Raw genomic sequence first — 93,651 nt, 5'->3', positions numbered from 1 at the left:
GACTGAACCGCTGCCTCGCTGCAATCGTCGCCACAGGCTCTGCAACACCCCCCGGGCTGGCGCTCCAAGCTGTCGCGAGGTGCCAACAGAGCAGGTCCGCGCAGCGAACGCAAGGACGGGCCAGGAGCGCACAGCGACCCCCCTCCATGCTTACCCCTCGGCGCCCCTCCGGGAGTGCATGCCACAAGCGCCAGCCGCAGGCTTTCCCTGCCAATCCTCGAGCGGTCACCTCGAGCACCGGCTGACCTTGGGCACATCCCGCGAAGGCTGGCCCGGATCAATCGGCCAAAGCAGCTTCTGCCACTTGAGGAGGCCTCACGAACTGCAGCTCGCACAGCCGCCGATACAGCGGGCAGGAGCGGTAGAGGTGGGCGTGGGTCCCCTGCGCGACGACCCTGCCCGCATCCAACACCACGATGTCGTCTGCCTCCATTACCGTCGACAGCCGATGAGCAATGACCAGCACCGTTCTGCCCGCAAACAGGGTGTGGAGGGTCTGCCGCAGCCTCGCCTCGTTCTCCGCGTCCAGCTGGCTGGTAGCTTCCGCCCTGAGGTTCTCGCGCCTCTTCCCACACTGGACCTGGCGCGACGTTGTAGGCGAAAGCGATTAGCAGGCGGGTCGTGTCCTGCCGCCTCCCTACTGCTGCAAGCAGTCCGGGCACCACCCCGGGTGGTACGAGCACTCATTTCCCCGAACGACGCAGCGGAACCCAATCTCTGGGCAGCCGTTGATCGGGATGCAGTTAATAAGGCCGAATTTGTAGCATAGATCGTAGCGGAAGCAATTGTCGTCTGCAGCCTGCAGTGATTCTCCAGGCCCGAAGCGCAACAGAGTGACCACGCAGAAAGCGCTCAATGCCAGAAGCCACAACTGCCATAGTTTTGCACAAAGGTTCATTTGGTCCCTCCTTCCACGGGTGCCGTGGGTCGCCTGACGGTTCCGCGAGCCGAACAAAGTTCCCGAGATTGCTCGTGGAAAAGTCTGCGTGGCCCTGCAACGCGCAGTAAGCGCCAACTATCTTGTTCAGAGAATCAACGAGCAAAACGCAGGGAGAGCACCCGTTGCCCAGCCAGGCGCACAACTTGCCATCTTGCTCCACCGTCATCGGGAATGAGGCGCCAGTTACCTTGCGGAGTCGCAACAACTCAGCTCGGTCCACTCCCATGGCCACAACCAGCACGGCGAAGGGCCAGTTCTTTGCCCCGGTCTGAGTCAGCTCCTGAAGTCGTCCGAGCTCACTCTTCGTGCATGGGTTGCATCCGAGACGGGACAGGAGCACGACAACAGTCGGCCTGGAGAAGCGGGTTTCATAGCAAGCACCACTAGCCGCGTCTACGACTTCCACAACGGGAAGGCGCCTCCCGAGCAGCCTCAAAGAGTAGTGCAGTGGTTCCAGCTCCTGGACGCTCTCTCTCCGGGGCGGCCCGTACCGACCGCCGTGACCCACCTGGCGATGTCGTCGACCGGAAAATAGCACCGTGATCATGGTCACCGAGAGCAGAAGGATCACGGCCCTTTCGAGAAGACGGCACCTCCTCCTGTCGGAAGCAAAGGCGGTACTGGATTATGCAAGGATTGGGGAGGTTTCCCGAGGCCTCAGGCAGAGGCTGAACAACCGTGTAGACGTGATTGTCGCGCGCCGCAAGGATCGGCCTATCGTATCGGAGCCGCTCACTTGGGTAGTACCGTCCACGGTTGGACCATATATCCAGGGCGAACTTGCCTTCACGCATCACCAGGTACTGCGAAAGGAACAGCGTATCATTGAGAGCGAAGAGGTGGATGTTCTGTGTTACGCTTCGCATTGCTCTCTGCATGTCGAAGAACTTCCCGGGATCAGCGAACAGCTCGTCAGCCTCCGGCGCCAGCCCTTCGAAGAAGGCGGGCCGCCTGCGGAAGACCTCTACCACCCGGAGCTCTTTGGAATGCTTGTAGACTTGCGGCCCGCAAACGTTGGTCTGGTATACGTAGCCATCCCTGTCCAAGGCAAGGCAGCCCCCTTCCTCTAAGCGCAGCAAGTAGTTACCGAACTCCTTTGGGAAGGTGCCGCCCGTAGCCCACACTTTGCCCTGGTGGTCGATCTTCACCACTGCAAAGCGGCCGGGGAACAAAGAGTATGCGACAATCCTCCCGTCTTCGTCCACGACGAGGTCACGAACCTCGCCGAGCTGCTTCGCGTCGAGGGTAGTCTTGGGATTGCCAAGGGAGTCGAAAAGTACTATGTGTCTTGACGCAGACCATACCACCACGCTGCCGTCGGGCGCAAAGGTTGCCGCGAGGGGACACCACTCCACACCGGGCACGAGGGCCTCCACGGTGAGCCGCGTCATGATCTGACCATCCGCCCTGGCAAGAAAAGCCTCTCGCAGGCGGGTGTCCAACAGCAAAAGCTGACCCCGAGGTCCGACCCTCAATTTGTCAATTCCCCCGACGGCCACCGTATCGCGCCTAACTTGGACCTCTTTGACCAGTGTAAACAAAGAACCGAATGACCGTGCTCCAACCACAGGGCCAGCCTCCTTGCTCCGGCCAAACGCCCTCTGAGCTGAGGCCGATGGTATGGCGACCGCCACCAACGACAGCAAAACCACCATCCCGCTGCCGATGACCTTCTGCGGCTTGCGCATCGAGGACCTCCAACTTCCTCGCAATGCGTGCGACCCTTGACAAGTTCCCGGACTGCCCCGGAGCTTTCTGCGACCCAGGGCCACCTCGTCTGGGCCGTAAGGCAAAGAAGAAACCGATTTCTGTCAAGTGTTTTTTGGGAAAATTGCACGCCAAGGCGAAAGGGTTGTCCCCGGAGGACTCATCGCCCTTCCTCTCTGCTGCGCACGCCTGCGGGCCGGCCCGCGAACAACCTGAGACGGTGCGCCAGACACAAGGAACACAGCCGACCTCTCTGGGCCTGGCTCGCCCACTTTTTCTCTTTGCTTTTTGACCAGCTCGTTATATATTTGGAACGGATTGAACGCGGCTGCCTGCGCGCCGCAACGGCCATCTGGCCAACATGGCTTGTACTTTCACCGTCCGGACAATCCGCTCCTGGACGGTCCGAGTACCGCAGTAGAAGCCGTTGGTCGTGGGCGCAAGAGGCGGCGGGCGGACATCGCCGGTGGGCGCCGAAAACAGGGGCCACGGACATGAGGAAGCTATTCTCTCCCTTGCTCATCGTTACCGCTTTAGGGGCACTTGGCCTGGCGGCCTTCTCCCTAAAGGAACGGCTGGCCCGCTCCACTTCCCAGCAGGCCGTCAAGAGCGAAACTCCCACAGCTGAACCCCCCGCAACCGAGGCTCCTTTGCCGGTGGCCGCTGCCCCTGCGCGGCGTGCAGAGATTGTGTTGCGCATCACTGCCACAGGCCTCACTCGGGCCCGTCGCGAGGTGGTGAGCACCCCGCAAGTCGGCGGGGAAATTACCGAGCTTCCCATTCGCGAAGGGCAGATGGTCGGTCAGGGTGAGCTGCTGCTAAAGATCGACGATCGCGAATACCAACTGGCCGTTGCCGAGGCTCGCGCCGCCCTCCTCGATGCCCAGGTTGAACATGCCCTCATGAAGGGCACGGATACCACCAGCGCCCCATCTCCCCGGGTGCACAATCCGGTGCAGACAGTGGATGTGGAGGAGGCGGCGCGTCGCTGGGAGGAGGCACAGCGCAAGGCGCGCGCCGGGCAACTGAGCACCCAGGACTATGACAAGGCGCGCCTGGAGTACGAGACGGCGCTGGTCCTCTCCGGCCAAAAGAGAGAAGAGCTCATCGCCAGCAAGAGCGGGCTCACCAGAGCATGGAACGCCCTCAAGCGCGCCGAGCTCAATTTGGCGCACACTGAGATTCGCGCCCCTTTCTCAGGACTGGTGGCCGATGTCAAGGTGGAAAAGGGCCAGCAGGTCTCCCCGGGACAGGAATGCATGCGCCTTGTGGACCTTTCGCAGTTGGAGGTGGACCTGGCGGTCTTGGAAAGCGAGGTAGGGTTGGTGCGGGAAGGGCGCAAGGCAGAAGTGAGCTTTGTCGCCTTCCCTGGGGAGACCTTCTCAGGCGAGGTGGTGAGCATCAACCCACGGGTCGATCCGGAGACCAAGACTTGTCGCGTGCGCGTGCGCCTGGCCAATCCGCAGAGGAAACTCAAGGCAGGGATGTACGCCTTCGCCAAGATTGAGGCACAGAGCTTCCCGGACCGCTTCGTAGTGCCCAAGGCGGCAGTGTTGGTACGCGACAATCGTAAGCTGGTGTTCATTGTGCGCGACGGGTTGGCCAAATGGTGCTACGTGGACACCGGCTTGGAGGACGAGCAGTGGGTGGAAATCCTCGGCTCGGCCTTTGACTTGAAGGAGGGGGAGCTGGTCATCACCTCGGGTCACTACACCTTGGCGCACGATACCCCAGTCCAGGTCACCCAATAGCGCTTACGCTGCATGAGGCGCGAACAACGTGGGTGCGGCAGCGCGCCACCAGCCTCAGGGCAGCGCAGATGAGTGGTAGACGATGCACCTATCTGAATTGGCAGTGCGGCGTCCGGTGGCCACGGCCATGTTCTTCCTGGCGGTGGTGCTGCTCGGCGTGGTATCCCTGAGCAGGTTGAGTGTTGACCTCTTGCCGGATCTTGCGTATCCCAAGCTGACCGTCTGGACCACCTATGCAGAGGCTGGGCCCATCGAGATCGAGGAGTTTGTGACGCGGCCCATCGAGGAGGCGGCCAGCACGGTTGCTGGTCTGCGGCACGTGCGTTCGGTGTCCCGGGAAGGGCTGTCGCTGGTGACGCTGGAGTTCCACTGGGGGGTGGACATGGACTTTGCCAGCTTGGCCGTGCGCGAGAAGCTGGACCAGCTGCGGTGGGTGTTGCCCCGCGAAGCCGGCCGCCCCTCCATCCTGCGTCTGGACCCACGCAGCCAGCCGATCATGGCCATCTCCTTAGCGGGTGGCGATCTGATTCGTCTGCGCGACCTGGCCAGGGAGGTATTCAGGCGGCGGCTGGAGCAACTCAAAGGGGTGGCCATGGCCGCGGTCACCGGCGGCCTGGAGCGCGAGATCCATGTGGACGTGGACACGCGGCGACTGGCCACCTTCGGCCTGACGCTGGACCAGCTCTCTGCGGCCCTGGCAGCCGCCAACTACAGCCTCCCTGGTGGCAGCATTCGAAGGGGGCTCTACCGCTACTCGCTGCGCGCCTTGGGCGAGTTCCAGTCGCCCGAGGAAATTGCTACCGTGGTGGTCGGACGTGCTCCTGACGGCGCCTTAGTGCGCGTGGCAGACATTGCCCGGGTGGAGGACAGCTTTCGCGAGCGGGAAAGCATCACCCGCTTCAACGGCAGCGAGAGCATCGGCCTGCTGGTCAAAAAAGAAGCAGGGGCAAATACCGTCGAGGTTTCGCGCCGCGTGCGCCAGGTCCTTGCCCAGCTCCACCAGGAATACCCTGCCCTGCAGGTTGCCGTTGCCTATGACCAGGCCGAGTTCATCAGCGGCGCCATTGCCAACGTCAAGCAGGCGATCCTGGCAGGCGGGCTGCTGGCCTTTCTGGTACTCTTCTTCTTCCTCCACGACCTGCGCCAGCCCATCAACATCGGACTCTCCATGCCCCTCTCTTTGCTTTTTGCCCTCACGCTCTTCTATTTTGCCGGGGTGAACTTGAATCTGATGAGCCTGGGGGGCCTGGCCTTAGGCATCGGCATGTTGGTGGACAACTCCATCGTGATCTTGGAAAACATCTTCCGACACCGGCAGCTGGGCCGTGGCCACATGGAGGCTGCGGTTCTGGGTGCCAGAGAAGTGGCCATGCCTGTGCTGGCCTCGACCTTGACCACGATTGCGGTGTTCTTGCCCATCGTCTACGTGCACGGCGTGGCCGGGCAGCTCTTCCGCGACCAGGCGCTGGCGGTGACGTTCTCCCTCCTGGCCTCTCTGGGAGTGGCGCTGACGTTGCTGCCGATGCGGTTTTCTCGATTTGCTGCGCGGGGGCGTGACAAGGGCGCGCCCGCCGCTGGAGGGCGGCAGCGCAAAGGGGGGCTATGGATGGCGATGGGGCTTTTGCGCAAGGGGGCAATGCGGCTGTGGCAGGCCTTGGCCAGCCCTCTCCGTGCAGCAGGCGCGAGGCTTTTCACCCCTACTCGGCAGGCCCTGCGCCGCGTCTTTGCCTTTTCCGACCACATTTTGGCGGCGTTCACCGCGTGGTACGAGAGGGCAGAGGCCCGGGTGCTCGACCATCGCCGCCTGGCCCTCACAGCGGTATTGGGGGTGCTGGCTTTGGGGTCGGGGGTGGCGTTCTTGCTGCCCCGTGAGTTCATGCCCAGAGTTGACCAAGGGGAGTTTGTGGTAGAGGTGGAGGCCCCAGTGGGCGCAACCTTAGAGGCGACTGCCGCGCGCGTTGCCCGCGTGGAGCAGTGGTTGCTGGCGCAGCCTGAGGTGGAGGCGGTCTTTTCCACCATTGGCCTCATCGAGGACCCCCTGGCCATCTTCACCGAAGAGGCGGCGCTCCATCGCGGCAAGGTGCACGTGCGCCTGAAAGGGCGAGGTGAGCGCAGCAGTTGGCAGCTGATGGCGGCGCTGCGCGAACAGGCCGCGCATCTTACCGATGCGCACGTGCGCGTGAACGAGGCCGCCAACGTCCTCCAGCAGGTGCTGGGCACGACCGAACCACCGGTGGCGGTAAAGGTGCAAGGGGAGGACTTTGCCGTGGCCAAGGAAATTGCCCGTGAGGTGGAACGTCGCCTGGCTGGGGTCCCTGGTTTGACTGCCTTACAGCAGCAGGGGGAAGAGGGGCGGCCCGAGGTGCGCATTCAGATCGACCGCGAGCGCGCCGCCATGTTCGGCTTCTCGGCCGCACAAGTGGCACGTTTCATTCAGCATTCGGTGAAGGGGCATGTGGCCACGCAGTTCAAAGACTTTGACCAGAAAATTGACGTGCTGGTGCGGCCACGTGCCGAGGACCGCGACGACATGGAAGACCTGTTGACCGCACGCCTGCACGCCAGTCCAGGCGGCGTTCCTCTGCGCGAGTTGATTCGTTACCAATATGTGCAAGGGCCGACCGAAATCCGCCGCGAGGACCAGGTCCGGGAACTTATGCTGATCGGGGCAGTGGAGGGACGGGCCGCCGGGGACGTGCTGCGCGACATCGGCCGGCGGCTGGAAGGGCTGGCCACACCTCCGGACTACCGCGTGCTGCTTGGGGGCGAACGCGAAGAACTCAGCCAGTCCTTCCGCAGCCTCGCCTACGCGCTGCTGCTGTCGGTGGCCCTGATCTACATGATCCTGGCCGCCCAGTTCGAGTCGCTACGCCAGCCCTTCATCATCATGCTGGACGTCCCGCTGACGGTGGCAGGTACGGCGCTGCTCTTCCTGCTTGCCCGCCTGAGCCTGAACGCCATCACCCTGATCGGCGTCATTGTGCTGGCAGGAATCGCCGTCAACGATTCCATTGTCAAGGTGGACTTTACCAATCAGCTGCTCAGGCAAGGATTGCCCATGCGACAGGCCATCTTGCAGGCCGGCCGCATACGCCTCCGTCCCATCGTCATGACCTCGGTGACGACCATCTTGGGTCTGCTGCCCATGGCCGTTGGCTGGGGACAAGGCGCTGAGCTGCAGAGACCGCTGGCAATTGTCCTGATCGGTGGCCTGTTCATTTCCACGGCTGTCACCCTGCTGGTGGTGCCCCTGCTGTACTCGCTCCTTGCCCGCGGGGACAAGGGATGAACGCAGAATTGGACAGCGCCCCTGCAAGGGAGTTGGGGCAACCCCAGCCACTGACGTGGTAGGCAAGGAGTGCACCGTGATGAGCTGAGGGGCGACGGTGAATCTGGTCAAGACCTCGTTACAGCGGCCGGTGGCTACAGCCATGGTCTATCTGATCATCCTGGCCACCGGGCTCTTTTCGCTGAGTCACCTCCCACTGGAACTCACCCCCGAGGTGGACTTTCCTCGCCTCTCGGTACTGACGCAGTGGCCAAATAGCTCCCCGGAGATGGTGGAACTCTTTGTGACCTCCCCAATCGAGGCGGTGGCAGCCACGGTCACTGGCGTGCGCAAAGTGCGCTCCACCTCGGAAGAGGGGCTCTCCACCGTCGAGGTCGAGTTCGAGCGCGGCACCAACATGGACTTTGCCACCTTCGAGCTCAACGAGAAACTGGCCGTCGCGCGCGAGGAGCTGCCCTACGGGGCCTTTCCGCCGCAAATCCAGAAATACGTGCCCAAGGAGTTTCAGACCGACGTCTTGCTCTCCTACCGCCTGCTCGGCCCCTTTGACTTGCAAACCCTGCGACGCATGGCCAAGGAGAAGGTACGTCCGCCTCTGCTGGGCCTGGAGGGCGTGGCGGACATCCGCATCTTGGGTGGGGTTGACCGCGAGGTACGCATCGAGATGGACCCGCGCCGGATGGAAGCCTTAGGAGTGAGCATAGAGGCCGTGCAGCGCACGCTGCAGGACCTTGGGCTGCGCCAGGCCGCCGGTCACCTGGTGCGTGGGGGGACGCGGTGGGAGCTCCTCATCGACGACCCCATTCAGGAGGTGGCCAGCATCGGCAAAGCAGTCATCCCGGCCAGCTTCCTTGGCGCGTCCAGGAGGAGCACTCCCGGGCCAGTGCGGTTGGAAGATGTGGCTCAGGTCAGCGATGCATCCAGTGAACCGGTGGGTTTATCCCGCATCAACGGGCAGCCGGCGGTGACCATCAATATCGAAAAGGAGCCGGGCACCAGCACCATCGCCGTGGCGCAGGCGGTGGAGAAGAAGCTCACCACCATCGCGAAGAGCTTTCCACCCGGGCTACGGCTCCTCAAGGAGCGGGACCAAAGCCTGCGCATGCGGAAGGAACTTCGGGATTTTACCTCGCGTGCCGGCTTCTGCCTGCTGGCCATCTTTGCCGTGTTGCTGCTGTTCCTGCGCCGGCTGCGCGCTCCCCTTGTCATCCTCGCCACCATCCTGTTTTCCGTCTTGCTGACGGTGGACTTTTTCTACTTTGCCCACCTGACTCTCAACCTCCTGACGATGGCGGGGTTGGCCCTTGGTTTCGGCATGTTGGTGGACAACTCCATCGTCGTGCTGGATAGCGTCGAGCGCCAGTGGCGGAGAGGTCAGCCCGTCGCACGGGCGGCCGAACGGGGAGCCTCGGAGGTGGCCTTGGCCGTGGTCGCCTCTACCTTGACCACCGTCGTCGTTTTCTTGCCCTTTCTGTACATGACCGGCGAGCTGCGCATCTACTACCTGCCGTTTGCCCTTGCCGTAGGGCTGGCGCTCGTGTCGTCACTGGTGGTCGCCTTCACCTTGACCCCTATGTTGGCGGCAAAGGTGCTTTTCCGCGGCAGCGTTGGCAAGGGCAGTCCACCGCGCGGCGGAGAGCAGGCCAATGAGGCAGAAGCCGGCCGTGCCAAAGCGCCCACAGCGGTGCAGCGCCTGTACGCACGCTATCTGCGGCTGTCGCTCCGCCACAAATGGTTTGTTGCCGCCGCTGCACTGGCTCTGTTCGTGGGAAGCTTCTACATTTTTGACAAGAAGGTGCCCCGCGGCCAGCCCTTCTCCTGGGGGCGGGATACCTACCTGGTAGTCTACGTGCAAATGCCCAGCGGCTCAGAGTTGGAGGCCACCGACGCCGTGGTGCGCTCGTTTGAGGAGAAGTTGGTAGGGCGCCCCCACCTTGACAAGGTCACGGCAGAAGTCTATCCCGAGTGGGCCAGGCTGCGCATCACCTTCCCTCCCGAGATAGAGCTGACTCCGGAGCCTCTCATCCTCAAGGAAAAGTTGAGCGCCATGGCCACGCGCTTTGCCGGCGCCAACGTCAACGTGTACGGCTTTGGCCCCGGCTTCTTCAGGGGGGGCGGCGCAGCCCCAAGGTTCTACCTGCAAGTGCTCGGCTACAACTACAACGAGGTCAAACGCACCGCCGACGAGGTGGGGCGCACCTTGCGACGCAACGTGCGCGTGCGCGACTTGGAGACCAGCTCCACCCTCTGGTACGGCAGAGGAGACCTATTCGAAGTCATCGTGCGCCTCGACCGCCGCCAACTCAGCCGCTTCGGGCTCACCGTAGGCGAGGTGCTTCAAAAGGTGGAGCCGCATATCCGGGGCGCCCGGCGCTATCAGCGCCTCAAAATCAAGGGCGAGGACGTTGACCACAGCATCAAAATGCACGGCTACCGTCGCTTTGCCCTCGACGACCTCCGCCAGTTGGTGCTGCGTTCGGACGGCCAGGAAGTTGTGCGCCTCGGCGATGTGGCGAGCATCTCGGAGCAAAAGGCCTTGGCGCGCATTGTGCGCGAAGACCAGCAGTACCAGCGTTGGATTAGCTTCGAATTCCGTGGCCCGTGGCGCATGGGGGATCGGCTCGTCGAGAGTGTGATCCGCAATACTCACCTTCCCCCGGGCTACTCCCTCCAACGTCCCTCCTTCACCTTAATGCAAAAGGAAGAGGAGCAGCAGGTACTGGGGGTCTTGGCCCTGGCCATTCTGTTGGTGTTCATGGTCACCGCCGCCCTCTACGAGTCGCTGCGGCACCCTTTTGTGGTGTTGCTAACGGTTCCTTTGGCGCTGATCGGCGTCTTCTGGATCTTCTACCTCACCAAGACCCCCTTCGACCGCTCCGCCTACATTGGGGTTATTTTGCTGGGCGGCATCGTGGTGAACAATGCCATCGTGCTGGTGGACCACATAAACCGGCTGCGCACCTCCGGCCGCAATTGGTTAGAGGCGGTGAGTGCGGGGTGCATGGAACGCGCGCGCCCCATCATGATGACCACCGCCACCACCGTATTTGGCATGCTGCCCCTGGTGCTCTTTGTGGAGAGCAAGCAAGGCCTGTGGTATTCTTTGGCCTTAGCCACTATCGGCGGGCTGACGGTGTCAAGCGCCCTGGTGCTCACGGTGACCCCGGCCCTGTACGCCATTTTCAGAGGGAGCCGACACACCCCGGCTGCGGCAAGTTAGAGGCGGGTGGAGCTGCGTTCGCGCCGAATTTTCCGGCTATTCCCGGCCTCGATGGTCGACCGGCTTGGTGAACAAAGAGGCAAGCACGGTGCCGCGCGCAGGCCAAGGGACAGGCCGGCAGGCGCGGCAGGCTCCCCGCGGAAGAGGGATGCCCCCAAGTTCACCTCTGCTGCAGCAAGGTCAGGTGCACCGGGACCGGACACGGCGGAGAGGGCTTCTTGCCTTCCTGGACCCCCTCACAATGCCCCTGCGGGCGTCGGCGCGAGGAGGGCACGTTCCAACCTGGCGAGGACTTTGCGCGTCTTTTCCGCGCAGCGGCGAAAAGCCACCAGCAGCCGCTCGGCCGCCTCCGCCTCGTTTTCGCCGAAACCCATGATGACCGCTGTTCTCCCCAGGAAGCGGGGATCGATCTCCTCCCCGGTCGAGGCGGTGAGGCGATACAGGCTCCTGAGCTGCTCATAGAATTCGAGCGCCGCAGCCAGCGCCCGGAACTCCCTGCTGTGGCGCGGATCCACTCGTGGGAGAGCCTCCAGCAGCTCGCCCGTGACCGGCTGGTCGACGCGGAATTTCGCCTTGAGCATGAGCAGGGTCATCTCGATGTCGCGCATGCAGCCGATGCCTTCCTTGATGTTGCGCGCTGCCCCAGGGAGCTTGCGCACCTCGCGGTGGCGGGCGTGCACTTCGGCGCGCATCTGCGCAAGATAGCGGTCCACATCTGCATACACATGCGGCTCGATAATGCGGCGGAGAAACGTCTGCTGGAGCTTGTGGCTCCCCACCACCATGCGTGAGCCCAGGACCTGCGACTTGTCCACCACCACCGAATCGCCATTCTGGCTGAGGTAGTCCTCCAGCTCGCGCATGGTCGTCACATAGTGGCCGAAGAGAGCGGCAAACCGGTAGTGGGGCAGGATCCCCCGCCGAATGAGTTGTTGATTCATGCGACTGGCGATCTTGTCCCCGTAGGCGCGCAGTCGTGGTTCGTCGGAGCCCAAGAGGAAGAACAGGTCATAATCGTCCACAAAAGCCTGTTCACGCGAGTGTCCGCCCGACACGAACAATCCCAACAGATCCCTTGTTGCAATCGAGGTTCCCGTCTGTTCATCCAGCTCTGCCTTGCAGAGGTCGTACAGCGTGCGCAGGTAGCGGTGCGAGGATTCGGTGAACTGAGCACCCACCGCGGCAATGGGCGCGCCGGCCAAACACAGCAGGCCAATGCGGAAGAATTCCAAGTCGAAAAAGTCGCCGAGCCGCTCCTTCTTTGCCACAAAGGAACCATAACGATCCACGTCACCGTAGAGCCCCTCGGCCAACTGCTGCAGGCGCGCGGGTTTGTCCAGCAAATGGATGGCGCTTGGATGGCGCTCCAAAACGCGCAGGAAGAACCGCTTGAAGTATTCGCTGCTGTGGATGTGGAGCTGGCAGAGCTGCAGCAGCCGTGCGCGTACCTGCGCCACGTCGGGATCCCAGGTCTCGCCGCGCAGCATGCAGGCAAAGATCCGCCTTTCCTCCTCGGTGATGCAGGCCAAGTAGCGATTCATGAGCTGCGGGTAGTGGTCAAACACCCGCACCATGCGTCTGATCTCTTCTGGCGTGCCCGCAAAGGCCTGCAAGAAGGCGCGGCTAAAGTCGGCAAAGACACATCCCTTGGGGAACTTGTCCTGGTGACGGGCGAGCATGACCAGAAACGACAGCTCGGCGATGAAGGCATTAGTGCCCCAGGCGGAAAAGCGACCGATCAGCTCGCGCGCCTTTGCCTCATCCAAGGCGCACAGGTCTGTGACCAGTGCCACCAACAGCGCTGCCTGGTTCTCTTCCAAGGCCTCCAGCACATCGTCCCAGAACTTTGTGCCATTGAAAAACTCCAGGTGCTGGACGAAGCGCACAGCCAGATTCTCGGAGGCCTGCGCGTGAGGAACGCCCGCGGCGACCTGTCGCAAAGGGCCAAACAAACTCACGCTGCGGAGGTGCTGCGTGACGTGCGGCAGCAGTTCGTCGAGGGCCCGCTTGGCCTGCGCCACGTAGCGGTAGTAGTCGACCAAGAGGTGCTGCTCGGCCGAAACCACGCCGGTATCCGCGTAGCCCATGGCCCTGGCCACCGGCCCAAGGTTCGACTTGGCCTGCTCGCTCTCCAAATAGATTTCTTCCTCCTGCACCACGAAGAGCTGGTAAAGATAGCGGAAGGTCTCCAAGAAGGTGAGCGCCTCTTCCAGCGCCATGTACATGGAGGCTCGGGCGGCATCACGCTTCCAGAGCTCGTAGAGGATGCCCCAGCAGTTGACTTTCTCAATGCGGAAGATGGTCTTGCCGGCGAAGAGGGCGCCCTTGATCATGCGCAGGGCGTCGTTCTTCAGGTTGATGCGGTTGGGTTTAGCCTGGCGAATCTGAAGCGAGCGCACCTCGCCCAAGATGCCGCGCAGATAGCCTTCGTGGTAGCGGTTGTCGCCGCGGCGATGGTAGTAGTAACGAGCGGTCACCTTGCGCTGAAACTCTCGGAAAAGGCGACGGCTGCCGACGATGGGCGCGGCATTGAGCATCTCGCTAATGATGACAAAATCGCGAATCTCGGTGTCCAAGAGGGCGCAGTATTCGGGGATGGAGGCAGAAAAGCCGCTTTGTCCAACGTGTTCAGAGATGTGCATGTGCAGGCAGACGGCCCTCTTGAACATCTCCCTGCTGAGCTTGCTCAGGGCGCGGTTGAGGTGCTCGCGATTGGGGGAACCATCGTCGATGACGCCGATGTCCAGGTCGTCCTGGTCGGTGCGCGTGCCTACGCCGCAGATGACGAACTCTGGACGCCGCTCGGCGGGGAGGAAGAGCTCCAGCAACTCCTCCATGTAGGTGGCGATGAGGGCGCGCAGTTTGGCGCCCACGTCGAGCATGAACTTCTGATAGACTTGCTGGGGATCGCTGCTGGCGGACAGGTCGAGCATGAGCACGTCGAGGGCGCGCAGATTCAGATGCAGGAACTGCAAGGCGAAATAGGTGCCCAGGTACTCCAACTTCTCCTTCTCCGTGGTGCCCTGAGTGCGCACCACCTCCATCTCGGCATGCAGATCGCGCCCTACCGTCCACAGGTGCACCTGGTCAATGGCGCCAGAAGCCTCCAGCCGCTCCACCAACGAATCCAGGTGGAGGTCGATCATGCGGAGGTATTTCTGATTATGGTTGCCGAGATGCGCAACCCTCTCTCTGAGGCGATGGAGAACGGTTTCCATTGGCGTCCTGATTGCAGGTCATTAGACGGCTATCCGGAGAGGGACCCAGGTACTTGCGGCAACGGCCTCGTCGCGCGCCTGAAGCACCCGCACTGCAGGGGGCCCAAAATGCCATTCGGCGCTCCGCTCAGGACAGAGCAGCACGGACTGGGTGGACGCCCTGACGTCGCGGGCTAGCACTTGGTCCCCCAGCAGTGCGGCCCCCCACCAACCTCCGGCAGGCCTACCTTGGGCTTTCCTCCTTGATGCGCCGCACACTGTTGCTGTGGCATTTCGGACAGGCCCGCTCCTCGGTAATTTTCGGGTCATAGTGGGCCATGAATTCGTAGCCGCAGCGCAGGCATTTGAACTTTGCTTCCCCCATAGGCGACGCTCGTTCCCTTTTCCCTACGCCGATGCGGCAGCCGCTGTGCTCTCCTTCTGCAGCGGATCATAGTCCTTGAGGATCTCCATGGTCTGGCGGATCTCCTCTAAGGTCACCTTCTGGCGCATTTCCTCCAATTCTCGCATGACGCGCGCGAACTTTTGCCCCTCGGCGGCGCTGATCCACTCCAACTGCAGCCGCTCCGGGCGGATGCCTTTCTTTTCCAACTTGTCCCAGAGACGCTCCTCCCGGCGCTGCGTCCACTGCACGGCATTGACATAGTGGCAGTCGGCGAAATGACACCCAGACACCAACACGATGGGCGCGCCCAACTTGAAGCCGTACCAGACGAACTTTTCATCCACACGGCCACTGCACATGGTGCGAATCAGCCGGGCGGTCGGTGGGTATTGGAGGCGGGCGGTGCCCGCATTGTCGCCGCCAGCATACCAGCACCAGTTGCAGGCAAAAGCAAGGATCTTCTCCTCAGGCCTTTCTTCCAGCAGGGCCTGGATCTGCGCCAGGATCTGCTCGTCCCGGAAGTGCCGCATGTGGATGGCGTCCGTGGGGCACCCCGCGGCACAGGCACCACACCCCGCACACGCCGCTTCGATGAACACTGGGTACTGATTCTTCTTGCGGTCCGGGGGAATAATCGCATGAAAGGGGCACACCCTACTGCACAGGCCGCAGAACGTGCACCGCGCCGGAGCCAGCATGGAAGTAATCGCCTCGATGGTCACCTGGCCAGCATTGAGCAGGATGCCGGCGCGAGCAGCAGCTGCCCCGGCCTGGGTCACACTGTCCTTAATGTCCTTGGGAGCCTCCCCACACCCGGCGTAGAAGACGCCCTGCGTGGGCGCATCTACCGGCTTCAGCTTAGGGTGGGACTCCAACAGGAAGCCGTCTGCGGTGTTGGACAGCGTAAGCAGCTTCTGCAAGTCCTTCTGCTCTGCCCGCGCCTGCATCCCCACTGCCAAGACCACCATTTCAAGCTCATTTTCTTCGATCTTGCCGGTCATGGTGTTTTCCACCAGGAGCACCAGATTCTTGGTCACCGGGTCTTCGTAGATATCGCCGGGAATGCCGCGGATGTACTGCACCCCCTCCTCTTTGCTCCGCCGGAACATCTCCTCAAAACCTTTGCCGAAGGCGCGCATGTCCAGGTAAAAGACCTTGCATTGCACCTCCGGGTAGTGGTCCTTGAGGAGAAGTGTATCTTTCACCGTGTTCATGCAACAGACGTTGCTACAGTAGCGGTTGCCGCGCTTGGTGGAACGAGAGCCGACGCACTGGATGAAGCCCACGGTCTTGGGCACGCGGCGATCGGTCGGACGGATGAAATGTCCGGCGGTCGGGCCACCGGCACAGATGGGACGCTCGAACTCCATGGTCGTAATGACGTTCTCGAAGCGCGTGTAGCCGAACTCGTCCAAGGGGCGTGGGTCATAGACGTCCAGGCCGGTGGCGACGATGATGGCCCCCACCTCCCGCTCCACAAGTTCGTCCTGCATGTCATAGTCAATGCACTTCTTGGCGCACACCTTCGCGCACTTGCCGCAGGCGATGGGGTTAGTGCCTAAGCAGTGGGCCATGTCCAAGATATAGGCCGACGGCACCGCCTGGGCAAAGGGCAAGTAGATGGCCTTGCGCGAAGAGAAGCCCTGCTGGTACTCGTCCGGGACCACCACCGGGCAGACCTTGGCGCATTCACCGCAGGCGGTGCAATCCTCCACCCGCACATAGCGGGCCTTCCTGCGGATCTTGACCTTGAAGTTGCCGACGAAACCGGTGACTTCGTCTACCTGGCTGTAGGTGAAGAGCTCGATTTTGGGATGTCGACCGACATCCATCATCTTCGGCCCGAGGATTCATATGGCGCAGTCCATGGTCGGGTAGATCTTGTCCAGGGCGGCCATAATGCCGCCGATGGACGGCTCCTTTTCCACCAGGTAGACTTGGTGCCCGGCATCCGCACGGTTCAGCGCAGCCTGGATGCCGGCCACGCCGCCGCCGATGACCAGTGCCGCCTTGGTCACCGGGTAGACAGGCTCCCTCTGGGGCTCCAAGAAGCGTGCACGGTACACGGCGCTGCGCACCAGGTCCTTGGCCTTCTCGGTAGCAGCCGCGCGGTCGTACTGGTGCACCCAACTGCAGTGCTCGCGGATGTTGGCCATCTCGAAGAGGTACTTGTTGAGCCCTGCCTCCTCAACGCATGTGCGGAAGGTCGGCTCGTGGATCTTCGGCGTGCACGAGGCCACCACCACCCGCTCTAACTTATGCTCGACGATGGCCCTTTTGATTTCGTTCTGGCCAGGGTCAGCACAAGTGTAGGTGTTACGGATGACCGCCACCACTCCCGGCAAGGTCTTGGCGTATTCGGCCACCGCTGCGGTGTCCACGGCGCCCGCGATGTTCAGGCCGCAGTCGCAGACAAACACACCGATGCGCGGAAGATTCTCTCCCATCGACTTACTCCCGGCTTTGTGCTTGGGCAGGTCCCTGCCTGCTCCCCATGCCTCAGCGTCTCTTCCCTCCCCCTCCGATCTTCAATCGGAGATAAGGCCCATTGAGAGAGGCATCCGGGCCTCCCGAGATGTCAACCTCGTCAGCCTGCCACCCCCCTGCGAACGGCGTGTACGTATATCCCACCTCGATGCCAAGCACCAGCCCGCCCATTCCTTCCTTGTCCTGCCTCGTCAGCACAAGGCAATCGGCACCCAAGGCAAGGTTCACCAAGAACAACCCGGCGGAGAGGCGAGTGCTGCGATTGGGGTGCGCGAGGATCTGCTCAAAGGAGGGGGGCTGTTTCTCCTCAATGGCCAACTCTAAGCCGCCGCCCCCGATGCCGAGCATAGGGTAGATCTTCAAGTTACCGCGCGGGGTGAGCAGGTAGCCAATGTCAAAGAAGCCTATACCCGCACTCAGACTGGCCTTGTACGGTGTGCCGGCCACGCTGACGTCGGTGCTCTTGCTGATGAGCGCCTGCCCCTGGCCACCAAGCACCAGGCGGTTGAAGAAAGCGTGTCCCCCGCCTCCCATGCTGAAAAGGCGATTGGAGAACTCCGGGTACTGGCTTGTCTTCAGGGTGGCGTTCAGCTTGTCGAGGTCCACCATGCTGCTGCCGATGTAAAAGTAGCCGTGGCCACCTCCTCTCCCTTCCCTCGCCTGTCCCTGCCCCAGAAGGCAAGAAAGCAGCACCAGCAAGGTGACACCCGCCACGATTCCTCTGCTCAGCTTCATGGGATGTTACCTCCAATTCCGATGAGAAGCTACCTAAGCACCATCTCTTGCCCACAACAAAGGAACGAGCATTCCTCCGCCTCTTTGCAGCAGACGCACTCTTCGCCCCCTTCTGTTGCCTCCTCCTCGGACACGCTGAAAATGGCAAATTCCGGGCAGATGGTCTCGCAAAGGTCGCAGTTGACGCACTCTCCTTCCCTCTTCACGTACGGAGGGTGGTATCCTTTGGAGTTGAACTCGTCGTACATCTCCAGCACATCTTTGGGACAGTACTCGACGCAGAAGCCACATCCCTTGCACCGCTCCTTGACGATGTGCACGGTGCCGCGCGGTACCTTCATCCGGTCCGCATCGAGGGGAACCCGCCCGAACTGCATCTTCTCACCTCCGTATTGCCTGTGCTCATTTGCGCAGCACGCGGGCGACCGTTTCGCCAATGGTAGCAGGGCTCTCGCACACGGTGACGCCGGCATCGCGCAGCGCTGCCATCTTCTCGGCAGCCGTGCCCTTGCCCCCGGCGATGATGGCGCCCGCATGTCCCATCCGCCTACCTGGAGGCGCCGTGCGCCCGGCAATGAAGCTCACCACCGGCTTGCTTATGCCGGCCTTCACAAAGGCCGCTGCCTCCTCCTCGGCCGTGCCGCCAATCTCCCCGATGAGCACCACCGCCTCGGTCTCCGGGTCTTCCTCAAACAGGCGTAAGGCGTCCACAAAGGTGGTGCCAATGATGGGATCGCCACCGATGCCGATGCAGGTCGATTGGCCAATACCCAGGGTGGTCAATTGCCATACGGCCTCGTAGGTGAGCGTGCCGCTGCGCGAGACCACACCCGCCCGACCTTCCTTGTGAATAGCCCCGGGCATGATGCCCAACTTGCATTTGCCCGGCGAGATCACGCCCGGACAGTTCGGGCCGACCAGCCGCGTCTTGCGCCCGCGCAAGAATTCGTAGACTTTCAGCATGTCGGCTGTAGGGATGCCTTCGGTAATGCACACGACCAGGCCCATTCCTGCATCGGCCGCTTCCATGATGGCGTCCGCAGAAAAGGCGGCCGGCACAAAGATCACCGAGGCGTTGGCACCCTCTTGCTCCACCGCCTCCTTGACCGTGTTGTATACCGGTACCTTCCCCTCCCAGAGCTGCCCGCCTTTGTCTGGGGTCACTCCCGCCACGATGTTGGTGCCATAGGCCATCATCTGTTGGGCATGAAAGGTGCCCTCCCCGCCGGTGATCCCCTGCACGACCACTCGCGTATTCTTGTCGACCAGGATGCTCAATGCCGTTCCTCCCTGCCTGCACCTGTCCGTACCGCCGTCAACTCAGTTGCGCATCACCTCCACGACCTTCTGGGCTGCCCCCGCAAAGGTGGTGGCCACCGCGAAATTCAGCCCGGAAGTGGCCAACAGCTCTGCCGCCTCTTTGGCATTGGTGCCCTCCAAGCGCACCACCAGGGGCACCTTCAGGTCCACCTTGCGCGCCGCCTCGATGACACCGCGCGCCACGCGATCACAGCGCACGATGCCGCCGAAGATGTTGACCAACACGGCCCTGACATTCTTGTCCGATAGCAGGATGCGAAAGCCGTTTTCCACCGTCTCTGCCGAGGCGCCGCCGCCCACGTCCAAAAAGTTGGCCGGCTCGGCGCCTGCCAGCTTGATGATGTCCATGGTAGCCATGGCCAGCCCGGCCCCGTTGACCATGCATCCCACCGTGCCGTCCAGGCGGATGTAATTGAGGTCGTACTTGGCCGCCTCCGCCTCCAATGGCTCCTCTTCTTCGACGTCGCGGAGAGCAGCCAAATCCGGGTGGCGATAGAGGGCGTTGTCATCGAGATTGATCTTGGCGTCCAGCGCCAAGACGCGCCCGTCTGAGGTAACCACCAGGGGATTGATCTCCGCCAGCGAGCAGTCGTAAGTCAAATACGCCTGCGCCAAGGCTGTGAAAACGCGGACGGCGTTCTTGAGCTGCTCCCCGCGCAGACCGAGCCCGAAGGCTAACTTGCGGGCTTGGAACGGCTGCAGCCCAAGGCCGCGATCGATGTACTCCTTGAGAATTTTCTCTGGACTCTCCGCGGCCACCTCCTCGATCTCCACACCGCCTTCGCTGCTGGCCATAAAGACCAGCGCGCTGCGTGCGCGGTCCAGCACAATGCCCACGTACAACTCGCGCGCGATTTCCAGGGCCTGTTCCACCAGGACTTTCCGCACTAGCTTGCCCTCCGGCCCGGTCTGGTGGGTCACCAAGGTCATGCCGATCATCTCGGCGGCGGTCTTTCCGGCCTGGGCCCTGGGCACCACTCTCACACCACCGCCCTTTCCCCTGCCCCCCGCATGGATCTGCGCCTTGATCACCACTTTCTCGCCGCCGATCTGGTCGGCGATACGCTGCGCCTCCTCCCCAGAGAATGCTACTCCACCTTCGGGCACTGCCACCCCGCCCTTCTTCAGCAGTTCCTTGGCTTGATACTCGTGAATCTTCATCCTTCCTCCGCTTCCAGCTCCAGACCGTCATCCGCAACAAGGCAGCATCCGAAAATAAAAAAGCCAATCAGCGCAAAAAAGTTCCTCTCCTGCCGACTCGCTGATTGGCCTATTCTGACCTGCACATGCTCCTTGGCGCAGCCGTGATAGATGCATGGCTGCCCCGCGGACTTTGAACTGCTGTGCCATTCCGATCCCGACCTGGTTCGCACCGCAGCCCAACGGGCAACACCGACACAACCTCGGACTGGAGATCGACCCCACCGCCCTGGCTCCCTGCATCCCAGCCGGATTGATAAAGCGGCTGATGGATTGGGCAGCACCTACGGAAATCTGGCTCTATTATAGCAATTCATTTCGCAAAAGTCAAGACAAAGATGAAGCAGGTTCAGGCGGAATCACGCTTTGCCCTGGAGCGTGCACCTGGGCACGAGATAGCCACCCCTCACCGGGCACGGCTCTCCAGGCATTTTTCGCTTGAAAATCTGCCACCATTTGCATATAATTGACGTCAAGCAGTGGAAACCGTGTTCCCACCCTGAGGGTGGGCGCTTCGTTGTCAAGACCGTAGTTAGGAGAAATGCAGCTATGGCAAAGACGAGAGGCACTATCGGCATCCTGACAGGAGGAGGAGACGTTCCAGGGTTGAATCCGGCCATCCGTGCGGTGACTTTTCGCGCCTTGCGGGAAGGTTATCGCGTCATCGGCATCCGCCGCGGCTGGGCAGGTCTGGTGGACATGGTGCGCGACAAGGACGCCGACAACGGGCACAGCTACCAGGTGCTGACCGAGGAGATCGTCGACCGGGCCGGACGCACCGGCGGCACCTTCTTGCACACCTCACGCACGCGGCCCAGTCATCTTCCCAAGAGCAATGTGCCGCCGCACCTCCGCGACAAGTACCAGGACGAAATCAACGACGTGACCGAAGAAGTGCTGAAGAACCTGGAGCACCTGGGCATCGACTGCCTGATCCCCATCGGCGGGGACGACACCCTGAGCTACGCGTACCGCCTGCACAAGGAAGGCGTGAAGGTAGTGGCCATCCCCAAGACCATGGACAACGACGTGCCGGGCACTGACTACTGCATCGGCTTCAGCACCTGCGTGACGCGCACCATCGAGCTCACCCACAAGCTGCGCACCACCGCCGGCTCGCATGAGCGCTTTTTGGTCATCGAGGTGTTTGGTCGCTATGCCGGCTTCACGGCGATGCTTCCCACCATGGCGGGAGCTGCTGACCGCTGCGTGATTCCTGAATACCCCTTTGACATCCACCGTTTGACCGAGCTGCTGGTAGAAGACCGCAGACATCACCCCAGCAACTACGCGGTGGTTCTGGTTTCAGAAGGGGCGGTGATGACCGACGACCAGGAGATGTGCTTCGAGAGCGACGAAGCGGACCAATTTGGCCACAAGAAGCTCGGCGGCGTGGGCGACAAGGTGGCGGCGCGGCTCAAGGAGCTCTCGCCCAAGTACAACAATGGGCAGCGCATCAATGTGGTGAACCAGCGACTGGGCTACTTAGTGCGGTGCGGCGACCCCGACGCCATCGACTCCATCGTGCCGATGGCCTTTGGCAACTTGGCGTTGGACCTGGTGCTGCAAAAGTCCTTCGGGCGCCTGATAAGCCTGCGCAACGGCGTGTACGACAATGTGCCCCTGGATGTGGTCTTCACCGGGCGGAAGAAGGTAGTGGACGTCGAAAAGTACTACAACACCGACCGTCTCCGGCCAAAGTATGAGACCTTCATGCGCCAGCCGCTGTTTATCATGACGAGTGACGTGTAGGGTTCGGCGAAAAGACGACGCAAGCGCGAAGCCGCCTCGAAAATGGGGCGGCTTTTTCTTATTGCCTCGGACACCGAACAAGCCAGCAGGAGTACCAAACGCCTTGACTCTTTGCCAGTGGCGGAGCATATTGGCTCGGGTGTCCTGCAAGGAAAAGGCGTGGCGAGGGGTGCACGGCCGCCGGCGCGCCGTGCTTTGCCGGTCAGTCCGGAGAGACACGCGTGGGTGAATGGTTGCCCGCATGTCGAACCAGCGGTTTGGCAGGACCACCCGGCAATGGGCCGAGCTGCCCAGTTTGGTGGGAGAGAGGCGCTGCTACGGGCATGTACTCGAGGGCCAGTGGAACGTTGGAGGGAGCGAATGTAGGCAAAACAGAGGAACCGCGGTGCTGGCTCGCGCGTGCCCCGGGTGCCCACCTGGGACTCCCGGCCTCGGAAAAGGGTCGCTAACGCTTTTTGAAGTGCGCACGGAGACAAGTGGATGGTCAGGCTAACGCCTTCTCCACAAAGAAGGCCACTGTCATGCAGACATGGTGCCAGGTCGGCGGTTAGAGTATTGGAAAGCAGCTCAACCATCATGGGTCTCCCACCGGGCGCCTTTGCCCGTTATTCGGATACAAATCGCTGCAATTTTCTTCCGGCGGCCGGGTCCGAGTCGAGAGATATGGTGCTACAAACTGTCCCTTGCCGGAGGTCTGAAGAAGTTCGGCAAGGGGGGTCCCATCCAGGATGAGCACTTTGCTGATGCGCGCCTTCTGCGAAGGGCGTGGGAGGCCTGCCGCAAAGGTTGCGGCAGACAGGAGGCAGTTCTTTGCCAAGGTCCACGGAGTGCGCCGCTCGGAGAAAGGGGGCACACGGCGTAGGGGCGCACGGCCGTGCGCCCCTACGCCGTGCGCCCCCACACGATGGGCCCCTACGGGGCCGTTTGGGGCGGCCGCCACGTTCCCTGGCGTCGTTTGTGGCCGGTTTCAAATCGGCCACCACGCGGCGGATCAACGCATGGCGCGGCACCCCGGGTACCCGTCTGGCAACGGAACTACTACGAACATGTGATCGGGGATGAAGAGCACCTGGGGCGTATCCGGGCATACATCGCCGAAAACCCGGTACGATGGCATCTGGACAGGGAGAAGCCGGACCGGGAGGGCGAGGATGCTCTGTGGGTCAAGCTGTTCTCCAGAGGAAGGGCGCTGAGGTGGGCTCCGCCACATTCGGAGGAGAACCGTGACCAGTCAAGGGGACACTCATAATGCTTGCACGAGTGGTGCCGTGGCGCCCACGAACTCCCCCGTGGCGCGGTAAGAGGAGGCACGCCGGGGCGAGCGACGCCCGCGCGGGGCGGGCGGCTGCTCCCCCCCACCGGCTCGCACGATGACCAAAACGAGTTATGAGGCACCTCCCGGCTGGCGCCGAGTGAGGTTCAAGCGCGTTTCCGTGCTCCAAAACGGAAGATTTGTCCGCAAGAGGGAACTCGCAGGCAGCGGCCCCGTGCGGGTCCACGGCTCAAACGGACTTGTCGGTCTCGCGTGTGAAGGCTTGCTGTTCCAAGACACAATAGCGATCGGCAGAGTGGGGGCTTAGCGCCGTAACTCGAATTATCGCCCCAGCACGGGTTTCCGAGAAAACGACGTGCTGTGAGGGGCGGTTGGGGCCCTGTGGCCAATCTCTCGTCGTGTTCGGCCTCCGGCAGACCTGGCGATCGTCGGTGCCAAAGGCGGGGTCACAACCTTCACTTTCCCGGGCGGAAGTGACCAGGCTCTCCTCCCCTTGCCACCATTTGCCGAGCAGAGGCGGATTGCGGCACACTCGGAGGAGTTGCGGACCAGGCTCGAGGTCCTGAAGGCGAGCCAGGAGGAAACTGAGGTTTGGCTCAAGTGCTGAGAGCAGGCAGTACTCGGTCGCCCCTTCGGAGGTGAGCTATGACAGAACGAGGTGATCTATTTCGCGAACCGTTTCGCTTCTCCGATCCCCACCAGGGAGAGCTATATAGCCAGCTGAAGGAGTTGGTAGGGCCGGGCCCTACAGCTTTCTATCGCGATGCTTGCTGGCTCACGCATCATCCGGCCGCACTTGCAACCACGGCTCACCTGGTCGCCCACTGCTTTCGCGAGGTGGAAAACGCCCTTTGTACAGTCTTGGAACCCATTGCGCTGGATCAAAAGGCCCGGCGCAACTCCACAGGCTCCCGCGAACATGATGCCGAGATACGGCGGATCCTCAAGTCCCTTGACATCGACGAGGAAAGCCGCGAGGCACAGGCCTGGTTCAAGCTGGCAGAGAGCGTACACCACCTTGCCCACAGGCGTGCTCTCGGCCCCCTCCCCGCGGCAGAGAAGTACGAGAGTTTGGGGAGAAGGCTCAAACGTTGCTCGGAGTCATTCTTCCCGCGATGGGGAACAGGTTCCTGTTTTGCCTCCCCATCCTGGATGAGCTCATCGCCAAGGACCATCCGAAAAAAGAAGACGTTGAGAAGCTCATGAATTGGGTTCCCCACAACGCCGTGATCCGGCAGTACTTTTTCGATCGCCTCAACAACGCAGAATGGGTCGAGCCGCTTTGGGGAAGAAGGATCTTTCGCGCACGCGCTGCAAGTGCCAAGAAACGAGCAGCACCCGCAGCGGCCGGCGCGCGAACACTCCGCCATGAAGCCGCTGGTTGATCCCTTCTTGTCCGCGTCTCTGCGCCTGGCTACGGACGCCAGGGGCTCCGGGCCTGTGAGAGTCGCGGGGCTTTGTTCACCATCACCTCCCCAACCAGCACCGTGCCGCCGGCGGCGCCGCGCAGGGTATTGTGCACCAAGGCCACAAAGCGATAGTCCAACACCGGACAGGGGCGCACACGGCCAACGGTGACGGCCATACCCCCGGCAGCGTCGCGATCCAGAAGCGGCTGCGGGCGGCGGGAGGCCTCGGTCAGGAGCACCGGCCTTTCCGGCGCGGAGGGAAACCCCAGGCCGGAGAGCGGCGAGCGGTAGTCCAGAAAGGCCTGCTTCACCTCCTCCAACGTCGCCTTTGCGCCAAGCTCCACGGAAACGGAGAGCAGGTGTCCTTCGCGTACAGGCACGCGATTGCACTGCGCGCTGATCGTCACCTCGGCAAGCTCCACACCATCCCCGTTCAGGCGGCCGAAGATCTTGCGTGGCTCGGTCTCCACTTTCTGCTCCTCGCCGGCGATTTCCGGCAGCACATTGTCCACCGCCTCCAGCGACGGCACGCCCGGGTAGCCCGCCCCAGAGAGGGCCTGCAGCGTGGTCACCAGCACCCGCTTGAGGCCAAAACGTAGTCGCAACGGCTCCAAGGCCAGGCAGAGGCCGAGGGTGGTACAGTTGGGATTGGCGACAATAGTTCCACCGTACTTTTCCCTTTGGCGCTGTGCGAGCACCAAGTGCCCCACGTTGATTTCCGGAACCACCAGCGGCACCTGGGGGTCCCAGCGATGGCTGCTGGCGTTGCTTATCACCGTGCGGCCCGCCGCCCGAAAGGCCAGTTCTGCCTCAGTGGCCACGCTCGCATCCAGCGCCGAAAAGACCAGTTCCTCCGGCACCCATTCGGGCACAGCCGGCACGACCCGCAGCCGCGCGAGCGAAGCGGGAATCGGGCCGGGCAAGAGCCAATGCACCGCCTCTGCGTAAGGTCGACCTGCCGAGCGCTCCGAGGCCGCAACAGTAGTGACCGCAAACCACGGATGCTCGGCCAGGATTTGCACCAATCGTTGCCCCACAGCCCCTGTTGCGCCGAGAATGGCCACTTGTTTGAGTGTGCTCATCGCCCTCTCCATCATGCAGAGTGCGCCCCTCCTCGCTCGCCCCCCAGCAAGCTGTCTGATTCGAAGAAGCGACGATGCAGTCGGCTCACTACCGCCGGCAGGGCATTTTCGTCGATCACAAAGCTGAGATTGATTTCCGAGCCGCCCTGCGAGACCATGGAGACCTTGACATCGGCCAGCTGCTGGAACACCTGGCCGACGATGCCGGGGGTCTCCTTCAACCTCTCCCCCACCACGCAGACCACCGCCTGGCGCGGTTTCACCGTCACTGCCCCGAAAGCCTGCAACTCGGTGAGCATCTCTGGAAGGCGACTGGCATCTTGGAGGGCGATGGCTACCGACACCTCCGAGGTGGCCACCAGATCCGCCGACACGCGATAGCGGTCGAACACATCAAAAACCTGTCGGAGAAAGCCGTGCGCCTTGAACATGCGGGTGGAGACCAGGTTGATCACGGTCATGCCTTCTTTGTAGGCGATGCTCTTCACACCGACGCCGCTCTCCGCAGGGTGGGCCAGGATCAGCGTCCCCTCGCCTTCGGGCTTGCGAGTGTTGCGCACACGCACCGGGATGCCCCGCTCCACTGCTGGCACCAGAGTCTTCGGGTGCAGCACGCGCGCGCCGAAAAAGGCCAGCTCTGCCGCCTCCTGAAAGCTCATCACCGGAATATTCTTCGCCTGCGGTACCAGCCAGGGATCGGCGGTGAGGATGCCGTCGACGTCTGTCCAGATTTGAATCTCCTCTGCGCCGATTGCAGCACCGATCAGCGCTGCGGTGAAATCTGACCCGCCCCGGCCTAAAGTGGTGGGCTGTCCTGAGGCACAGATAGCGGTGTAGCCTTGCGTGAGCGGGATCTTCCCATCCCGCAGGAGCGGCAGAAGCACCTGGCGACACCTGCTAGCTGTCTCCTCGAAAAGCGGTTCGGCCTGCGTGTGCCGGGCATCGGTGACGATGAGCCGCCGGGCGTCCACCCACTGCACCGGCAGCCCGCCTTGCACCAAGTATGCGGTGATGATCCTCGTCGACAGCAGTTCGCCCAGGCCGAGCAGGCGATCCTGAACTGCAGGGGAGAAATCGGCCACTACAGAGATCCCTTGCGCCATCGCCTCGATGCTGCGGAAGGTCGCCTGGCAAAAGGCAACGCTCTCCGCGATGCCGGAAGCCCCTTCCAGCAGGCTGCTCGCCACGCTCATGTGGTAGCGCTCGAGCTCCCTGAGGACGCGCAGGCTATCGTCGAGTCTCCCCTGCGCGGCACTTTCGCCGATTTCGGCCAAGTGGTCGGTGGTTTTGCCCATGGCGGAAAAGACCAGCACCATTGGCCTGTCCCGCAAACCAGCGACAATGCGGCCCACAGTGCGGATGCTTTCCGGATCTGCGACCGAGGTTCCGCCGAATTTCACGACGCGCATCAGTTCCTCCCGCGCAGAAAGTCGCCGACAAGCTTGTTGAGCTGGTCGTACTCGACCAAGAAAGCATCGTGGCCGTAGATGGAATGGAGTTCCCTGTAGGCAGCCCTCTTGCCCAGCCGTTGCAAGGTGCCCACTGTCTCTTGGAGCTCGCTGGGGAAGTAGAGCACGTCGCTATCGATGCCGATGACCAGCACCTCGGCCTGGAGGCGCGCCAGCGCCTCCTCGAGGCTCGCATAGCCGCGCGCCACGTCGTGCAGGTCCATGGCCTTGGTCAAATAGATGTACGAGCGAGCGTCGAAGCGTGATACCAGTTTCTGCCCCTGGTAGTGCAGGTAGCTCTCTACCTGGAAGCGGTTGTGGAAATCCAACGCGCGCGACGGCTCGACGTGGACTCTGTCCCGCCCGAAGCGGCGGGCAAACTGCGCATGGCTGCGGTAGGAGATCATGGCGATCATCCTGGCCAGTGCCAGGCCGGCGACGGGCCCTTGGTCGGCGTAGGTGCCTTCGCACCAGGCCGGGTCGTTGTAGATGGCCTGCCGCGCCACCTCGTTCAGGGCGATCATCCAGGGAGAGCCCTGTACGCTGCCGGCGATGGGAATGGCCGCCCGCACAAATTCGGGATAGTCCACCAGCCATTGCCAGGTGAGCATGCCACCCAAGGAGCCACCCAACACCAATGCCAACTGCTTTACGCCGAGGAGATCGAGGAGGCTCTTCTGCAGGTTCACCATGTCGCGCGTGGTCACTGGCGGAAAAGCCATGCCGAACGGCTGGCCGGTCTCCGGATTGCTGCTCGCCGGGCCGGTGGTGCCATAGCAGCTCCCCAAGAGATTGGCGCAGACGATGAAGTAGCGCTCCGGGTCGAGGGCCTTGCCCCTACCGATGAGGCCGTCCCACCAGCCCGGCCGCTCTTCGTGGGCAGCATGGAAAAAGGCAGCATGTGCGCTGCCGGTGAGGGCATGACATACGTAGACGGCGTTGTCACCAGCGCTATTGAGCTCTCCGTAAGTCTCAAAGGCCACGTCCAGGTGTGTTAGGCTCTTGCCGCACTCGAAGCGAAAGGGATGCTCTGGGCTTGCCACGCGCAGCGTCTGCGTGGGCACAACAGTCTTTTCGCTCATAGTCACACCTTGCCAAGTTCGTTCTCGCGATGTCCGGGCAGAGGCCCTCCGCCTTCCTCCTCGAAGGCGCGCGGTCCAGACCCTGCTCGGGTTTGCTCCCAAAGCAAAAGCCCCTTCCTGCGATTCGGAAGGGGCTCGGAAGAAATGCTATGCACATTCATTCACATCAGCGCGGCCCCTTCCCAGGCGGATGAAGCAGCCACATGCCCATAGCCAGGACCATGGCAAAGGCGAAGGTGCGCCGCGCGGAGCAGTTCAAGCTCGTGCGCTGCAAGCTGAGGAAGGCTGCGAAGGCAACTGCAGGCTTGTCGAATCTCATAGTGATGCAATCCTTGTTCTTGACGGTTTGCGGAAAATATATAACTTTAGCCAGACGATTGCAAGCACATTGTGCGGCGGAAGTTGCCGGGAGCGCATGCTTGCGTCTGCGTCCGTTGGTACCGGAATGGCCGTTGGGTGCAACAAGAGCGGATTGCGATTCTGGAATAGCCGAGGGAACAACCATGAGGGCGATGCTGTTGCGGGAATTGGGGCCAGTCGGTGAAGGCCGCCTGCCACTGGAACTGGCGGAGCTGTCGGAGCCAGAAGCGAAGACGGGCGAGGTACTCATCAAGGTGGCGGCTTGCGGTGTGTGTCACACGGAGCTGGACGAGATCGAGGGGCGCACACCACCGCCCCAACTGCCGGTGGTGTTGGGACACCAGGTGGTGGGGCGCATCGTCGCCAGGGGGAAGGGCGTCACCGCGCGGCGGGTCGGGGAGCGCGTAGGAGTGGCCTGGATATTCTCCGCCTGCGGAAAGTGCGAATACTGTCAAAGTGGCCAGGAAAACCTGTGCTCTCACTTTCGCGCCACTGGGCGGGATGCCAACGGCGGCTATGCAGAGTACATGGTCGCGCCGGAACAGTTTGTCTACCCGATTCCGGAGCGCTTTTCCGACACACAGGCGGCACCGCTGCTCTGTGCTGGCGCCATCGGCTACCGTTCCTTAGCACTCACTGGCATGCGCGACGGCCAGAGGCTGGGCCTCACTGGCTTCGGCGCCTCAGGACACCTGGTGCTGAAAATGGCCAAGCACCGTTTTCCCCACAGCGAGGTCTACGTGTTTGCCCGCTCCGAGGGAGAGCGCGACTTTGCGCGGCAATTGGGCGCCACATGGGCCGGCGACACCGACGATTTGCCGCCCGCCCTCCTGCACTGCATCATCGACACGACGCCGGTGTGGCGACCGGTGGTGGCAGCACTGGAACGGCTGGCGCCGGGCGGGCGACTGGTCATCAACGCCATCCGCAAGGAAGAGGTGGACAAACAGGCGCTTCTTGCCCTGGACTATCCGCGACACCTCTGGCTGGCGAAAGAGATAAAGTCGGTGGCCAACGTCACCCGGCAGGACGTACGCGAGTTCTTAGCCCTTGCCGCCGAGATCCCCATCGTGCCGGAGGTCGAGGTGTATCCCCTCGAGGAGGCGAACACGGCACTGCGCGAGCTCAAGGAGCGCAAGATCAGAGGCGCCAAGGTGCTCGTCATCAAGTGAAGAGGGTTGAGGAGGTGCCGCGTGCGACTGCGGAGGGAAGTGGTTGACTCTGGCCAAGCATGACGCAGAAAGGCAAACGAATGGCGCGCGTGTTCCTGACACCCGGCCGTGATAAGTCGCTGCGCAGGTGGCATCCCTGGGTCTTTGCCGGGGCTATTGCCAAAGTGGAAGGCGAACCAGAGGCAGGCGAGACGGTGGACATCGTCAGCGCCGACGGGCAGGTGCTGGCACGCGGCGCCTATTCGCCCCGCTCCCAGATCTTAGTGCGCGTCTGGACCTTTGACCCGGACGAAGTGGTGGATGCGACCTTTTTCCGCGCGCGCCTGAGCAGAGCCATTGCAGCACGCGCCCCGCTCATCCAGGGCGGGACCACCAACGCCTACCGTCTTGTCAACGCCGAGTCGGACGGGCTGCCAGGGCTCATCGTGGACCGCTATGAGGAGTTCCTGGTCTGTCAGTTTCTCTCCGCCGGCGCCGAGAGGTGGCAGCAGACCATCGTGGAAGCACTGGTCGAGCTGGTGCCGTGCCAGGGCACCTATGAGCGCTCGGAGGTGGACGTGCGCAACAAAGAGGGTTTGTCCCCAAGAACGGGCGTGCTCTGGGGCGAATCTCCCCCTGAGTTGGTCGAAATCCGCGAAGGGCCATGCCGCTTCTTGGTGGACCTGGTGCGCGGCCACAAGACCGGCTTCTACCTCGACCAGCGGGAGAATCGCGCTCTGGCGGCAAGGTATTGCCATGGCAAGGAGGTGCTCAATTGCTTCGCCTACACTGGCGCATTCGGCATATATGCCCTGCGCGCCGGAGCCACAGCGGTGACCAACATCGAGTCGTCCGCCGAGGCGCTGGCCCTTGGCCGTGAGAATCTGGCCCTCAACGGCATGGAGGCCGGTGTTGTGCAATCCATCCAAGGGGACGTGTTCCAGGAGCTGCGTCGCTTGCGGGACAGTGGGCGCCAGTTTGATGTGATCATCTTGGACCCGCCCAAGTTCGCGGAGTCCCAGGCACAGGTGGCAAAGGCAAGCCGCGGTTACAAGGACATCAACCTGTTGGCTTTCAAGCTGCTGCGGCCGTATGGCGTACTCATCACCTTTTCATGCTCTGGGCTCATTGCGCCTGAACTTTTCCAGAAGATCGTTGCCGACGCCGCGCTGGACGCCGGTCGCAGTGCGCAGATCATAGCCCGCCTCGGCCAGGCCTGCGACCACCCGGTGGCACTGAGCTTCCCGGAGGGAAGTTACCTCAAGGGACTGGTCTGCCGCGTCGTTAGCTGAACATTGCCACGGAACTCGCGTGCAACTTTGCGCCGCAAAGACCAGTATCAGCACGGTGTACAGCGGTCTTCGAAAGAGCGCACCATTTGAGGTGAGACCATGCAGAGCTGTGCGCGGAACGGGAAGAAGAAAGGAGGCGCGGGAACGGGCCTGCACGAACTGAAACGCCACGATCTGCTGCGCGGCCTGCGCCAGGAACTGCGCGACATTTACCACTTCTATGTCGAACCGGAGCGGCGCGAGTCGCTAAAACGGATGCATCGCCTGGTGCGGTGGATCTACGTGGTCATCTGGGTGGGGATGAGCATGCTCGCCAAGCTCACCCCGCTGCGGCGCTTCCTTCTGGTGTTGAGCCTGATCATGACCATCCTCAACACCCGCTTCACGTTCATGGGGAGCGACGTGAGTCTCAACTTCGGCGCCCTGGGGTTCATTCTTCTGCTGATTGTCCTCCTTTTGGAACTGAAAGACAGGCTCCTTTTCCAAGACGAGCTGGTGGCCGGCAAGGCAGTCCAGGAGGCATTGCTCCCCAAGGAGAGGCCGGTGCTCTCGGGCTGGGACACCTGGCTCTATACCCATCCGGCCAACGAAGTCGGCGGCGACCTGGTGGACTATCTAGCCCTCCCGCGCGGGCGTCTGGCAGTTTGCTTGGGCGATGTGGCTGGCAAAGGGCTGGGTGCCGCGCTCTGCATGGCCAAGGTGCAGGCCACCCTGCGCGCCTTGGCGGCCTCGCTCCGCTCGCTGAGCGCGCTGGCCAATCGCCTGAACGAAATCCTTTGCCGCGACGGCCTCCCGCAGCGCTTCGTCTCGCTGGTCGTCGCATCACTGAGCTCCCGGAACGGACGGATCCAATTGCTCAACGCCGGACACCTGCCTCCATTCCTGCTCACAGACGGGCAGTGCCAGGAGTTGCCGCGCGGCCAGGCTGCGCTTGGCCTGACGCCCAAGACTCGCTATCGCCTGCAACGCCTCCGTCTGGAGAAGGGGGACATCGTGTTCCTGTACTCCGATGGCATCACCGAATGCCGCAACCAAAGGCAGGAGTCCTTTGGCGAAGCCCGCCTTGCCCATATCCTCACCAGCGAGAAGTGGGCCTCTGCGGAGCAGATGGGAAAACGAGTCATCGCCGAAGTGGCAAATTTCGTGGGCGAGGCGCGCCTGGAGGACGACTTTTCCATAGCCATCCTGCGGCGCACATGAGGCATCATCGCCCGCGAGAATCTCCTCTTTCTCGTGATGCGCACCGAGCCACTTTCGGCGCAGGAAATCGCCTGCGTCCGTGTTAAAAGCCTGTGAGATTCCGCCAGCACGCAGCGGACACTTGCAGCGTTGACGGCTGAAGATAGGCATCTTTCGCACATCCAAGGAAGCTCTATGAAGAAGCTTGTGGTGCGCCTGGTCGTGGGCGTTGTGGCCCTCGCCTTGGTTTTTCGGGTCATTCAGTTAGTTGCCAAGAAACCGGCCGGTGGCCTGCCGCGCGGCCAGCGTCCCCCCGTTGCCGTTGAGGTGGACAGCGTCCGCTACGGCCCGATAAGCGAAGTGCGGCAGTTTGTGGGCACCGTCCAACCCATCTATCGCTACCTCATCGCCCCGAAGGTGGCAGGACGCGTGGTGGAGATCCGCAAGCGCATTGGCGACCCGGTGCGCCGGGATGAGGTCGTAGCCAAGATCGATGATGCCGAGTATCAACAGGCAGTGCGCGAGGCGGAAGCAAGCCTGAAGATCGCGCAAGCGTCGCTGAGCGAGGCGCAGAGCCAGTTCGCCTTGGCCAGACAAGAGTTCGAGCGTGTGCAGCAACTCAGGGAAAAGGGGATCGCCTCACCTGCAGAGTTGGACGCGGCAACCACCAACTACGAGGCGCAGCAATCGCGCCTCAAACTGGCGCAGGCGCAAGTGGAACAGCGCGAGGCGGCCCTAAGGTCGGCCCAGATTCGGCTCAACTACACCGTGCTGACCGCCCCTGCACCCGGCTTCACCGGCGAGCGCTTCGTGGACGAAGGGACCCTGCTCACCGCCAATGCCCCAGTTATCTCGGTAGTGGGGATTGAGAAGGTCATCGTGCGCACCACGATCACGGAGCGGGATTATGGCCGCGTGCAGCCCGGCCAATCTGCCACGGTAAGCGTCGACGCCTTCGCGGACCGCCTCTTCCCTGCACAGGTGGCGCGCATCGCTCCGATGCTGCGCGAGGAATCGCGCATGGCAGAAGTGGAAGTGGAGGTGGACAACGACTCGCTGATCCTTAAGCCCGGGATGTTTGCGCGCGTGAGCGTGGTGCTGGCCAGCAACGAGCACGCGCAGCTCGTCCCCTCTCGCGCCATCGTGACCCGTGACGGGCAGAAGGCGCTCTTTGTGGTGGACTCCACCGGCACCGTGGCCCACTTTGTCCCCGTGACGCCCGGCATTGCCACGCAGGAGGTGACAGAGGTCCTCGCTCCGGAGCTAAAGGGTCGCGTGGTCACCCTCGGCCAGCATCTGTTGGCGGACGGCAGCCCGGTGCTTCTGCCAGGGGCGCGTCCGCAGTCGCGTCGCGGCCGCTAGGCGCAAGCGCAAGGAGTATCGACCATGAATCTATCGCGTGGTCCCATCCATCGCCCCATCCTCACGACGATGGTCTTTCTGGCGATTATCACCCTGGGCCTCATCTCCTTCTCCCGGCTCTCCATCGACCTTATGCCTGAGATCACCTACCCCACCATTTCCGTCATCACCAGCTATGGCAATGTCGGGCCGGAGGAGATAGAGGAGTTGGTGACGCGGCCCATCGAGGAGGCCTTGGCGGCGGTGCAAGGGGTGGAGCAGATAACCTCCACCTCCACCGAGGGGCGGAGCATGGTGCGCGTCTCATTCGCATGGGGCACCGACCTTGAGGCCGCAGCCAACGATATCCGCGACCGCATCGACCGCGTGTTGCCCAGGCTGCCGGAAGATATCGACCGGCCGATGATCCGCAAGTTCGACGTCTCCGCCTTTCCCATCATGACGATCGGCGTCTCCAGCGACCTCAACCCTCTGGATTTGCGGCGCCTGGTGGAAGACCAAGTCAAGTATCGCCTGGAGCGCATCCCCGGAGTGGCCGCCGCCGACGTATCCGGGGGTCTGACCAGGGAGATCCACGTGGACCTGAAGGCCGATAAGCTCAAGGCGCTCAACCTGTCGCCCAACGCCATCTTGGCGGCCCTCCGTCGCGAGAACAGAAACATCCCGGCCGGCCTGTATGACAAGGGCAACTTGGAGGTCCTGGTGCGCACCCAGGGCGAATTCATGTCATTGGACGAAATCCGCTCCACGGTCATCACCACGCGCAACGGCGTGCCGGTGACCATCGGCGATGTGGCCCGTGTCGATGACTCGTGGCAGGAGGTCAGGCAGCTGGTGCGCATCAACGGCAAGCCTGGCCTGCGCGTGGCCATCAACAAGCAGTCCGGTTCCAACACGGTTGCCGTGGCCAAAGAGGTACGTGCCGAGATCGAGCGCCTCAACCGCGACTTTCCGCAGCTTACGCTCGTGCCGCTCATCGACCAGTCGCGCTACATCCAGCGCTCCATCAACAACGTGGGCAATTCCGCCCTCTTAGGCGGCATCCTGGCCGTGCTGATTCTCTTCGTCTTCTTGCGCAACGTCTCCAGCACGGCCATCATCGCTACGGCCATCCCCATCTCGGTAGTGGCCACCTTTGGCCTGATGTATTTTGCGGGCTTGACGCTCAACATAATGACCTTCGGCGCCTTGGCCTTAGGCATCGGCATGTTGGTAGACAGCGCCATTGTCGTGCTGGAGAATATCTACCGCCACCGAGAGGGAGGCGGCGGACGCGTAGAGAGCGCCGTCATCGGTGCCGAGGAGGTCACCTCGGCGATCGTGGCCAGCACGTTGACGACGCTGGTGGTGTTCCTGCCGGTTGTCTTTATTCGCGGCATGTCCGGGGTGATGTTCTGGCAGATGGCCTATGTGGTGAGTTTCGCGCTGCTCTGCTCGCTCGTCGTCGCCCTGACGCTGGTGCCCATGCTTACCAGCAAGCTCCTCCGGCTCACTCCGCTCAGCGGGGACAAGAAACTTCTCCACCGCATCTATGCCGCCAGTGAGCTGGCCTTCAAGCGGGTGGAAGCCCGCTACGCCGAACTTCTGCAATGGGCGCTTGGGCATCGCGCCCAGGTGGCCTCCGGCGCGTTGGGCCTCTTCTTGGTCTCGGTGGTGCTCGTGCGCCTCATCGGCGTAGAGCTGATGCCGCAGGCGGACGAGGGGGAAGTGCGCGTCAACCTGGAGATGGCGGTGGGCACCCGCCTGGAACTCGTCAACCAAACCGCCTTGGCAGTGGAAGAGATCATCAGGAAGCAGGTGCCGGAGATGACCGCGGTCATGGCCAACATAGGGGGCGGAGGCTTTCGCGCCAGCGGTGGCCACACTGCCCAAATCCGCGTCACCTTGGTGCCCAGGAGCGCGCGTCGCCGCAGTAGCGAACAGGTCGCCAACGATCTGCGCCGTGCCCTTGCCGGCCTGCCCGGGGTCACCATCCGCACGCGCGCCGGCCAAGGGCTCTTCCTGCTGTCCATGGGCACTACCCAGGGGGACCGAGTAAGCGTTGACGTGCGCGGCTACGACCTACACATCGCGCAAGAGCTGGCGCAGCGGGTGAATCAGGCCATCTTGCAGGTGAAAGGCATCACCGACACGCAGATCAGCCGCGAGGAGGGCAGTCCCGAGGAAGTCGTCCGCATCGACCGCGACAAGGCGGCGGCACTTGGGCTATCCGTGTCCGACATTGGCGATGCCTTGCAAACGGCCATCGGCGGCACCTATGCCTCGTACTTTCGCGAAGGCGGCAAGGAAGACCGCATCCTTGTGCGGTTGAGTGAGGAGGACAGGCGCGACCTGGCCGACTTGCTGGACCTGACCGTGCTCAACAATCGTGGGGAGCAGGTGGTGTTGCGCAACGTCGTGCAGGTGGTACCCAGAGAGGGCCCGGTGCGCATAGAGCGCAAGGACCAGGAGCGCACCATTACCATCTCGGCCAATTTCACGGGGCGCGCCATGGGGTCGGTGGTGGCGGACATCCGCAAGGCGCTGCGTACCATTCCCGTGCCCAGGGACTTTACCCTGCAGTTCGGCGAGGAATATGAGGAGCAGCAGAAGGCCTTCCGCGAGTTAATGGTTGGCCTGGTGCTCGCCCTCTTGCTCATCTACATGGTGATGGCCGGGCAGTTCGAGTCGCTGAAAGACCCCTTCGTGGTTCTTTTCTCCATTCCCATGGCGCTCATCGGCGTCACGGTGACCATGCTCCTCACTGGAACCACCTTCAGCATGCAGGCCTTCATCGGCTGCATCATGCTGGCCGGGATTGTGGTCAACAACGCCATCCTGCTGGTCGACTACACCAACCAGTTGCGGCGCAAGCACGGCCTGGCCCTGTACGAGGCGATCCGTACCTCCGGCTCGCGGCGCCTGCGGCCCATCCTCATGAGTACTCTCACGACGGTGTTGGGCCTGTTGCCGCTGTCGTTGGGCCTGGGGGAAGGCGGCGAAGCTCAGGCGCCCTTGGCTCGGGTGGTCATCGGCGGACTGCTCAGCTCCACGCTGGTGACTTTGGTGCTCATTCCTGTAGTCTACTCGGTATTTGAGGAGAAGCAATCGCTGCGCAAAGTGCTGGTGGCGGCGCGGCACCTCACTGCCACGGCACGCGCACGCGTCAATTCGGTGAGGTCGAGCAAATGAAGATTGCACACACCATTGCCTCCTTGCTCATCGCGGGGTGCTGCTTTGCCGCAAGTGGCGGCGCTCAGGACACACTCCGCCTTTCCTTGCACGAGGCAGTACTCATCGCCCTGGAACGCAACCCCACCTTTGCCATTCAGCGGCTGCGTCCATCGATCATGGAGGCAGCGCTCAGCGAGCAGGTGGCCGCTTTCGAGCCCACTTTGAGCGCCTCGGTGACCAGCGACAAGAGCCATGTGCAACGCTTCTTGGGGGCAAGACCGGAGCCGTTCGAGATGACCTCGCAGCGAGTCGGCTACGGTGCTGGCCTGTCGCAACTCCTCCCCACGGGCACCACCTTGGCAGTGGACGTGGGCATGTCCGGTTCGACCTCGAGCATCTACCTGCCGCAGTACTCTGGCAACGTCGGTGTGACCGTGAGTCAGGCTCTGCTTCGCGGCTTTGGCCTGGGCGCCAATCTGATCAGCGTGCGCAGCGCCTCCATCGACGTTGAAATTTCCCGCCATGAGCTGAAGGCCATGGCCGAGCGTTTGGTGCAAGAGGTGGAGGCCAGCTACTGGGGTCTCTACCTTGCCGCTCAGGAGCTGAGCATTCAGGAGCAATCCTTGAACCTGGCGCAGCGGCAGTTGGAGGAGTCGCAGGAGCGCGTGGCAGTCGGCAAGCTGGCGGAGCTGGAGTTGGCCTCCGTGCGAGCAGAGGTGGCGCGGCGTCGCAGCGCGGTCATCGATGCGCAAAGCCGCTATGAACAGGCCAGGCTGAATCTCCTCTACCTCCTCAATCCTGGGCAAGGGGTGAGCTGGTCGACCACGCTGGCACCCCTGGACCGTCCGCTTGTCACCCCGGACTCTCTGGGCGCGGTTGAGCTCCACGAGGAGCTGGCCTTGCGCTATCGCCCGGACATAGCGCAGGCGCGGCTGGCCTACCGCCGCGGTGAGCTGCAGGTGGCCTACACCAAGAATGGTCTGCTCCCCCGCCTGGATGTCTTTGTCACTTTCGGGCGCACCTCCTATGCGCGCACGTTCAAGGAAGCGGCCCCGGATGTCCAGAGCCCCTTCTACAGCGTCAATGGCGGCGTGACCTTCCAATTCCCTGTCGTGGACGCCAAGGCACGCGCACAGCTCCGCCGGGCACTCAAGACCAGGGAACAGCTCGAACTGGCGCTGCGCAACATGGAACAGCTGGTGCAGCGCGACGTGCGCATCGCGTACGCCGACGTGCTGCGCACGCGCCAACAGATCGATGCCTCCCGCGAGGCACGCCTCTTGCAGGAGAAAAACCTCGAGGCTGAAGTGGAAAAGTTCCGCGTGGGCAGATCCACCAACCTCCTGGTCCTGCAGGTGCAGCGCGACCTCACCAGCAGTCAGCTCAGCGAGGTGAGAGCCACCGTCGACTACCTGAATGCGCTCGCCACCCTGTTCGTGATGGAGGGTACCCTTTTGGAGCGCCGCGCCATCGACGTGCCGCCAGAGCTGTGAGGCCATCGCCTACCGCGCCGTCCCTCCTCCCATTCCGCAACGATTCGCTTGACTTGCAGGGGATTATTTGTTAAATTGTGGCGTCGCACCATTGGCCTGGTGAGCAGAGGATCGTTTTGAGAGCGGAACCAGCAACGGGGAGGCGCCATGAAAGTGGCGGGCTTTTATGTGGGATTCTTGCTCCTTCTCCTGCCCAGCTGCGCCTTGCGTCACGGGAGCGGAATTGCCGTGGTGGAGGTTCCCTATCCGGCGGGGATGAGCGTTGTGCATCGCAGCGAGTGGGGTTGGCAACCGTTGCGCGCCAGCCTTCCCACCCACCGGATCAGCAAGATCACGATTCACCATGGAGGGGAGGAGTTCCCGGCAGACAAAGACCCGATCCAGTACCTGCGCAACCTGCAGACCTGGAGCCGCAATGAGAAGAAGTGGATCGACATCCCCTACCACTTTCTCATCGACTTCCAGGGCCGCATCTACGAGGGCCGCCCGATCAACTACCCTGGCGATACCAACACCGACTATGATCCCCGTGGCCATGCGCTCATCTGTCTGTTGGGGAACTTTGAAGTGCAAGAGGTGACCCCTAAGCAGTTCCAGGCACTGGTGGCCTTGACGGCGCACTTGGCTCGCATCTACGGGGTGCCATTGAGCAGCATCAAGGGCCACCGTGACTACAGCGACCAGACCGTATGCCCCGGCAAGAATCTCTATCGCTACTTGGAAGATGGCAGCCTGCTCAAGGCAGTGGAAGAGCAACTGGCGCGGTGAGGCCTTCCACAGAAGCTCGGCGCCGCAGTTGTCACTGAACAAACGGGAGTCTGCTCTATGCGAACAATATGCCTTGGGATGCTCCTTCTGGGTGCGTTGAGCGCGGCTGCGCGCGCCCAGATTGAACTCATCCTGGACAACGACGGCCCAGGATTTGCCGTGACGGGCCAGTGGCTCGTCAAGACCACTGGCGACCCTTACGGTGGCACCGCCCTTTACAAGCGCAAGGGTGACGGCACGGCAACCGCCCGCTGGCAGGCGACACTGACCTTTCCGGGGCTTTATCGGGTCGAAATCCACGTGGTCGACGGCAATTATGCGGAGGACACGCGGATAACAATCCACGCCGCCAGGGGCGACACGCTGATAGTCGACAATCAGAACTATCGCCCCGGCTGGCATCTCTTGGGCGATTTTGACCTCCCGGAGACCACGTGGGTGGAGGTGAGTGACTACTTCGAGGGGAACGGGCGGTACGTTCTTGCCGACGCGGTGCGCCTGACCTCGCTCATGAGCACCTACTCCATAAGCGGCGAACTGCTCTTTGCCGGCGGGGCGACACGCGCCACCTCACGGATTGCCTTGTTCCGTCAGGGAAGTAGCCAGCCCCTGATGGTGGTCACGCAAGAGGGTACCCACCACCGATTCGCCTTCACCAAGCTCGTCGAGGGCTGGTACAGTATCCTCTGTGCGGCCTGGGGGTACGACACTCTGCGGGTGGACTCGCTCCGACTTCTCGGAAGTGATCTGCGCGACCTGAGCTTCACCATGCAGCCTTTGCCTGGCCCGCGCCGCCTCATTCGCGGCACCGTCCTTTTTGATGACCTCTCCGACACGGCAGTCTCCCGAGTGGTGGCCTACCCATCGACCTTCCCCCTGCCGGCCAGTTACGACTCGGTGCGGCACGGGCAGACCTTGACGCTGGCCAATCTCCCCGAAGGCGAATACCGCCTGCGCTTTCTGGCCCGCGGCTACACCCCAGATACCACGAGCCACATGGCAGTTCGCCTGGTCGGGGCCGACCGCGTCCTTGAGCCAGTCACGTTGGCGCGTGTGTTTCGCTTCGCCTGGATCAGCGATAGCCACGTGGGCGCCGGCTCCACGGAGGCAGGCCTGGTGGCCGTGCTCGGCGCCATCAACGGGCTGGTTGACTCGTTGGACTTTGTCCTGCATACCGGCGACCTGACCGAGCGCGGTGCCGACAGCGAAATCCAGCAATACTTGGACCTGATGCGCACCTGCCGCCTGCCCGTGTGGAGCGTACCTGGGAACCATGACACCAAATGGAGCGAATCTGGCCTCCACACCCTGAAGAGGTACTTTGGCGCCCTGCGCTTTTCCATTGCACACTATGGCTTCCGCATCATTGGACTGAACACGGGAATCCCGCTGCGCGGAGGGGGCGGTTTCTTCGATCCTGCCGACATCGCATGGCTCCGCCAAGAGTTAGCAAGCCTGGACCCGCCAGACACCCCGGTGATATTTGCCTGCCACTTCCCGTGCGAGTTCACTTCGATGTACAACTACTGGCAGGTTTTGGACCTGCTCAAGAGCTACCGCACGGCCATCATCCTGGTAGGTCATGGACACAGCAACCGCGCCTACGACTTTGAGGGCATCCCTGGGGCGATGGGCCGCGATACCTACGCCTCAGCTCCAGGGTTCAACGTAGTCTCGGTGAGCAAGAGGGAGATCGTGGTCACGCCCTACACGGCGGATGGACAGGCAGGCCAACCCTGGCTGCGCATCCCTTGCGCCAGCGCGCCTCAGCCAGAGGTGGCGTTCTTGGACCTTAACGAAGGGGAGGTGGTCACCGGCACCACGACGGTGCATGTGCGCATCGGCGTGCCTGCCACGAGCGGAAGCTGGCAGGTGACGTACAGTAGCCTTGGCGGTGCAACCGTGGGCGGGGCGCTTTCCGGTGCTGCCCATGAGTGGTCCTTGTCCCTTGCCACCGCGTCGTTAGAAAACGGCTACCACACGCTGCAGGTGGTCTTCACCACGGCGGCAGGCCAGAGAGTGGCGCGCACCCGGGGATTTGTCGTGCACAACGGCGGCCCGCAGGCGGTCTGGCGCTACCAGGCAGGGGCAGAAGTCATCACCGCACCGGCCTGCGACGGCGAGCGGGTGTACGTGGGTACCAGCGACGGTCGGATCATCGCCTTGCGCCTTGAGGACGGCACGCACGCCTGGCCACCCCTGCGGGCGGCGGGTGCGGTCTTTTCCGCCCCCACGGTGCACGAAGGGGTGCTCTATTGCGGCGCCACCGATGGCACCTTCTCCGCCGTCAATGCCGCCAGCGGCGAGCTGCTCTGGACCTATCAGGCCGGCGGCGCGGTGCTCACTCCACCCGTGGTGGCCGACACGACCATCTACTTTGCGGGCAAGCAAACCATGTACGCCCTCGGCGTCAAGGGCCACCAGCGCCTGTGGCAGTATAGCGCCAGCGGCATGATCGAATGCAAGCCCGCAGTGGCCGGCGACCTGCTCCTGTTTGGCTCCTGGGACCGCCAGTTCCGCGCTCTGGACCGACATACCGGTGCCCTGCGTTGGAACTGGAATCGCACCTCCAGCTTCTACTATGCGCCGGCTGCCTCGTGGCCGGTGGCCACTGCCGACCGCGTGTTCGTATCTGATCCGGAACGCTACGTGAATGCTATCAGCCTGGCCAACGGCACCACCATCTGGTCCAGCAAGACGCCGGAAGCTTGGGACTCAATCGGCCTTTCTGAAGATGGAAGCAGCACCCTCTACGTGCGTTCCTTAGACGGGTGTCTCTACGCGTTTTTGGCCGGCGCGCCCACCCAGCTGCAACTCTGGACAACCAATGTGGGCTATGGCTGGGACACCACCCCTTCGATGCCGGTGGAGAAGGGCGGCGTCGTGTTCACCGGGAGCAAACCGGGCTTTCTGGTGGCCGTGGCAAGCTGGGGTGGGCTACGCTGGCGCTACTGGCTCGCGCACGCCTACGTCGCCACCGTCACCCCCTTGGACGGTGAGCGGGTGGTCGCCGCAGCCTTGGATGGCACCGTGGCACTCATCAGCGGCGCCGGCACCGGGGTTCCCAAGAACGACACCGGGCAACCCATGCCGGAGCGCGACCTCCTGCTTCACCCGTACCCCAACCCTTTCAACAACACGTTAGTCGTTTCCTACCAGCTGCGCCGAGCACAGAAAGTTGACTTTGTGGTGACAAACCTCCTTGGTGAAACCGTCTTTTCGCGCACCGCTGAACATCAGAGCGGGGGCCAGTTCCAGTTCGTCTGGTCCGGCACCGACCTGGCAGGGCAAAACCTCCCCTCCGGGATCTACCTTCTCATTGTCCGCGGACAACACTTCCGCCAGACACGCAAAGTCGTTCTGGTGAGATGAACGTCATCCGGCAAGGCAGACGACCGAAAAGGAGGACATGATGATGATGCAGCTGAGAAAGAAGGCATGCAGGGCCTGCTTCTTATGGGCAGTTGTCCTGGCCGCGCTGGCGGCTACCTCGTGCGCCAAGAAACCCCAGCCGCAAGTTCCGGAGCCCCCGCGGGCAGAGAAAATCCCCACCACGCTGGTGCACCACGGCCATGAGCGCGTGGACAACTACTACTGGCTCAACCAGCGCGACAACCCAAAAGTCATTGCTTACCTTGAGGCGGAGAACCGCTACCTGGAAGCAGCGCTGGCACACACCGAGAAGCTGCAGAACAAGCTCTACAAGGAGATCCTCGGGCGCATCAAGCAGACCGATATGTCGGTGCCCTACATAGACAACGGGTACTACTATTACACCCGCTTTGAGAAAGGCAAGGAATACCCAGTCTACGCGCGCAAGAAGGGCCAATTGAGCGCACCCGAAGAGGTGATGCTCGACGTCAACGCCATGGCCATCGGCCACCCCTTCTACTCGGTGACGGGGGTGGCAGTGAGCCCAGACAACCGCTGGGTTGCCTTTGGCGTGGACACCGTCAGCCGGCGGCGGTACACGATCTACTTCAAGGACCTGCTGACCGGAGAGACTCTGGCCGAAGCGATTCCGAACACCACTGGCCAGGCGGTATGGGCCAACGACAACAAAACAGTCTTCTACGTCAGCAAGGACACGACCACCCTACGCCCGGAGCGGGTATTCAGGCACGTCCTTGGCACAAGCCCGGCAGAGGACGTGGAGGTGTACCACGAAAAGGATAGCACCTTCTCCGTATATGCGCACAAGTCAAAGTCGCGCCAGTATGTCTTTCTGGTCTGCGCCAGCACCCTCTCTTCAGAGGTCCGCTTCCTGGACGCCGACAATCCTGCCGGCAGCTTCGCTGTAGTGCAACCACGAGAACGAAATCACGAGTACTCTGTGGCCCACGTGGGGGACAAGTTCTACATCGTCACGAACTTCCAGGCGAAGAACTTCCGGCTCATGGAAACGGATGTGGCAACTCCTGGCAAGGCGCACTGGCGCGAGGTGGTTCCCCATCGCGACGATGTCCTCCTTGAAGACGTGGAGGTATCCAACGACTACTTGGTGGTGAGCGAGCGCAAGAATGGCCTGCGGCAGTTGCGCATCATCAGCCAGGCGGACAAGAGCGAACACTACCTAGATTTTGGTGAGGAGGCCTACTATACCCAGCCCACCGACAACATGGAAATGGACACGCACGTGCTGCGCTACTCCTACACCTCCCTGACCACGCCGCTCACCATCTACGACTATGACATGGTGGCCCGCACCAAGACCTTGCTCAAGCGGCAGGAAGTTCTGGGGGGATTTCGGCAGGACAACTACCAGACTGAGCGGCTCTACGCGCCGGCAAATGACGGCACGCTGATCCCCATTTCCCTTGTCCACCGCAAAGGCATGGTCAAAGACGGTTCGCATCCGCTGCTCCTCTACGGGTACGGCTCCTATGGAGCCAGCATGGAAGCCGCCTTCAGCTCGCCAGTACTCAGCCTCTTGGACCGTGGCTTCATCTACGCCATTGCCCACATCCGCGGTGGCTCGGAGATGGGCCGGCAGTGGTACGAGGACGGCAAGCTCCTCAAGAAAAAGAACACGTTCACCGACTTTATCAACTGCGCCGAATACCTTGTGCGGGAGAAGTACACCAGCCCGGATCGCCTCTTCGCGCGCGGCGGCAGTGCTGGCGGTTTGCTCATGGGGGCGGTGGTGAACATGCGCCCCGACCTTTTCAAAGGGGTGATCGCGAACGTGCCGTGGGTCGATGTGGTCACCACTATGCTGGATGAGTCCATCCCTCTGACCAGCAGCGAATACGACGAGTGGGGCAATCCGCACGTCAAGGAGTACTACGACTACATGCTCTCCTACTCGCCGTACGACAACGTGACGGCCCAGGCTTACCCGGCGCTGTTCGTCACCACAGGATTGCACGACTCGCAGGTCCAGTACTTTGAGCCTGCCAAGTGGGTGGCCAAGCTCAGGGAGCTGAAGACAGACAGCAACCTCCAGGTGCTGCACACCGACATGCACTCTGGGCATGGCGGGGCATCAGGTAGGTTCGAGCGCTTCAAGAGGACGGCAATGGAGTACGCATTCCTCCTCGACCAGGTGGGCATCCGCGAATGAGGATAGACCGGGTGATGACAAGACGTGGCCCTGCTCTGGCGTGTGTCGGGCATGAGCACCAGGTGAGGGCTATCTGCGGGAAATTGATAGGCACCGTGGAGCTTCGATGCCCCGTGTCTTGAAGTTATTGGCTGGCCTTGACGTTTGAATGGGAGGTCTTGGTTATGCACAACAAACTCTGTAGTACCCTCATCGGTATGGCTATCCTCGTGCTGGGCACTGTCGTTTTCTTGCTGCACTTTCGGGACGCGGACGGGCAATCCCCCGGAGCACAATTGAAAGTCGCCGACGGCGTGTACCGGGCAAAAGAGATGGGCTACAACGACTCGTTGACTGTGGAGGTTAGGGTGAGCCAGGGTCGCATCGCCTCCGTGAGGGTCATCGAGCATTATGAGAGCGCCGGCGACTCGGCAATCAAGTACGTGCCGCAGTGGATTGTCCGCCGCCAGGGCACCGAGGGCGTGGACGTGGTCACTGGGGCGACCATCACCTCCCGTGCCATTCTCGGCGCAGCACGCAAGGCACTGGCGCAGGCCGGAGCTAAGAGCGCCCCCCCGCCTGCTGCCAGCGAGGAGCACGGGAAAAAGTCCCTTGGCGCGCGCACCGCATTAGCCCCTCTCCCCGTCTGGGTCATCGGTTCCTACGATAGCGTGGGCAGACCGAACATGATGACCGCCGCCTGGGTAGGAATCTGCTGCTCGCAGCCGCCGTCGGTCATGGTGGCCCTGCGCAAAGCCACCTACACCTTCGGTAACATTCTCAAGCGCCAGGCGTTTACCGTGAACATTCCGAGCACAGACTATGCCGCTGAGACCGCCTACTTTGGCAGCGTCTCCGGCAGGGATGTGGACAAGCTCGCGGTGACGGGCCTCACCCCGGTACGCAGCAAACTGGTGGACGCGCCCTACCTCCAAGAGTTTCCCCTGGTGGCGGAGTGCCGCCTGCGGCAGACCTACGAAGTCGGCCTGCACACGATGTTCATCGGCGAGATTGTCGACGTCAAGGCTGCCCCGGCTATCCTTGACGCCGACGGAAAAGTGGACGTGGAGCTCCTGCGGCCTTTCGTCTATGGCACTGGCAAAGGTGCCTTTTACACGCTGGGCCAAAACATCGGAACGACGGCTTCCCTTCGCGGCAAGTTCACCCGGTGAGCCTTCGCGAGCCTGCCGCGCCGAACACTGCAAGCGCACAGACCGTGGAGTCACCATGCAGCCAGACGCCAGCCGCCTTCTCCAGGCGGCCAGATCGCAGCTCCCGCTCATCGGCCTCTACGATGCGCCCGACCCTGCCCTGTTCGCACCGACGGTGCAGCCGGAACCAGGCACCCGGACATGCCTCTTTTCCTTCTACGGGAGCTGGCTGAAAGGGCAGTTCGTTCACTTGAACGCAGAGCGTTATGGATGTGGCGGTGCCGGACGGTGGCTCTTTGGCCTCACCACTCGTTCGCGAGAAGAGTTTGTGAAGTTCCTCGTCGAAGAAGAGGGGCTGACAGCCAGCAGCGAACTCATGGAACAATGGTTGCAGGCTGCGACGTCTTTCCAGCCGCAGCACGGCAACGTATTTGTCGGCCCGCTCCGCCCCGAGGCCTACTCATACCTCAACACGGTGAGCTTCCTGGTCGACCCTGACCAGCTTAGCCTGCTCATCATCGGCGCCCATTACCACGCGGCGCCTTACGAGCCACCTCCGGTGCTCGCCTCTTTCGGATCGGGGTGCAGCCAGCTGGTAGCCCTGTTCCCCGATCTCAGCAGAGCGCAGGCGGCAATTGCGGGCACAGACATCGCCATGCGCCAGCACTTGCCCCGGGACCTGCTGCTGTTCACGGTCACCAAGCCGATGTTCGAGCGCTTGTGCGCGCTGGACGGACGCAGCTTTCTGTACAAGCCCTTCTGGCAACGGCTGCTGCGCTCGCGGCAAGGCTGAGCCCGCCACAAGTTCCTCTGCGGAGAAGGTAGAACACTGGAGGCAAACCGAGAGAAAAGGATCCACATGCACGAACGACGGTACGCTGGTGAAGTGGAGAGGTTGCGCAACCCCGAGCGACTGGCACTGCTGGAGGTGGAACGGGTCGTGGACCTCTCTTTGCGAAGGATTGATGCGCGCAGTGTGTTGGACGTGGGAGTGGGCTCGGCAGTTTTCGCCGAAGCCTTTGCCCGGCGTGGTCTCCGCGCCTACGGCATCGACGTGCGGCCGGAGATGCTCAGTGCAGCCGGGAGCCTTTTTCCCGAAGGGCGCTACGCCCTCGCCGTGGCCGAGGCGCTCCCCTTTCGCCCGGGCGCCGTGGACATTGCGTTTCTCGGCCTCCTATTGCATGAGAGCGACGATGCGGTGCTCACCTTTGCCCAGGCGTGGCGGACCGCCAGATTGCGGGTGGTTGTCCTGGAGTGGCCATTCGTAGAGGAAGACCACGGTCCACCCCTTGAGCATCGTCTCTCCACTGCCCAGGTGCAACAGATAGCGCAACTCGCCGGAGCTCCGGGCCTGCGCACGTACACCCTCAAGCATGCGGTCCTCCACCTTGCTGACCATTGAGAGGTACACCTATGGCGCGAGCGAAATGGCGCGGCACGGATAGTCGGGCAGGCGCGATGCTGGCTCCTCATCCACGGAACTTGTGGCCTGTGCGCGCGTCTGTGACCGCCTTCCTCTTGCTGACGGTTGGGAGCCTGTCTTGGCAGCACGCGGCTGCTTCTGGAGCCCGCGCGGAGGAGAACCGCATGCCTCACATCGACGTTGCTGCAGTGGAACGCGTGAGCCTGGTCAATCCGCTGCAAGGCACTGCTTCAGAGTTCACCTTCTCCCACGGCAATACCCTGCCTCTGATCAGCCGTCCCTTCGCCATGACCTGCTGGAGCCCGCAGACCTCCGAGGGGCGATGGTTCTCCCATCCGGCAGGGCGGCAATTGCAGGGCATTCGCGCCACCAGGCAGCCCAGCCCCTGGATTGGTGACTATGGCCAGTTTGTGCTGATGCCTCAAACCGGCCGCTTGCTCCCAGACGTGCGCCAGAGAACTTCGGTGTTCCGTCCTGATCACACCGTGTATCTTCTGCACTATTTCAAAACCTATCTGGGTCGCTATCGCGTGACCCTGGAGCTTACGCCGACGGAGCGCTGTGCCGTGCTGCGTCTGACGTTTCCGCCTGGGCAGCCGTGTCGGCTCATCGTCCACCCCTTTGCCCGCATATCGCATCTTGCTTTCGACTTCCAGGCGCGTCGATTGCGGGGGTACACTACCGCAAACAGCGGCGGGGTGCCTGATGACTTTGCCGCCTACTTCGTGATCTCCTTCGACTGTCCGCTCATGCCGGACGAGTCCGGTTTCTTCTGCGGCCAAGAAACCTCCCAGGGCGCGACAACTGCGACCGGCGATGGGCTTGGGGCGTATGTCGGCCTCCAGCCGCCGGCGAACGGTGTGGTGGACGTGCGCGTGGGCACCTCCTTCATCGACTGGGAACAAGCAGAGTACAATCTTGCCCAAGAACTCGGCGGGCGCTCTTTTGACGAAGTTATGGCAAGGCCACGACGTGTGGAGCGAACTCTTGGGCGTCATCGACATCGAAGGGGCCACGGAAGACCAGGCACGCACTTTCTACTCGGCGCTCTATCGTACGGTGCTCTTCCCCCATGCCTGGCATGAACTCCGGCCCTCTGGCGAAGTCGTGCATCGCAGCCCGTATGACGGCGCGCTCCACCCCGGGGTACTCTACACCGATCAGGGGCCTTGGGACGTGTACCGCACCCAATACCCCCTGCTCAGCATTCTTTTCCCGGAGCGACTGGCGGAAATCATCCAAGGATGGACGAACGCCTACAAGGAGGGCGGTTGGTTCCCGAAATGGGCCAGCCCGGGCTATCGCTCCTGTATGATCGGCACGCACATCGACGCCATCATCGCCGACGCCTTTGTGAAAGGGATCCGCTCCTTTGACATGGAAACCGCCTACGAGGGTATGCACAAGCACGCCTGGCAAGCGGGGGCCAGCGACGGCGCGGTGGGACGCAAGGGACTGGAACACTACCTTCGCCTGGGGTACGTCCCTGCCGACCTCGTCGAGGAGAGCGTTTCTCGCACTCTGGACTTTGCCTACAACGACTTCTGCATCGCCCAGGTGGCGAAGGGGCTTGGCCGCAACGAAGACTATCAGCTGCTCATCGCCAGGGCGTTCAACTACAAGAACGTCTTTGACCCCGCCGTAGGCTCTCTGCGGGGACGAAATGCGGGTGGCTCATGGGTGACGCCCTTCGACCAGTTCGCCTGGGGAGGCCCCTACGTGGAAGGCGGCGTGTGGCAATGTGGCTGGGCGGTGCCACATGACCCGGCCGGCCTGATCGAACTCATGGGAGGCAGAGAGCACTTTCTAACAAAGCTCGACACCCTTCTAGCCACCCCGCCCTACTTTGACGTCGGCTCCTACAACGGCGAGATCCACGAGATGACCGAGATGGCGGCGGTGGATTTTGGCCAGTACGCCCACTCCAACCAGCCGAGCCACCACGTGCTCTACCTCTTCGCTGCCGCAGGGGCACCCTGGAAGACGCAGTATTGGGTGCGCCGCGTGCTGGAGGAACTCTATGGCCCAGGGCCAGAAGGTTTCTGCGGCGACGAGGACAACGGCGAGATGTCCGCCTGGTACATCTTCAGCGCGTTGGGCCTCTATCCGCTATGCCCTGGACATCCCTCCTACGTGCTGGGAAGCCCGCTTTTCAAGCGGGCCACGATCCATCTGGCCAACGGCAGGAGCTTTACCGTCGCAGCGCCCAACAACGGTCGGCGGAACGTCTACGTGGGCCGAGTGAGGCTGAACGGTCGTGTGTACAAGAAAACCTACCTATTGCACGAGTCCATTGTTCAGGGAGGTAAGCTGCGGTTGACCATGAGTTCCAGGCCGTGCATCGAGGAGGGCGAGCAGTGAGAGCCACCGTTTTCGCTGTCCAGGATGCAGCAGTAGGGTCCGCTGCCTCAGGCCTGAGTCATGGGATTGCACATGGCTTCGCGCGCTGCGAAGGCGCTGGGCCATAGGAGGTCTTGCACTTTCCGTGGGCCGATGGCAAAAGAAAGTCGCCCTCGGTCAGCTCCACTGAGGAGCATAAACGGCGTCGGGCAAGAAACGTGAGGATTGCCATGTACCGATGGAAGCAGCGTCGAGAAAGAGCACTTCGTTCCGGCCCGGAGCAGGAGTTGCCCAGGGAGTCTTTCCGCTGGATAAGGCTCCTTTTCTGGAGTAACCTCATAGCTATCCCAGCCTCAGCGCTGCTCTATGGCGAGCGCTTTGACGTGGTCAGCCACCCTCTGAGCTGGTTGGGCAACCCTTCTACCAGTGGCGGTCTCCCCAATCAGCGCGGCATGCTGACATTCGAGGTCAACCTCCTCTTTTCCTCGTTCGTCTGCCTGCGGTTAGCCCGGCTGAGCTGGTGGAGCGGGAGTAGGCTCCTTCTGCGGGTTGTGGCTTCCCTCTTCCTGCTGGCAGCCGTTGGACTCATAGTGACCATGGCGCCATGCGCCACGCATGACCCTGTGCACCGCATGGGCGCCGGCCTCATGACCACCTCGTTTTGGCTCCTGGGCTTTGTGCTTCTCTACGAGACGCGCCGCTACGCCCGTTGCTTCTGGTTCTATCCCACAGTGGTGGCAAACCACCTTTTTCTCTACCTCTATGCAGCCATGTTTTTTGCCAATCGTCCAGCGCAGACCTTGCTGCAGAAGGCCGCCTTCTTCGGGCTGCTGTGGAACCTCTATCTGCCGGCACGGCGCGCCCTTGCCCACGCTGCCCGGGAGGCTCCAGAGCCGGAACTTGGTCTTGAGCTGAGGGAGAACTGAGCGACCATCCAGTCGGTGCGAGGACCCAAAGGCTTTGTTCTGCATCACTGAAGAGATAGTTGAGCGTGCAGTCCTTGGTGGAGGCCTTTTGGGCGGCGGTGGCGGCGGTTCGCTGGCGGAGGGGATGGCTCTTGGCCGGGCTGCGCTGGCGCGCGGGTCGGTAGCCTTGCGGGGGATCGAAGAACTGCCGCCGGAGGCGATCGTGGTCACCGTGTCGTTGGTGGGCGCGCCTGCGGCGCCGGAGCGGTGGGTTACCCCCGAGCACCTTGTGCGGGCAGTGGAAATCCTCAGAGACAGGAGCCGAATGGCAATAGACGCGCTCATCACCTCGGAAAACGGCGGCTTTGCCACTGTGAATGGGTGGTACCAGTCCGCGGTGTTAGGCATCCCAGTGCTGGACGCCCCTTGCAATGGACGAGCTCATCCCTTGGGGCTGATGGGGTCGATGGGTCTGCATCGCCGGGGGGAATACCGCGCATGCGCGGCTGCTGTGGGTGGGTATGCGCAGCGAGGCCGCCTCGTCGAAGAATTCTACTCGGGCTCCCTCGAGGAGGTGTCGGCGGGCGTGCGGCAGGCGGCCGTCAGGGCGGGAGGTATGGTCGCCGTGGCGCGCAACCCGGTGCCTGCCTCCTATGTCGGGCAGCATGCGGCAGTGGGCGCCATTTGCCAAGCCATCCGGCTCGGCGCCATCCTGCACGATGCCCCAGGACTCAGCGCAAAGTTGCAAGCGCTTTCGGCCGAGGCCGGTGCAAGGACGGTGGACGTCGGAGAGGTAACCCGGGTCGGGAGACGCACGGCGGGAGGGTTCGACGTGGGCAGTGTCCTGGTCACCTCCAACAAGAGCGAATACGAGCTCTCCTTTTGGAACGAGTACATGACCATCGAATGCGCGGGCGAGCGGCTGGCCACGTTTCCTGACCTCATCGCCACACTTGCGTGTGAGGAGGGATGCCCGCTCACCACCGCAGCCATCGCGCCAGGCCAAAGGGTGGCCCTCATCACCATCCCCTGGGACAGACTCATCCTCGGCTCTGGCATGAGAGATGCCGGCTTGTACGAGCGGGTTGAGAGGGCAATTGGCAAGGAGTTGCGGCCGACGCCGCACGCCCTCTGCCAAGGGCCGCAATGAGAGCATGGCCGAGTGGACACCATTCGTATCGGTGCGATAACCATAGGTCAATCCCCGCGGCCGGATATCTTCGGCGAGCTCCTCACCCCGGAACTGCAGGCCGTGGAGTTTGTCGAAGCAGGGGCGCTGGATCAGCTTGCGCCACAGCACATTGCGGCGCTCGCTCCGCGCCCAGGGGAGCCCGCCTTGGTGACCCGCCTGCGCGACGGCTCGGCGGTGAGGGTGAGTACCGCGGGCATAGCACCGCTGCTCGACGATTGCGTGCGGCGTGTGGAACAGGCCGGGGTGGCTGCGAGTGTACTGCTCTGCACGGCCGATTTCGAGCTTCTTAGGTCGGAGCGTACGCTCTTTCGCCCCGCCCAGCTGCTTCGCGCCGCAGCAAGTGCCTTGCTCACACGAGGCACGCTGGCGGTGGTGGTACCGGAGGAGTCGCAAGTGGCGGACGCCTCCCAGGGCTGGCACGGGCCGGGCAGGCAACTGGTGGTCGCCACACTCCCTCCTTATGACCCGTCCCCTGCGCAGCTTTGCTGCCTCGTTGAGCAACTCCGCCGCGACGACTTGGCGCTTGTCGTTTTAAATTGCATGGGCTATGGCCGCGCCACGCAGCAGCAGCTGGCCAGGGCCTTGCACGTGCCGGTGCTCTCGCCGCGGCTGGTCCTGGCCGCCGTGCTGAGCGCTTTCGTAGCCGCATTCGCGCCGCAGTCTGGGTGAATTCTTGGAAACCATGTGCGTCAAGGAGTGATGAGCATGTCACCGTACAATCTGGTCAGCTTTTGCGGCATATTTGTGCTGATGGGCGTGGCCTGGCTTCTGTCCACCCAGCGTCGCCGCATCAACTGGCGAGTGGTCCTCTGGGGCACCGGGCTGCAGCTTCTGTTTGCGCTTTTCATATTCCAGGTCCCCGTGGGGGCGAAGCTCTTTCTGCTTCTCAACGACGTCGTCGTGAAGGTGCTTGACAGCGCCTCGGCGGGCACAAGGTTTCTCTTCGGCCGTTTGGCCCTGCCTCCTGGCACCACGGACGCGGCTGGCGAGACGTCGTTGGGGTTCTTCCTTGCCTTTCAGGCGCTTCCCACCATCGTTTTTTTCGCGGCGCTGGTGGGTGCCTTCTACTACTTGGGTGTCATGCCCTGGCTGATCCGCGGCTTTGCCTCGCTGTTCACCAGATTGATGCGCATCAGCGGTGCCGAATCATTGTGCGCCGCCAGCAACATCTTTGTGGGCATCGAGTCGGCGCTCACCATCCGCCCCTACTTGGACGGCATGACGCGCTCGGAGCTTTGCACGATCCTCACCGCCGGCATGGCCACCATTGCCTCCAGCGTGATGGCGCTCTACGTGTTCGTGCTGCAGAGCCATTTCCCGACAATTGCCGGTCACCTGGTCTCCGCCTCGATCATCTCGGCCCCTGCTGCTCTGGTGATGGCAAAGCTGATGGTACCCGAGACTGAGCATCCGGCAACTTTAGGTGTGTCCGTACGGCCGCACCATGAGCGGGAGCACAACATCATCGAGGCCATCATCAACGGAGCCAATGGCGGCGTGCGTCTGGTGGTGGGGATTGCCGCGCTCCTGCTCGCCTTTCTGGGCCTTGTCGCCCTTGTCGACCTGGTGTTCGGGCAGTTGGGGCACTGGGTCAGCCAGCTCCTGGGCACGAGAGTTGACCTGTCCTTGCGCAGTCTCCTGAGCTTGGTCTTCTACCCCTTCACCTTGGTGGTGGGTGTGCCGCCGCGGGACGCCTGGGCGGTGGCTCGCCTCATCGGGGAGCGCACTGTGGCCACGGAGGTACAGTCGTATCAGGACCTGGCTGCCATGCTGGCCGCCGGTGCTTTGCATGAGCCGCGCTCTGCGGTCATAGCCGCCTATGCGCTGTGCGGCTTCGCCCATGTGGCTTCGCTGGCCATTTTTGTGGGCGGCATTGCGGCATTGGCGCCGCGCCGTACTGCCGAGCTCTCCTCTCTCGGAGTTCGGGCCCTGGTAGCCGCCACCTTGGCTTGCCTGGTAACCGCTGCAGTGGCGGGCACCTTCTTGGGCAAAAGCGCAATTCTCACCGGGGTTGGGCATTGAGGCAGCACCGAGAGTGTGCGACGGCATGCGCAGTCAGTCCGCCGCCGGGATCCTGGTTTAGGGGGTTACCTCGCCACGTCCTTCCTGCAGGCGTCAATTTGCCGCAAGGCTGCGGAAGATCGAAAGTGCACTCTACGGGTCTTGGTACACGGCCAGCCCGGGACAGCGTCACCCTTGCGGAGGCAGAATCTGCCTGAGGGGCTGGACAGGATCTGACTGTCCCGTCTAGGCCGCTATGTACGAAACCCCTGCGGGTGGCTGCACCAGTGCCTTGTGGGCAACCTTGGGGACAGCGCGTGAGCGATTGCGCCGAACGCGTCCCTGGTTCTGCCGCGGGGGGTGTCGCTCAGGCCCAGGACCATTACACCCGCATTTGCGCTTCCCACCAAGACCCCTTCACAGCCCGCGAACCTCACGGTATGCCCCACCCCTTAACCCCCGGCTGCTCACATACCGGGGCAGCTAACTGTGCACCTTTGCCGCTCCAAAAAACACTTGACAGCAATCGAGTTTTTACCTTACAGCCGAGACGACGCGGCCCCGCGATGCGGAATGCGTCGGCCGCTATGGACTCTGGGCCGGCGGTGAGGGGCTCCCCTTTTGTCTGGAGGGTCGCCGGGTGGGGAAACCGCGGAGGGGCACACCCGACGGAATGGCTGTTTGCAGGGTAGACGAATACGGGCAAGGATCGGCGGCAACAGCGCAGTCGACCTCCCCGAGGTGCAGAAGGCGGCTGGGGCCGCGCCTCATTCATACGGCTTAGGGTCCAGTGAAACGCCGTCAACCTGTCAACTACGCCGCCAGTGCGCTCCTGGGCATGGTGCTGATGGCGGCCGCGGTGTTGGGATTGGAGAACCGTTACCCCCACAGGCTGCTCTTGCGGCAGGAGCCACTGAAGGTGGGCGAGAGGGCGCCATGCTTCGAGGCGGTGGCCCTGCAGGGTGAAAGGGTGAGCGTACCCAAAGGGCCGGTGGTGCTGATATTCTTCAACACGAGTTGTCCCTCATGTGCGGAGAGCGCGGGGGGTGGCAGGAGTTTGCCGAGCGCCTGGCAGCGGTGAAGATGATAGGGGTCAGCGCCGACGGCGAGGCGCCCACGGCCTCATTTGCCCAAAGGCATGGCTTACGCTTCCCGGTGGCGGCAGACCCTCGACATGAGCTCCTGAGGTTGTACTGGGCGGACTATGTACCGCTGGTCGTGTTGGTGGACGCAGAGGCGAGAGTTCGCCTCTACCAGCGCTACGGCGAGAGGACGGGCGCTGCGGGAGGTGGAACGGATGGTAGCGGAGGTTGGGGTCGGCCGATGACTAAGTGATTGGAGGGGTAAGACATGGAGCCACGAGGATCGCAGGTCAAGCGGACGCTGGTGAGTGGGGCCTTGAGAGCCGTTTGTCTCGGCCTGGCGTACCTAGTGGCACGCAATGTCGGTCTAAAGCGGCGGTTGGCGGGGCAAGAGGTGCCCTACGTCTGGGACGCGGACGAGTTGGCCAAGTTAGCCCGGAAAGAGAGCCCCGGTGCGACGGTGGTCCTCAACCCGGAAAGGGGAGAATGGGGCCGGAAACGCGGGCCGAGCGTTGAGATGACCTTTGACCTCAGGCTGAAGGGAGGCTATGAGGGGGTCTCGTGGGTGGTGGGGGACAAGGATGGGTACTTTTTCCTGCTGGAGCGAGAAGGCTGCCTGATCCACCGTTGCACACCACACGGTGAGCGACTGCTAAGTTTCGGCGGCAGAGGGAAAGGACCCGGTGAGCTGCTCCTGCCCTTGTCTATGGTTCTCAATGCACAAGGCAATCTCTGCGTCTTCGATGCAGGTAACGCCCGCGTCAGCGTCTTTTCCCCCAAGGAACCTACCTGCGCTCAGTGCCACTGCAGTTTCTCGGACTTCAGTGGATTCGCAGTCGATAGCACGGGTGCCTTCTACCTTAGCTGGTACGACGCCGAGACCGAATGTGTTATCCACAAGTACTCTGCCGCCGGGGAGCGGATCCGTTCCTTCGGCGAGCCCGTTCGCTTCCGCTCGCCCGTGGGGTATGCGCAGATCTCGGTCAAACAGGTCATCTCCAGCGGCCCTCTCCTCGTGGTCGGTGATGCACTTTACTACTCCCAGTATAACCCTTACGAGATCCGACGATACACACTTGATGGGGATCTAAGAGTGCGCGTATTCCGGAAAAACCGCTTCCTGCCACCGGCACGCGTCCAGCCAGCCGGAGAAGGTGCCCACCGGCTCAAACCGCCTCCCACATCTCTCTTTCTGGGTTCTTGGGGGCACAGGCTGGTCCACTAGGTAGCCGCACTGCCACACCCCATCATCGACGTGTTCGATCGTCAGGGGCGGCTTCTGTGCTCCTATGTTTAAAGGACGAATTTCGGCATCTGTTCCTCTGACGGCCGCGGTACGCTGTACGGGATCGACGTTACTGGAGGGGAGGTGACAATCGTGCGTGCTGGACTCACCCTACAGGAAAGGAGGTGACCGGTGATGGCGCGTCGACGCTCGTTTCTCTGGGGGGCTTCGCTGTGGTTCTCGTCACAGCCCTACTGGGGACCGGCCTCTGGCCTCTCGCCCAGCAGGCCAAAGCGAAGACGGTAGCTTGCTGGGCGTGCTTGTACACCACGGACTACCGGTGCGAGTACCCCTTCTGGCAGCCGACATGTCTGATCTATGACCATGGGCACTCGGCATGCCTGGGTGTTATCTGGTGTGGTGACTGGATCGTCACAGGGCCGGGCTGCAACGCGAGCTAAGAAGGCTGTCCGCCACGCGACAAGCGCCGCCTGTAGCAGGAAGGGGCACGCCACTTGGTCCCCTTCCTCATTGGGCCTAAGCCCTTCTTGTTGGGGGGGCCGCTGGCCTTGCTCGGGGTGGACAGGGTACACTCCTGGACCCGAGCGCCGATCCACGCGCGGTGACCCTACCGTGGCCGCCTACCTCTAAGCAGGGCTCGCGCGCCACCAAGCCAATGGACTTCCGTATGCTGTCGGGCTCCCACCTTCCGGTCACTGGATATCCTGCCGGAACTGCCCGGCAGCCCTCCGCTCGTCCTCGCAAAAGTTGGCTCTCCCTCCCCCCTGAAAAGCAAAAGCTCCCGGCCGCATGGCCGGGAGCCTGGCGGAATGTCTGGATCTGCAGTTCACATGGACAACCTGATGGAAAAGCGGTGGACCTCGTTAAAGAGCCCAAACGGCGTGTAAGCGTAGTCGAGGCCAAATCGGAATTGCGACAGGGACTGCTGCACACCAAAGCCCACGGTGAACCCGTGCTCGTCATTGGGAAAGGAATACCCCACGCGCAGGGCCAACGTGTTCATGAGAAGATACTCGGCACCGAAGCCAACCTGCTCGGGGTAGTCCCGCGGGTGCGTGGCATCCACCGACAGCAGCAACTCATCCTGGCCTAGGCGAAATGCAGGGAACACGTCCAAAAGGTCTATCGCCAAGCCGATGCGGAAGGTCAGCGGTAGCTGGAAGCCTTCCGTCTCGTAGCGAACCTCCTGGGAGAAGTTGCGCACGGACATGCCAAAGTTGAGGCTGCGGAACCCGGTGCGATAGAGAATGCCAAAGTCGTAGGCCACCACCCCCTCTTCATACTGCTTCTGGCGATAGCCACCCTGGTTGTCAAAGCCGACGATGCTGCTGCCGAGATCCTGGGACACGTACTTGACCACCCCGCCAACCGAGAACTTCATGGACAAGGCCCGCGCATAGCCGATGCCCACCGCCCTGGCGCCGGGGCTGAACATGCCGGTGTCCTTGTACCCCTTCTCACTTACGTCCCGGATGGTCCCCTTGAAATCACCATAGTCCACCGAAAGGAACGAGATGCCCACCACGCCGTACTTGCCGCGCCAGGGGTTCAGGGCGGCGCTGGCATAGAAGTACTTGATGTCTGCGATCCAATTTACCTGGCCAAAGGACAGATCGGCTAAGGACGTTATGCTGGCCAATCCTGACGGGTTGAAGAACATGGACGCCGCGTACCCCTCCTGCGCAGTGACCGCCTCGCCCAAGGCGCTGGCACGGGCGTCGGTGGTCACGCTCAGGAACTTCATGCCGGTCTGCGCTAACTTCTGCAACTTTTGTGTCTGGCCATGGGCGCTCAGGCACCAGCCGGCCAGCAGCAGGACTGCAATCAGCGACCTTTTCATGGCACTACCCTATGCTTGGATCCGCTTACCGGATAACCACCAATTTCTCCACCGCGCTCTTGCCAGTCTTGTGGTCGGTGACCACCACTAAGTAGACGCCGCTCACAATCACCTGGTTCGAGGAGGTGGTGCAGTTCCAATAGGCATCACCCGTCCCGTCGGTGTGCTCGATGGTCTTGATGAGCTCGCCACTCTCCGTGAAGATGCGAATGGTACATTCGCCCGGGATGTTGAAGAAAGCAATCTTGTCCCCTTCACCCGGGAAGAGCAGATTGTTGGGGTCTGCGGAGATGTTGTACGGGTTCGGCACAATCCGGATATCGCTCAGCTTCTCTCCTGCGGGCCGCTTCAAGTTCGTAGGGTCGTAGGCCTGCGTGTAGTAACGATTGCTCTTCAGCGTGTGGGCGGGAATGTTCAACGCCGGGTTGCCCGGCATCTCTGGCCCTACGGCGACCACGTAGTAATAGTACGACGTCCCACGCTCCAGCTGCCTGTCCTTGAACGAGCGCTCATCCGGTCCAGCGCGGTAGACGAGGGTGTAGGTGCTGTCATACCTTCCCTTGGCACGGCATATTTCGAAGCTCAGCGGACGAGGCGCATCGTCGTAGACTTTCCATTCCAAGTTGATGCGGTCACCGCCACCGCTGATGTACACCTCGCTGGGTGGGAACTGCGGCTCGGCCATGGTGTAGCCGGAGTTATGGTTGGCGATGGCGCGCCGGAAGGTCTGGAATAGCGAGTCGCGACCGGTGAGCACCCACTGATTCTTGGTACGCGCATCGATGATGCCCTTCTTGTACTGCTTGCCAATCTCGATGCACATCTCCCGGCTCAGCCCGGCGGCCGCTTCTGCCCACACAATGTGGATGCTCTCCCCCGGACGCAACGTGTAGGGGCCATAGCCGATGCAGGCCGAGAAGCCACCCGGGGTGCCCAGTGCCGGATCACCGGTAGGCGAGGCGAAATCGCCGCTGGGCTCCACCTTGTCGCAGTGCCGCGGCGACATGTGCCCCTTGGACATCCAGCCGTACTCCGACTCCATGCGCGCGATGTTGAACGGATCGTTCTGCGAAGTGTTCGGCGCGTCGGAGGACTCGTAGGTGGTGGTGGATGGCTGCATGGGGTCGTCGCTGGGGTCAGTGGGCGAGTGGTCAGCGTGCAGCGTCACCACGCCGATGAACTGCGCAGCGCCGAGCCTCCCCACAGTGTCGGCCGCCCCAATGTAACCCGCTGAGCCTTGCGGGCTCCAGATGGGCGCCCCGATGTTGTCGTACAACGTAAACGGCGGATACTTGCCGTGCCATCCGAACTGACAGCGGAAGTTCTCGTTCGGTGGGTCGACCTTTACGCCATCACCTCGGGCGTCCAGCATCAGGTTTATGCCCCAGCCGGTGGCGTTGCCGATGAGATAACGGGTCTCGCGACAAACCGCCCACCGGAACTGGAAAAAGAAGTAGACGTCGTCCAGGGTCTGATTGGGCAGTTCGATTTCCGGGTCGTCATCCACGTTGCCCGTGTTGGTGAAGGTGTAGTCACTGACGATGTAATTGTCGTGATAGGGGTTGCTGAATTGGAAAATCTTGCGCGTCATGGTGATGCCGAGCTGGCAGTTGGTGACATTGATGATCATCCTGTCCGCCTTCATGCTCGGATCGACGCGGTTGTTGTCCACAGGCTTCTCGTACGAAAGTGCGCCATCCACAAACACCACCGGTGGCTCGAACCGGCTTACCATCTCCATCTTGATGGGAAAGAACTCGCCACCGCCAGACACGCGCGGCCCCACGTGCACCACCTTGTACGGAAAGAACATGCCGTTCTGGTCGGTAAAGTTCTTGCAGCCGATCCACAACGCCTTGGCCGCCTGCATGTCCTGGTACTGGTAAATGGCCGGCCATTGCATGCCGTACTGCTGCACCTTCATAAAGCCGTGCTCGATCTCGGAGCCGATGCTGGAGTACCAATTGTGCAGCGAGCCCACGGCCATCCAGCGAATGTCGTACTGGCCGAACACGGCCCCTGGCAGTGCCAGTACCCCACTGAGCACTGCCACTAGCCAAGAGTTTCTCTTAGTCCAGGCGCTCATCTCTTTGCCCTCGACGTACGGTTGAGACCAAGGCCACTAGTAGTTCACCCACAGCCGCACGCCCCAGTACACGTCCCGCGGATGCAGGAACGTGAAGTACTGCTGGTTCGGCATGTCGATGTGGGCCTTCTCGTCCAGCAACTTCTTGAGCTTCGGCTCTGGCACCATCACCCATTGCCCACCGATGCACTCGAAGAAGTTGTCCCTGCTCTTGTCGTAGTAAATGACCTGAGGGTTAAGCCTGCTGACGTCGTTCATGTTCGGCACAAATTCCATCGGCTGAAATTTCACGCCATCTTTGCGGTAGTCGCCAGGCCTATCGTTGCCTGGGATATTTCCGTAGGCAAGCCGGTTGCCAATACCCGCTGGCAGGTGGAGCGACTTCATGTACGCCTCATAGTCCTTGCCGTCGACAAAGCCATATTGGGTCATGTAGCGGATATTGAAAAGATTGTACACGTCCACAAAAAACTCCACGTTAGCAAAGCCGAGGCGCAAGTTCTTGCTCAGACGGAGGTCGACGTTGTAGTAGTCACGCCACTGCACGTTGTACTGGATGCCCGGTATCGTTCCACCTCCGGTCCAGGTGAAGTGGTAGCCGGAGCGCCACACCGCCAGCACGTTCAAGCGCCAGTCGCCGAGGAGCGACAGGCCGAGGACCTCGGGGCCAAATTCCTGCGGCGTGAAAAAGTCGATATTGGCGCGCGAATACGGCCGCGGCACCGGCTTCTCCTGATAGTGGGAGCGGGTCTCGCGTTCGTAGCGCCGTTGCTCGGCCGGGTTTTCATAGTACGTGCCGAAGCCAAAATTGCCGGCGGTGGTCACGTCGTAGGTATAGTTGACAAAGCCCTGCACCCACTGACCACGATTCTTGCGCAGGGTCAACTCGAAGCCACGCGTGTCTTGATAGGAATAGGGCTTGGTAACACTGTAGTTGACCTTGTTATCCCGGCTGACATACGTGACCAGCCGCGACTGCAGGGAGGCGTCTTTGTAGTACCCCGCCAAGCGCAACAGAAACTGATTGAACAAGCTGTGCTCATATCCCAATTCGTAGGCGATCGTCCTGGGCAGCGGGTTGTTGGGGTCAGCGATCCTGGTGACGGCATTGTTGTCCGTGAACCGGCGCAGCAGGAAGAGGTTTTCGGGCAGCGGCAACTGCCGGAAATGGCCGTAGTTGAAGTACAGCTTGCTGTTGACCGTGATGGGGAAAGCCACGCCCAGCCGTGGGCTGAGCTCGAGAATGCGCTTGGTAGGCTCCTTGGCCAGCAGCGTGTCGATGCCCAAAGACCTTTCCGCTGAAAACGCACGGGTGAACGGATCGTAGACGTACCACTCGCCGCCGGCGTGCGAATAGTCAAGGCGCAGGCCCACGTTAGCAATCATCCCCTCGAATTCCAGGTTGTCCTGCACGTAAACCGCACCGCGCACCGGGTAGGTGTGCCATTTGGACTTTGACCGACCGCTGGGCAGGAACTTGTCTACCGAGGCATAGTTGACTTTGTTGTCGGTGTAAACAAACTCCACGCCGGTCTTCAGATTGTTGTGGCGATTGAGCTGGCTCGTAAAGTCCGCACGTAGCGACCAGACGGTGACTTTGCTGCTGTCGCGCGAGTTGCTCATGCCTACGCCCATGCGCAAGCCCACGATGCCGGTGCTCGGGGCCGGCTGGTAGCCGAATGGTGCCTCGTCCACCCAATAGTTGTTGCCGAACAGGTAGACGCGCGAGGTATCGCGTGCCCGCCCGGGATTGGTGTCGTAGCTGGTGTGGTAGCGCTGCAGCGTTATTTCGTAGAAAGTGGCTGGATTGAGTACGTGGGTCAACTTGGCCCCGACGCTGTTCCGCTTGTAGGTAGACGGACACCAGTACGCGTCGCCGAACATGCGGCCGTCAATGTACTTGGGGCCGTTGCTCAGGGCGTCGGCAATGCCCTCCGGGCTGCGGAAGATGCCGGGCAGGCCTGAGTTGTTGTCATTGGTGCCGTTCTCGCCACCCATCATCCCTTCTACCATGAGCTTCAGGCCGGGCCTCAGGTCTGAGGTCAGCTTGAGCTGCCCATGGTAGTCGCGGTACCAGTCGGTGGAAAGGGGCACCACGTACATTTCGCGCGTGCGCCGATAAGAGGCAAAGAAGCGCAGGTCACCAAGAAACTGGCTCACCACGGGTACCGGCCCGCCGAAGCTCATGTCTACGTCATAGTCATGGTCCCTCACTTCCAAAATGCGCCGGTGCTCCCATAAAAAGACTTGTTGGGCAGCAGCGGGGGTGAGGTCGTCGTTGGGGTCATCGTTTGCCAAGGTCTTGGCCGAAACCGCATTCCACCCCTCGAACTCGACGAACTGCTTCTGCGTGTACGCGTCCCAAGCGCCGTTCTTGGTTCCCGTCCAGCAGACGGCGTCATCCACATACGGGCGGATCCAGTAGGAGTCGCGGGAGTAGGGGGCGTGCCCGAAATGCTTGGGGCCAGGTGGGCGGTACCTCCCCAAGAAGCCGAAGCTGTACTTGTCCCTGCTCCCTTCCTTGGTCACCACGTTTATCAACCCAGAGCGGATGTTGCCGAATTCGGCGCTGAAGCCGCCCGTCTGAATCTTGATTTCGTCAATGGAGGTGTAGCTGATGCCGGTGTAGGGTTGGAAAGTCCGCTCGTCGCGCAGGGAAAAGCCGTTGACGACAAAGTTGGTCTGTTCGCTGCCACCGCCGCGGATGGTGAGCCCGATGACGCCTGCCTCCAATCCCACCACCTCCGCGACCCGCACCATGGGCAGCGCCTCGATCTCCTTGAAGTTCAAGCTGGCCACACTGGCGGAGACATCCTTCTGCACTACCGGCCGCTCGGCGACCACCGTCACCTCCTGCCCCATCAGCGTCTCCGGCTGCAGTTGAAAGTCCACGGTCGTGGTTTGGTCGATGCTCACCCGCACCTGCGTAGCAGTGACCCGCGTGTAGCCGATCATGGAGGCGCGCAGGGTGTAGGTGCCAGGTGGGACGTTCAGGATCACGTAGTAGCCTTGCAGGTTGGTGGCCGCCCCCATGGTCGTACCCTCGATGACCACGTTGACGCCCGGAAGCGGCGCCTTTGTCTCCTTGTCGATTACAGTACCGGCGATCTTCCCGGTGGTGCCTGCAAGGCAGACGCACGCCATCCCGCCGACAAGGAGCGTCACAAGTGCCTTAGTAATAAGCTTCATGACGTGCACTCCTCCGAGGTAGGCCTTGGTTTCCTCCCCCTCACTGGCTGCTCGGCAACTACCCCACGGTCGACAGCTGCCGCAGCCATCCCCGACTGTTTTGTAATGTAGCCCTTTTTTCGAAAAAGTCAAGAGGAAAAATTCGCCACGTGACGAGATCGCCACCCTTCACCCCTCATGGCCGCCCAGGCGCCCGCCCGCTCACTCGGCCGCGCAGCCAGGGAGCCTATGGAGCCCCGTTCAGGAAAAGAGCCGCAGAGCTTTGGGAACCCCGTTCAATCACTCCAACGCCACGACCTCGTGAATCTCCAGCCTCGGCACCGTCAGCGTAAGCTTGCCGTCCCGGAAGTGGAACTGCAACTTCATGCCCGATGGCATGAGGCTTACCGCTTTCGGCTTGCTGGCCTGCCGCACGCTCACGGTCAGCGGGCCCACGGCCGGAATCTGGTCGAACACGCTCACCCTGCTATCGGAGTGGAGACCGGCAGTGTTGACCAGATTGATCAACAGTCTGCCCTCCTTGCGGCTGACGGTCACATCCACGTTATGCGAACCGGTGACCTCCACGAGCGGGGAAGGAAAGAGTTCACGGACCAAGGCGCTGAGAAAGTCGCGACTGACCGTAGTCGCCAAATTCATGTACCGCTCGCCAAGGTTCAGGTAGACCGCGGCGATCTGTCCCTGCCCATAGTCGGCAATCGAGGCCGCAACGGCCGGCTCGCCGAAAAAGTCATTGTTCTCGTAGATTTCGCCAAATGGGCGAACTCCTGGACCGAGTTGAACCGGCTGGTACTCGGAGTTGATGCCTGCCAGAAACCCGCCGTACGCCAGTCCGTTGACGCGCCTCTGCGGCTCGCCCTCACAGGTTACCCCCAGCTCCTTCTCAAAGAGCTTAGCAGCCCTGGGCCCGATGACCAACAGCCTCCCGCCGCTGGCGACGTATTCCAGGAGCAACGCCTTGAATTCTGGGTCGATGTAGCTCCATTCCGGGTAGATGAGCAGCGGGTACTGCCGCGCGCGCTGCCGCAGGTGATGCTCCATGACAACGTCGACGACGTGCTGGCCATCCAGAAGACATTGGAGGATGCCTTTGATGCCGCTCACCTCCTCAGTCCAACCGGCAAACGGCTTTGGGCTTTCCCGGTAGAATGCGGAAGTGGAGAGGATCAACCCGATCTGCGGCACGAGTTCGGCTTTGTGGCAAAGTTCCTGGCGCGCGCGACAGAATTGTGCCACTTCGGCCATCACCCGCATCTGCCACCGGCGAATGGAACCGTCGCGCTTCTGGGGAGAGTAGGCCTGGAATCCTCCGCCCAATGCCAGGATAATGGCTGCTTCCTGCTGCAGTTGGGGCACAGACTTTGTGCTGTAGAGCTGGTCCGTCCAGGTAAAACTCCAGGCCATCAGGTCCCATGGCTTGCCCTGCTGTGCCATCACCCGCCCCTCGAAGCGCGCCGAATTGACGCTGTTCCGCCATAGATAGTCGCCGGAAAGAAAATCGACAGGCACACTCACCGCCTCCGGCATGAAAGAAGTGAAAGACCAGTTGCTGGCAATTTGGAACTCGGGGCGGTGCGCATGGAGCTCGGTGACGTAGTGGTTCAGGTAGCTCCGGTAGCCCTCGCGCTGGCACTCCAAGAATTCAAACCAGTGTGGGTCCTCGGGTGACTTGGGCGCCTCGGCGATCCCTGTTTTTGCCTTGAAGGCCTCCAGCGCACGGGGCGAGTAATCGGACTCAACTGCCCAGCAGTCCCCATCCACCCAGACGCCATCGATGCCATACTCGTCGGCCAACTCTTTGAGTTGGCGGATGAGGAGCTGGTCCACATAGGGCCCAAAGACTGAGGTCTTTTGCTTGCTCGCCTCCCCCTTGTTATTCACACATGCCCAGTCGGGATGAGCTTGCACGGCCTTCTCGTCCCACACACCGGAGTAGTGCACATAGAGCGCCACGCCGCGCTCGGCAGTCGCCTCCCGCCAGATGCGGAGGGGGTCCAAGACAAAACCCGGGGCCTGATGGCCGACTTTGGTCATGTAGCTGGAGACACCGGGGTGGCCCTTGCAGTCGCATTGCACATAGTCCGGCTTTACCGTGTCGATGATGTACTCGACCATCTCCCGACTGACGTACTTGCCGATTTCCTTGCAATCGTCCCCCGCGTGAAAATCGAAGTGGATGCCCAAAAAGCTCTCTGAACGCTTGAGGCGCTTGGGGTAGGTCTGTGTTTGCCCCACTCCCCTCTCGACAGTGCCGGCAAAAAGGAGCAAAATGGACAGAAACAGGCCGACTCTTCGCATAGCCGTTCCTCCGGGTGCGTCGCGTCTCCGAGTCTGCGCCGCCAATGTGGCATCAAATTGGGTTGCGTGTCCATGGCGCCACATCGATGGCTTGAGCCCAATGAAGGCAGCCAGGTTGGAGTTACCCGGGTCGAATGCCCCCTGCCGCGCTCGCGCCACCGTCTGCCCACGGCAAGCGGCTCAGAGGTTTGAATGCGGCACAAACTGCACGCGCGGGGCCTCCGGCCCATCCAGGCGGCGCAACTCGCCAAGGGCATCCGTCCTGAGGCGATAGAAGCGAAACCCGTAGAAGTAGGGCTTGACAGGGAGGAGCGGTTTCTCCTTTCCTTTGCCGGTCCTTCGTACGCGCTCGTTGTGCTCCTGGATCTTGCGGTTGCGCGCCATGATCCGCCGGTTTTCCTTCTCCCTGGCGGCGCGCAACGCCGGTGCTTCCCGGTAAAGCCCCATGAGAGGCTCCTCTACCACCCGCGGGTGCGTGGAGTGAAGCAGATTGACTGTGCCGTCTGCGCTGCGGGTGATGAGCCCCACATGCCCCACGTAGAGGCCATCCTGGTTGCCCCGCACAATGTTGACAAAGTCACCGGGCTGCAGCCGATCGATGAATTCCGGCAAGAGTTCATAAGGGATGTAGGACCAGCTGAGCTCCTGGAGCGGGATTTCCTGGCCGATGCCGAATCGCCGAAAGAAGCGCGCGCGGTCGATCACTGAGGTCACGGGCACGGCGCGGTCTCCCACCAGCTCGGCAGTGAAATCTTGCACCAGCCAGGAGTTGTTCACCACCCAGTCGGCTTCGGTGTAGTGGTTCCTGGTGAGCATGCCGATGCGCCCGTCCTTGTAGCGGATCCTCTGCAAGAGCGCCATGAAGCTTGGCCAGTCCCAGGCCAGGGCCATGGCGTATATGTGCTCGGCGAAGACAAGACAGTCGCTCTTGCGCAGGCTGAAGAGCGGATCGGGGTCGTAGATTTCAAAGGGAAACTCGCCGAGAAGGAAAATCTGGTACGGTTGGCCCACCATCTTCCGTGCCAAGTGTTGCACGCGCAGGCGCAGGTCTGGCTCCATCTCGCTGAGATAGCGCAGGTAGAGGTCGACCTCCCGCTCTGTGAAGCGAGAGAGTGGCGTCTTTTGCATGCGCAGAAGCTGCTCGGCGCTGATGCCCACACGTGCCGCCACGTCCAGCTCCTGTTTGCTAAGAGACGGCTTTCTTGCCGGCAGCAAGGCCGCGCAACCGACCAGCCCCAAGAGCATGAGAACGCCCCCCAGGACAGCCAATCCAAGCACGCGCCCCATGAGCAACTGCCTCCTCCTTCTGCTCTCTGTCCTGAACCTCGCAACCAGGCCCATCTGCGCACCGAACTCCCGCACGCGTCGGCCCCCCTCGCCTGCCCAATCTGCGCACAAACGGCTTAGCGGGCCAGGACTAACTTCCTGGTCATAGCTTGGCCACGGCATACCAGGCGACAAAAATACGTGCCGGACGGCAGCCCGCGCGCGTCAAACTGTACCCGATAGCGGCCCGGGGCCAGTGTCTGGTCCACCAGCGTGGCAACCTCCCGGCCCAACATGTCGTACACCACCAGGCGCACGTCGCCGCTGCTGGCAATGTCGAAGGGGATGGTCGCCACGGGGTTGAAGGGATTCGGGTATGCCGGATGGAGCATGAAGGCCAGCGGCACGTTGCTGCCGGTGGGTTCCACTCGCACCGGCTCAGTCGACTTTTTCACCAAGCGCAGGTTGTCGAAGAAGAGCCGCCCCCTGACTGCCCCCGTTTCGCCTCGCGTCAGCTGGAAGCTATCGATGCGGTAGGCCTTCCCGTTCATGACGCCGTCGCCAATCCAACTGCCCACACTGCCGGGGTCGCTCAGGTGCCATTCCACCAAGCGCCAGCCGTACCAGTCGATGGTCACCCAATTGGAGACTTCGTGATAGGGCCAATCGGTGCCCGTCCCTTCATCCAGGCAGAAACGGAACTTGTTGCCGCTCGCATCGCCGTAGAGGTAGACTTGAAGCGTGTAGGTGGTATCAAACACCACGTCGCGCGGCGGTCCGGTCTTCAGGTACTCTCGCAGGAGATAGCCTTGTGGCGGCGGTGTCTCCATCCATTCGTACGTCAGGAAAGCTGAGCGCTTTGATACCGGCCGCGTGGCTGAGGCGGGCAGGTAGACGGCACTGGTGATGCCAAAGGTCGAGTTTGCTACCACAATCCCGGAGGTGGAGCCGCTGTAGCTGGGCTGCTCCCAGTTGCCGGCAGCGGAGAAGTCGTCGATCATGCGACTCTCCACATAGTGCGCCTTGGAGGTGCGAAAGCCCCAGGAGAAGTCGTCCTCCATCTGGTTGCCGGTCGTGTCCTGAATCGTGTTGCGCACATACACCGTGTACTCGGTCTCCGGCGCGAGAGGCTCCCATGCCCTGATGCACACCAGGGAGCGGTCGGCCGTTGCTGTAGCTAAAGCCTCGACGCGGGCTTCCCCGGCGGCACTCGTGACACTGACGGTCGTGTCCGTCATGCTCGCCGGCTTGATCAGCTCATCGAACACCAGCGTAATCACGTCGTCCACGTCCATGGCTTGCCCGACCGGGAACGCAGGATAGGTCACCAGGACGCGTGGGCCAACATCATCGATCCGGCGCGTGGCAAAGCGCAGGACGAATGGATCCCCCTCTACCCCATCGCCGTTGCCGTCCAGCCGGCGGCCGTTGATGTCGGTAGCACTGGCTCCCACCGTCACGGTGTAGGCAGTGGCAAACTGCAGACGCACCGGCACAATCTGCAGCACCTTCCCATCCAGCCAGGTCATCGTCGTCACCTCAAAGGGAGGGACAAAGGTCAGCGCCGCCTCAACACTGCTCTTGTCCATCGTCTTGGAAAAGGTAAAGGAGATCGCAGCGTTCACCGGGACGGTGTCCCCTTCCGCCGGGCTGGTGGCTACCACCACCGGTGCGAAAGAAGGAAGTGGATCGGTAACCACCACGTTGGACGGCGCGGACTCGTTCCAATAACGGTCCAGCACTGTTGCGGCGTAGCGATACGCGCCGTTATAGTCCTGCGTGCCGGGGAACTCTTCCACCACCGTGTAGGGTGTGATGCCGAAATGCACGTCCACGATGCGGTCCTGCTCGAGGTCGATGACGTCGTCCTCGGAGCGGTAGATGGCATAACGGTGCGGCGTACGCACCGATGGCGGCGGGGTAATGGTCAGCTCGTAGCGTAACGAATCCAGTTTGCGGATGGCGATACTGGGGGCATCGGGGACATCGGCGTGTGGAGACCAGCCGGAGCGCACCTTGGTCTTGCGCTCGAAGAAGGTTTGTCCGGCTTCCTCCCAGTACTGGTAGGCCTGCCAGCTCCCATAGCTGAAGAATTGGAACCCATCCACCCACGGCACGGTGCGACAGACCTCCACGACGGCGGGATGACGGTACCAGACCTTTTCGTAGGCGAATTGGTACGAACCCGGCCCGACGGTGAACAGCCGCCCCTCGGCAATGCCTTTCTGGATCCACGGCCCCCAGGACTCGCTCGGGCCGACCAGCATGGCGTAGAATCCGTCGGGTGTGAGCCAGTGATAGTGCATGGGGGTCAACTGCTCGATGTAGCCTTCATTGAACCAGAGCGCCGCATCCTGGTAGACAGTGCCGTAGCCCTGCCAGCTTGACCAGTTGTACTTGCCCAATGCTGCCGGCGACAGCCTGACCCACGGCTTCACAGCCTGGATGGAGTCGTGCAACACGCGCACGAACTCGGTTACCGACCAGCGCCACCAGTCCTCCCACGAGGCGAAACCAGCCGGTACACCGGCACTGTACGGGTGCTCGATGTCGTAAAGGTAGCGGCCGGCGGCGTTCTCTTGCAGGTCCTGCAGCTGCTCCGCCGGGATCATGCCGTCCAGCCACTGTTGCTGCTCGGCCATCTTGGCCAGCTTCTTGGAGAGCTTTGAGTTGCTGTACTCGTTCCAGCGCACGTAGTCCAGGTGCAGGCCGTCGATATCGTAGTTGCGCACGATTTCCATCGCCACGGCAATGGTGTAGGCCCGCACCGCCTCCAGCCCTGGGGAAAAGGCGATGTTGCTGGTCATGGGGTTGCCGTCGCGATCGCGACAGATCCACTCCGGATGCAGCACCGCCGGGGCTCCGGGATAGGTGGACGAGACCTGAAACACGTTGAACCAGGCGTGCACCTCCATGCCCCGCTTGTGCGCCTCTTCGATGGCATAGGCCAAAGGATCGTAGCCGGGATACTGGTAGCCGGCGTAGTAACCCCATGGCTCGAACGAAGAGTTGTAGTAGGCCGTCCCGCTCTGCCGGCATTGCCACAAGACCGCGTTCATGTTTGCCCCCTTGTGCCGGTCCAGGATGGCGCGCACGTTTGCCTTGTTCTGCTCAGCCGTGAGCGACGGACTGATGTGTTCCCAGGTAATCACCCACGTGGCGCGGAATTCACGGTTGCCACTGGCCAGCAGGCCGTGAGCGAGGATCATGCTCAACAGCAGACTGCACAACTGTTTCATTAGGCCTCCCGAACAAGAAATCGTTTTTGCTCCAGTTCGCCCTTAGCGCGTGAGGATGAGCTGAACGCTGGCACTCCCCTCGTCTGTGCTCAGGCGACAGAGGTATACGCCACTTGCCACGCTCTGCCCCCGGTCATCGGTGCCATCCCATTGCACGCGGTAGACACCACCCGCTTGCGCTCCGTCGACCACGGTCTTGACCTTCCGTCCTAACGCATCGTACAAAGCCAACTGCACATGGTGCACACCATCTGGCACTTCGTAGTGGAGTGTCACCAAGGCGTTGAACGGATTTGGGTAGCCCTGGGCAAGGCGAAGCCTTGTCGGCACGCTGGCTACTGGGGGCTCCACCCTGACCTGTGTGGGCCGGGCGAGGCGCAGGTCGTCAAAGACCAGCGTACCCTGGGGTGCACCTCCGGGTTGGGAGGAGAGCTGGATGCTGTCGAACCCCAACGTCCCGTCCAGGTTGCCGTCACCCAGCCAGGTCCCCGTACCGTCGCGCGACATGTCCCACGTCACCAATCGCCACCCCACCCAGTCGATGGCGTACCATGGGCTCACCTCGTGGTTGGCGGCCTGGTAATCGGGCACGCGGTCGTCCACGCAAAAGCGGAACAAGGTGCCGCTCCCGTCGCCGAACACGTATACTTGCAACATGTAGCTGCTATCGAAGCGCACGTTCTTGGGCGCGCCTCCAGACAAGTACACCCGGATCAGCCAGGAGGGTGCGCCCACGTCCCAGGCAAAGTTCACGCGCATGGCGGTAGTGCTGCTGGTGAGAAGGTTGACCACCCCCTGCTCCGCCTGTCTGTTCGTCTGCTCGGTGACAATACCCGTGGTGCTGCCGCTCTGTTGCGGCGCCCACCAGTTGCCCACGCCCGCCTCAAAATCGTCGATGCCCGCGGTTTGCAGGGACGTGCCTGTGGTAACGAAGCTGTAGGAGCGGTTATTGATGACCACGTTGCCAAAGTAGTCCCGCAAGCCGGCAAAAATCCTCGTCACATATGTCTCCCTCGGATACAAAGGGGCATCTGGAAAGAACGTCAACACGCTCTGCTTGTTCACCAGATAGTGCTTGAGCGTGCCGGGCACGTAGGTGTGATCCAAGAACCGCTCCACCTTGAAAAGCGCGGCAAAGTCTACCGTGGTGTCCAGCTCCTCGTCGTACCATGCGCTGATGATGGGGTGGAGCTCTACGTTGGTGGCGTTCTGCTTCGGGTAGATCTTGACCAGCTTTGGGGGCGTAATGTCCGCGCGGCTGGTGCGGAAACGGACGACCACGTCGTCGCCCCCCACGCCGTCGCCATTACCGTCCAGGAAGTAGCCGTGAATGCTGCGCGCCGTGCCGGCGATGGTCAACACATAGTTGGTGGTGAAAAGCAGCGTATCCGTCTTTACAGTCAGACGCGTGCCGTCGGAGGACCAGACGAAGGACACGGCGGCTGGCGGCCACAAAGCAAAGGCCGCCTCCACCGACTGCTTGTCCATGGGCCTGCTGAAAGTGATGGACATATCCGCCCAGGCGGGGAATGCGGTGTCGCCGTCCGCGGGGTAGGTAGTCCTGACCACCGGCGGCACGGTGCTGTACAGACCCACATCCACGAAGGTGAAAAACGTGTCAGACAGAGTGACGCGCATCTGCACAGGAATGTAGTTGTCAGCCTCGACACTCAGCTCAGTGCTGGCCGTACCCAACCCTTCGATGTAGTAGAAGCCGTTGTGCAGTTGCTGCGGGTCGCCGGAGTAAAGGTGGAAGAGCGACTCGTAGGTATCGGTCACATAGGTGGCACCGCCCACGGTGACTCTGGCGCCGTTGAGCGGTACGCCGGTTTCCGCATCGTAGACGATACCGGTGCAAATCCCCGGCGCCGGTCGCGGCAAGCGATGGAAGCGCAGAATAGACCAGAAAAAGGTGCGCGCCTCCAGCCGCTTCCAGTCGGCATTCATAAAGAGCTGGTTCTGGCGCGGATTGGTGTGGAAACCGGCCTCGCTGAGCTCGGAGGGCATCGTCGTCACGCGGTTCACGTGCAGATACGGCCCGCCCGAGGTCCGACAAAAGTCCGACCAGGTGTAGAAACTGCAGTCGCCGATGGAGCCCCTGGTGGTGGTGCGCATCCCGCGCGTGAGGAGCACGACCATGATATCCGACATCGCCTTGCCGCCAGGCGGGTACTTCTCCTGGCCGTTGTAGTATTGGCCCCAAAGGAGCAAGGTGCTGTTGGCCGCGGGGTCGCCAGCATCGCTGTGAATCGAGTGAAACCAGGCGGCGCCAACGCGGTTGGCGAAATCGGTGCGCTGGGTCAGCGACACCTGCTGCTGGTCATTGGTGCGCGAGATGTAGACCGTGTCGATGTCCGTCTCGTTGAGCAGCATCTCGCGCAGGCGCAGGCCAACGCGCAAATTGCGCTCCGCCTCGGAGTAGCCGTATACCCCCATGTTCTCTTTCTGGCTGTGACCCGGATCGAGGAAAATGTTCCACCCAGACAACCCGGTCACTTGCGCCAACCCAAGGGCCGGCAGGAATACAGCCGCCAGAAGTGCAAGAATGACCAAGTACTCTCCATTCTTGTTCGTCCGCATCTATCTTCTCTCTCTCCGTTGTTCCTTCGCCAGGCGACTCACTGCTCAATGCGCGTCTTGCTGGTGTCCACAATCGCGACGGGAAGCACATAGATGGCCCCCTCGTCCATGGTGTCGAATGCGATCTTGCTTCCGTCCGGCGACCAGCAGGGGTTCATCTCCAACCGCTCTGGCGTGCTGGTGAGCGCTGTCTTTCCCGAGCCGTCGGCCCCGATGCAGTAGATGTCCGAGGAGGTGAACTGATGGCCGTCATCCTCGGCAATCATGTAGACCAGGTGATGGCTGTCTGGCGCCCACTGCGGTCTGTTGCCACGACCCAAGTCCACGAGGCCGGTTCCGTCGGTGTTCACCACGTAGAGGTCGCCGCCCAAGACCTCGAAGGCCACGCGCCGCCCATCGGGGGACACAACCTCGTTGAGGTACTGCTCGCCAGGCAGGGGATCGAGCGTAGCCAAAGGCTTGGCACCGCCACCAGCTACCACAATCGCCCCACCCTTCTGGTAGCAGAAGTAGCGAGGGGAGACCTTGGCCATTTCCGCCACCTGCTTCCCTGATTCCACCACCTCCACTTCCTTCGGCCCGACGATCACCACTTTGCTGTCCCCTTCCGCCCAGCGGGGGAGTTCCGGCATAGAGGTGCGGTATTCGGTCAAGAGGGTAGCCTCCCCGGTGTCGACGCGGAAGAGCTTGGCTGCGTTGTAGCGGAAGGGCCCGCGATACTGGGCCACACGCGCCAGAATCGCCCGAGAATCAGCCGACCACTCGAAGCCATAGCCTGCAGCCGGCTCGGCGGTCAATTCCCGCACACCGCTGCCATCGGCCTTCATTACCCACAGCCCCTCGTAACGCTCCCCGGTGAAAGCGATCATCTGGCCATCCGGTGACCAGACCGGGTTCATGAAAAAGTTGCCGTCACCCCCCACCAGCTTGACCGCTTTGCCCACCACTCTGACCCCGCCGCTGACCTGGCTCCAGGCCACGAGCAGAAGACTCAACAACAGCCACAGACGCCTCATGTCCATTTCCTCACTTCTTAAAGACACATGTTACCGCTTCACAATTTGATAAAGACCCTCTTGCGATAGAGGATGGTCAAGATGCCAAGCCACAGGAGAATGTGCAGAAAGGGGTAGAGGAGGGATCCTCCCCAGTTGCCGGCCACCGGCACCAGCACTTTGCTGTAGATCAGGCCTTTCACCGGCTGCCGGCTGCCGTCGGCCATGGTGAACTGCCAATAGTACAGCCATTTGGCCAGCAGCGAAGAGCCGAAGTAGGCCAGAATGGCGTTGCTGCCGTACACGATCAGCGGCTGCAGTCCACGCCGCCACCCCTTGATGTCAATGGCCCAGTAGCTCATGGCAAGGAAGTGCAGCGCCAGCCCCGTGGTGTAGAGGACGTAACTGCTGGTCCATAGCTGCTTGTTCAGCGGCATCCAGGTTGCCCAGACAAGGGCTACCACGAGGAGGAGATTGGCCGAAACGAACATGCCCACGGTCTTTTCCAATGGTGCCCGTTCGCTGCGCAGCCACTGCCCGGTCAGGTAGCCAAACAGGGTGCTGGCAATAGCGGGCAATGTGCTGAGAAAACCCTCCGGGTCAAAATCCGGCTTCCACATGTGCCCTTTCAGGAGCAAATTGTCCACGTACTGCGCCAAGTTGCTGCCCAGCGCCCAGGGATCGGCTCCCCGCCCTGGAAAGGGCACCAATGCCATGATGGCCCAGTATCCCACCAGGAGCAGCACAAGGCTCACCACCTGCCCACGCCTGCCGAGGTGGAGCACCAGCAACGAGGCGAAAAAGTAGCACAGCCCAATCCGCTGCAACACACCGGACAAGCGCATGTGGACGAAATCGAACTCTGGAAACAGGTTCAAAAACCACCCGAGGAGTAAGAGGAGCGCCGTCCTCTTCACAATCTGCAGATACAGGGGGCCCTTCTTGCCGGCAGTTTCCAATCTTCTCGCAAAAGAAAAGGCCATGGCAACGCCCATGATGAACAGGAAGAAAGGAAACACCAGGTCGGTGGGTGTGCAGCCGTGCCATTCGGCGTGACGGAGCGGAGGGAGCACATACCGCCAGCTCCCCGGGTTGTTCACCAAGGTCATGAAGATGATGGTGAGGCCACGGAAGGCATCCAGCGACAGGAGCCTTTTCGACGGAGTTGTTTGCATGGCCCTTTTCGAAATGGGACCACAGGACCTTCAGCGCACCACGGCGAGCTTGCCGATCAAGGCCTGGCGCTCGGTCTTGAGGCGGTAGAAATAGACGCCGGAAGGTACATCCTCCACCGCCCAATGCACCTCATGACGCCCTGCAGGCAGTGTGCCTTCTACGAGCACCGCCACCTGCTGCCCGGCGGCGTTGTAGACGCGCAGCTCCACCCGCCCCTCACGGTCGAGCTCATAAGCAATGGTCGCCCGGGCATTGCAAGGATTTGGGTAACTCTGCCCTAAGCGAAAGCGGTACGGAACACTCCCTGGCAAGGGCTGCTCGGCGAAGGTTACCTCCTTGAGCAACGCAAACTTGATGGCGTCCGCGCGCAGGACTACGCCCTGGGGATCGGTGTTCTTCCCGGTGTCGATAACCCGCACGCTCACGTCCACGCCGGCGGGGAAGTGGTAGCGCCCGATGCGCACCCAGGAGCCGCTGCCCAGATTCTGGTTGATGATCACCGAGTCCAAGGGTATGCCCGCCAGGCTGACCACGTACAAAGCGTTGTTGGTGGAATTCACCGTGGTGGGCACGATTTCGAACAGTTCGTAGACACCGGCAAGCTCGAGAATGCCGGTAAAGGTGGCATAAGCACGTGGAGTCTGGTTCAGCGGCGCATAGCGACTGGTCGGCCCATAGGCCTGGGCCACGCTGTAGTGCCACTCGCCGAATTCGGCATAATGTCCCTGATCCTCATTGTCCACGACCAAGAAGTAGTTCTGCACGCGCGCCGTCACCGCAACACTGAGCCGCGCTTTGCGGGGGTCGTCGCTGAACAGGGTGAGCGAATCGATCCTTGCTCCTGACTGCCTCCAAAAAGCATGCACAGGTAAGCTCACGCGGCCCATGGCAGGGATGCGCAGCGGGAAGGTGGCCGGGCACGACAGCTCGCCGCCGGCCGACTCATAGCCGGTGACGGTGAGCTCCTCTACCCCCCTATTTTGCAGCTGCAGGGAGAAGCGGACAGTGTCGCGACGGCTCACCTCCCCCAGGTCCACCACCGGCGGTTGCACCTGCAAGTCACGGTCGCGCACCAGCGCCGAGAACTTGACCACGTCGGCCACCGCTGTCCCCCCTGTCTGCCCGCCGCGTACGACCATTTCCAGAAACGTCTCAGGTCCTGAGGAAAGCGGTGCCGTGGCCAGATAATGCCACTCGCCAGCGCGCAGGGGCTCGTTGAACACAGTCCCGCCCACGTAGGCCCCACGGTCAAAGAGCCTGAACGCCGTCTCGGGTGCGGGGTTGCTCACCGCCGGCACCTGCACAAAGACGTTGTAGACTCCCTCCTCAGCCAACTGCGGATACCAGCGCACCACGGCGCTGTCACCAGCGGCGATAGTCGCCCTTTGTGCAGTGCGGCCCGACGCCGCCTGCGCCATGCTGCTCCATTGCCCTGCCACCGGCGTGAGGTGGCCGCTTTCATCATCGCAAAAGCGGTCATCAGGTAGAAAGCGGTGGACGAACAGCGTCTGGTTGCCGACGGTGTCGCAGACGGCCAGCCCCACCTTGGCAAGCCTCTGCGCCGGCAAGGTCACCTCCCAGACATTGGCCGCCAGGACACGACTGGGCAACAGGTCATATTCTTCGTAGACATCCTTGAACGCCACCACGGCCTGCGGCTGGAAGAGGGGCTCATCGCTCTGGATGCGCAGGCGCGCGTCACTCCCGCTACCGACGATGTCCACCGTCAGGGTAGGGGGCCTAACATCGTTGGTGCGCAACCAGCGCTGCATGGCCTCCACCGCCGTGCAGTAGCGGAAGGTGACGCCTGGATAGCGCGCGGCTGCGGCATGGGCGGCACTGTCGATCCTGGCGATGTTCTCCAGAAAGTCAGTCTCCGGCAAATGTCCCCAGATGCAGGCCACCTGGTCGACGCCGCGCTGCGCCTCGGCGAATATCTCTTCCATATAGCCGCGAGCCAGGGTGGTCGAAAAGTGCGCCGAACGGACATTCCACCCTGCACCGTGGCCTGGAAGCTGGTAGTTGTCCTCAGATGGATGGTACGGCACCCATTGGCTCGGCGCCTGCGACCAGTCAATCATGTTGTCCAATGGTTCGGTGGTGTCGATGCCACGCGTGGGATAATCGTTGTGCATGCTGAAGGGTAGGAGCTGGTTGAGATAGCGCTGCCAGTCGTTGTCCATGTAGTGCCAGCCACTGCGGAAGGAGACCGGAAAGACTTGTTCTTCGAGCAGCAGCTGGGCGAGAGTCACGTCAAAGTCGTCCCGGCATTCCTGGAACGTATGCGCCTGGTTCCACCACCAGCGGCCATCGCCGTCATAGTCGCTCCAGAAGAAGGTGTGATAGTGGAGAGAAAGCTCATCGCCGTTGGCGACCACATTGTCGCCGTGGTACTTCTTCATCAGGTACATGGTCATGATGTTCGGCAAGGGCACGTCGGTGTTGCGCGCATAGCGGAAGATGTTGCCGGCCATCATCCACCAAGTCATCTTCAAAGGCTGGCCGTAAGAGTCCACAAAGCGCTGGCGATAGGCAGGGTCCATGACCCTGTAGGCATTGCGCGTCGGGTCAGTGTACAGGTCAAGCCGATACAGGCAGTCGTAACGGGCAACGTCCATCCCATCCCAAATGGCCGTATCCGACCCCAACACCAGGTACACCGTGCCACCGCCTGAGGCCGGACGCCATGCGGCTGTCCCAAGCAGCAGGGATAGCAGCGCGGCCCACAACCGATGGCACTGCCACTTGCCTACCCACATTCTCGATGCCGTCCGCTTTCCTCATGCACATTTCTACAATGCGGCTGGGAAAATCAAGCGTAAATTTGGCCATTGCCCGTTGGGCAAAAGGAGAGGCCGTTGGCAGCACCCAACGGCCTCTCCGGCGTCCAACGGTGAACTCGGTCTACTTCACCAAGGTCATCGACTTGGTCATGATCTTGCCGTCCACCACCAGCCGGTAGAAGTAGTGGCCAGTGGGCAGGCCAGAGGCGTCGAAGGTGACCTTGTGCTCGCCTTCGTTCATCTTCTGGCTGAGCAAGGTCTTGATCTCACGCCCGTTCATGTCGTAGACCTTGAGCTCGACAAAACCGGCCTTGGCCAATGTGAAGGGTATGGTCGTCACCGGGTTGAAGGGGTTCGGGTAGTTCTGCATCAGGCCATAGTCCCGGACCACGCTGCCGTTGTGCACCTCGACAATGCCGGTGTAGGGGTTGGGGTTCTTGAAGCGCTTGGTAACGTTACCGTCAAAGTCGTTGGCCAGCGCGTACCACACACCGCCCTCCTCGTAGAAGGCAACGCCACGCGGCGAGAAAATCTTGCCGCCCACCGGCGGGTTGGGGTCGCTGCTCGGATTGCCAGCAGGTTCGCACAGGCTGTCTACTACCGCGAAGCCCGCGTTGGGATCCAGCTGGTACCAGCTCTTGAAGTCGGTGGCAGCATTGTCCCAGTAGGTGCCGACCCACATCATGCCCCAGGGGTCCCAGTCGAGGCACTGCGCCCACATGGCTCGCACCACGGTCGCGTCGCTGTAGATGGTGCCAAGGGTGTCGACGAGGGTGTATGTGCCATCCGGGCCATCCGGGCTATAGTAGTGGCGAACGCCCTGGTACGGTGCCGCGTAGATAGCGCCCACGTAGACGTCCTTGCCGTCCTCACTGGTCAGCACACTCCGCTGGATAGTCTTGACCGTGTCGGCGAAGTAGCTGTAGAGCTCAAAATCGCTGTCGTAAATGTAGCCCGGGTTTCCGCTCAACACGGTGGTGATGTAGATGTACCCGTTAGCATCCTCGGCGGCTTCCGTCAACGAGGCGCCTGGCTTCGGGGAGGCGTAGTTCATCGTCTCCTTGGTCTGGTAGTTGATCCGCCAGACGTCATCGTATGCGCTGTACAGCACGTTGCCGTTGTGGTCCAGTGCCATGCCACGGCACCCGTTGACCAACGTGTCCGGGTTGCCAGCGGTGGTGACGAAGATTACCTGGTCGACCACATTGCCCTGCTTGTCGAAGATCCAGATGGGCTTTATGGGCCTCAGGGTTCCGGTCGGCAGGACCAAAGTGTCGGTGTAAGCATAGCAACCGATCCACACTGTGCCGTCGGGAGTGATGACAATGCCGTGCGGCTGAGCCTTGTGAGCAAAGTCACCGTCAAACACCCACTGGGCCGCAGCCAGTGAGGCCATGAGAGCCATAGCCGCTACTGTCAACAGTACCTTCTTCATCGCTCGTGTCCTCCACGTTTACTGCCAACAACCGACGCTCCTATGCTCCCCACCTGCCCGGCATGCGGGCAGTCACTGGCCGTCGCACCACCTCCTTTCAGTTGCCCATGCTTTCTTGTCCCCACCCCCTCTTCGTGCAAGCCGTCACCTTCTGCACACCGTGCTTCGCCCCTCTGGCGCCTAAAGCACCTTTAAAATGTACCCAAGTTGCGGGAAAAAGTCAAGCGATTTCTTCCTCCCCGCCGGAAAATCTCACGTGCGCCCGTAGTAGGGCGCGCCTTGCTTGAGCATATTTACCTTCAGCACCGCCTTCTTCTTGGGATCGTCACTGCGCCGACAGATGTAGAGAAAGTTGCTGTTGCCCCAGGCCAGATAGTTGCTGGCCGGTTCCAGCACTCCGGGGTAGAGCGGTTCAAACGAGCCATCGGGGTGGACCACCACCACGGCCTGCGGGGCATTGGTGCCGATGTACAGGTCCCCATCCGCCGCGAAGGTGATGGACTGCACCTCGGAGGTTGTGTCGATCTTTGCGCCCCAGTCGAAATAGACCTCCTTTGGGGCGAGGGTACCGTCCGGCTGAATTCTATTGCACCACACGTAGTGGCGGCCGGTGGCATCGTCCCTGCCGCCGACATAGACATGGTTCGCAAACACACGCACCGCGCGAATGTAGGTGTTCGGGTAGTCGGCCACCGCCGCGGCGCTCCCGTCCTGTTTGATGTTGTAGAGAAAGTCGCCCTTGCCGCCAGCGTACATCGTGCCGTCGGCGGCGAAATCAAAGTCGTCGATGCGGCCGGGCGCGGTAATCCACTTCACTGCCGCGCCGCCACCGGGCGGGATGCGATAGAAGCTGGTCGACCTCCTGCCCACGTAGAGGTAGCCCCCTGGCCCAAACTTTATGCCGCTGGGCAGCGAGAACGGCACGGTGCCGTACACCTGCTTCTCGCCTGAAGGGGAGATCTTCTCCACATTCCTGCTGCCCAGAGTGACATAGACGTTCTCATCGCGGTCACACTCCACGACGTACGGCTCATCGAACTCGCCATAGCCGCCCCAATTGAAGACACCCCGCACCAGCTTGTAGTTGACCACGTTGCTGAAGGACAGCGCCCCTATCACTGCCACCTTGACCGGGATTGTCTCGGCTACCACGTTGGGACTCTTGACACGCAGTCGCTCGGCAGAGGCCTCCACCACCGGCACGCGCGTCTTCCCGAAGTAGACCAAGTTGTACTGCGCGGTCGCCGAAAAATTCTGGCCATTGATGGTTATCGTCACCAGCCCGGCCAAGGCGCTGTCGGCAGGCTCAATGGAGGTGATGACCGGGTCCGGGTTGTAGGAAGCCGACGGGTCGTACAGGCCGATGGGCTTTTCCTTCTCGCAGTTGAGCCCCGCTGCCACAAGGACCGCAAACACCACGAAGGTGTAGGCCAGTCGCCTCATTTTCCAGTCTCCTTAGCGAATGATCACAAACTTGCGGAATGCCCTCTGTCCGTCTGGCGTCTCGAACAGAGCGATGTAGACGCCGCTCACCACCACCTGCCGCGACGAGGTCACCGAGCTCCACTCTTCGTCGCCACTGCCGTCGGTGTGCTCGATGGTCTGGATGAGGTCACCCCGCTCCGTGAAAATCTTGATGGTGCACTGCGGGGGAATGTCCAAGAACATCAGCTTATCCGGCTCGCCAGTGTACTGCAGGTCGCGCGCGGCGATGTTGTACGGGTTCGGCACCACCCGGATCTGGTCCAGAGAAGTGCCGGCTGCCCTGCGCAGGTAGGCTGGCTCGGTGGTCTTGGTGTAGAAACGGCTGCTGTATAGAGGCCCGGGGGGATTAGCCTCGCCGGTAGTATTGTTACTGCCATCGTTGTAGGCGACCAGGTAGTAGTAGTACGAGAAGCCGCGCGCCGCGGTCAGGTCATCGAAGCTGGTCTTTCCCTTGGGCACTGAGGCAATCTCTTGATACACCGTATCCGGCTTGCCCACGGCGCGGAAAATCTTGTAGCCAACGAAACCTGGCTCGCCCTCTGACGGGCTCGGCGCCCAGGAGAGCATGATGCGGTCGCCGCCTGAGCGCACCTCAAACACCGGCGGCGGCAACGGAGGTTGCGGAATCTGGTAGCCCAAGTCATAGTTGCGCTTGGCCCGGCCGAAGGTCAGCAGGATCGAGTCCTTGCCGGTGTAGACCCAAGCATTCTTGTAGACGTCCTTGTCGTCCGTGGTAGTGCCGTTTGGCAGAGTGAAAGGCCCTTTGTCGCTGGGATTGTCGTAGGCCTGTTTCCACCGCTTGCCAATGAGCTCGCACATCTGCCTGTTCAGCCCACTCACTCCTTCTGCCTCGACGATGGTGACGCTCTCGCCAGGCTCCAAGTCAAATGGGCCGTAGCAGATCCAGATGTTGGTGCCACCCCCGTCGTTGTGCACCGTGACCGGGTCGGGGTTCGTGGCCATGTACTTCTCGTCGAAGCGTTCGTTGCCGCCCAGCCCGGTGTACGGTTTGCCGCTCAACATGTCGTACAGCAGAATCATATTCCCTTCGTCGGTGGGTTGGAGATTACCGACGCTGGGATAGGTGTCGCCGGCGTGCCAGCCCAGCACCGTTGGCTGATAGGGGTCGTCGCTCTTGTCCTTTGCGCTCTTGTCCACGTGCAGCACGGCGATGCCTGCATGCTGGGGCGCGCACAGGCGGCCATTGGTGCGGATGTCCGGCCCGCCGATGTTGTCGAACGCGTTCTTGGTCGTCTGTCCGGCCCAGGCAAAGCCGCAGCGAATCCACTGCACAATCGGATTCTGCTCGGTGATGCGCTCCTGAAAGTGCGCCGGGTAGTCCTCACCGCGCTTGGTGACCCAAGTGTGCTTGCCCCAATCTTGCCCGTCACCAATCTTGTAGGCTCCTTCCCGGCAGACGCTGTAGCGCACGCCCCAGCTGATGCGCACCCCTTTCAGCGGCGCCTGCAGCTCTATCTCGTCGTCATAGTCGACATCGCCGGTGTTGGTGAACGTGTACTCCCGGATAAAGTAGTTGTCGTGGTACTGCTGGCTAAAAGCGAAGATACGTCGAGTCATGGTAAGACCCATGCTCGTGTTCACCACATTGGTGACGATGCGGTCCGGGATCTGATTGGGGTCGATCTCATCCACGTCGCCCATGTATGGCGCAGTAATGTTGATGCCGTCCACATAGACGATTGGCGCTTCGAACTTGGCCGTCTGCTTGAGCACCATGGGGAAGAGGGAGATATCCACATAACTGGCGGCGAAGTAGATGCCATACTTGCTCCAATGGTACCCTTTTGCATCGGTGAAATCTTCGCAGGCGATCCACTGCCGCTGGATCACGGCATTGTCCTGCTGCCGGTAGTCAGCGGGCCAGATCATGCCCTCGTAGTAGGAGTTGTTCCAGGCGCGCTCTGAGCCGTAGGCAGAAAAGAGGCTCTGCAGCGAACCGACCCGAACATAACGTTTCTCCGTTCCGGCTACCTGCCCGCTACTCTGAGCAACCAGTAGCGCGAGGAGCAATAGGGCGGCACCTACGCGGAGTGCAGCGCTTCCTGTTCTTCTTGTCATGTGACCTTCCCTATGCTTCGGGTTCTCCATAGCTTTCGTCCTGGCTTCCCAGACTCAGAAGTTCACCTTGATGCCGAACTTCACATCACGGGGATCCAGGAAGGTGAAGTACGTCAAATTCGGCATGTCGATGTAGGCCTTGGTCTTCAGAATCCTGTCCAAGTCCTCCTTGGTCTTGGTGGGATCGGTCGGGTCATAAGGCTCGTACTTCACCCCTTCTTTACGGTACTCGCCGATCCGGTCGTTGCCATGTTCGGCACCTGTCTCCCACGGGAAGTGGAGCGACTCTAAATAGTCCAGATAGTCGTAATAGTTGGCAAACCCTGCGTAGCTCAGCCGCTTGATGTTCAGGGCGTTGGTCACATCCACGTAGAACTGCACATCGTAGCGGCCGAACTGGAACGTCTTGGCAAGGCGCAGGTCCAGGTTGTAGTAGTCCTTCCACTGGACGTTGTCCACCAGGCCTGGGATGTTGTGCGGGTTGTAGGTCTCGTAAGCACCGGCACGCCAGCTGGCTAAGACGTTCAGATTCCACAGGCCCAAAGGATGCAGGCCCAGGACCTCGGGCCCGAATTGCGGCGGGGTCAAGAAGTCGATGTTCGCCCGCGCGTACGGTCGTGGGTGCGGACGCTCTTGATACGGGTTCTGGCGCAGGTAGTCGCGCTGCATGTTCGGATCTTGATAGTAGCGCAAAAGCCCGAAGTAACCGCTGGTAATGACCTCATACGTGTAGTTGACAAAGCCGCTCACCCAACCGCCGACGCGTTTGGTGAGGGTGATCTCGAAGCCACGCACGTCCTGGTAGTTGTTGTTCTCGGTAATGTTGTACTTCACCGCACCGGTGACGTTCTGGTAGTAGACCCATCCCGGCTGGTTAGTGATGTCGCGATAGTAGGCCGCAATGTTGAGCAGGAACATGTCGAAGAGGTTCTGCGAGTAGCCCAGCTCATAGGCAACGGTACGCTCCTCTTCCAGGTCCGGGTTGCCGATGGAGGTCACCAGGCCATTGGCCTCCCGCTGCAGCCGGAAGCGGTAGGTGGAAGCCGCCTCTTGCAGGAAGTGTCCATAGTTGAAGTACAGCTTGGAATTCTCGGTAATCGGGTGGGACACGCCCAGGCGTGGGCTCAGGTAGAGGTGCGCCTTGGCGTCGGTGACCGGCGCCGCCTTCTCGATGGTCTTGCCATACCCCTCACGGTAGAGCTTGTCGTACGGGTCCAGTACGTAGCGGATGCCGTTGGGGTTGGCGTAGTCGAGCCGCAGCCCCACGTTGGCGATGAAGCCCTGGAACTCTAACTTGTCCTGAACGTAGGCACCCACGCGGTACGGGAAGCGATGGTAGGTCTGCGTCCGGTTCCAGGTGCTCATGCCGGGGTTCTCGGTGTACGACTTGATGTTCAAGTCGTTGTACACCACCTGGAAGCCTGCTTTCACCTGGTTGCGATTGTCCACCTGGCTGGTGAGGTCGAAGCGCAGCGACGAGGTCTGGATGACGCTCTTGTCACGCCCCAGGTTCATCCACCCGCCGATGATCATGGCATCGCCAATGCCGGTCACGCCATAGCCCCAGTAGCCCCATGGCGCCTCATCCACCCAGATGCCGGGCACCGGCTCATAGCGCTTGGTGGTGTCACGCAACGTCATCTGGAAGGTATTGTAGCGGTTGATGTTGTTCTGCAGGCTCACTTCGTAGAAGGTGCGCGGGGTGAGCACATGCGTGAACTTGAGGCCCACCATGTTGCGGTAGATGGAGGCCGGGCTGTAGTAGCCGGGCGTGTAGAGGATGGCGTTGCCGCTGCTGCTATTGACCAGGTCGCCCACCGAATAGGTGCCGCGCAGCACGTCGCCCGTGGGCGTGGTAGTCCAGTCGTAGGGCGAGACCGAATGCACTTCGCCGTACATTCCCGTGACCACCAGCTTCATGGACGGGCTGATGTCGGAGATCAGCTTGAGCTGGCTGACGTTCTCCCCATAGGAGTCGCGGGACAAGGGGAAGATGAACATCTCGCGCAGCCGCTGGTGGGAGAGGAAGAAGCGCAAGCCACCGGCCACGTCGCTCACCAGGGGCACCGGCCCGCCGAAGGAGAAATCGACCACATAGTCGGGCTTGGTGATATCGCCCTGGCGACGATGTTGCCACTTCCACAGCCGCTGTGCTCCCTCTGGGGTCAAGTCATTAGTGGGGTCGCTGTCCTGCAGGGTAGCGTCGGCCACGGCAATCCACCCGGGGAACGACGGGTATTGGCGCTGCGTGTAGCTGTCCCACCCTCCGCTGGCCGTGCCGGTCCAGCAGACCGCCGGATCGAGGTAGGGTCGAGTGAAGTAGGTGTTCGGGTCATAGATCGAAGGGCCAAAGTGCTTCGGCCCCGCAGGACGGTAGAGGGCCGAGATCGTGCCGCTGTACCGTCGCCGGTCCGCTTCCCTGGTGATGACGTTGATGATGCCCGAACGCAAATTGCCGTATTCTGCGTTGAACCCGCCGGTCTGAATCTGCACCTCCTTGACCGCCGACAAGGGCACGGTGGTGTACGGCGTGTTGGAGCGCTCGTCGTTGAGCGACAGGCCGTCCATGAGCACGGCAGCCTGGCGCGCGGCGCCCCCGCGAATGACCAGGCCACGAATGCCCGCCTGTAACCCGACCACCTGGGCCAGTTCCTGGACAGGCAGGCTGGCGATCACACGCGACTCGACGTTCACCTGGCTGGCGGAAACGTCTTTGGGCACGATGGGGCGCTCTGCCTCCACCACCACCTGCTCCATGGTCAGCACTTCCACCTTGAGCTTAAAGTCCACGGTCGTGGTGAGGTCCACGTTGACGACCACGTTGGTCATCGTGACCTTGGCGTAGCCTATCATCGAGGCCTGCAGCGAATAGGTGCCGGGTGGCACGTTCAAGATTACGTAGTAGCCATTGGCATCGGTGGCCGCACCAATGCGCGTGCCCGCCAAAATGACATTTACTCCAGGAAGTGGGGCACCGCTTTCCGCATCAACCACACGTCCGGCGATCTTGCCAGTCGTGCCTCCGTACGCAAGGCCGGCACCCATGCCAACGGCCACGAGCAACAGAAGGGCTCGCGTTTTCACAAGCACGTTCTCCTTGCTTTGACCTTGTCTCACTTAAGCTGTTGACCCCAGCGCCGCGCCAGCTCCCCCCTTCTGCGCTTCCCCCAGGCGCATGGGCGGTCCCTCGTCCGGAAGCGCGAAGGTCCGCCTCAGGCATCACCTCGGCTGGTCCGTTGCGCTGGGGCAAGAAGCCTCACCGACCCTGCAGCCACACACCGTCTACTCACGCCCGTAGTACGGGGCGCTCTGCTTCAGTACGTTGATCTTCAACATCCTCTTTTTGGCTGGGTCGGTGTCGTTCCGTTGATTGGCGTAGAGGTAAGAACTCGTCCCCCAAGCCAGCGAATAGACGTACGGCTTAAGCAGGCCCTCGTACAGTGGCTCGAAGGAGCCATCGCGATGGACAATCATGATGCCGGCAGCATGGTCGGTGCCCACGTACATGTCGCCGTCCTGGGCAAAGGTCAAGGCATAGACCTGCGAAGTGGGATCGACCTTCGCGCTCCAGGCAAAGTAAACTTCCGTCGGGCCGACCTGGTCGTCGGCGAGGATCTGGTTGCGCCAGATGTGCTGCTGGCCTGTGGAATCCCTGCCGCCCACGTACACATATCCGTCGAACACGCGCACGGCCCGCATGTACACCTTGCGGTAGTTGGCCACCTTGCTGCCGGTGCCGTCCGGCTTGATGAGGTACAAGAAGTCGCCATCGCCGCCGGCATACATCGACTTGGAGGGGGCAAAGTCAAAGTCGTAGACCTTGCCCGGCGCGTCTACCCACTTTACCGCAGCGCCACCGCCCGGGGGGATGCGATAGAGAGCCGTGGTCGTCCGTGCCACGTACAGATAGCCGCCTGGCCCCATCTTCATACCGGTGCCCTTGACAAATGGCACCGTGCCATAGGTCGAGCGGAGGTTGTCGCTGGTCACCCTGTCGATGTTCCTCGTAGTGAGGTCGACATACAGGTTCTCGTCGGCATCGCAGGTGATGCCCCAGGGGTCATCGGCGGCTAAGAAGGCACCCCAATCCCAGATGGCGGTCAGCAGCTTGTACTTAACCACGTTGCTAAAAAGGAGGGCGCCATGCACCGCCACCTTGACGTTGAGCGAGTCGCCGGTCACGTTCGGCGTCTTGACCCGCAACTCCGTGGCACTCGCCGAGACCAGCTCTGCCTGCGTCTTGCCAAAGTAGACGAAATTCTCCTCCATCACCGGAGAGAAATTCTCCCCCTTGATGATGATCTGCCCGATGCCTGCCAAGGCGCTATCGGGGGGGATGATGCTGGTGATGACCGGCGTCGGCCTGCCCTGGAAGTTGGGGTTGTAGAGGCTCTCCGGGTATTCCGCCTCGCACCCCACGAGCAGCACCGTCACCACTCCCATCGCCAGCACTGCAAAGAGCCTGGAGTATCTCGCATCCATGGTGCGTCTCCTGAGTTTCGGCACGTCCGGCATTTCTCACCGACTCGGCTTAGTACGCCAAGCGGAACGACATCAGCTGCACCGCATCGAACACACCGAAGGGGATGTAGGCGTAGTCGAGGGCGATCAAGTGGTTGCCAAATTCCTTTTGCACGCCGAAACCAAGACTGAGCCCGCGATCTGGGTCGCCGTACTTCCCTTTCTCCTCCTCGGTGTGGCGGTAGCCAGTGGTGTAGCCTCCTCGCAGCGCCAGCAACCCCATGAAGGTGTACTCGGCACCCACGCTCAGCTGCTCGGGGTAGTCGCGGGGGTGACTTGCGTCAACCGAGACGAGGAGGCTATGCATGTCATTCTTGCCCAGGAAAAGCTCCAACACCTCCATGGATACCCCGATCCTGAAAGTGAGAGGCAACTGGAAGCCTTCTTTCTGGAATTTGATCTCTTGCGAGAAGTTGCGCACGCTCATGCCGAAAGCCAAGGTGCGGAACCCAGTGCGATACAGTGTGCCAAAGTCGAACGCCAGCACGTCCTTGAAGTTGTCCACCTTCTCGGTGACCCCTGCCGAGACATCGCCGACCGGCACTGTGCTGCTGCCCAACTTCTGGTAGCAGTAGCGCACATGCCCACCTACAGAGAAGCGGTCAGTCAGCGAGCGCGCATAGGCCACGCCCACCGCCAAGGCCGAAGGGGTGAAGGTCTCCGTGTCGATATAGCCCTTCTCGGTGGTGGGGTCGACCATGGTGCCCAAGAACTCACCATAGTCTACTGCCAGCAGGCTGAAGCCCAGCACGCCATATTCACCCCGCCAGGGGTTGAGCGCGATCGTGCCGGACATGTGGTTGATGTCCGCGATCCACTTGTTCTGGCTGATGGAGATATCCACCAGGGAGTTAACGCGCGCCATGTTGGCCGGGTTGTACAGCATGGAGGCCGAGTAGCCGGCAACGGTGGTAAAGGCCTCGCCCATAGCCGCCGCCCGTGCCTCGGTGGGCACGCTCAAGAACTGAAATCCTGTCTGGGCCAACTTCTTGTTAGCCGCAGTGCTCGTCACTGCGCTCAGCGCCACGACGAGCAGCACCGTCAACAGACTGACCATGCGTTTTTCCATTATCGACGTCTCCCTTGACTTGTGGTGACCTGTTCTTTCGCCCACCGGCCTGCTAACGAATGATGATAAACTTCCTGTAGGTGCTCTGGCCGTCAGGTGTCTCGAAGTAGGCGATGTAGACGCCACTAACCACAACCTGCCGGGACGAAGTGATGGAGTTCCATGCCGCATCGCCGCTGCCATCGGTGTGTTCGATGGTCTCGATCAGGTCGCCCCGCTCTGTGAAAATCTTGATGGTGCACACCGGGGGAATGTCCAGGAACATAATGCGGTCTGGCGCACCGTAGCCGTATTGCAAGTCGCGCGCGCGAATGTTGTACGGATTGGGCACCACGCGAATGTCCGCCAGGCTCTTGCCCGCCTGCCGCTTCAAGCGCACTGGCTCGTTGGTGCCCGTGTAGAACATGCTGCTCTCCAGCGGCCCAGGCGGGTTGGCAGGGGTCACGTTGCGCGAGCCGTCATCCACGCTGGTGATGTAGTAGTAGTAGTCGAAACCACGCACGGCGCCAACATCGTTGTACTCATTCACGATCTGCGGATGGTCGGTCCCCGGGCCGCAGGCAAAGATGAGCTGATACGTGGTGTCCGGCACATGGATGGTCCTGTACAGCCGATACCCCGCGAAGCCCGGCCACGACTCCGGCTCGTTGGACCATTTCAGAATCACACGGTCGCCGCCACCGGTCACCTCGAAGATCTTTGGCGGCGGCGGTGGGTGCGGGATGTTGTAGTTCAGCTTGTAGGTCATGATCGCCCGCTGGAAGGTCTTAAACAAAGAGTCCCGACCGGTAAACACCCACTTGTCCTTGTACTCATCGCGATTGCTGGTTGTGGAGCCGTCCGGGAGCGGGAAGGGGCCGCTGCCCCCAGCCAACCATTTTGCCCCCACCTCTATGCACTTATCTCGGCTCAGTCCTGCCACGCCCTCGGCGATGACGATGTGGATGCTGTCGCCGGGCGCCATGGTGTAGGGGCCGAATCCCGCGCAGTGGGAGAAGCCACCCGGCGTCGACCCCCAGATATCGGCAGCCTGGCCGGATTCCATTACCGCGTCGGCATGCATCTTCGCCGGGTGACCGGCGGTCATCGCCGCGTACTCTTCGGCCATCTTACCAGGGTTGAATGCGTCGTTGCCAGAGGTGATAGGCACGTCCGAGCCGAGGAACTGCGTGGTGGTGGGCTGCGCCGGGTCATGCGACTTGGCGGTGGCCGACTTGTCCGCATGGAGCACCACGATGCCCACATGTTGGGCGGCCCCAAGACGGCCGTCCCCATTTGGCCGAATATCGGGCGCGCCAATGTTGTCGAACCCCGCCTTGGAGTGGATGCCGTGCCACGTGTACAGCGACAGATAGCCTTCGCCCGTCTGGGGGTCATAGACCATCATGCTGTCGTTCATGGCGTTGTGCCCCCAGGAGGAGGATTGGGGCATCCAGTAGTAGCCGTACGGCCCTACCTCGCGGCATGGCGCGTACCGGTACTGGAAAAAGAACACCACGCCCTCCAGCGTCAGATCGTGCTTGGTGCCCTTGGTGTCCACAATGCCGGTATTCTTGAACACATAGTCGTAGATGAAGTAGTTGTTGTGGTGCTGCTGGCTGAAGGCGTAGATGGTGCGCTTCTCGGTGATACCGATGCCGGTGTTCACCTCGTTGTAGAGCACCCGATCGGCAACCAGGTTCGGGTCTACTTCATCGACAAAATCGAGATAGTCGATCGCTCCCCCGGGAATGCCGTCCACCAGGACCAAGGGCCGCTCGAATTTCCCGTACATCTTGAAGGTGACGGGCATGAACTCGCTCTCTTCGTTGAGCACCCGCGGGCCGCAGTGGACGACTTTGTAGTTGAACGTCACCCCCACCAATGGATCCGGGTAGTTGGTCGCCCCGATCCACAGAGCCTTGGCTGCCTTGCAGTCCTGGTAGCGGAACTGCGCAGGCCAGCGCAGGCCATCCTGCTGGTCGGGGACCAGGTGGCGCCGGCCCACTTCGATCTCGCAGCCAGCACTGGAGAACCAGTCGTGCAGCATGCCGACCGCCATCCACTTTGTCTCGTCGGCGCGCGCTGGGCCCGGTACCAGCACGAGCACCAGCAACGCCACCCCGAGCCAGTGTGCGATTCGTCTCATGGTCTGCCCTTCCGCTTAGTCAATCGTCCGGGTTCCTCTCGCTACAGCCTGAAGTCAATGGTGATGCCGAAGAAGACGCTGCGCGGGTTGAGGAAGGTAAAGTGCGCCTGGTTCGGCATGTCGATGTAGGCCTTGTCATCGAGCAACTTCTTGATTTTCGGCTCAGGCACCATCACCCATTGCCCACCGATGCACTCGAAGTAGTTCTTCCTGCTCAGATCGTAGTAGATGACATGCGGGTCGAGCTTCCTGATGTCTTTCATGTCCGACACAGCTTCCATCGGCTGGAACGCGACCCCGTCTTTGCGATAATCGCCCGGCCGGTCATTGCCCGGGATGTACGAATAACCCAGGGGATCGCCGATGTCCTTCGGCAGGTGGAGAGACTGCATGTAGTAGTTGTAGTCGAACACGTCGACGTGCGAGACACCGGAGAAGCGCTTGATGTTGAACACGTTGTAAATATCCACGAAGAGCTTTACATCAAACCTGCCAATGGGGAAGAGCTTGGAGAGCTTCAAATCCAGGTTGTAGTAATCCTTCCACCGCACGTTGTAGGTGACGCCGGGCACGTTGTTCGGGTTCCAGGTAAACCAGCTGCCGGCAGTCCAGCGGCCGACCAGGTTGAGGTGCCACTCGCCCAACAGCTTCTGCCCCAAGAGCGCCGGGCCATAGTCGGTAGGCGTGTGCAGGTCCACGTACGCCTTGAAGCGCGGCCGTGGCCGTGGCTTGTACTGCTCGGGGTTCCTTCGCTCGTACTCGCGCTGGTCGGCAGGGTTCTCGTACATGTACCCCCGGCCGAACTGCCCGGAGGTCTCTACCCGGTACTCGTAGTTGATGTCCCCGGTCAACCACCTCCCCCACAGCTTAGTGAGGTCAACCTCAAAGCCGCGGATGTCCTCGTAGGCATTGTTGGTCAGCTTGTAGTAGTTGACCTTGCCATCGAAACTCAGATAGCGGACCCAGTACTCCTCGTCGGTGATGTCCTTGTAGTAAGCCGACAGGTGCAGGAGGTAGTCTCTGCCCAAGGCGTGGTCATAGCCCAGCTCGTAGGAGACCGTCCTCGCCAACGGGATAGTGGGGTCGCCGAAGTAGTCGACGGCGTTGATGGCCGAGCGCTGCACCCGATACAATCGCTCGGAGGTCGGCATCTGCCGATAGTGGCCATAGTTGAAGTAGAGCTTGGAGCTTGCCGTAATCGGGTGGGAAATGGCCAAGCGCGGGCTTAACGTCCAGCGCGTCTCGGCTTTCTTGGTCTTGTAGTGCGCCTCCCGCTCCTCCCGGTAAGCCTGGGAGAAGAAGCCACGGTCGTAGGCATCCACATCAAACCAGTTGCCGTTCGGGTTGCTGTAGTCCAGCACCAGACCAAGGTTGGAGATAAAGCCCTCGAACTCAATCTTGTCAGTCACGTAGAAGGTGCCGCGGAAGGGGTTCTGGTTGACGCGCGTCCAGGTGTTCCCCTCAGGCAGGTAGGCGTTGAACTGGCCGAAGGACATCTTGAACTGGTCGTAGACAAACTCGGTGCCGACTTTGACCTGATTGCGGCGATCCACCTGGCTGACGAGGTCGGCGCGCGCCGTGTAGGTTGCCAGGCGGCTGTAGTCCCGCGATACGCTCACCGGCCCACCCATGATGAACACGCCGTCGATGCCGAAGATCGGCTCCTCGGAGAACCCAAACGGCCGCTCATCCAAGTAGTAGCCGGGGAACACCTCGTACAGCTTCGATGTGTCCCGATAGCGTCCCGGCCGCGTGTAGTACTTCTTGCCCTGCCGCTTCAATTGCACCTCGTAGAAGGTGCTGGGGCTCAGCACGTGGGTGAACTTGAGCGTGGCGGTGTGGTAGAAGCGCGAGGTCGGCGACCAGTAGATGTTGGTGTAATAGCGCGTGGGAACGGTGAAGCTGCCCGTAGTCATCTCCCCGGCGATTCCTTCGGCCGTCTCGAAGTAGGAAGTACCGCCCGAAAAGCTGGATGAGACCGCGTACGTCTCGCCGTAGAGCCCGATAAACGAAAGCTTCATGCTGGGCGTTATGTCCGACGACATCCGCAACATGAAGCTTTGATCCAAGATGGATTTGCGAGACAGCTCAATCAGGTACTGCTCCTCCTCGCGGCGGCCGGAGGCAAAGAAGCGAAGGTTGCCCAAGTACTTGCCGACCAAGGGCACCGGGCCACCGAAGCCGGCGTCAAACAGATAGTCGGGATCTTTGATATCGCCCTGCTTGCGGTGCTCCCAGAGGAAGACTTGTTGGGCCCCCTGGGGGGTGAGGTCATTGCTGGGGTCGTCGTCCTGCAGGGTGAGCACCGAGATCTTGTTCCAGCCGTCAAACTCTGGATACTGCCGCTGGGTGTAGGCATCCCAGGCGCCGTTCTTTGTGCCCGTCCAGCAGACCGCATCGTCCAGGTAGGGACGAAGCCAGTAGGAATTGCGGTCATAAGGGGAGATACCAAAGTGTTTGGGTCCGGGGGGCCTGATCTTGAATGTGACCGTGCCGCTGTACCCTTTCGGGTCGCCCTCCCGCGTCACCACGTTGACCACGCCGGAGCGGACGTTGGTGTACTCGGCGCTAAACCCACCTACTTGCACCGAAACCTCCCGCACGGCACTGAGTGGCACGCCAGTAATTGGGCGGTTGTCGCGTTCATCCCGCAGCACCACGCCGTCGACCATGAAGATGGCCTGGTCGGCGCCGCTGCCACGAATGCCCAGCCCAGAGGTGACGCCGGCCTGCAGACCTATGGCATCGGTCACCTTGGCCACTGGCAGAGCAGTAATTTCGCTGGCAGTGACATTCTTTTGCGAGGCAGCCACGTCCACCTGGACCACCGGACGTTCAGCCACCACCACCACTTCCTGGCCCATGAGGGTCTCCGGCGAAAGCTTGAAATCCTCGGTGGTGGTCAGGTCGATCTTGACCCGCACGTCGGTGACAGTCACAGTGGTGTAGCCGATCATGGATGCGCGCAGGGTGTAGACGCCAGGTGGGACGTTGAGGATTACGTAGTGACCATCGAGGGCGGTGGCGGCGCCCATTGTCGTGCCCTCGATAACCACGTTCACCCCTGGGAGTGGTTGGCCGGTCTCGGCGTCGGTCACCACTCCCGCGATCTTGCCGGTCGTACCGGCGAAGACCAGACCGCACGCCGCCAGCATCATACCAACTAAGGCGAGTCTCCTCCTCATGTGCGACACTCCCTTGTAAGGTTGATGGTAAGCTTCTCAGTGGATGAACGTCGTGGCTTTAGCCCGCGTGCACCTCCTTCCCTCTTTGCTTGCTCCCCTGACGGCTCGGCCTTATGCTGCAGTTGCCGTGGCAATGCCCCACTCCGACTGCCATGCGCACTTGGACCGAACACCATGCTAATGCACCCTCAAAGCCCGAGCGCGGCGCCGGGGCAAATCTTTTTTAATATACATACGAGCGCGCCAAAAGTCAAGAGAAAAATTTCATTCAGTTGTAGGGACCAGGCAAAACCTTCCCACCTAGGTGAGGTGATCAGGGAGAGCTTCGCGTCATTCTGTCCCCGGGCGGTGGCATGGTT

At 61.7% G+C, this 93,651-nt stretch carries 57 protein-coding genes and 3 pseudogenes; 27 read left to right on the top strand and 33 right to left on the bottom strand.

The genetic code is table 11. The features are described from left to right. Positions 1-277: 277 nt before the first annotated feature. From NUW13_15235 to NUW13_15225, 3 genes and pseudogenes are all read right to left on the bottom strand, one after another. Positions 278-544: pseudogene (locus tag NUW13_15235) on the bottom strand (ABC transporter ATP-binding protein). Positions 545-637: 93 nt separating this feature from the next. Next, positions 638-898 carry a hypothetical protein gene (locus NUW13_15230; GenBank protein MCR4440373.1) on the bottom strand — a complete coding sequence of 87 codons (261 nt, stop codon included), beginning with the start codon at positions 896-898 and terminating at the stop codon, positions 638-640. 425 nt (positions 899-1,323) lie between these two features. Continuing rightward, positions 1,324-2,628, bottom strand: a complete 1,305-nt coding sequence (locus NUW13_15225; GenBank protein ID MCR4440372.1) for a hypothetical protein — start codon at positions 2,626-2,628, stop codon at positions 1,324-1,326. Between the two features lie 513 nt (positions 2,629-3,141). On the opposite strand from NUW13_15225, the gene NUW13_15220 reads away from it, so the two are divergent. From NUW13_15220 to NUW13_15210, 3 genes are all read left to right on the top strand, one after another. Further along, positions 3,142-4,398, top strand: a complete 1,257-nt coding sequence (locus NUW13_15220; protein MCR4440371.1) for an efflux RND transporter periplasmic adaptor subunit — start codon at positions 3,142-3,144, stop codon at positions 4,396-4,398. A gap of 82 nt (positions 4,399-4,480) precedes the next feature. Continuing rightward, positions 4,481-7,687 carry an efflux RND transporter permease subunit gene (locus tag NUW13_15215; GenBank protein ID MCR4440370.1) on the top strand — a complete coding sequence of 1,069 codons (3,207 nt, stop codon included), beginning with the start codon at positions 4,481-4,483 and terminating at the stop codon, positions 7,685-7,687. Between the two features lie 97 nt (positions 7,688-7,784). Next, positions 7,785-10,907 (top strand): efflux RND transporter permease subunit, encoded by a 3,123-nt coding sequence (locus NUW13_15210; GenBank protein ID MCR4440369.1) that lies wholly within the window; start codon positions 7,785-7,787, stop codon positions 10,905-10,907. A 236-nt stretch (positions 10,908-11,143) separates the two neighbouring features. Here the strand turns inward: NUW13_15210 and NUW13_15205 are convergent, their stop codons facing one another. The 8 genes from NUW13_15205 to sucC all read right to left on the bottom strand — a co-directional run bounded on the left by NUW13_15205 (position 11,144) and on the right by sucC (position 20,213). Next, entirely contained in the window at positions 11,144-14,125 is a 2,982-nt protein-coding gene (locus NUW13_15205) for a hypothetical protein (protein ID MCR4440368.1), read from the bottom strand. A gap of 223 nt (positions 14,126-14,348) precedes the next feature. Then, on the bottom strand, positions 14,349-14,489 hold the full coding sequence (locus NUW13_15200; GenBank protein ID MCR4440367.1) for a hydrogenase maturation nickel metallochaperone HypA: 141 nt from the start codon (positions 14,487-14,489) through the stop codon (positions 14,349-14,351). A 23-nt stretch (positions 14,490-14,512) separates the two neighbouring features. Further along, on the bottom strand, positions 14,513-16,345 hold the full coding sequence (locus tag NUW13_15195) for a hydrogenase iron-sulfur subunit (protein ID MCR4440366.1): 1,833 nt from the start codon (positions 16,343-16,345) through the stop codon (positions 14,513-14,515). 15 nt (positions 16,346-16,360) lie between these two features. Continuing rightward, positions 16,361-16,957: an FAD-dependent oxidoreductase gene (locus tag NUW13_15190; GenBank protein MCR4440365.1), complete on the bottom strand. Its 597-nt coding sequence runs from the start codon at positions 16,955-16,957 to the stop codon at positions 16,361-16,363. A gap of 52 nt (positions 16,958-17,009) precedes the next feature. After that, positions 17,010-17,732: a hypothetical protein gene (locus NUW13_15185; GenBank protein MCR4440364.1), complete on the bottom strand. Its 723-nt coding sequence runs from the start codon at positions 17,730-17,732 to the stop codon at positions 17,010-17,012. 29 nt (positions 17,733-17,761) lie between these two features. After that, positions 17,762-18,109 (bottom strand): 4Fe-4S binding protein, encoded by a 348-nt coding sequence (locus NUW13_15180; GenBank protein MCR4440363.1) that lies wholly within the window; start codon positions 18,107-18,109, stop codon positions 17,762-17,764. A 25-nt stretch (positions 18,110-18,134) separates the two neighbouring features. Continuing rightward, positions 18,135-19,010, bottom strand: a complete 876-nt coding sequence (gene sucD / locus NUW13_15175) for a succinate--CoA ligase subunit alpha (protein MCR4440362.1) — start codon at positions 19,008-19,010, stop codon at positions 18,135-18,137. Positions 19,011-19,052: 42 nt separating this feature from the next. Then, positions 19,053-20,213, bottom strand: coding sequence for an ADP-forming succinate--CoA ligase subunit beta (gene sucC / locus NUW13_15170; GenBank protein MCR4440361.1), 1,161 nt, complete (start codon positions 20,211-20,213; stop codon positions 19,053-19,055). A gap of 588 nt (positions 20,214-20,801) precedes the next feature. Here sucC and NUW13_15165 point away from each other — a divergent pair. The 3 genes and pseudogenes from NUW13_15165 to NUW13_15155 all read left to right on the top strand — a co-directional run bounded on the left by NUW13_15165 (position 20,802) and on the right by NUW13_15155 (position 24,662). Then, complete coding sequence (locus NUW13_15165; protein MCR4440360.1) at positions 20,802-22,004, top strand: ATP-dependent 6-phosphofructokinase; 1,203 nt, start codon at positions 20,802-20,804, stop codon at positions 22,002-22,004. Between the two features lie 939 nt (positions 22,005-22,943). Next, positions 22,944-23,253 (top strand): annotated as a pseudogene (locus NUW13_15160) (transposase). Positions 23,254-24,392: 1,139 nt separating this feature from the next. After that, positions 24,393-24,662, top strand: a complete 270-nt coding sequence (locus tag NUW13_15155) for a hypothetical protein (GenBank protein MCR4440359.1) — start codon at positions 24,393-24,395, stop codon at positions 24,660-24,662. A 29-nt stretch (positions 24,663-24,691) separates the two neighbouring features. On the opposite strand, the gene asd is transcribed toward NUW13_15155, so the two are convergent. From asd to NUW13_15135, 4 genes are all read right to left on the bottom strand, one after another. Continuing rightward, positions 24,692-25,768 carry an aspartate-semialdehyde dehydrogenase gene (gene asd, locus NUW13_15150; GenBank protein ID MCR4440358.1) on the bottom strand — a complete coding sequence of 359 codons (1,077 nt, stop codon included), beginning with the start codon at positions 25,766-25,768 and terminating at the stop codon, positions 24,692-24,694. Positions 25,769-25,779: 11 nt separating this feature from the next. Next, positions 25,780-27,177: a lysine-sensitive aspartokinase 3 gene (gene lysC, locus NUW13_15145; GenBank protein ID MCR4440357.1), complete on the bottom strand. Its 1,398-nt coding sequence runs from the start codon at positions 27,175-27,177 to the stop codon at positions 25,780-25,782. After that, complete coding sequence (metX, locus tag NUW13_15140) at positions 27,177-28,298, bottom strand: homoserine O-acetyltransferase (GenBank protein ID MCR4440356.1); 1,122 nt, start codon at positions 28,296-28,298, stop codon at positions 27,177-27,179. The genes lysC and metX overlap by 1 nt, the downstream gene beginning before the upstream one ends. 166 nt (positions 28,299-28,464) lie before the next feature. Further along, complete coding sequence (locus tag NUW13_15135; protein ID MCR4440355.1) at positions 28,465-28,617, bottom strand: hypothetical protein; 153 nt, start codon at positions 28,615-28,617, stop codon at positions 28,465-28,467. A 184-nt stretch (positions 28,618-28,801) separates the two neighbouring features. On the opposite strand from NUW13_15135, the gene NUW13_15130 reads away from it, so the two are divergent. The 21 genes and pseudogenes from NUW13_15130 (at position 28,802) to NUW13_15030 (ending at position 55,917) form a co-directional block, all read left to right on the top strand. Beyond that, entirely contained in the window at positions 28,802-29,830 is a 1,029-nt protein-coding gene (locus NUW13_15130) for a zinc-dependent alcohol dehydrogenase family protein (protein MCR4440354.1), read from the top strand. An 80-nt stretch (positions 29,831-29,910) separates the two neighbouring features. Further along, positions 29,911-31,101 carry a class I SAM-dependent methyltransferase gene (locus NUW13_15125; protein ID MCR4440353.1) on the top strand — a complete coding sequence of 397 codons (1,191 nt, stop codon included), beginning with the start codon at positions 29,911-29,913 and terminating at the stop codon, positions 31,099-31,101. A 99-nt stretch (positions 31,102-31,200) separates the two neighbouring features. Next, a complete protein-coding gene (locus tag NUW13_15120; GenBank protein ID MCR4440352.1) occupies positions 31,201-32,301 on the top strand; it encodes a serine/threonine-protein phosphatase in 1,101 nt (366 codons plus the stop codon). 174 nt (positions 32,302-32,475) lie between these two features. Further along, positions 32,476-33,642, top strand: coding sequence for an efflux RND transporter periplasmic adaptor subunit (locus NUW13_15115; protein ID MCR4440351.1), 1,167 nt, complete (start codon positions 32,476-32,478; stop codon positions 33,640-33,642). Between the two features lie 24 nt (positions 33,643-33,666). Further along, on the top strand, positions 33,667-36,813 hold the full coding sequence (locus tag NUW13_15110; protein MCR4440350.1) for an efflux RND transporter permease subunit: 3,147 nt from the start codon (positions 33,667-33,669) through the stop codon (positions 36,811-36,813). Continuing rightward, entirely contained in the window at positions 36,810-38,288 is a 1,479-nt protein-coding gene (locus NUW13_15105; GenBank protein ID MCR4440349.1) for a TolC family protein, read from the top strand. Before NUW13_15110 ends, NUW13_15105 begins: the two co-directional genes overlap by 4 nt. A 147-nt stretch (positions 38,289-38,435) precedes the next feature. Further along, positions 38,436-39,056 (top strand): peptidoglycan recognition protein family protein, encoded by a 621-nt coding sequence (locus NUW13_15100; GenBank protein ID MCR4440348.1) that lies wholly within the window; start codon positions 38,436-38,438, stop codon positions 39,054-39,056. A 57-nt stretch (positions 39,057-39,113) separates the two neighbouring features. Continuing rightward, entirely contained in the window at positions 39,114-42,428 is a 3,315-nt protein-coding gene (locus NUW13_15095) for a PQQ-binding-like beta-propeller repeat protein (GenBank protein MCR4440347.1), read from the top strand. Between the two features lie 43 nt (positions 42,429-42,471). After that, positions 42,472-44,619, top strand: a complete 2,148-nt coding sequence (locus tag NUW13_15090; GenBank protein ID MCR4440346.1) for a S9 family peptidase — start codon at positions 42,472-42,474, stop codon at positions 44,617-44,619. A gap of 311 nt (positions 44,620-44,930) precedes the next feature. Then, positions 44,931-45,134 (top strand): annotated as a pseudogene (locus NUW13_15085) (FMN-binding protein). A gap of 9 nt (positions 45,135-45,143) precedes the next feature. Next, the gene (locus NUW13_15080) at positions 45,144-45,770 is read left to right on the top strand and encodes a flavin reductase family protein (protein MCR4440345.1); all 627 of its coding nucleotides are present in this window, start codon (positions 45,144-45,146) and stop codon (positions 45,768-45,770) included. A gap of 55 nt (positions 45,771-45,825) precedes the next feature. Continuing rightward, positions 45,826-46,542 (top strand): DUF169 domain-containing protein, encoded by a 717-nt coding sequence (locus NUW13_15075; protein ID MCR4440344.1) that lies wholly within the window; start codon positions 45,826-45,828, stop codon positions 46,540-46,542. 66 nt (positions 46,543-46,608) lie between these two features. After that, positions 46,609-47,151, top strand: a complete 543-nt coding sequence (locus NUW13_15070) for a class I SAM-dependent methyltransferase (protein MCR4440343.1) — start codon at positions 46,609-46,611, stop codon at positions 47,149-47,151. Positions 47,152-47,336: 185 nt separating this feature from the next. Beyond that, entirely contained in the window at positions 47,337-48,257 is a 921-nt protein-coding gene (locus tag NUW13_15065; GenBank protein ID MCR4440342.1) for a hypothetical protein, read from the top strand. After that, the gene (locus NUW13_15060) at positions 48,145-49,533 is read left to right on the top strand and encodes a glycoside hydrolase family 92 protein (protein MCR4440341.1); all 1,389 of its coding nucleotides are present in this window, start codon (positions 48,145-48,147) and stop codon (positions 49,531-49,533) included. Before NUW13_15065 ends, NUW13_15060 begins: the two co-directional genes overlap by 113 nt. Before the next feature lie 209 nt (positions 49,534-49,742). Further along, positions 49,743-50,438 (top strand): hypothetical protein, encoded by a 696-nt coding sequence (locus tag NUW13_15055; protein ID MCR4440340.1) that lies wholly within the window; start codon positions 49,743-49,745, stop codon positions 50,436-50,438. A 34-nt stretch (positions 50,439-50,472) separates the two neighbouring features. Then, positions 50,473-51,567 (top strand): DUF917 family protein, encoded by a 1,095-nt coding sequence (locus NUW13_15050; GenBank protein ID MCR4440339.1) that lies wholly within the window; start codon positions 50,473-50,475, stop codon positions 51,565-51,567. A 12-nt stretch (positions 51,568-51,579) separates the two neighbouring features. Beyond that, a complete protein-coding gene (locus tag NUW13_15045; protein ID MCR4440338.1) occupies positions 51,580-52,278 on the top strand; it encodes an AroM family protein in 699 nt (232 codons plus the stop codon). A 36-nt stretch (positions 52,279-52,314) separates the two neighbouring features. Further along, positions 52,315-53,631 carry a nucleoside transporter gene (locus NUW13_15040; GenBank protein ID MCR4440337.1) on the top strand — a complete coding sequence of 439 codons (1,317 nt, stop codon included), beginning with the start codon at positions 52,315-52,317 and terminating at the stop codon, positions 53,629-53,631. 1,005 nt (positions 53,632-54,636) lie between these two features. Then, positions 54,637-54,945: a redoxin domain-containing protein gene (locus NUW13_15035; GenBank protein MCR4440336.1), complete on the top strand. Its 309-nt coding sequence runs from the start codon at positions 54,637-54,639 to the stop codon at positions 54,943-54,945. A gap of 15 nt (positions 54,946-54,960) precedes the next feature. Next, entirely contained in the window at positions 54,961-55,917 is a 957-nt protein-coding gene (locus NUW13_15030) for a hypothetical protein (GenBank protein MCR4440335.1), read from the top strand. Between the two features lie 847 nt (positions 55,918-56,764). Here NUW13_15030 and NUW13_15025 read toward each other — a convergent pair. From NUW13_15025 to NUW13_14940, 18 genes are all read right to left on the bottom strand, one after another. Further along, positions 56,765-57,778, bottom strand: coding sequence for a PorV/PorQ family protein (locus NUW13_15025; protein ID MCR4440334.1), 1,014 nt, complete (start codon positions 57,776-57,778; stop codon positions 56,765-56,767). Between the two features lie 25 nt (positions 57,779-57,803). Continuing rightward, a complete protein-coding gene (locus NUW13_15020; protein ID MCR4440333.1) occupies positions 57,804-59,864 on the bottom strand; it encodes a hypothetical protein in 2,061 nt (686 codons plus the stop codon). Between the two features lie 36 nt (positions 59,865-59,900). Next, on the bottom strand, positions 59,901-63,053 hold the full coding sequence (locus NUW13_15015; GenBank protein ID MCR4440332.1) for a carboxypeptidase-like regulatory domain-containing protein: 3,153 nt from the start codon (positions 63,051-63,053) through the stop codon (positions 59,901-59,903). A 279-nt stretch (positions 63,054-63,332) separates the two neighbouring features. Next, positions 63,333-65,351: a hypothetical protein gene (locus NUW13_15010; protein MCR4440331.1), complete on the bottom strand. Its 2,019-nt coding sequence runs from the start codon at positions 65,349-65,351 to the stop codon at positions 63,333-63,335. Between the two features lie 180 nt (positions 65,352-65,531). Continuing rightward, complete coding sequence (locus NUW13_15005) at positions 65,532-66,638, bottom strand: DUF1460 domain-containing protein (GenBank protein MCR4440330.1); 1,107 nt, start codon at positions 66,636-66,638, stop codon at positions 65,532-65,534. A gap of 116 nt (positions 66,639-66,754) precedes the next feature. Further along, a complete protein-coding gene (locus NUW13_15000; protein MCR4440329.1) occupies positions 66,755-69,856 on the bottom strand; it encodes a family 10 glycosylhydrolase in 3,102 nt (1,033 codons plus the stop codon). Positions 69,857-69,898: 42 nt separating this feature from the next. Continuing rightward, positions 69,899-72,436, bottom strand: a complete 2,538-nt coding sequence (locus NUW13_14995) for an Ig-like domain-containing protein (GenBank protein ID MCR4440328.1) — start codon at positions 72,434-72,436, stop codon at positions 69,899-69,901. 38 nt (positions 72,437-72,474) lie between these two features. Beyond that, positions 72,475-73,452 (bottom strand): hypothetical protein, encoded by a 978-nt coding sequence (locus tag NUW13_14990; GenBank protein MCR4440327.1) that lies wholly within the window; start codon positions 73,450-73,452, stop codon positions 72,475-72,477. Between the two features lie 38 nt (positions 73,453-73,490). Beyond that, positions 73,491-74,606, bottom strand: a complete 1,116-nt coding sequence (locus NUW13_14985) for a DUF5009 domain-containing protein (GenBank protein ID MCR4440326.1) — start codon at positions 74,604-74,606, stop codon at positions 73,491-73,493. A gap of 30 nt (positions 74,607-74,636) precedes the next feature. After that, complete coding sequence (locus NUW13_14980; GenBank protein MCR4440325.1) at positions 74,637-77,366, bottom strand: T9SS type A sorting domain-containing protein; 2,730 nt, start codon at positions 77,364-77,366, stop codon at positions 74,637-74,639. A gap of 145 nt (positions 77,367-77,511) precedes the next feature. Next, complete coding sequence (locus tag NUW13_14975) at positions 77,512-78,825, bottom strand: T9SS type A sorting domain-containing protein (protein ID MCR4440324.1); 1,314 nt, start codon at positions 78,823-78,825, stop codon at positions 77,512-77,514. A gap of 252 nt (positions 78,826-79,077) precedes the next feature. After that, positions 79,078-80,268 carry an IPT/TIG domain-containing protein gene (locus NUW13_14970; GenBank protein MCR4440323.1) on the bottom strand — a complete coding sequence of 397 codons (1,191 nt, stop codon included), beginning with the start codon at positions 80,266-80,268 and terminating at the stop codon, positions 79,078-79,080. 12 nt (positions 80,269-80,280) lie between these two features. Further along, a complete protein-coding gene (locus NUW13_14965) occupies positions 80,281-82,389 on the bottom strand; it encodes a fibronectin (GenBank protein MCR4440322.1) in 2,109 nt (702 codons plus the stop codon). A gap of 54 nt (positions 82,390-82,443) precedes the next feature. Next, complete coding sequence (locus tag NUW13_14960; GenBank protein MCR4440321.1) at positions 82,444-85,473, bottom strand: TonB-dependent receptor; 3,030 nt, start codon at positions 85,471-85,473, stop codon at positions 82,444-82,446. A gap of 198 nt (positions 85,474-85,671) precedes the next feature. Beyond that, positions 85,672-86,871 (bottom strand): IPT/TIG domain-containing protein, encoded by a 1,200-nt coding sequence (locus NUW13_14955; protein MCR4440320.1) that lies wholly within the window; start codon positions 86,869-86,871, stop codon positions 85,672-85,674. Positions 86,872-86,920: 49 nt separating this feature from the next. After that, positions 86,921-87,979, bottom strand: a complete 1,059-nt coding sequence (locus NUW13_14950; protein ID MCR4440319.1) for a PorV/PorQ family protein — start codon at positions 87,977-87,979, stop codon at positions 86,921-86,923. Between the two features lie 52 nt (positions 87,980-88,031). Further along, positions 88,032-90,107, bottom strand: coding sequence for a fibronectin (locus NUW13_14945; GenBank protein ID MCR4440318.1), 2,076 nt, complete (start codon positions 90,105-90,107; stop codon positions 88,032-88,034). 41 nt (positions 90,108-90,148) lie between these two features. Next, a complete protein-coding gene (locus NUW13_14940; GenBank protein MCR4440317.1) occupies positions 90,149-93,292 on the bottom strand; it encodes a TonB-dependent receptor in 3,144 nt (1,047 codons plus the stop codon). Between the last annotated feature and the right edge of the window lie 359 nt (positions 93,293-93,651).

It is taken from the genome of candidate division KSB1 bacterium (genome assembly GCA_024655945.1).
Lineage (GTDB): Bacteria > Zhuqueibacterota > Zhuqueibacteria > JANLFK01 > Oleimicrobiaceae > Oleimicrobium.
The sequence above is the reverse complement of the archived record's forward strand: the minus strand, read 5'-3'. Positions and strand labels throughout refer to the sequence as shown.

Excerpts from the sequence above, each read along its gene's own strand:
- NUW13_15225 (MCR4440372.1), bottom strand. The coding sequence starts at position 2,628 with ATGCGCAAGCCGCAGAAGGTCATCGGCAGCGGGATGGTGGTTTTGCTG.
- NUW13_14970 (MCR4440323.1), bottom strand. The coding sequence starts at position 80,268 with ATGAGGCGACTGGCCTACACCTTCGTGGTGTTTGCGGTCCTTGTGGCA.
- NUW13_15180 (MCR4440363.1), bottom strand. The coding sequence starts at position 18,109 with ATGCAGTTCGGGCGGGTTCCCCTCGATGCGGACCGGATGAAGGTACCG.
- lysC (MCR4440357.1), bottom strand. The coding sequence starts at position 27,177 with ATGCGCGTCGTGAAATTCGGCGGAACCTCGGTCGCAGATCCGGAAAGC.
- NUW13_15020 (MCR4440333.1), bottom strand. The coding sequence starts at position 59,864 with ATGAGCGCCTGGACTAAGAGAAACTCTTGGCTAGTGGCAGTGCTCAGT.
- sucC (MCR4440361.1), bottom strand. The coding sequence starts at position 20,213 with ATGAAGATTCACGAGTATCAAGCCAAGGAACTGCTGAAGAAGGGCGGG.
- NUW13_14990 (MCR4440327.1), bottom strand. The coding sequence starts at position 73,452 with ATGAGGCGTCTGTGGCTGTTGTTGAGTCTTCTGCTCGTGGCCTGGAGC.
- NUW13_15125 (MCR4440353.1), top strand. The coding sequence starts at position 29,911 with ATGGCGCGCGTGTTCCTGACACCCGGCCGTGATAAGTCGCTGCGCAGG.
- NUW13_15005 (MCR4440330.1), bottom strand. The coding sequence starts at position 66,638 with ATGGGGCGCGTGCTTGGATTGGCTGTCCTGGGGGGCGTTCTCATGCTC.
- NUW13_15075 (MCR4440344.1), top strand. The coding sequence starts at position 45,826 with ATGCAGCCAGACGCCAGCCGCCTTCTCCAGGCGGCCAGATCGCAGCTC.
- NUW13_15115 (MCR4440351.1), top strand. The coding sequence starts at position 32,476 with ATGAAGAAGCTTGTGGTGCGCCTGGTCGTGGGCGTTGTGGCCCTCGCC.
- NUW13_15130 (MCR4440354.1), top strand. The coding sequence starts at position 28,802 with ATGAGGGCGATGCTGTTGCGGGAATTGGGGCCAGTCGGTGAAGGCCGC.
- NUW13_14965 (MCR4440322.1), bottom strand. The coding sequence starts at position 82,389 with ATGACAAGAAGAACAGGAAGCGCTGCACTCCGCGTAGGTGCCGCCCTA.
- NUW13_15000 (MCR4440329.1), bottom strand. The coding sequence starts at position 69,856 with ATGAAACAGTTGTGCAGTCTGCTGTTGAGCATGATCCTCGCTCACGGC.
- NUW13_15035 (MCR4440336.1), top strand. The coding sequence starts at position 54,637 with ATGTGCGGAGAGCGCGGGGGGTGGCAGGAGTTTGCCGAGCGCCTGGCA.
- NUW13_15185 (MCR4440364.1), bottom strand. The coding sequence starts at position 17,732 with ATGAAGCTGAGCAGAGGAATCGTGGCGGGTGTCACCTTGCTGGTGCTG.
- NUW13_15055 (MCR4440340.1), top strand. The coding sequence starts at position 49,743 with ATGTACCGATGGAAGCAGCGTCGAGAAAGAGCACTTCGTTCCGGCCCG.
- NUW13_14950 (MCR4440319.1), bottom strand. The coding sequence starts at position 87,979 with ATGGAAAAACGCATGGTCAGTCTGTTGACGGTGCTGCTCGTCGTGGCG.
- NUW13_15100 (MCR4440348.1), top strand. The coding sequence starts at position 38,436 with ATGAAAGTGGCGGGCTTTTATGTGGGATTCTTGCTCCTTCTCCTGCCC.
- NUW13_14975 (MCR4440324.1), bottom strand. The coding sequence starts at position 78,825 with ATGAAGAAGGTACTGTTGACAGTAGCGGCTATGGCTCTCATGGCCTCA.
- NUW13_15220 (MCR4440371.1), top strand. The coding sequence starts at position 3,142 with ATGAGGAAGCTATTCTCTCCCTTGCTCATCGTTACCGCTTTAGGGGCA.
- NUW13_15095 (MCR4440347.1), top strand. The coding sequence starts at position 39,114 with ATGCGAACAATATGCCTTGGGATGCTCCTTCTGGGTGCGTTGAGCGCG.
- NUW13_15070 (MCR4440343.1), top strand. The coding sequence starts at position 46,609 with ATGCACGAACGACGGTACGCTGGTGAAGTGGAGAGGTTGCGCAACCCC.
- NUW13_15155 (MCR4440359.1), top strand. The coding sequence starts at position 24,393 with ATGGGGAACAGGTTCCTGTTTTGCCTCCCCATCCTGGATGAGCTCATC.
- NUW13_14945 (MCR4440318.1), bottom strand. The coding sequence starts at position 90,107 with ATGAGACGAATCGCACACTGGCTCGGGGTGGCGTTGCTGGTGCTCGTG.
- NUW13_14980 (MCR4440325.1), bottom strand. The coding sequence starts at position 77,366 with ATGTGGGTAGGCAAGTGGCAGTGCCATCGGTTGTGGGCCGCGCTGCTA.
- NUW13_15200 (MCR4440367.1), bottom strand. The coding sequence starts at position 14,489 with ATGGGGGAAGCAAAGTTCAAATGCCTGCGCTGCGGCTACGAATTCATG.
- NUW13_15165 (MCR4440360.1), top strand. The coding sequence starts at position 20,802 with ATGGCAAAGACGAGAGGCACTATCGGCATCCTGACAGGAGGAGGAGAC.
- NUW13_15135 (MCR4440355.1), bottom strand. The coding sequence starts at position 28,617 with ATGAGATTCGACAAGCCTGCAGTTGCCTTCGCAGCCTTCCTCAGCTTG.
- NUW13_15025 (MCR4440334.1), bottom strand. The coding sequence starts at position 57,778 with ATGAAAAGGTCGCTGATTGCAGTCCTGCTGCTGGCCGGCTGGTGCCTG.
- NUW13_14955 (MCR4440320.1), bottom strand. The coding sequence starts at position 86,871 with ATGGATGCGAGATACTCCAGGCTCTTTGCAGTGCTGGCGATGGGAGTG.
- NUW13_14985 (MCR4440326.1), bottom strand. The coding sequence starts at position 74,606 with ATGCAAACAACTCCGTCGAAAAGGCTCCTGTCGCTGGATGCCTTCCGT.
- NUW13_14940 (MCR4440317.1), bottom strand. The coding sequence starts at position 93,292 with ATGAGGAGGAGACTCGCCTTAGTTGGTATGATGCTGGCGGCGTGCGGT.
- NUW13_15205 (MCR4440368.1), bottom strand. The coding sequence starts at position 14,125 with ATGGAAACCGTTCTCCATCGCCTCAGAGAGAGGGTTGCGCATCTCGGC.
- NUW13_15010 (MCR4440331.1), bottom strand. The coding sequence starts at position 65,351 with ATGCGAAGAGTCGGCCTGTTTCTGTCCATTTTGCTCCTTTTTGCCGGC.
- NUW13_15030 (MCR4440335.1), top strand. The coding sequence starts at position 54,961 with ATGGAGCCACGAGGATCGCAGGTCAAGCGGACGCTGGTGAGTGGGGCC.
- NUW13_15065 (MCR4440342.1), top strand. The coding sequence starts at position 47,337 with ATGCCTCACATCGACGTTGCTGCAGTGGAACGCGTGAGCCTGGTCAAT.
- NUW13_15190 (MCR4440365.1), bottom strand. The coding sequence starts at position 16,957 with ATGGGAGAGAATCTTCCGCGCATCGGTGTGTTTGTCTGCGACTGCGGC.
- NUW13_15040 (MCR4440337.1), top strand. The coding sequence starts at position 52,315 with ATGTCACCGTACAATCTGGTCAGCTTTTGCGGCATATTTGTGCTGATG.
- NUW13_15215 (MCR4440370.1), top strand. The coding sequence starts at position 4,481 with ATGCACCTATCTGAATTGGCAGTGCGGCGTCCGGTGGCCACGGCCATG.
- NUW13_15120 (MCR4440352.1), top strand. The coding sequence starts at position 31,201 with ATGCAGAGCTGTGCGCGGAACGGGAAGAAGAAAGGAGGCGCGGGAACG.
- NUW13_14995 (MCR4440328.1), bottom strand. The coding sequence starts at position 72,436 with ATGCGGACGAACAAGAATGGAGAGTACTTGGTCATTCTTGCACTTCTG.
- metX (MCR4440356.1), bottom strand. The coding sequence starts at position 28,298 with ATGAGCGAAAAGACTGTTGTGCCCACGCAGACGCTGCGCGTGGCAAGC.
- NUW13_15230 (MCR4440373.1), bottom strand. The coding sequence starts at position 898 with ATGAACCTTTGTGCAAAACTATGGCAGTTGTGGCTTCTGGCATTGAGC.
- asd (MCR4440358.1), bottom strand. The coding sequence starts at position 25,768 with ATGAGCACACTCAAACAAGTGGCCATTCTCGGCGCAACAGGGGCTGTG.
- NUW13_15110 (MCR4440350.1), top strand. The coding sequence starts at position 33,667 with ATGAATCTATCGCGTGGTCCCATCCATCGCCCCATCCTCACGACGATG.
- NUW13_15195 (MCR4440366.1), bottom strand. The coding sequence starts at position 16,345 with ATGATGGATGTCGGTCGACATCCCAAAATCGAGCTCTTCACCTACAGC.
- NUW13_15015 (MCR4440332.1), bottom strand. The coding sequence starts at position 63,053 with ATGAAGCTTATTACTAAGGCACTTGTGACGCTCCTTGTCGGCGGGATG.
- NUW13_15105 (MCR4440349.1), top strand. The coding sequence starts at position 36,810 with ATGAAGATTGCACACACCATTGCCTCCTTGCTCATCGCGGGGTGCTGC.
- NUW13_15090 (MCR4440346.1), top strand. The coding sequence starts at position 42,472 with ATGATGCAGCTGAGAAAGAAGGCATGCAGGGCCTGCTTCTTATGGGCA.